Source organism: Stenotrophomonas sp. BIGb0135, assembly GCF_024810105.1.
GTDB classification, from domain to species: Bacteria; Pseudomonadota; Gammaproteobacteria; order Xanthomonadales; family Xanthomonadaceae; genus Stenotrophomonas; species Stenotrophomonas maltophilia_AB.
This window is the reverse complement of the sequence record NZ_JANUDX010000006.1, coordinates 114229-229571: the sequence shown is the minus strand read 5'-3', so window position 1 is coordinate 229571 and position 115343 is coordinate 114229. Positions and strand designations below refer to the sequence as shown.

Annotated in this window: 94 protein-coding genes (2 of these 94 only partly in view); 46 read left to right on the top strand and 48 right to left on the bottom strand. The window is 68.8% G+C overall.

The genetic code is table 11. From position 1 onward, the window contains the following. Positions 1–1356, top strand: the 3' portion of a protein-coding gene (locus M2421_RS14180; RefSeq protein WP_259207775.1) for an ATP-binding protein. It extends 162 nt beyond the left edge of the window; only the last 1356 of its 1518 coding nucleotides appear in the window; the start codon falls outside the window, past its left edge; it ends in the stop codon at positions 1354–1356. A gap of 41 nt (positions 1357–1397) precedes the next feature. Here M2421_RS14180 and M2421_RS14175 read toward each other — a convergent pair whose 3' ends face one another. Beyond that, positions 1398–2132, bottom strand: a complete 735-nt coding sequence (locus M2421_RS14175; protein ID WP_259207772.1) for a 20S proteasome subunit A/B — start codon at positions 2130–2132, stop codon at positions 1398–1400. An 84-nt stretch (positions 2133–2216) separates the two neighbouring features. On the opposite strand from M2421_RS14175, the gene folK reads away from it, so the two are divergent. Further along, positions 2217–2708, top strand: a complete 492-nt coding sequence (gene folK / locus M2421_RS14170; RefSeq protein WP_259207770.1) for a 2-amino-4-hydroxy-6-hydroxymethyldihydropteridine diphosphokinase — start codon at positions 2217–2219, stop codon at positions 2706–2708. A gap of 69 nt (positions 2709–2777) precedes the next feature. Here the strand turns inward: folK and M2421_RS14165 are convergent, their stop codons facing one another. Continuing rightward, positions 2778–3515: a pteridine reductase gene (locus M2421_RS14165; protein ID WP_259207768.1), complete on the bottom strand. Its 738-nt coding sequence runs from the start codon at positions 3513–3515 to the stop codon at positions 2778–2780. 55 nt (positions 3516–3570) lie between these two features. Here M2421_RS14165 and M2421_RS14160 point away from each other — a divergent pair, with 55 nt between their 5' ends. Together M2421_RS14160 and M2421_RS14155 are read left to right on the top strand one after the other, a co-directional pair. Beyond that, positions 3571–4755, top strand: a complete 1185-nt coding sequence (locus M2421_RS14160; RefSeq protein WP_259207766.1) for a class I SAM-dependent methyltransferase — start codon at positions 3571–3573, stop codon at positions 4753–4755. A gap of 16 nt (positions 4756–4771) precedes the next feature. After that, positions 4772–5146, top strand: a complete 375-nt coding sequence (locus tag M2421_RS14155; RefSeq protein ID WP_259207763.1) for a VanZ family protein — start codon at positions 4772–4774, stop codon at positions 5144–5146. Positions 5147–5233: 87 nt separating this feature from the next. Here M2421_RS14155 and M2421_RS14150 read toward each other — a convergent pair whose 3' ends face one another. The 3 genes from M2421_RS14150 to M2421_RS14140 all read right to left on the bottom strand — a co-directional run bounded on the left by M2421_RS14150 (position 5234) and on the right by M2421_RS14140 (position 11461). Beyond that, positions 5234–7570 carry a family 20 glycosylhydrolase gene (locus M2421_RS14150; protein ID WP_259207762.1) on the bottom strand — a complete coding sequence of 779 codons (2337 nt, stop codon included), beginning with the start codon at positions 7568–7570 and terminating at the stop codon, positions 5234–5236. Between the two features lie 96 nt (positions 7571–7666). After that, positions 7667–10297 carry a TonB-dependent receptor gene (locus tag M2421_RS14145; RefSeq protein WP_259207760.1) on the bottom strand — a complete coding sequence of 877 codons (2631 nt, stop codon included), beginning with the start codon at positions 10295–10297 and terminating at the stop codon, positions 7667–7669. A 138-nt stretch (positions 10298–10435) separates the two neighbouring features. Further along, a complete protein-coding gene (locus M2421_RS14140) occupies positions 10436–11461 on the bottom strand; it encodes a glucokinase family protein (RefSeq protein ID WP_259207821.1) in 1026 nt (341 codons plus the stop codon). A 368-nt stretch (positions 11462–11829) separates the two neighbouring features. Here M2421_RS14140 and M2421_RS14135 point away from each other — a divergent pair, with 368 nt between their 5' ends. The 6 genes from M2421_RS14135 (at position 11830) to M2421_RS14110 (ending at position 21706) form a co-directional block, all read left to right on the top strand. Beyond that, a complete protein-coding gene (locus tag M2421_RS14135) occupies positions 11830–13122 on the top strand; it encodes a sugar MFS transporter (RefSeq protein WP_259207759.1) in 1293 nt (430 codons plus the stop codon). Positions 13123–13164: 42 nt separating this feature from the next. Further along, positions 13165–14232 (top strand): LacI family DNA-binding transcriptional regulator, encoded by a 1068-nt coding sequence (locus M2421_RS14130; protein WP_259207758.1) that lies wholly within the window; start codon positions 13165–13167, stop codon positions 14230–14232. Positions 14233–14239: 7 nt separating this feature from the next. Next, positions 14240–15268: an SIS domain-containing protein gene (locus M2421_RS14125; protein WP_259207757.1), complete on the top strand. Its 1029-nt coding sequence runs from the start codon at positions 14240–14242 to the stop codon at positions 15266–15268. Further along, positions 15268–16416, top strand: a complete 1149-nt coding sequence (nagA, locus tag M2421_RS14120; RefSeq protein WP_259207756.1) for an N-acetylglucosamine-6-phosphate deacetylase — start codon at positions 15268–15270, stop codon at positions 16414–16416. Before M2421_RS14125 ends, nagA begins: the two co-directional genes overlap by 1 nt. Continuing rightward, on the top strand, positions 16413–17480 hold the full coding sequence (locus M2421_RS14115) for a heparan-alpha-glucosaminide N-acetyltransferase domain-containing protein (protein WP_259207755.1): 1068 nt from the start codon (positions 16413–16415) through the stop codon (positions 17478–17480). The genes nagA and M2421_RS14115 overlap by 4 nt, the downstream gene beginning before the upstream one ends. A 272-nt stretch (positions 17481–17752) precedes the next feature. After that, positions 17753–21706, top strand: coding sequence for an autotransporter domain-containing protein (locus tag M2421_RS14110; protein ID WP_259207754.1), 3954 nt, complete (start codon positions 17753–17755; stop codon positions 21704–21706). A 48-nt stretch (positions 21707–21754) separates the two neighbouring features. On the opposite strand, the gene M2421_RS14105 is transcribed toward M2421_RS14110, so the two are convergent. The 3 genes from M2421_RS14105 to M2421_RS14095 all read right to left on the bottom strand — a co-directional run bounded on the left by M2421_RS14105 (position 21755) and on the right by M2421_RS14095 (position 25703). Next, the gene (locus M2421_RS14105; protein WP_259207753.1) at positions 21755–22249 is read right to left on the bottom strand and encodes a hypothetical protein; all 495 of its coding nucleotides are present in this window, start codon (positions 22247–22249) and stop codon (positions 21755–21757) included. A gap of 125 nt (positions 22250–22374) precedes the next feature. After that, entirely contained in the window at positions 22375–23595 is a 1221-nt protein-coding gene (locus tag M2421_RS14100) for a multifunctional CCA addition/repair protein (protein ID WP_259207751.1), read from the bottom strand. Positions 23596–23723: 128 nt separating this feature from the next. Continuing rightward, the gene (locus tag M2421_RS14095) at positions 23724–25703 is read right to left on the bottom strand and encodes a transglycosylase SLT domain-containing protein (RefSeq protein WP_259207748.1); all 1980 of its coding nucleotides are present in this window, start codon (positions 25701–25703) and stop codon (positions 23724–23726) included. A gap of 145 nt (positions 25704–25848) precedes the next feature. On the opposite strand from M2421_RS14095, the gene M2421_RS14090 reads away from it, so the two are divergent. The 3 genes from M2421_RS14090 to M2421_RS14080 all read left to right on the top strand — a co-directional run bounded on the left by M2421_RS14090 (position 25849) and on the right by M2421_RS14080 (position 30184). Beyond that, positions 25849–26256, top strand: a complete 408-nt coding sequence (locus tag M2421_RS14090; protein ID WP_259207746.1) for a biopolymer transporter ExbD — start codon at positions 25849–25851, stop codon at positions 26254–26256. 215 nt (positions 26257–26471) lie between these two features. Beyond that, on the top strand, positions 26472–29345 hold the full coding sequence (locus tag M2421_RS14085) for a TonB-dependent receptor (RefSeq protein WP_259207744.1): 2874 nt from the start codon (positions 26472–26474) through the stop codon (positions 29343–29345). Positions 29346–29557: 212 nt separating this feature from the next. Further along, a complete protein-coding gene (locus M2421_RS14080) occupies positions 29558–30184 on the top strand; it encodes a LysE family translocator (RefSeq protein ID WP_259207742.1) in 627 nt (208 codons plus the stop codon). Here M2421_RS14080 and M2421_RS14075 read toward each other — a convergent pair. After that, entirely contained in the window at positions 30144–30818 is a 675-nt protein-coding gene (locus tag M2421_RS14075) for a TetR family transcriptional regulator (protein WP_259207740.1), read from the bottom strand. The two genes, M2421_RS14080 and M2421_RS14075, sit on opposite strands and share 41 nt — an antisense overlap. 129 nt (positions 30819–30947) lie before the next feature. On the opposite strand from M2421_RS14075, the gene M2421_RS14070 reads away from it, so the two are divergent. Together M2421_RS14070 and M2421_RS14065 are read left to right on the top strand one after the other, a co-directional pair. Then, complete coding sequence (locus tag M2421_RS14070) at positions 30948–31604, top strand: O-methyltransferase (protein WP_259207738.1); 657 nt, start codon at positions 30948–30950, stop codon at positions 31602–31604. Positions 31605–31632: 28 nt separating this feature from the next. Further along, complete coding sequence (locus M2421_RS14065) at positions 31633–32499, top strand: SDR family oxidoreductase (RefSeq protein ID WP_259207737.1); 867 nt, start codon at positions 31633–31635, stop codon at positions 32497–32499. A gap of 276 nt (positions 32500–32775) precedes the next feature. Here M2421_RS14065 and fhuE read toward each other — a convergent pair whose 3' ends face one another. After that, entirely contained in the window at positions 32776–34938 is a 2163-nt protein-coding gene (gene fhuE, locus M2421_RS14060) for a ferric-rhodotorulic acid/ferric-coprogen receptor FhuE (protein WP_259207735.1), read from the bottom strand. A gap of 323 nt (positions 34939–35261) precedes the next feature. On the opposite strand from fhuE, the gene M2421_RS14055 reads away from it, so the two are divergent. Then, entirely contained in the window at positions 35262–35741 is a 480-nt protein-coding gene (locus M2421_RS14055; RefSeq protein ID WP_259207733.1) for a VOC family protein, read from the top strand. A 15-nt stretch (positions 35742–35756) separates the two neighbouring features. Here M2421_RS14055 and M2421_RS14050 read toward each other — a convergent pair whose 3' ends face one another. Further along, entirely contained in the window at positions 35757–36230 is a 474-nt protein-coding gene (locus M2421_RS14050; protein WP_259207732.1) for an Lrp/AsnC family transcriptional regulator, read from the bottom strand. A gap of 73 nt (positions 36231–36303) precedes the next feature. Between M2421_RS14050 and M2421_RS14045 the strand changes: the two genes are divergently transcribed. Next, positions 36304–37182, top strand: coding sequence for an EamA family transporter (locus tag M2421_RS14045; protein ID WP_259207730.1), 879 nt, complete (start codon positions 36304–36306; stop codon positions 37180–37182). 95 nt (positions 37183–37277) lie between these two features. Here M2421_RS14045 and betA read toward each other — a convergent pair whose 3' ends face one another. From betA to M2421_RS14010, 7 genes are all read right to left on the bottom strand, one after another. Further along, on the bottom strand, positions 37278–38948 hold the full coding sequence (gene betA, locus M2421_RS14040) for a choline dehydrogenase (protein ID WP_259207729.1): 1671 nt from the start codon (positions 38946–38948) through the stop codon (positions 37278–37280). A gap of 25 nt (positions 38949–38973) precedes the next feature. Beyond that, positions 38974–40446 (bottom strand): betaine-aldehyde dehydrogenase, encoded by a 1473-nt coding sequence (gene betB / locus M2421_RS14035; protein ID WP_259207728.1) that lies wholly within the window; start codon positions 40444–40446, stop codon positions 38974–38976. A gap of 33 nt (positions 40447–40479) precedes the next feature. Next, the gene (gene betT / locus M2421_RS14030; protein WP_259207727.1) at positions 40480–42459 is read right to left on the bottom strand and encodes a choline BCCT transporter BetT; all 1980 of its coding nucleotides are present in this window, start codon (positions 42457–42459) and stop codon (positions 40480–40482) included. A gap of 121 nt (positions 42460–42580) precedes the next feature. Next, positions 42581–43318 (bottom strand): endonuclease/exonuclease/phosphatase family protein, encoded by a 738-nt coding sequence (locus M2421_RS14025; protein WP_259207818.1) that lies wholly within the window; start codon positions 43316–43318, stop codon positions 42581–42583. Positions 43319–43371: 53 nt separating this feature from the next. Further along, positions 43372–44199: a thiol:disulfide interchange protein DsbA/DsbL gene (locus M2421_RS14020; RefSeq protein ID WP_259207726.1), complete on the bottom strand. Its 828-nt coding sequence runs from the start codon at positions 44197–44199 to the stop codon at positions 43372–43374. A gap of 124 nt (positions 44200–44323) precedes the next feature. Continuing rightward, entirely contained in the window at positions 44324–44968 is a 645-nt protein-coding gene (locus M2421_RS14015) for a thiol:disulfide interchange protein DsbA/DsbL (RefSeq protein ID WP_259207723.1), read from the bottom strand. 105 nt (positions 44969–45073) lie between these two features. Further along, positions 45074–45859, bottom strand: a complete 786-nt coding sequence (locus M2421_RS14010) for a c-type cytochrome (RefSeq protein ID WP_259207721.1) — start codon at positions 45857–45859, stop codon at positions 45074–45076. 155 nt (positions 45860–46014) lie between these two features. On the opposite strand from M2421_RS14010, the gene yihA reads away from it, so the two are divergent. Then, positions 46015–46638: a ribosome biogenesis GTP-binding protein YihA/YsxC gene (gene yihA, locus M2421_RS14005; RefSeq protein ID WP_259207719.1), complete on the top strand. Its 624-nt coding sequence runs from the start codon at positions 46015–46017 to the stop codon at positions 46636–46638. Positions 46639–47018: 380 nt separating this feature from the next. On the opposite strand, the gene M2421_RS14000 is transcribed toward yihA, so the two are convergent. The 3 genes from M2421_RS14000 to M2421_RS13990 form a co-directional block, all read right to left on the bottom strand. After that, positions 47019–48014, bottom strand: a complete 996-nt coding sequence (locus M2421_RS14000) for an MBL fold metallo-hydrolase (RefSeq protein ID WP_259207717.1) — start codon at positions 48012–48014, stop codon at positions 47019–47021. A gap of 104 nt (positions 48015–48118) precedes the next feature. After that, positions 48119–48949: a helix-turn-helix transcriptional regulator gene (locus tag M2421_RS13995; RefSeq protein ID WP_259207715.1), complete on the bottom strand. Its 831-nt coding sequence runs from the start codon at positions 48947–48949 to the stop codon at positions 48119–48121. Next, positions 48949–49647: a VIT family protein gene (locus tag M2421_RS13990; RefSeq protein WP_259207712.1), complete on the bottom strand. Its 699-nt coding sequence runs from the start codon at positions 49645–49647 to the stop codon at positions 48949–48951. Before M2421_RS13990 ends, M2421_RS13995 begins: the two co-directional genes overlap by 1 nt. Positions 49648–49855: 208 nt before the next feature. On the opposite strand from M2421_RS13990, the gene M2421_RS13985 reads away from it, so the two are divergent. Next, positions 49856–51220: a glutamate--cysteine ligase gene (locus M2421_RS13985; protein WP_259207710.1), complete on the top strand. Its 1365-nt coding sequence runs from the start codon at positions 49856–49858 to the stop codon at positions 51218–51220. A gap of 469 nt (positions 51221–51689) precedes the next feature. On the opposite strand, the gene M2421_RS13980 is transcribed toward M2421_RS13985, so the two are convergent. Next, positions 51690–52745, bottom strand: a complete 1056-nt coding sequence (locus tag M2421_RS13980; RefSeq protein ID WP_259207707.1) for an NAD(P)-dependent alcohol dehydrogenase — start codon at positions 52743–52745, stop codon at positions 51690–51692. A gap of 107 nt (positions 52746–52852) precedes the next feature. On the opposite strand from M2421_RS13980, the gene M2421_RS13975 reads away from it, so the two are divergent. From M2421_RS13975 to M2421_RS13965, 3 genes are all read left to right on the top strand, one after another. Continuing rightward, positions 52853–53743, top strand: a complete 891-nt coding sequence (locus tag M2421_RS13975) for a LysR family transcriptional regulator (RefSeq protein WP_259207705.1) — start codon at positions 52853–52855, stop codon at positions 53741–53743. Positions 53744–53812: 69 nt separating this feature from the next. Next, the gene (locus M2421_RS13970; protein ID WP_259207704.1) at positions 53813–54481 is read left to right on the top strand and encodes an SMI1/KNR4 family protein; all 669 of its coding nucleotides are present in this window, start codon (positions 53813–53815) and stop codon (positions 54479–54481) included. 9 nt (positions 54482–54490) lie between these two features. Beyond that, a complete protein-coding gene (locus M2421_RS13965; protein ID WP_259207702.1) occupies positions 54491–54703 on the top strand; it encodes a hypothetical protein in 213 nt (70 codons plus the stop codon). Positions 54704–54795: 92 nt separating this feature from the next. Here M2421_RS13965 and M2421_RS13960 read toward each other — a convergent pair whose 3' ends face one another. Further along, positions 54796–55899, bottom strand: coding sequence for an alkene reductase (locus tag M2421_RS13960; protein WP_259207700.1), 1104 nt, complete (start codon positions 55897–55899; stop codon positions 54796–54798). 127 nt (positions 55900–56026) lie between these two features. On the opposite strand from M2421_RS13960, the gene M2421_RS13955 reads away from it, so the two are divergent. Then, positions 56027–56935, top strand: coding sequence for a LysR family transcriptional regulator (locus M2421_RS13955; RefSeq protein ID WP_259207699.1), 909 nt, complete (start codon positions 56027–56029; stop codon positions 56933–56935). Positions 56936–57069: 134 nt separating this feature from the next. Here the strand turns inward: M2421_RS13955 and M2421_RS13950 are convergent, their stop codons facing one another. Then, positions 57070–57282, bottom strand: a complete 213-nt coding sequence (locus M2421_RS13950; RefSeq protein ID WP_259207697.1) for a hypothetical protein — start codon at positions 57280–57282, stop codon at positions 57070–57072. Positions 57283–57407: 125 nt separating this feature from the next. Then, a complete protein-coding gene (locus tag M2421_RS13945; protein WP_259207696.1) occupies positions 57408–60668 on the bottom strand; it encodes an autotransporter outer membrane beta-barrel domain-containing protein in 3261 nt (1086 codons plus the stop codon). A gap of 515 nt (positions 60669–61183) precedes the next feature. Here M2421_RS13945 and frmR point away from each other — a divergent pair. The 4 genes from frmR to fghA are packed head-to-tail and all read left to right on the top strand — an operon-like array spanning position 61184 to position 63832. After that, positions 61184–61459: a formaldehyde-responsive transcriptional repressor FrmR gene (gene frmR / locus M2421_RS13940; protein ID WP_256777333.1), complete on the top strand. Its 276-nt coding sequence runs from the start codon at positions 61184–61186 to the stop codon at positions 61457–61459. 55 nt (positions 61460–61514) lie between these two features. Beyond that, positions 61515–62624: an S-(hydroxymethyl)glutathione dehydrogenase/class III alcohol dehydrogenase gene (locus M2421_RS13935; protein ID WP_259207691.1), complete on the top strand. Its 1110-nt coding sequence runs from the start codon at positions 61515–61517 to the stop codon at positions 62622–62624. Positions 62625–62631: 7 nt separating this feature from the next. After that, positions 62632–62991, top strand: a complete 360-nt coding sequence (locus M2421_RS13930; protein WP_259207689.1) for a YqcC family protein — start codon at positions 62632–62634, stop codon at positions 62989–62991. A 10-nt stretch (positions 62992–63001) separates the two neighbouring features. Beyond that, on the top strand, positions 63002–63832 hold the full coding sequence (gene fghA / locus M2421_RS13925) for an S-formylglutathione hydrolase (protein WP_259207688.1): 831 nt from the start codon (positions 63002–63004) through the stop codon (positions 63830–63832). A gap of 835 nt (positions 63833–64667) precedes the next feature. On the opposite strand, the gene M2421_RS13920 is transcribed toward fghA, so the two are convergent. The 3 genes from M2421_RS13920 to M2421_RS13910 form a co-directional block, all read right to left on the bottom strand. Further along, positions 64668–65528 carry a PA4780 family RIO1-like protein kinase gene (locus M2421_RS13920; RefSeq protein WP_259207686.1) on the bottom strand — a complete coding sequence of 287 codons (861 nt, stop codon included), beginning with the start codon at positions 65526–65528 and terminating at the stop codon, positions 64668–64670. Between the two features lie 123 nt (positions 65529–65651). Then, positions 65652–66350, bottom strand: coding sequence for a M23 family metallopeptidase (locus M2421_RS13915; RefSeq protein WP_259207685.1), 699 nt, complete (start codon positions 66348–66350; stop codon positions 65652–65654). Between the two features lie 4 nt (positions 66351–66354). After that, entirely contained in the window at positions 66355–67320 is a 966-nt protein-coding gene (locus tag M2421_RS13910; protein ID WP_259207682.1) for a L,D-transpeptidase, read from the bottom strand. A gap of 183 nt (positions 67321–67503) precedes the next feature. Here M2421_RS13910 and M2421_RS13905 point away from each other — a divergent pair, with 183 nt between their 5' ends. Beyond that, positions 67504–68958 (top strand): GGDEF domain-containing protein, encoded by a 1455-nt coding sequence (locus tag M2421_RS13905; protein ID WP_259207679.1) that lies wholly within the window; start codon positions 67504–67506, stop codon positions 68956–68958. Between the two features lie 130 nt (positions 68959–69088). On the opposite strand, the gene M2421_RS13900 is transcribed toward M2421_RS13905, so the two are convergent. Further along, positions 69089–69565, bottom strand: a complete 477-nt coding sequence (locus M2421_RS13900; protein WP_259207677.1) for a hypothetical protein — start codon at positions 69563–69565, stop codon at positions 69089–69091. 18 nt (positions 69566–69583) lie between these two features. Beyond that, the gene (locus M2421_RS13895) at positions 69584–70030 is read right to left on the bottom strand and encodes a universal stress protein (RefSeq protein ID WP_259207676.1); all 447 of its coding nucleotides are present in this window, start codon (positions 70028–70030) and stop codon (positions 69584–69586) included. A gap of 150 nt (positions 70031–70180) precedes the next feature. Here M2421_RS13895 and M2421_RS13890 point away from each other — a divergent pair, with 150 nt between their 5' ends. The 4 genes from M2421_RS13890 to M2421_RS13875 all read left to right on the top strand — a co-directional run bounded on the left by M2421_RS13890 (position 70181) and on the right by M2421_RS13875 (position 75384). Beyond that, positions 70181–71095 (top strand): LysR family transcriptional regulator, encoded by a 915-nt coding sequence (locus tag M2421_RS13890; RefSeq protein ID WP_259207674.1) that lies wholly within the window; start codon positions 70181–70183, stop codon positions 71093–71095. A 176-nt stretch (positions 71096–71271) separates the two neighbouring features. Further along, positions 71272–72825 (top strand): MFS transporter, encoded by a 1554-nt coding sequence (locus M2421_RS13885; RefSeq protein ID WP_259207672.1) that lies wholly within the window; start codon positions 71272–71274, stop codon positions 72823–72825. A gap of 16 nt (positions 72826–72841) precedes the next feature. Beyond that, positions 72842–73897, top strand: a complete 1056-nt coding sequence (locus M2421_RS13880) for an HlyD family secretion protein (protein WP_259207671.1) — start codon at positions 72842–72844, stop codon at positions 73895–73897. After that, a complete protein-coding gene (locus M2421_RS13875) occupies positions 73894–75384 on the top strand; it encodes an efflux transporter outer membrane subunit (protein WP_259207669.1) in 1491 nt (496 codons plus the stop codon). The genes M2421_RS13880 and M2421_RS13875 overlap by 4 nt, the downstream gene beginning before the upstream one ends. Here the strand turns inward: M2421_RS13875 and M2421_RS13870 are convergent. From M2421_RS13870 to M2421_RS13845, 6 genes are all read right to left on the bottom strand, one after another. Next, positions 75349–75783, bottom strand: coding sequence for a hypothetical protein (locus tag M2421_RS13870; protein ID WP_259207667.1), 435 nt, complete (start codon positions 75781–75783; stop codon positions 75349–75351). The genes M2421_RS13875 and M2421_RS13870 overlap by 36 nt on opposite strands. 87 nt (positions 75784–75870) lie before the next feature. Further along, on the bottom strand, positions 75871–76209 hold the full coding sequence (locus tag M2421_RS13865; RefSeq protein ID WP_259207665.1) for a hypothetical protein: 339 nt from the start codon (positions 76207–76209) through the stop codon (positions 75871–75873). 64 nt (positions 76210–76273) lie between these two features. Continuing rightward, positions 76274–77218 carry a DegV family protein gene (locus M2421_RS13860; protein WP_259207664.1) on the bottom strand — a complete coding sequence of 315 codons (945 nt, stop codon included), beginning with the start codon at positions 77216–77218 and terminating at the stop codon, positions 76274–76276. Between the two features lie 80 nt (positions 77219–77298). Further along, on the bottom strand, positions 77299–77937 hold the full coding sequence (locus tag M2421_RS13855; RefSeq protein WP_259207662.1) for a DsbA family protein: 639 nt from the start codon (positions 77935–77937) through the stop codon (positions 77299–77301). 56 nt (positions 77938–77993) lie between these two features. Continuing rightward, the gene (locus tag M2421_RS13850; RefSeq protein WP_259207660.1) at positions 77994–79274 is read right to left on the bottom strand and encodes an amidohydrolase family protein; all 1281 of its coding nucleotides are present in this window, start codon (positions 79272–79274) and stop codon (positions 77994–77996) included. Beyond that, entirely contained in the window at positions 79271–80683 is a 1413-nt protein-coding gene (locus M2421_RS13845; protein WP_259207658.1) for an amidohydrolase, read from the bottom strand. Before M2421_RS13845 ends, M2421_RS13850 begins: the two co-directional genes overlap by 4 nt. Positions 80684–81141: 458 nt before the next feature. Here M2421_RS13845 and M2421_RS13840 point away from each other — a divergent pair, with 458 nt between their 5' ends. The 3 genes from M2421_RS13840 to M2421_RS13830 all read left to right on the top strand — a co-directional run bounded on the left by M2421_RS13840 (position 81142) and on the right by M2421_RS13830 (position 86610). Next, on the top strand, positions 81142–84549 hold the full coding sequence (locus M2421_RS13840) for an autotransporter domain-containing protein (protein ID WP_259207655.1): 3408 nt from the start codon (positions 81142–81144) through the stop codon (positions 84547–84549). Positions 84550–85240: 691 nt separating this feature from the next. Further along, on the top strand, positions 85241–86017 hold the full coding sequence (locus M2421_RS13835) for an AMP nucleosidase (protein WP_259207652.1): 777 nt from the start codon (positions 85241–85243) through the stop codon (positions 86015–86017). A gap of 53 nt (positions 86018–86070) precedes the next feature. Continuing rightward, positions 86071–86610 carry a DUF924 family protein gene (locus M2421_RS13830; RefSeq protein ID WP_259207650.1) on the top strand — a complete coding sequence of 180 codons (540 nt, stop codon included), beginning with the start codon at positions 86071–86073 and terminating at the stop codon, positions 86608–86610. Positions 86611–87000: 390 nt separating this feature from the next. Here the strand turns inward: M2421_RS13830 and grxD are convergent, their stop codons facing one another. Next, positions 87001–87927: a Grx4 family monothiol glutaredoxin gene (gene grxD, locus M2421_RS13825; RefSeq protein WP_259207648.1), complete on the bottom strand. Its 927-nt coding sequence runs from the start codon at positions 87925–87927 to the stop codon at positions 87001–87003. A gap of 58 nt (positions 87928–87985) precedes the next feature. Between grxD and M2421_RS13820 the strand changes: the two genes are divergently transcribed. Then, on the top strand, positions 87986–88774 hold the full coding sequence (locus tag M2421_RS13820) for a polysaccharide deacetylase family protein (protein ID WP_259207647.1): 789 nt from the start codon (positions 87986–87988) through the stop codon (positions 88772–88774). Here the strand turns inward: M2421_RS13820 and M2421_RS13815 are convergent. Genes M2421_RS13815 through M2421_RS13795 form a run of 5 tightly spaced genes read right to left on the bottom strand, consistent with a single transcriptional unit; the run spans position 88767 to position 92145 of the window. After that, positions 88767–89090, bottom strand: a complete 324-nt coding sequence (locus tag M2421_RS13815) for a hypothetical protein (protein ID WP_259207644.1) — start codon at positions 89088–89090, stop codon at positions 88767–88769. The genes M2421_RS13820 and M2421_RS13815 overlap by 8 nt on opposite strands. A 29-nt stretch (positions 89091–89119) precedes the next feature. Further along, positions 89120–89488: a hypothetical protein gene (locus M2421_RS13810; protein ID WP_259207642.1), complete on the bottom strand. Its 369-nt coding sequence runs from the start codon at positions 89486–89488 to the stop codon at positions 89120–89122. Between the two features lie 60 nt (positions 89489–89548). Beyond that, positions 89549–90190, bottom strand: a complete 642-nt coding sequence (locus M2421_RS13805) for a class I SAM-dependent methyltransferase (RefSeq protein ID WP_259207640.1) — start codon at positions 90188–90190, stop codon at positions 89549–89551. 56 nt (positions 90191–90246) lie between these two features. After that, positions 90247–90870 carry a GDSL-type esterase/lipase family protein gene (locus M2421_RS13800; RefSeq protein WP_259207639.1) on the bottom strand — a complete coding sequence of 208 codons (624 nt, stop codon included), beginning with the start codon at positions 90868–90870 and terminating at the stop codon, positions 90247–90249. Continuing rightward, positions 90871–92145: a pyridoxal phosphate-dependent aminotransferase gene (locus M2421_RS13795; protein WP_259207637.1), complete on the bottom strand. Its 1275-nt coding sequence runs from the start codon at positions 92143–92145 to the stop codon at positions 90871–90873. It lies immediately after the preceding gene. A 185-nt stretch (positions 92146–92330) separates the two neighbouring features. Here M2421_RS13795 and rsgA point away from each other — a divergent pair, with 185 nt between their 5' ends. Continuing rightward, entirely contained in the window at positions 92331–93428 is a 1098-nt protein-coding gene (gene rsgA / locus M2421_RS13790; protein ID WP_259207634.1) for a ribosome small subunit-dependent GTPase A, read from the top strand. Positions 93429–93615: 187 nt separating this feature from the next. Beyond that, a complete protein-coding gene (locus M2421_RS13785) occupies positions 93616–94857 on the top strand; it encodes a flavohemoglobin expression-modulating QEGLA motif protein (RefSeq protein ID WP_259207632.1) in 1242 nt (413 codons plus the stop codon). Positions 94858–94885: 28 nt separating this feature from the next. On the opposite strand, the gene M2421_RS13780 is transcribed toward M2421_RS13785, so the two are convergent. Beyond that, positions 94886–95437 carry a DUF4274 domain-containing protein gene (locus M2421_RS13780; protein WP_259207630.1) on the bottom strand — a complete coding sequence of 184 codons (552 nt, stop codon included), beginning with the start codon at positions 95435–95437 and terminating at the stop codon, positions 94886–94888. Positions 95438–95637: 200 nt separating this feature from the next. Between M2421_RS13780 and M2421_RS13775 the strand changes: the two genes are divergently transcribed. Next, positions 95638–97929, top strand: a complete 2292-nt coding sequence (locus M2421_RS13775) for a TonB-dependent receptor (protein ID WP_259207627.1) — start codon at positions 95638–95640, stop codon at positions 97927–97929. Positions 97930–98446: 517 nt separating this feature from the next. On the opposite strand, the gene phbB is transcribed toward M2421_RS13775, so the two are convergent. The 3 genes from phbB to M2421_RS13760 are packed head-to-tail and all read right to left on the bottom strand — an operon-like array spanning position 98447 to position 101715. Continuing rightward, positions 98447–99187, bottom strand: coding sequence for an acetoacetyl-CoA reductase (gene phbB / locus M2421_RS13770; protein ID WP_128097684.1), 741 nt, complete (start codon positions 99185–99187; stop codon positions 98447–98449). 25 nt (positions 99188–99212) lie between these two features. Then, positions 99213–100541: a CitMHS family transporter gene (locus tag M2421_RS13765; protein ID WP_259207816.1), complete on the bottom strand. Its 1329-nt coding sequence runs from the start codon at positions 100539–100541 to the stop codon at positions 99213–99215. Positions 100542–100581: 40 nt separating this feature from the next. After that, positions 100582–101715, bottom strand: coding sequence for a porin (locus tag M2421_RS13760; RefSeq protein WP_259207815.1), 1134 nt, complete (start codon positions 101713–101715; stop codon positions 100582–100584). Positions 101716–101951: 236 nt separating this feature from the next. Here M2421_RS13760 and M2421_RS13755 point away from each other — a divergent pair, with 236 nt between their 5' ends. Genes M2421_RS13755 through M2421_RS13740 form a run of 4 tightly spaced genes read left to right on the top strand, consistent with a single transcriptional unit; the run spans position 101952 to position 105773 of the window. Then, a complete protein-coding gene (locus M2421_RS13755; protein ID WP_259207623.1) occupies positions 101952–102650 on the top strand; it encodes a response regulator transcription factor in 699 nt (232 codons plus the stop codon). Next, positions 102640–104022 (top strand): sensor histidine kinase, encoded by a 1383-nt coding sequence (locus tag M2421_RS13750; protein ID WP_259207621.1) that lies wholly within the window; start codon positions 102640–102642, stop codon positions 104020–104022. Before M2421_RS13755 ends, M2421_RS13750 begins: the two co-directional genes overlap by 11 nt. Beyond that, the gene (locus tag M2421_RS13745) at positions 104019–105077 is read left to right on the top strand and encodes an ABC transporter substrate-binding protein (protein ID WP_259207619.1); all 1059 of its coding nucleotides are present in this window, start codon (positions 104019–104021) and stop codon (positions 105075–105077) included. Before M2421_RS13750 ends, M2421_RS13745 begins: the two co-directional genes overlap by 4 nt. A 39-nt stretch (positions 105078–105116) precedes the next feature. After that, positions 105117–105773 (top strand): response regulator transcription factor, encoded by a 657-nt coding sequence (locus M2421_RS13740; protein WP_259207618.1) that lies wholly within the window; start codon positions 105117–105119, stop codon positions 105771–105773. Between the two features lie 531 nt (positions 105774–106304). Here M2421_RS13740 and M2421_RS13735 read toward each other — a convergent pair. Then, positions 106305–108950: a PAS-domain containing protein gene (locus M2421_RS13735; RefSeq protein ID WP_259207617.1), complete on the bottom strand. Its 2646-nt coding sequence runs from the start codon at positions 108948–108950 to the stop codon at positions 106305–106307. A 59-nt stretch (positions 108951–109009) separates the two neighbouring features. Beyond that, positions 109010–110176 (bottom strand): porin, encoded by a 1167-nt coding sequence (locus M2421_RS13730; protein ID WP_259207615.1) that lies wholly within the window; start codon positions 110174–110176, stop codon positions 109010–109012. A gap of 300 nt (positions 110177–110476) precedes the next feature. Here M2421_RS13730 and M2421_RS13725 point away from each other — a divergent pair, with 300 nt between their 5' ends. The 3 genes from M2421_RS13725 to M2421_RS13715 form a co-directional block, all read left to right on the top strand. Further along, on the top strand, positions 110477–111826 hold the full coding sequence (locus tag M2421_RS13725) for a dicarboxylate/amino acid:cation symporter (protein ID WP_259207612.1): 1350 nt from the start codon (positions 110477–110479) through the stop codon (positions 111824–111826). A 246-nt stretch (positions 111827–112072) separates the two neighbouring features. Next, positions 112073–114367: an NADP-dependent malic enzyme gene (locus M2421_RS13720; RefSeq protein ID WP_259207611.1), complete on the top strand. Its 2295-nt coding sequence runs from the start codon at positions 112073–112075 to the stop codon at positions 114365–114367. A 211-nt stretch (positions 114368–114578) separates the two neighbouring features. Continuing rightward, on the top strand, positions 114579–115343 hold the 5' portion of the coding sequence (locus tag M2421_RS13715; RefSeq protein WP_259207608.1) for a hypothetical protein. 453 nt of this gene lie beyond the right edge of the window; the window shows 765 of its 1218 coding nt (coding positions 1–765); its start codon is at positions 114579–114581; its stop codon lies off the right edge, out of view.

Sequence of the window (115343 nt, the reverse complement as noted above, 5' to 3'; positions counted from 1 at the left end):
TTCGCCCCGGACATCGTGCTGTCGGACCTGGCCATGCCCGGTTTTTCCGGCAACGAGGCGCTGCAGATCGTGCGCGGCTGGCACCCGGACGTGCCCTTCATCTTCGTGTCCGGCACGATGGGTGAGGAAAACGCGGTGGCCGCGCTGCACCAGGGCGCCAACGACTACATCATCAAGCACCAGCCGGCGCGCCTGCCGTCCGCGGTGGCCCGCGCGGTGCGTGAGTCGCGCAGCACGATCGACCGCCAGCGGGTGGAAGCCGAACTGATGCGCGCGCAGCGCCTGGAGAGCCTGTCGCTGCTGGCCGCCGGGCTCAGCCACGACCTGCGCAACATCCTGCAGCCGCTGCTGATCATGCCGGACCTGCTCAAGGCGCGCACCGATGACCCGCAGCTGCACCACCTGGCCGACATCATCGCCGAGTGCGGCCGGCGCGGGCACGAGATGGCCGAGTCGATGCTGTCCTTCGTGCGCGGCTCGCGCAAACCCAGCGAGCAGATCTGCATCGCGCACCTGTTCGAGGCGGTGGAGCTGCTGTTGCGCAGCAACCTGCCGGACAAGGTGAGCCTGCACCTGGACGTGGCCGACGACGGCCTGGGCGTGGATGCCAACTACACCGAACTGCAGCAGGTGCTGCTGAACCTGTCGTTGAACGCGATCCAGGCCATGCCCAATGGCGGTCGCCTGACCCTGCGCGCCGCCGCCGATCGCGATGGCCAGGGCGAGGACTGGCTGCGCATCTCGGTGACCGACGAAGGCACCGGGATGAGCGCCGATACCCTGTCGCACCTGTTCAATCCGTTCTTCACCACCAAGGCCAACGGCACCGGGCTGGGGCTGATCTCGTGCAAGCGCATCATCGAAGGCGCGCGTGGCAGCATCCACGTGGACAGCACGGTGGGGGTGGGGACGCGGTTCGACCTGCTGCTGCCGATGCAGGAGGTGGGGGCGGACAGCGAAGCGGTGGACCAGCCGATTGCCGCCGGTACCGGCCAGTCGATCCTGGTGGTGGATGGCGAGGCCACGCGGCTGTCGCTGCTGGGCAACGCGCTGTCCAGCCAGGGCTACCACCTGCAGCTGGCCTCCGATGGTGCCGCCGCGCTGCGCTGGATGCAGCAGGAGGCGATGCCGGCGCTGGTGATCGCCGATGCCGGCTCCAAGCTGCTCTCGGCCAGCCACCTGTTGGGCGAGATGGCCGCACTGGGCTTCCGCGGTCCGGCGCTGGTGCTGGAGGAGGCGGACGTCACCGTGCCGCTGGCGGTATTCCCGCCGATGATCAACGTGCACGTGCTGCGCAAGCCGCTGGAGATGCAGCAGGTGTTCCGCTCGGTCGCCGAGGCGCTGGAAACCGCCTGATCCGCACAAGGTGATGCCGGCCAACGGCCGGCGTTACCGGGTCAGCGTTCCCAGGGAAACGCCGGCAGGCTGGCGACGGCCTGCTCCAGCTTGTGCGACCAGCTGCCGTGGATTTCCGCATACAGCGCGCTGTCGCCGGCCAGGCGCATGCGCTGGCTGATGCGCAGGTCGCCCTTGCGGATCAGCACCAGGTCCACCGGCAGCCCCACCGACAGGTTGGAGCGGATGGTCGAGTCCAGCGACACGATCGCGGTGCGCGCGGCGTCTTCCAGTCGCGTCGGCGGGCGGATGATGCGGTCCAGGATCGGTTTGCCGTACTTGGACTCGCCGATCTGCAGGAACGGCGTCTCCGGCGAGGCGGCGATCGCGTTGCCCAGCGGGTAGATCATGTACATGCCGGGCTGCTCGCCGCCGACCTGGCCGCCGAGGATCAGCGTGGCCTGGGTATTGACCCCGTCGTGGCCGTGCTCGGGCGTGCTGCTCTTGACCTGGCTGTCGACCAGGATGCGCCCCACGTACTCGGCCACCTCGAACAGGTGCCGGTAGGCGCGCAGGTTCTGCTCGCGGCCTTCTTCCACGTCGCGGCGCAGCCGCGAGACCAGCAGCTGGGTGGTGGCCAGGTTGCCGGCGGCCATGATCACGAAGGCGGCCTGCCCGGCAAACTCGAATTCGTGCAGCTTGCGATGCACGCGGACGTCGTCCAGCGACGCGTTGGTACGGGTATCGGCGGCGAAGACCAGGCCCTCGTCCACCTCGATGCCGACGCAATAGGTCATGTCGGTGTCCTATGATGTGCACCCCGATTCTATGCGGAGGCCCTGTTGGCCCCGTGTGGATTCGCCCCACGCACGCTGAATACCATGACCACTGTGCTCCTGAGCCTGGGCAGCAACCTGCAGCCGCAACAGCATCTTCACGCCGCGGTGGAGGCCCTGCGCGCGCGCTTCGGCGCCATCGCCGTCTCGCCCGCCTACCGCACCGCCGCGGTGGGCTTTGACGGCCCGGACTTCCTCAACAACGCGGTGGCGATCACCACCGACCTGCCGCTCGATGCGCTGGATGCCTGGCTGCATGCGCTGGAAGACGCGCACGGCCGTGATCGCAGCGGCCCGCGCTTCTCCGACCGCACCCTGGACCTGGACGTGGTGTTCTACGGCGACCTGATCGTGGAAGGCCCGGGCCACCTGCGCATCCCGCGCCCGGAGCTCAAGCACGCTTTCGTGCTCAAGCCGCTGGCCGACATCGCGCCGGCATTCATCGACCCGGTCAGCGGGCTGGACCTGGCCACGCTGTGGCGCGCGCATCGCCAGTACGGCGAGCCGTTCGAGACGATGGAGCTGCTGCCCGGGTAACCCGGGCGCGCCGGCCGTTGGCCGCAATGGCGACACTGCCGGGCCATGCAGGCCGGTCCACGGCTGGCATCACGACAGCGTGCGTCCGCCGTCCACGCGCAGGGTGTGCCCGGTGATGAAGGGGGCGTCGGTGACCAGCCAGTACACCGCCTCGGCGATCTCTTCGACCGTGCCGGTGCGCGCCAGCGGGGTGCGCAGCAGCAGCGCCTGCTGGGCGAAATCGTCCTTGCCCTGTTCCGGCCACAGGATCGCGCCCGGTGCCACCGCATTGACCCGCACCTTGGGCGCCAGTTCCAGCGCCAGCGAGCGGGTGATCATTTCCAGCGCGGCCTTGGCCGCGCTGTAGACCGGGTGGTCGCGCATCGGCTGGGTGCCGTGCAGGTCGGTCAGGTTGACGATGCAGCCCAGGTGCCGGCGCAGCTGGGGCGCGGCGGCCTGGGCCAGCAGCAGCGGGGCACGCGCATTGACCGCGAACAGGTCGTCCCAGTGCTCGGTGGTGATCTGGCCGAGCAGGGTGGGGTAGAAGTTGGAGGCGTTGTTGACCAGCGCATCCAGCCGCCCGAACTGGGCCACGGTCTGTTCGACCAGGTCGGGAATGGCCGCTGCGTCGCGCAGGTCGGCCTGCAGGGCCAGCACGCTGCCGGGGCGCAGCATGTCCAGGTCGAAGGCCATCTGCTGCAGTTCGGCGGTGGAGGTGTGGGCGTGCAGTACCACCGACCACCCGCAGGCATGGAACTGGCGGGCGATCGCCGCGCCGATCCGGCGCGCGCTGCCGGTGATCAGCACGACGGGTGCGGTATCGGTCATCGGGGGTACTCCCTGCTCGGCTATGCTGTGCATTGTCACCGCAATCGCCTGCACCATGCATTCCCCACTGCCCACCCCCGATTCCGACGCCCTGGCCCACAGCGACCAGTTGGCCGCGGCGCTGCGCGCCGAGATACTCGCCAATGGCGGTGCCATGCCGTTCGCCCGCTTCATGGAGCTGAGCCTGTACACGCCGGGGCTGGGCTACTACAGCGCCGGTGCCAGCAAGTTCGGTGAATCCGGCGATTTCACCACCGCGCCGGAGCTGGGGCCGCTGTTTGCGGCGACGCTGGCCAACGCGATCGCGCCGGTGATGCAGCAGCTGGGCCCGCAGGCCCGCTTCATGGAACTGGGCGGCGGTAGCGGTGCGTTCGCCGAGGTGATGCTCAAGCGCATGCTCGAGCTGGACGCGCTGCCCGAACGCTACGCCATTCTGGAGCCCAGCGCGGACCTGCGCGAGCGCCAGCGCGAACGCCTGGAGAAGGCGCTGATCGGGCCGGTATTCGAGCTGGTGGAGTGGCTGGACGGGCCGTTCGATGACGACTGGGACGGCATCGTGTTCGCCAACGAGGTGATCGATGCACTGCCCACGCCGCGCTTCCTGGCGCGCGATGGGATGGTCTACGAGGAAACCGTGGAGCTGGATGCCGACGGTGCCTTCATCCGCGGCGCGCAGCCGGCCGATGCGATGCTCAGCGCGGCGGTGCGCCACGTCGAGCAGTATCGCGAACGGCCATTCGCCGACGGTTACCGCTCCGAGCTGCTGCCGCAGTTGCCGTACTGGATCCAGGCCGTGGCCGGCGGCATGCAGCGTGGCGCGATGCTGTTCATCGACTACGGCTACCCGCGCACGGAGTACTACCAGGACGAGCGCGACGATGGCACGGTGCGCGCGTTCTACCGCCACCAGGTGCACAACGACCTCTACCGCTGGCCCGGCCTGCAGGACCTGACCGCGTCGGTGGACTTCACCGCGCTGGCCGAGGCCGGTACCGGGGCAGGCTTCGAGATCGCCGGCTACTGCACCCAGGCCAGCTTCCTGCTGGGCAACGGGCTGGACGCGCTGTTGCAGAAGGCCGAGGCGCGGGTGGACGAATTCGGCCAGGTGCGCCTGCGCGACCAGGTCAAGAAGCTCACCCTGCCCACCGGCATGGGCGAGCGCTTCCAGGTGATGGGCTTCCAGCGCGACGTGGATTTCGAGCCCGCGTTCACCCTCGGCGACCTGACCTGGCGCCTCTGAGATGACCCCGACAGGGATGTTGAAGCCACTGCGCTGGCCGCGCTTCTGGCTGGGCCTGTGGTGGCTGGCGATCGCGGTGACGATCACCGTCTGCCTGATTCCGCCGCCGCCGCTGGACCTGCCGCCGAACAGCGACAAGGTCGAGCATTTCCTGGCCTACTTCGTGCTGGCCGGTGCGGCGGTACAGATCTACCGCACCCGCGCGGCCCTGCTGTGGGCCGCCGCGGGCCTGGTCGGGTTGGGGATCGGCATCGAGTTCCTGCAGGCGGCATTGACCGACAACCGCATGGCCGACGCGATGGACGCGTTGGCCAACAGCATCGGCGTGCTCGCCGGCATGGCGCTCGCGTTCACCCCGCTGCGCGACCTGCTGCTGCGCCTGCGCGGATAAACGGCCGGTAGGGCCGGCCCAGGGCCGGCAACCACAGCATGTCGGATTCACGGGGCGCCGGCCCGCGGCCGGCGCCTCCACCGGTCTTCAGCGCGGCACCAGCGTCAGCGTATCCAGTACCCACATCGTCGGCCGCGTATCCCCGGTGAAGCGCACGCACAGATCCTGCGTCCCCTTCACCGATCGCGGCAGGGCTGCGTCCAGCGTGATGAACCCGTCCGCCCCCGGCTTGGCCGGCAGCTTCACCGTGGCCAGCGGCGTGCCATCGCAGTTTCCGTTGAGTACGTCCATCTCGCCATGCGCACTGCGTGCGGGGCTGAACGTGCGTTGCGGTTCGTCGTGGGCCAACTGGAAGTAGTACGGAATCTGGCCGGCACGCACGCGCAGTCTGGCGATGCCGTCCACATCGGCGTCCTTCCACAGCCAGCACGGGTTGAAGATGTTCACGTTGAAGATCGCACGCTCGCCATCGGCCGGGCCGTCGTCTTCCAGGCGCAGCAGCAGCTTGCCTTCGCCCGGGCACATCGCCAACTGCTGGTCGTTGCGGCTCAGCAGCGACGTCGCGCTGAGCTCGAAGCGGCTGGCCGCGCTGGCCAGCGGCTGCCCGTTGAAGAACGTCGCCGCCTGCAGCGTCACCGGCAGCGGCTGGGTCAGCGGCGTGCTGTAGCGCGGCGACTGCGCGGTGACCGGGCTGCCATCGGTGCTGTAGCGGACCTCGTAGTTGAGCGGGGTGCGCAGCGTCAACGTGGCGGTGCCGGCCTTGCGGTCGTCGTGGCTGTCCAGTTCCACCTGGAACGGGGTCTGCGCGTAGGCCACGCCCATCGCCTGCCAGCGCTGCAGCTGGCTGGGCAGCCGGGCCAGGAAATCGGCGTAATCGCGGCGCTCGCGCGGCGACCAGCCGGTCTCGGCCACGGCCGCCAGCCGCGGGAACAGGTTGTGCTGCAGGCGCGCGTAGCTGCGCGTGTGCTCGGTGAACATATTCGCCTGCAGGCCGAGGATGTGCTGTTGCTTGTCGCGGGCCAGCGCATCGGGTACCGGCTCGAAGCCGTACACGCGGCCGAGCGGGGTCGTCAGCGGACGGCCCGGCGGTTCGTTGTCCGAGGGGGTCTGCAGGTAGTCCATGTACATGTCGGTGACCGGCGACATCACCACGTCATGGCCTTCGCTGGCCGCCTTCAGGCCGCCGTCGGTGCCGCGCCAGGACATCACCGTGGCCTCCGGCGGCAGGCCGCCTTCGAGGATCTCGTCCCAGCCGATCAGGCGGCGGTCGTGCTGCTCCAGGAAGGTTTCCAGGCGCTTGATGAGGTGGCTCTGCATCTCCATTTCATTGCCGGCGCCCACCTCGCGCATGCGCCCCTGCACCCGCGCCGATGCTTCCCACTGGTCCTTGACCGCTTCGTCGCCGCCGACGTGCACGTACTTGGCCGGGAACAGGGTGATCACTTCTTCCAGCACGTTCTCCAGGAACTGGAAGGTGCTTTCCTCGGTGTTGAACAGGTTGGGGAACACGCCCCATTCGCTGAGCGGCTTCAGCGGGGTGTCCAGCGTGCCCAGTTCGGGATACGCGGCGATCGCGGCGGTGGCATGGCCCGGCACGTCGATCTCCGGGATCACCTGGATGTGGCGCGCGGCGGCATAGGCGATCACCTCGCGGATCTGGTCCTGGGTGTAGAAGCCGCAGTACGGCCGCTCCGCGCCGGTGACCGGGTCGCGGCCGCCATCGCCGGCGGGGATGCGGCAACTGCCGACCGCGGTCAGCTTCGGGTAGCGCTTGATCTCCATGCGCCAGCCCTGGTCATCGGTGAGATGCCAATGGAAGGTGTTGAGCTTCTGTTCGGCCATCGCGTCGAGCACGCGTTTGATCTCGTCCAGGCTCTGGAAATGGCGGGCCGAATCGAGCATCAGCCCGCGCCAGCTGAAACGGGGTGCGTCGTCGATGCGCAGCGCCGGCAGCACGCCGTTGCTCCCTCCGCTGAGCAGCTGGGACAGCGTGGCGGCGCCATAGAAGAGGCCGGCCTCGGTGGCCGCCCGCACGGTGGCGCCGTTGCCCTGGGAATGCAGCTGGTAGCCCTCGGCGCCGGTCTTCAGCGACGGGTCCAGCACGAAGGCGATGCCGTGCGTGCCGCGCCCGGGTGTGATCTGCAGGGCCGGGCCGCCGCTGTTGCGCAGCAGGGTGGTGAACTGGCCCGCCACGCGCTGCGCGGCCTCGCCGCTGGCCCACACCGGGGTGCTTGCGCGCACGTTGAAGGCGGCGCCGTCGAGGCGTTCCACCTTGGCCGGCGCCGGGATCAGCGGGAGCGAACCGGGCAGCGCGCGTGGGCCGTCGGGGGCCTGCGCATCGGTGGCATGCGCGCGCGGTGCCAGGGACAGGGCCAGTGCGAAGGAGAGCAGTGACAGCGAGGTACGACGGGTGCGGGTATGCATCGGGTCATTCCTGTGGTGCGAATCGGATTCCACCTGTAAAAACGGGCCCGGAGGTCCGGGCCCGTCGTTCAGGCGTTCAGCATAGTGCTATGGCGATCAGAACTTGAAGTGCACCGTGGCCATGTAGCGGCGGCCGCTCTTGTAACGCGAGGCCAGGTGGTCCTTGTCGCCCAGGTACTGGAAATACTCTTCGTTGAGCAGGTTCTGCGCGTCCAGCGTCAGCGACCAGTTCTCGTTGAAGGTGTAGCCGAAGCTGGCGCCCAGCTCGGCGTAGTCGTCCACGCTGGCCGGTGCCGAGCCTGCGACGTAGCCGCCGGCCAGGTAGCTGTCACGCCAGTTGTAGGTCAGGCGGGCGTTGATCGGGCCCTTCTCGTAGTACGGACTGAACGCGACCGAGTTGCGCGACTGGTAGGGCAGCGCATCGCCGGAGTTGTTCTCACCGTTGGCGTAGGTGTAGTTGGCGGTCAGGCCGAAGCCGCTCTCGCCGAAGGGCTGCTGGTAGCTGAGGTTGAAGCCCTTGACGTGGCCGCTGCCGGCGTTGCGCGGACGCTGGATGCTGTAGTCGCAGTAACCGTCGGCGGCGCAGCCGTTGGTGCCCACGATGTTGGCCCAGGTGGCCGGCGAGGTGTCGCGGATCGAGTTGTACTGGCGTTCGGTGACCGCGCTGGTATCGATGTAGTTGTCGATCTTCTTGTAGAACAGCGACCAGGCCACCACCGACTGCGGGGCGAAGTAGTACTCGGCCGACAGGTTGTAGTTCCAGGACTCGTACGGCGACAGGGCCGCGTTGCCGCCGCTGCCGGTAAGCGTGGTGTCGTTGAGGAAGGTGTTGTTCACCATCTGGTTGTACGGCGCCCAGGCGATGACCTTGCTGGCGCCGAAGCGGAACACCCAGTCACTGTCGGTGTCGTACACCAGGTTGACCGACGGCAGCAGGAAGTCTTCCTTCTTGGTCTGCGTCTGCCACTTGCTGTCCAGGTCGGTCAGGGTCGGGGTGCCGCCGTAGACGAAGCCGCTGCCGGCGGTCTTGGAATCCACGTAGCGCACGCCGACGTTGCCGCGCACCGGGCCGTTGGAGAAGTTCAACTGCGCGTAGGCGGCGTTGTTGGTCTGCTCCAGCGCCCAGCTGTTGTTGAGGTAGCTGGCCGGATCCGGGTTGGCGTAGTCCAGCGGGCTGCCCTTGACCCAGTTCAGCACGTTGTCGCGGCCCACCTGCACGTGGCGGCCCTGGCCGTCGCTGAAGCCCTGGATGTCGGTCAGGCCGATGGTGCCGACGTCGGCCAGGGTGCCCGGGCGCACGCCGCCGTACACGTTGAGGTCGAAGCTTTCTTCATGCTTGCCGTGGCGCACGCCGAACTGCAGCTGGTTGAAGATGCTGTCGAACTGCACGTTGAAGTCCAGCTGTGCGTAGGTGTCCTTGCTGTCGGTGGAGAAGATGCCGTTGTTGCCGAACCAGCCACCGGCCGAGCCCCAGTTGGCCGGGTTGCGGGCCGCGTCGGGGTTGTCGAAGGTGATGCCCTTGTCCAGGTTCCAGCTGAAGCCACCGTTGTAGAACGGTTCGATGAAGTACTGGGCCAGGTCCTTGTTCTCGGACTTGCTCTGGCCCACCTGGCCGCTGATGCCCCAGCCGTCGCCCTTCCACGCGCCACGCAGGTCAAGGCCCTTGGTGGTCACTTCGGATTCGCGCACGTTGTTGTCGTAGATCACCGTGCCGCTGTTGGCCGTCGCGCTGGCGTTGGAGTGGCCACTGTTGACCACGCCGTTGCGCACGTCGCCGAGCTGGTTGACCGCACCGACGGTGCCGGGGTTCCAGGTCAGGAAGGAGTACATCGATTGGTTGTAGTTGTCGAAGTTTTCCTTGATGTACAGGCCGCTCAGGTTGAACTCGAGTTCGTCGGTCGGCTTGAACTGCAGGTTGACCACGGCGCTGTCGCGCTTGCGGTCCTGCTGGAACCACGCGGCGTTGACCGAGTTGGGCACGTCCGCGTTGGGGTCCACGCCCGGCGCGTTGGTGAAGGTGGAGGCCTTGGCGTAGCCGAACACTTCCATGCCCTGGCGGTCCACGCGCTCTTCATAGTGCTGCGCGGCGACGTTGATGCCGAAGGTTTCGTCGGTGTTCTTCCAGCTGTAGATGGCCGAGGCGTTCGGCTTGCCCTTGCTGGCCTGGTCGCTGTAGCTGTAACCCACCGAGGCGGCCACTTCATTGGCGCGCATGTCCAGCGGCTGGCGGGTGTGCATCAGGATGGTGCCGCCCAGGCTGCCTTCGGTCAGGCGCGCTTCGGAGGACTTGATGACTTCCATGCGGCCCAGGATCAGCGGCGACAGCAGGGTGTAGTCGAAGCCGCGGTTGGGCTGCTCGCCGTACAGCCAGATCGCCTGCGCGACCGGGTGGCCGTCCAGGAAGGACAGGTTGAGGCTGGGATCGGTGCCGTCGATGCTGACCCGCTCACCCTGGCCGAAGCGACGGTCCAGCGAGATGCCGGGCAGCTGCGACAGCGCCTCGGCCACGTTGGTGCTGGGGAACTTGCCGATGTCCTCGGCGGTGATCGCCTCGGAGATGGTCACGTTGTTGCGCTTGGTGTCCAGCGACTTTTCCAGGCTGGCGCGGATGCCGACGACGCTGACCGTGTCCAGGTCGGTCGGGGTGGTGGAGGTTTCCTGCGCCTGCGCGCCGAACACCAGACAGCTGAAAATGGCTGCCGAAAGCAGACTCTTGCGGTGGTTCATGATGTCTCTCCTCATCAATCCGATGGTTCGCCGGCGACGGCGTGTGTCTTCGTGCGTCTGGTACGACTTTGCCGCGCGTCCCTGACCGGGGGCGCGCCATGGGTGCCACGTACTGCGTGTTGCTTGCCCGGCGCGCCGTCAGGCGTTCGGGTGGTCCCTATGTCCCAGGTACCAGCTGGCGGCGCCGATGACGCCCAGCTGCCCGTGCTCGACCACCTTCACGGGAATGCGTTCCAGCGCTTCGCGCATCGGGCCCTTGTTGAGGTACCGGGACACGAACGTGCTGTTCAACAGGAATTCGCGGATCTGCGGCAGGATGCCGCCGGCCAGGTACACCCCGCCGGTGACGCCGTACTGCAGGGCCATGTCGCCGATGGTGCTGCCGAGCAGGCCGCAGAAGACCTCCAGGCTCAGGCGCGCGGTCGGGTCCTGGTCGGCCATCGCCGCGGCGGTGACCGCATCGGGCGTGGTCAGCGTGGGCGTCTGCCCGTCCAGCGCGCACAGCGCGCGATACAGGTTCATCAGCCCGGGGCCGGACAACGCGTGCTCCACCGAGACGTGCGCATGCTCGCGCTGCATCTGGCGCACGATCGCCATTTCCAGTTCGGTGGTGCTGGCCAGGGTGGGCTGGCCGGCCTCGGTGGCCAGGACCACCGCGCCATGAGGGGTGGGGATCCAGACCGCCGCGCCCAGCCCGGTGCCGGGGCCGACCACCAGGGTGGGGCCGCGCGGGGCCGTGGCCGGGCCGGTCAACTGCAGCACGCCGCTGGCATCGACCTGGGCGGCGGCGTAGGCCACCGCTTCGAAATCATTGACGATGTAGACCTGCTCCAGGCCGACATCCTGCTCGATCCGGCGCGCCGACAGCGGCCAGGGCACGTTGGCGGTGATCACGGTGCCGTCTTCGCGCGCCACGCCAGCGGTGGCCACCACGCAGTGCGCCGGGCGCGGGCCACTGCCGAGGAACTCGGCCAGGATGGCGCTCAGGCCGGGGTAATCGGCATTGCGGAACTTGCGGTACTCCAGCAACTGCACCGGATGGTCCGGGTCCAGGCCGGCCTGCACCCTGGCCACGCGGACATGCGTACCCCCCACGTCGGCGGCCAGGAACGGCGGCACCGCATGGGGCAGGGCATGGGCCGGTACAGAGTGGGCGGCTGCGATCACACGGGCTCCCTTGGGTATGCACGACCGGTCTGACCCGGCGATTGAGGCGGAGTCTGTAATCGTTCTGACAACGATGTCAACGATAACCTCACACTTTCGATGTTGCGCCGCAGCGGCCAGTGCCGCAGGAAAACGTTTTCAGCCACGGCCCGCCATGTTTCTGCACACCGCCCGAAAGGGGTGACGTAGCGGCCGCAAGGCGTGGCGGGGCGTGCAATCTGCGCAGGTGCAACATCCCCTGACCAGCGGCGGCGGCGAAAACCGGTTGTTGACAAACCCGCTGGCGGCGACGAATAAATGTGACAACGTTGTTCCCAGTCACTCTTCCGACGCCGCCTGGCGCCGTCGATGCAGGAGCTCTCTTGATGTCTGCCGTGCCTGCTGCCTCCGCGCGTTCGAGCGTGCTCACCTCGATCCTGATCATCGGCGTGCTGTTCTTCCTGATCGGCTTCTTCACATGGCTCAACGGGCCGCTGATCACCTTCGTCAAGCTCGCCTTCGAGCTGGACGAGGTCGGTGCCTTCCTGGTGCTGATGGTGTTCTACCTCTCCTATTTCTTCCTGGCGCTGCCGGCCTCCTGGATCCTCAAGCGCACCGGCATGAAGAAGGGCCTGAGCCTGAGCCTGCTGGTGATGGCGGTCGGCGCGGTGGTCTTCGCCCACTTCGCGCAGCAGCGCTGGTACCCCGGTGCGCTCAGCGGCCTGTTCATCATCGGCAGCGGCCTGGCCCTGCTGCAGACCGCGGTCAACCCGTACATCAGCATCCTCGGCCCGATCGAAACCGCGGCCCGGCGCATCGCGCTGATGGGGATCTGCAACAAGATCGCCGGCATGCTCGCCCCGGTGTTGATCGGGACGCTGGTGCTGCACGGCATCGGCGACCTGGACGCGCAGGTGAAGGCGGCCGATGCGGCGGCCAGGACGGTGCTGCTCAACGACTTCGCCGCCAAGATCCAGCTGCCGTACATGGCCATGGCCGGGCTGCTGGTGGTGCTGGCCGTCGGCGTGCTGTTCTCGCCGCTGCCCGAGCTGAAAACGTCGGAAGCCAATGCCACCCCGGCCCGCGCGCCGGGGGTGGCCGAGCGCACCAGCATCTTCCAGTTCCCGCACCTGTGGCTGGGCGTGCTGTGCCTGTTCGTATACGTCGGCGTGGAAGTGATGGCCGGCGATGCGATCGGCACCTACGGCCACGGCTTCGGCCTGCCGCTGGACCAGACCAAGATGTTCACCTCGATCACCCTGGGCGCGATGCTGCTGGGCTACCTGGTCGGCCTGGCGCTGATCCCGCACCGGGTCTCGCAGTCGCGATACCTGAGCATTTCCGCCGTGCTCGGCGTGCTGTTCTGCATCGGCGCGCTGCTCACGCATGGCTATGTGTCGGTCGGCTTCGTGGCCGCGCTGGGCTTTGCCAACGCCATGATGTGGCCGGCGATCTTCCCGCTGGCCATCCGCGGGCTGGGCCGCTTCACCGAGACCGGCTCGGCCCTGCTGGTGATGGCCATCGCCGGTGGCGCGATCATTCCCCAGCTGTTTGCCGTGCTCAAGCAGCACGTCGACTTCCAGTGGGTGTTCGCCGGGCTGATGGTGCCCTGCTACCTGTACATCCTGTTCTACTCGGTGCGCGGCCACCGGGTGGGGCTGTCCCGCGACGGGCAGTGATCGGCGATCATGGACGTCCAACGGGATCCGCAGGAAAAGAGCATGCGCAGAGCGACCATCAAGGATGTCGCCGAACGGGCCAAGGTGTCACTGAAGACCGTCTCGCGCGTCATCAACAATGAGCCCTCGGTCATGCAGGCCACCCGTGCGCGGGTGCTGCGGGCGATCGCCGAGCTGGACTACGAGCCCGATCCGGCCGCGCGCAACCTGCGCACCGGCACCACGCTGGTGGTGGGGCTGGTCTACGACAACCCCAACCCGTACCACATCATCGGCGTGCAGAACGGCGTGCTGGCCGCCTGCCGCGAGACCGGGTTCGGCCTGCAGATCCATCCCTGCGATTCGAGCTCGCCGATGCTGGCCGAAGAGCTGGCCGACTGGGTGCAGCGTTCGCGCCTGGCCGGGCTGGTGCTGACCGCGCCGATGTCCGAGCGTGCCGACCTGGTGGCGGCGCTCACCGCACGCGGCATCAAGCTGGTGCGGATCATCGCCGCCACCGCCGACCCCGAAGACGGGGCCTGCGTGTTCGTCGACGACCGCGAGGCCGCCTATGAAATCACCGAGCACCTGATCCAGCTTGGCCACCTGCGCATCGGCTTCCTCTGGGGCGGCAGTTCGCACCGCTCGAGCGGCGAGCGCTACGCCGGTTATGAAGCGGCATTGCGCGACTACGGCATGAGCATCGACAAGCATCTGGTGGTGCAGGGCGATTACACCTTCGACGATGGCTTCCGTGGCGCGCGCCGGCTGCTGGCGCTGCGCGAGCCACCGACGGCGATCTTCGGCTCCAACGATGAGATCGCCGCCGGCGTGCTGGCGGCGGCCAAGTCGGCGGGCATGAACGTGCCCTACGACCTGTCCATCGCCGGCTTCGAGGACAGCCCGTTCTCGCGCCAGTCGTGGCCACCGCTGACCACCGCCAAGCAGGCCACCGAAGACATCGCCCGGCATGCCGCGCGCCTGCTGATCGCGCAGCTGCGCAGCGATGCCTACGACGACGCGCCATTGCAGCTGCAGAACCAGGGCTTCGTCCCGCAGCTGGTGGTGCGCGGATCCACCGCACCGATGCGCCCGCAGGGCACGCGCCCTCCTTCTCCTGAAACCACCTGAGTCCCGCATGTCCCTGCCTGCCCCCCACGACACCCTGATGTACCGCGAAGCCGCGGAAGCCGCCGACGTGATCGCCGCGCAGTTCGCGCGCAACCAGGTCGCGGTGGAGACCCTGGCCGCCAGCCTGCGCACGGCGCCGCCGCCGTTCGTGGTGACCTGCGCGCGGGGCAGCTCGGACCATGCCGCCACCTACGCCAAGTACCTGCTGGAGACCCGGCTCGGCCTGGTCACCGCATCGGCCTCGCCGTCGGTGGGTTCGGTCTACGAAGCCCCGCTGAAGCTGCGCGGCGCGCTGTACATCGTGATTTCGCAGTCGGGCAAGAGCCCGGACCTGCTGCGCAACGCCGAGGCCGCACGCGCGGCCGGCGCGCGCGTGGTGGCCCTGGTCAACGTGGAGGATTCGCCGCTGGCGCAGCTGGCCGAAACGGTGATCCCGCTGGGGGCGGGCGCCGAGCGCAGCGTCGCGGCGACCAAGAGCTACCTGGCTTCGCTGTCGGCGATCCTGCAACTGGTGGCCTACTGGACCCAGGACGCGGCGCTGATCGCCTCGCTGCGCGCGCTGCCCGACGCGCTGCGACAGGCCTGGGACAGCGACTGGTCCGCGCTCACCGACGGTCTGGTGCCGGCGCACAACCTGTTCGTGCTCGGCCGCGGCCTGGGCCTGGGCGCGGCGCAGGAGGCGGCGCTCAAGTTCAAGGAAACCTGCGGCCTGCATGCCGAGGCCTACAGCTCGGCCGAAGTGAAGCACGGCCCGATGGCGTTGGTCGGTCCCGGCTTCCCGGTGCTGGCCTTCGCCCAGCCCGATGAAACCGGGGCGGGCACCCGCGCGGTGCTGCAGGAGTTTGGCGCACGCGATGCGCAGGTGTGGCTGGCCGACGTCGGCGGCGACCTGCCGCTGCCGGTGGCGCCGCACCCGGCGTGCGCGCCGCTGCTCACCGTGCAGGCGTTCTATCGCGCCATCAACGCACTGGCCCTGCGGCGGGGGCACAACCCCGACCTGCCGCCGCATCTGAACAAGGTAACGGAAACCGTCTGATGAAAACCGTGCTGCGCAACGCCCGCATCCTGGCGGGCGACGAGTTCCGCGACGACCTCGCGGTGGTGATCGAAGCGGGCCGCATCACTGCGCTGCTCTCCGATGCGGCCCCGCAGCTGGGCAGCGCCGATGAACAGATGGACCTGGGCGGCGGCTGGCTGCTGCCGGGCTTCATCGATGCCCAGGTCAACGGCGGCGGCGGCGTGCTGTTCAACAACACGCCGGACGTGGACAGCCTGCGCACGCTGGCCGCCGCGCACCGCCGCTTCGGCACCACCGGCCTGCTGCCCACCCTGATCAGCGACGATGCGCAGGTGATGCGCCGCGCGATCGATGCCACCCGCGCTGCGATCGCGCAGGGCGTGCCCGGCGTGCTCGGCATCCACCTGGAAGGCCCGTACATCGCGCCAGCGCGCAAGGGCACCCACGACGCCAACAAATTCCGCGTGCCCGATGCCGACGAGATCGCGATGGCGGCCTCGCTCGACAATGGCGTCACCTTGCTCACGCTGGCCCCGGAGCGGGTGCCGCTGGAGAGCATCCGCGCGCTGGTCGAACGTGGCGTGATCGTCGCCGCCGGCCACACCGCGGCCAGTTACGAAGAAGCACGCGCCGGGCTGGATGCCGGCATCCGCGGCTTCACCCACCTGTACAACGCGATGTCGCCGCTGACCGGGCGCGAGCCGGGGGCGGTGGGCGCGGCGCTGGAAGACCGCGACAGCTGGGTCGGGATCATCGCCGATGGCGTGCACGTGCACCCGGCCAGCCTGCGCGTGGCGCTGGCGGCCAAGCCGCGCGGCAAGGTGATGCTGGTGACCGACGCGATGCCGCCGGTGGGCGCCGACAGTCCGAGCTACGAACTGTATGGAGAAGTGATCACCGCGGTGGACGGGGTGGTGCGCAACGCGGCCGGCTCGCTGGCCGGCTCGGCGCTGGACATGGCCACGGCGGTGCGCAACGCGGTGCAGCTGCTCGGCCTGCCACTCGAGGAAGCCGCGCGCATGGCGTCGCGCTACCCGGCGCAGTTCCTCAACCTGGACGATCGCCTGGGCGAGATCGCCGAGGGTTACCAGGCCGACCTGGTGCTGCTCGACGACGCGCTGCAGGTGCGCAGCACCTGGATCGCCGGCCAGCGCGAGGACGCGTGAGCGCGGCCGCATCGCCGCGCATGGGCTCGATCGACGCCCTGCGCGGGCTGACCGTGGCCGCGATGCTGCTGGTCAACAACCCCGGCGACTGGAACCACGTGTATGCGCCGCTGCTGCACGCGGACTGGCATGGGTTCACCCCGACCGACCTGATCTTCCCGCTGTTCCTGTTCATCGCCGGCGTGTCGATGGCCTTCAGCCTGGCCCCGCGTGCCGGTGATGCCAGCCTGCGCCCGGCGCTGCGCAGCGGGCTGCTGCAGCGCGCCCTGCGCATCCTGCTGGCCGGTGCGCTGCTGCACCTGCTGGCCTGGTGGCTGGTCGAGCTGCCGGCGTACCGGCTATGGGGCGTGCTGCAACGGATCGCGCTGTGCGTGGCGGTGGTCGGGCTGCTGGCGATCTACACGCGCGCGCGCACGCAGTGGTGGGTCATCGGCGCGCTGCTGGTGGCGTACGCGGCGATCCTGCTCGGGGCCGATTCGCTGGCGCCGTGGGAGAACCCGGCCAGCCGGCTGGATACCGCGTTGTTCGCACCGTTTCTGTACAAGTACGACCCCGTCAGCGGGCTCGGCCATGACCCCGAAGGCCTGCTGAGCAGCCTGGGGGCGCTCGCGACCACGTTGCTGGGCCTGCGCGCGGGCGCCGCGCTGCGTGCGGGGCAGGTGGGCGGCCTGGCCGTGCTGGCGGCGGCCTGCCTGATGCTGGGCGGCGTGGCCAGCCTGTGGCTGCCGCTCAACAAACACCTGTGGACGCCCAGCTTCGTGCTCTGGAGCGGCGGGCTGTCGGTGACTGCGCTGCTGCTGGCGCACCTGCTGATCGATCGCTGGGGTGCCCCGGCGCTGGGCCGACGCTTCGGGGTGAACGCGATTGCCGCCTATCTCGGATCCTCGGCGATGGCCTTGGTGCTGGGTGCGAGCGGTGCCTGGGCGTGGGCATTCACTGCGCTGGCGGCGGCCATGCCGGCGGCGCCCGCGCGGGCGTCGCTGCTGTGCGCGCTGGGCTTCGTGGCGGTGTGGTGGGGCGTGGTGTGGGCTCTGGATCGCCGCCGGATCTACCTGAAAATATGATCGGCGCCATCAAAATTTACGTTCGCATCACAACTGAGCAGTAAAAGTACGTAAGCGCACCTGCGTAAATAAAGAAGCCACTGGGGAGCGGTCAGCCGATCGCCCGCGCCGGTTTCCTTGCTGTCTCGACACGTTGTCCCATCCACCGAACATGCAGTCCCCGGCAGTGTCCTGCCGACGTGAACTCCAAGGTGATGCGTGCAGTCAGGAGCAGGGGGCTTCGATGACCTGCCATGCCGCCGCCGCTCTCTTTGTCGTCCAGAGGAAGCCGCATGATCAGGTCCACGCACCACCCCCTCGCGCTGAGCATCGCTGCGCTGCTTGTTTCCTTCGGCGCCCAGGCCGACTGTGTCACCACCGGTGCCACCACGACCTGCACCACGGCCGCGCCCAATCCTCACCCCACCCGTATCGGCAACGGCAATATCGCCGCCGAGGACGGCCGCACGGTGGATGTGCAGGCCGACGCCCAACTGGTGGTGGGCAACGACACCGCGATCTCGCTGCGCGACGCCGCCAACATCCACGTGGGTACCGGCGCCACGGTGAGCGCCACGGCGGTGAGTGCGCCGGGGCTGTATGGGGCCGGCGGCAACACGGTCGAGTTCCGCAACGGCGGCACCTTGACCATCGACGCCGGTGGCCAGGTGCTGGCGCTGGGCAGCCAGGGCAGTGCGGAGGTCGTCAACTTCCAGGGCGCGGGCAACACCATCGTCAACAGCGGCACGATCCGCGCCAACAACGCGGTGGCGATCTGGTCGCAGAACACCACCGGCCTGAACACCGTCATCAACACCGAGACCGGCATCATCCAGGCCCCCGGTACCGTCATCGGCGGCTCCGGCAACGGTGCACTGGACTTCAGCAACCGCGGCCAGGTGATCGGCAACATCTCCCTGGCCGGCGGCAACGACATCCTGCGCCTGTATACCGGCTCCTCGATCACCGGCAATTTCAGCGGTGGCGCCGGCAACGACGCGATTTTCCTCAGTGGCACCGGTGACTCGACCCTGCCAGGCAACTTCGTCGGTTTCGAATCGCTGACCAAGAATGATGCCGGCAAGTGGACGCTGACCGGCACGATCACCGGGGTGACGGTGGCCACGGTGGCGCAGGGCACGCTGGCGCTGACCGGCAACAACGCCAATTACACCGGCCCGGTGATCGTGGACCCGGCCGGCATCCTGGAGGCGCGCGCGCAGAGCCTGCCGCCCGGGGTCACCAACAACGGCCTGGTGCGTTTCACCCAGCCCGACGACGGCGCCTATGCCGGCAGCATCAACGGCACCGGCGCGCTGGACAAGACCGGCGCCGGCACGCTGACGCTGGCCGGCCTCAACAGCGTCACCGGTGCGACCACCCTCAATGGCGGCTCGCTGGTGCTGGGCAATACGCTGGAAACGGCCGGCCTGACCATGGCCAACGGTACAACGCTGCAGATCAATGGCGCGCTGCAGCAGCGTGGGGGCGCGGCGGCCAACGTGATCGGCGCCAGCGGCGCGCAGACGCTGATCGTCAACGGGCGGCTGACCGGCGCGGCACTGCTCGGCGATGGCGATGACCTGCTCGATGTGTCCGGGGTGATCGTCGGTAACGTCGACCAGGGCGACGGCAACGACACCGCGATCGTACGGCCCGGCGGCAGCATCGGCGGCACGCTGGCGCAGGGCAACGGCAACGACCGCTTGCAGATGCTCGGCGGCAGCATCGCCGGTGCGGTCACCCAGGGCGCCGGCAACGATGCGCTGGTGATCAGCGGCGGTACGCTGGCCTCGGTGGACCAGGGCGACGATGTCGACCAGATGGAGGTCAGCGGCGGCACCATCACCGGCACCGTGCAGCAGGGCGGCGGGCAGGATGTGTTCCTGATGACCGGCGGCACCGTTGGCGCGCTGCTGCAGGGCGACGGTACCGACCGCTTCCGCATGACCGGTGGGCAGATCATCGGCGGCTTCGACGATGGTGATTACGCCGAGATGACCGGCGGTCGCATCGGCCGGGTCAACATGAAGCTGGAGAACAACACGTTCGACATGTCCGGCGGCACCATCGACGGCAACCTGGTCACCGGCTTCGGCAACGACACGATCATCCTGTCCGACGGCTACATCGGCGGCAACATCAGCGTCAGCGGCGGCGACGATGCAATCACCATCACCGGCGGCACCGTGCGCGGCGAGATCCGTGCGAGCACCGGCACCGACCGGCTGGACTGGTCCGGCGGCGGGGTGGTGTACGGCACCGTGGACATGGGCGAGGGCAACGACGTCACCACCCTGAGCAACCTCAACAACAGCCACCTGGGCGCGCTGCCGCTGTTCACCGGCGGCCTGGGCACCGACGTGCTGAGCATGAACAACGTCAACACCAGCGGCGTGGCGCGCTTCACCGGCTGGGAACAGATCAGCCTGCAGCAGGACAGCCAGCTGACCTTCGATGGCGACCTGGTGCTGTCGGACTTCACCACCAGCGGCGGCACGCTCAACATCGACCCGACCAGCGCGGTGTTCGCCGGCGGTCTCAATGCCAGCGTGCGCAGTTTCACCGCCGGCCAGCAGGTCACGCTGAACAACGCCGGCCGCATCGACCTGAGCAATGGCAGCAGCGGCGCCGGCGACGCGTTCACCATCGCCGGCAACTACGTAGGCAACGGCGGCGGGGTGTACCTGCAGTCGGTGCTGGGTGCTGATGGATCGCCGTCCGACCGCCTGGTGATCTCCAATGGCGTGGCCAGTGGCAGCACCGGGCTGGGCATCATCAACACCGGCGGCGGCGGGGCCGAAACGCTTGCCGACGGCATCCTGGTGGTGCAGTCGATCAACGGTGGCAGCACCGCGCCGAATGCGTTCGCGTTGTACAACCCGGTCGCGGCCGGCGCCTACGAGTATTTCCTGTTCAAGGGCGGTGTCAGCGCGGGCACCGGCGAGAACTGGTACCTGCGCTCGACCCTCGTGGCCGGCGTGACCCCGGCACCGGCCAATCCGCCGCTCGGCACGCCGCCGATCACCCCACCGCCGCCGCCGGAGGATGCCGGTACGCCGCCGCCGCCGTTGGCCCCGCCACCGTCGCCGGACGTGCCGGAGAATCCGGATCCGCTGGCACCCGAGCCCGCCCCGCCACCGCCGCCGCCCGAGCCGGCCCCGGTCGCGCCTGCGCAGGGGGATGCGCCGCCGCCCGTACCGACCACGCCTGCCGCCGTGCCTGGCCCGCTGGCGGTGCCGCCTACACCCGGCGCGGTACCGGCCCAGGGCGACATCATTCCGCTCTATCGCATCGAGGCGGCCACCTACGCGGTGGTACCGCCGCTGCTGCGCGAGACCAGCCTGCTCAGCCTCGGTACCTTCCACGAACGCCAGGGCGAACAGCGCCTGCTGGCCGGGCAGGGCGGGTTACGTTCGGCCTGGGCGCGGCTGATCGGCCAAAGCCACGAGCAGCATTGGGAAGGCGATGCCAGGCCCAGCTTCGATGGCGACATCCAGGGCGTGCAGGCCGGTATCGATCTGTACGCCAGCGCCGATGATCGGTATCGCGACCAGGTCGGCGTGTTCGTCGGTCGCACTCGCGCGCAGGGCAACGTCAACGGCTTCGCGATCGGTTGGGACAACGTCGCCGTCGGGCGCACGCGGCTGGATGACAAGCACCTTGGTGTGTACTGGACCCGCGTGGGCAGCGCCGGTGGCTACCTGGATGCAGTGCTGATGCAGAGCCGCTACGACGGCGATGCCACCTCCGCGCGCGGGCTCGGCATCGACCTGCATGGCGATGGCACCACCGCCTCGCTGGAAGTGGGCAAGCCGTTGCTGCGGTTCGGCCAGTCGGCCTGGTGGCTGGAGCCGCAGGCGCAGGTGATCTGGCAGCGCAGTTCGCTCGACGACAGCGCCGACCGTGTCTCCACGATCGCCTACGACAACGACACTGCCTGGACGGCGCGGGTCGGCCTGCGCCTGGCGGCGGATTACGACCTGGCCGGCAATGGCTGGCAACCGTACGTCAAGGTCAACTACTGGCAGACCTTCGATGGCGAGGACCGCATCCGCTTCGGCAGCAACGAGCTGACCAACCAGCAGGGCGCGCGTGCGCTGGAAGTGGGCGTCGGTCTGGTCGCGCGCTTCAACGCCAACGTCAGCGCGTTTGCGGTGGCCGATTACACGCGCGATCTGGAGAGCAGTGCTCAGAAAGAGCGCAAAAGCATCGAGGGGAATATCGGGATGCGGTTTGACTGGTAGCGCATTGCGGGCAACCCAAGGACGCCTCACCTGCGTAGAAAACTACAACTACGCGTTGTCTTCCCTTCTGCGCGCCTTCGATTCTTCAATCCATAGATGAATGGCGGTGGAGAGCCTTTCGCGTGATTCCTCCAGTTTGAGCTTCTTATGCAAGGGCGCCATTGGACGAGATTCAATCTCCTCAATCTCCTGGCGCAATTGAATGATCAAGGATTCTGCGAGGCGCTCAAGATCGCCTGGCGGCGACGGCGCCTTTTTGGGAGGCGGCTGCAATGTAAAGCTGGCGGCCAGTAGTGCTACCCCGAGCCCGAAGATGCCTGCCGACGCGACCATGCTTCCTGTTTCGCCAAAGTTGAATCTGGACAGCCAGTAGCCGAAGCAGACGATGGCCAGCCCGACAGCGTGCAGCAGTGCTGGTCGCTTCATGAGCTTCGCGCGTGCTTGCCAAAGCGCCCCAGCGACGCAGGCGAAAAGGCCGAGCATTGCCAGGCTTCCAATTTCCTGCACGACGGTGAGCAGGTGCTCCGATGGATTGCTTGCCATTACCACTCCCTGGTAGCAGTTTCATTGCCCGGAGATCCAGGATGGTCTCTGCGATGAAACACGATGTTGACGTATGGAAAGGGGATGGCCGGAAACCGTGGCCATCGGGGCTGGATGAGCGGTGCTCAGCGCACCGCGCCAATCGCCTGCGTACGCGCCCTCGCCAATGCGTCACCCACCGCCGGGCCCTTCAGGTGGGTCAGGTCGAGATCGCGTGCCTGGATGGCCAGCGCGGCCTGGTGCACGCGCTTGAGCGTTTCACCCTGCGGGTAGTCGCTGTCCTCGAAGCCGCGCCGGCCGCGCTTGTCCGCCTCGCAGCACAGTGCGATCTGCGCGATGCGCTCGGGACGGCGGAAGCCATCGCAGCGGCTGAGCAGCGCCAGCACGGTGGCATCGCGCAGTTCGTCGAGGCGGTGCACGTTGAGGTGATCGCGGCACACCGCCTCGGCCAGTTGACGGTGCTCCAGTGGCACCTTCAAGCGATCGCACAGCGCGGCCAGCGGCGCAAGGCCGCGTTGTTCATGCTGCGGGTGGCGCGGCCATTCGTCCGGCGGGGTGAGGCCCTTGCCGAGGTCGTGGGTGAGCGCGGCGAAGCCGATCAGGTCATCGCCGGGCGCGAGGCGCGCGGCCATGTCGCTGACCATTTCCTGGTGCACGCCGGTGTCCACTTCGGGATGGAACTCGGCCCGTTGCGGCACGCCGTACAGCGCATCCAGCTCGGGCAGGATCGCGCGTAGCGCGCCAGCGTCGTGCAGGGTGCGCAGGAAGGCCGAAGGCTGGGCGCAGGTGAGCGCGCGGCGCAGTTCCTGCCAGACGCGTTCGGGTACCAGCGCGTCCAGCTCACCGCTGTCGGCGACCTGGCGCATCAGGTCCAGGGTTTCCGGGGAGACGGTGAAGCCGAGCGGGGCGAAGCGGGCCATGAAGCGTGCCGCACGCAGCACCCGCAGCGGGTCTTCGACGAAGGCCGGGCCGACATGGCGCAGCACGCGCTGTTCGATATCGCGCACGCCGCCATACGGGTCCACCAGCGCGCCGGTGGCTTCATCGCAGGCGATGGCGTTGATGGTGAAGTCGCGGCGCAGCAGGTCGTCTTCGAGCGTCACCGACGGATCGGCATCGACCACGAAGCCGCGGTAGCCACGGCCGGACTTGCGCTCGGTACGCGCCAGCGCGTACTCCTCGCCGGTATCGGGATGCAGGAATACCGGGAAATCGCGGCCGACCGCCTTATAGCCCAATGCTTCCATCTGCGCCTGTGAGGCGCCGACCACGACCCAGTCGCGGTCACCGGGGTCGCGTTGCAGGATGCGGTCGCGTACCGCGCCGCCAACAAGATAGATCTTCATGCGGCCATGATGCCGCAGTGAGCCGACGGGATGCCAATGGCGGTAGTGCCGGCCGTTGGCCGGCTGCTGGAAATTCCAGGCCATCGGGGGAGCCGGCCAATGGCCGGCACCCCCCTGGCGCGCGTTTCTCAGTCGCCGCCCTTGTCCGCGTTGGCCGCGCAGGCGAAGTTCTTGCGCTTGGCCTGCAGGCGGCCGCTCATGCGGTCGGTCACCGGCAGCGCGGTGCCGTTCAAGCGCCAGTCGTAGATGACGCTGAAGGCCAGGATACGCGCGACGTACTCGCGGGTTTCCTTGTAGCTGATGGTCTCGATCCAGATGTCCGGGTCGAAGCCCGGGCGCTGGGTCTGCCAGCGTGCGGTCGGGGTCGGGCCGGCGTTGTAGGCGGCGATGGTGATGTAGGGCAGGCCTTCGTACTTGTTCATCAGCTGGCGCAGGTAGGCGGTGCCGATGGCGATGTTGGTGTCCGGGTCGTACAGGCTGGCCGCGCCGCCGTAGTTGGCCAGCCCGATCGACTTGGCCACGCTGGCGCCGGTGGCCGGCAGCACCTGCATCAGGCCCATGGCGTTGGCCGGCGAGCGTGCCTTCGGATTGAAGATGCTCTCGGCGCGGATCTCGGCGGCGACCCAGGCCGGATCGATGGCATTGCGTGCCGATTCGCGGCGGATCGCATCATCGTGGTGCAGCGGGAAGCGCAGCGAGTACAGGCGCTGCTCGTCCGGGGTCTTGCCGAGCGAGAACACCGCGCGGTCGAACCAGCCGTTGTCGCGCGCCACTTCCACCGCGATGCGGCGCTGGGTGGTGTCGTAGCGGCTCAACGCGTCGTTCCATTCGGCCACGGCCCAGCCGGTGCGCTCGATCTTGAACAGTTCCATCGCGCGGATGATCGCCGGATCGCGCGCGACCGCCGCCTGCGCCTGCGCGCTGTCGTTGGGTTCCCACGGGCACAGCGTGTAGGTGGACTGGCCGAGCTGGTCGGCGGCGAGGAAGCCGTGGAACGTGGCTGCGCGCGCCGCCTCGCGGTACAGCGGCTGGGCCTCGCTGCGCTTGCCGGTCTTCTCCAGCATGCGCGCCTCGAAATAGCGCCAGCGCGAGTCGCTGCGCTGGGTCGGGCCCATCTTGCGGATCGCCGCCAGCGCCTGCGGCCAGTCGCCGCGCGACATCGCCTCGCGCGCCCGCCATTCGTGCAGGCGCTCGTCGTAGGCCGCGTCGGGCACGGCATTGAGGCGGCGCGCGGACTCGGGACCGTAGGAGGCCACCGTCCACAACGCTACCTGGTACAGCACCTGGGCCTGCTGGGCGGCGCTCAGCTGCAGCGCGTTGGCGTACTGCGGCAACTGCTGCTCGGTGGCGGCCGGATCGGCCTTGGCCAGCTTGGCCAGGCCATCGGTGGCGATGCGCCGGCTGCGCTCGTTGCGCGGCCAGTTCAGTGCGCTGGCATTGGGCTTGTCGACGAAGGCGGCATAGGTGTTGGCCAGCGCCAGGTCGGCCGCGGGCAGGCCGCGTGCGGCGCTGCGCATCACCGCTGGCTGTTGTTCGTCCGCGGCGGCGTCGATCCGCGCCCAGCGCAGGTCGGCACTCAGGCCGCCCTTGGCATCGAGGACCGCGAAGACCGCATCGCAGGCATCGGGCAGCGACTTGCCGGTGCTGCGCCAGATCGCCTGCGCTTCGCTGGTCCACTGCGCGTCGGCCTTGCCTGTGGCCTGGCGCGCATTGAGTTGGGCACAGCGAAGGCCGACGTTGTCGGTGGGTACCCAGTTGGCCAGCAGGGTCGGCCAGTCCTGGCGGCGCGCGACGGCGGGCAGCCACACGCTGCGGAAGCTGCTGGCCACCGCCTGGCCGTTGTAGCGCTTCAGGAAATCCTGGGCCTGGGCGGTGCCGACGGTATCGATGTTACGGCGCAGGTTGGCGTACTCCAGCCAGCCATACAGCGGATGCTTGCCGAGGGCGGCGGCCTGGGCGGCGTCGAACTGGCCGCGCTCGGCGCTGTCGATGGCGGCCTTGAGCTGCGCGCGCTGCGCGTCGAGGTTCTGCGCATCGGCTACCGGGCTGACGCCGGAACAGGCCAGCAGGGCAGATACGCTGAGGAAACAGAGGGGAAGTCGAGTCATGGCCGAAAGCATAACGGCGCCGGGTGAACGGCGGTGAGGGCAAGCCGACTCGATCATGAACAGCCGCCTGCCGGCCGCGCGGCAGCGGCCTGGGCCGGGCGTAGTCTCGGGCTGGGGCAACCGGCCCCCACGCAAGGAGCAGACCATGGCATTCCGTGCAGCAGGGAACTCTGGACCACTGGCCGAGATCAACGTGACACCGTTGGTCGATGTGATGCTGGTGCTGTTGATCATCTTCATCGTGACCGCGCCGATGATTTCCCTGCCGATCCCGGTCGGCCTTCCGCAGCGGACCACGGCGGTGACGCCGCCGCTGGACCCGCCGCCGCCGATCGAACTGCGCGTCGACGCCGCCAACCAGGTCACCTGGAACGGGCAGTCCATTCCGGTAGCGGCCTTGCAGGCGCGCATGCAGGAGCAGGCGCAGACCCATGCCGGCAACCTGCCCGAACTGCGTATCGCAACCGACCCGGGCACCGAGTACGAGGTGATGGCCAAGATCCTGGCGGCGGCCAACAACGCGCAACTGCAGCGCATCGCGTTCGTGCAATAGCCCGTTTTCTGCATTGCAGCGCACCACTGACGCCCCTGTCCGCAGGGGCGTCATGCGTTGCGGCGCCTGCATCTTGCCTGTTCGGATTTGTCTGAGTGGCGTGAAAAAGTGTTGGTCGTCACTTCTTCACTTTTACCGTTTGTTTACAAAGGAGACGTTGCCGCGCATTGGGGGGCGCGGCGGCCCAGCCCAACATTCCTTTGGAGAGAGAGCGAATGAACGACCTGCACCACCGCCCCTTGGCGGTCGCTGTATCGCTGTGCCTGTTGTTGGCTGCCCCGGTGCTCGCCGGTGCCCAGGATGCGCCGCGCACCACCACCGAGCTGGACCGCGTCGAGGTGACCGGCACCCGCATCAAGCGGGCTGAAGTGGAAGGCCAGGTGCCGATCCAGACCCTGACCCGCAGCGAGATCGAACGTACCGGGCTCACTTCGATCGGCGAGGTGCTGCAGCAGCTGACCGGCTCCGGTTCGGCGCTCAATGCCAAGTTCAATTCCTCCGGCAACTTCGGTTTTCCGCCGGACGGCAGCGGCGTGGGGGCCGGCTCGGCCCAGGTCGACCTGCGCCACCTCGGCGCCAAACGCGTGCTGGTGCTGGTGGATGGCATCCGCTGGGTCAATGAATCCTCGGCCTCCGGCGTGGGCGCGGCCACCGACCTGAACACCATTCCGCTGGCCATCGTGGAGCGCATCGAAGTGCTCGAGGATGGCGCCTCCTCGCTGTACGGCTCCGATGCGATCGCCGGCGTGGTCAACATCATCACCCGCCGTGAATTCGATGGCGGCCAGGTCACCCTCAACTACGGCGAGTACAGCAAGGGCGACGGCACCCAGAAGGGCGTGGACCTGGCCTGGGGCACCAGCGGCGACCGCTACAGCCTGTTCCTCGGCGCCAGCTGGACCAAGCAGGACCCGGTGTACGCCAGCGACCGCGAGCAGTCGCGCTTCCCGATCCCGGGCACCGGCCTGTCCTTCGGCAGTTCGGCCACCCCGACCGGGCGCTTCATTTTCACCGATCCCACCACCGGCATCACCCACGACCTCACCCCGAACACCGGCGCCACGTCGCCCACGTTCAACGGCGCCGACGGTTGCGCGCGCACCGACAGCTACCACTGCTTCGGCACCGCCGACCGCTTCAACTTCGCCGAATACAACATGGTGCTGACGCCGTCGGAGCGGAAGGGCATCTTCGGCCAGTTCCGCTTCGACATCACCGACAACCTGCAGTGGTACGTCAAGGCGCTGGCCAACCGCCGCGAGTCCACCAACCAGGCCGGCCCCGAGCCGCTGTTCTTCGGCCCCGACGGCGCCACCGGCAACCCGCTGGCCGACAACATCGTCATTTCCGCGCTCAACCCGTACAACCCGTTCGGCTTCGACCTGGATTCCTCGGACAACCTGATCATGATCGGCCGCCGCCCGGTGGAAGGCGGCGCACGCGTGTTCGAGCAGGAGGTCAACACCCGGTACGTCGCCACCGGCCTGGTCGGCCAGTTCGAGGCCGCGGACCGCAGCTGGTTCTGGGACGTCAATGGGATGTACAGCAAGAACAAGGCCGAGCAGACCAACTACGGCAGCTACAACATCTTCAACGTCAACATGGCCCTGGGCGATCCGGCCGTGTGCGCGGCCACGCCCGGCTGCGTGCCGCTGAACATCTTCGGCGGCCCGGGCACGATCACCCCGGCGATGCTGGCCTGGATCCAGCCGGTGGTCCGCGACCGCAGCCAGAACGAGCTGAGCCTGGTCACCGCCAACCTGAGCAGCGACCTGTTCACCCTGCCGGCCGGCCCGGTGTCGTTCGCCACCGGCCTGGAATACCGCAAGTACGAGGGCTCATACCAGCCCGATCCGCTCACCGTGATCGGCCATTACAACGGCGTACCGTCGCTGCCCACGTCCGGTTCCTACGACGTCAGCGAGGCCTACCTGGAGTTGAGCATCCCGATCTTCGCCAAGAGCGCGATCGGCGAGAAACTCGACCTCAGCCTGGCCGGGCGCTACTCGGACTACTCCACCTTCGGCGGCGAGTTCGTGCCCAAGTACGGCCTGCGCTGGCAGGTGACCAACGACTTCGTGCTGCGCACCACCTATGCCGAAGGTTTCCGCGCCCCGTCGATCGGCGAACTGTACGGCTCGGCCGCGCGCGCCGACCTGCAGCTGTTCGATCCGTGCTCGGTCGGCCTGGGCGGCACCCCGCCGCGCGGCAGCGCGGCCAACTGCGCCGCGCTCGGCGTGCCCACCGGCTTCCAGCAGGCCAACTCGCAGATCTCGGTCACCACCGGCGGCAACAGCGCGCTGGACCCGGAGCGTTCGCGCAGCTTCAGCGCCGGCTTCGTGTGGAGCCCGTGGTTCGGCAGCAACGCCTCCTGGTCCGAGCGCTTCGACGTGGACGTGACCTTCTACCGGCACACCATCGAGGGCGCCATCCAGGCGATCAACGCCCAGACCCAGCTCGACCTGTGCGTGGACACGCTGGACCCGCTGTACTGCGGCGGCATCACCCGTGCCTCCACCGGTGCGGTCAGCGGCTTCAACAACCGCCTGACCAACCTGGGCTCGATCAAGACCGATGGCTGGGACGTGGACCTGTTCTGGACGCTGCCGGAAACCTCGGCCGGCCAGTTCAAGCTGGGCTGGCAGAACACCTTCGTGGGCCGGTACGAGGCGATCGGTGCAGCGGGGCAGCGCCAGCCGCAGGAGCCGGGCGTGGAAGTGTCCGACAGTTCCATCCCGGAGTGGACCAGCAACGCCACGCTGAGCTGGAACCTGGCCCACTGGAACGCATCCTGGACGGTGCGGCACATCTCCAAGCTCACCGAAGACTGCGGCGATGCGGTGGCCTTCCCGGTGTGCAGCAACCAGATCGAGGGCACCAACGAGCTGAAGGCCACCACCTTCCACGACATGCAGGTGGGCTACAAGATCGACTGGATGAAGGGGCTGCAGCTCAGCGCCGGCTTGAACAACGTGTTCGACAAGGATCCGCCGATCTGCCTGTCGTGCTCGCTCAACGGCTACGACGCCTCCACCTACGACATCCCGCGCGGGCGCTACTGGTACCTGCGCGCGGACCTGCGGTTCTGAGCCTCGGTTGAGCGTGCAGGGCCACCGGGGCACCCGAGCGGTGCCCCGGTGTGCATGGCCGGCAGCGGCGGGCCATGCCCGGTGGCTGCAACGACGGTCAAATGTATTGCGCGTGGCGGCCAAGGCGCGTTTCTGGCCGCCGGGTGCCTTGTCCGTCAGGCATCATGGGGCGCCCGGCCAGCGGCCGGCTTCCCTTTCCAAGTGTTGTTGCCATGAACCTGCATACCTGGTGGATCTTCGCCGTCACCGTGTTCGTCCTGTGCGGCACGCCGGGGCCGAACATGCTGCACGTGATGACCCGCAGCGTGCGCGTGGGCTTCCGCCGCAGCATCGCCGCCATGGCCGGTTGCCTGAGCGCGCTGGTGCTGGCGCTGTCGATTTCCGCCGCCGGCCTGGGCGCGGTGCTCAAGGCCTCGCCGCTGGTGTTCGACGTGCTGCGCTACGCCGGCGTGGCCTACCTGGTGTACCTGGGGATCAAGGCCTGGCGCGGCGGCGATGCGCCGATCGATGTCGGCAACACCGCGGCGATCGCGCCCAGCAAGCGCCGCATCCTGTTCCGCGATGGCTTCATCATCGGCATCAGCAACCCCAAGCTGCTGCTGTTCGCCTCGGCATTCCTGCCGCAGTTCGTCGATCTGGCCCAGCCGCAGCTGCCGCAGTTCGTGATCCTGGTCGGTACCTTCGCGCTGATGGAAATGTTCTGGTACGCGGTGTACGCCGCCGGTGGGCGCGGGCTGGCCGGCTACCTGGCGCGTCCGGGGCTGCGCAAGGTGTTCGACCGCGTGGTCGGCACCATCTTCATCGGCTTCGGGCTGGCGCTGCTGCGCGCGCGGCCGTAGTGCCGGCAGGCGTCAGGGCCTGCAGGTAGGCGCAGAACATGTCGGCCATGGCATCGGCATAGGCGTCGATGGCGGCAGGCGAAGGCGCGCTGCTGGAGAACTGCTTGCCCACCGTACTCAAGGTGGTGCCGATCAGGTCGACGGCCAGGGCGCGCGTTTCGGCCGTTGCTTCGGGCAGCGCTTCGCACATGAAGGCGTCGAACGCGGCGTCGCCCTGCGCGCGGGCCTGGCGTGTTTCCGGCGCATCGCGGTACAGCGGGGCGGCGTCGCTGAGCGCCACGCGCATCTGCGCCTCGTCGCACTCCGAGTGGATGAACGCATGCACCAGCAGGCGCAGCCGCTGCAGTGGCGGCGTGGCGGCATCCTCCAGCACGCGCCTGAGCACATCGCCGGTCTGCGCCCACTCCTCGGTCTGCAGGCGGAACAGGATCGCGGCCTTGTTCGGGAAGTACTGGTACAGCGAGCCGATGCTGACCCCGGCACGCTCGGCCACCCGTGCGGTGGTGAAACGGGCGGCGCCCTGCTGGGCCAGAACCTGAGCAGCCGCCTCCAGGATCACCGCCACCAGCGCGTTGGAGCGGCTCTGGCGCGGGCGTTTTCTTGAGGAAATCTGCGGGGTTGCGCGGTCGTTCATGCGGCGGGGACCCGTGCCAGGGAATGCGAATAGTGCGGATCGGGGATCGGCCGTATTCTGGAAATGCGACGAATCACTCGCATTCTAGGTGGGCGCGCTCCCGCGCTCAACCGCCCTGACAGGACCCCCATGAACACCCTCACCAACGCCCCCCTCGCACCGCTGCTGGAGCGCCTGTTCGATGCGTCCGACGCCGCCACCCGCCCCGTGTTCGCCGATATGTCCGCCGCCGAGCGCGACCGTCTGCTGCACAGCCGTACGGACTACCTGACCCTGTACACGCGGCTCAAGGACCTCTGGCTGCCGGTGTCGCGCGAGACCGGCACGCTGCTGTACATGCTGGCGCGCAGTCGCGGTGCACGCGCCATCGTCGAGTTCGGTACGTCCTTCGGCATCTCCACCCTGCACCTGGCCGCGGCGCTGCGCGACAACGGCGGCGGGCGCCTGATCAGCAGCGAGTTCGAGCCGGGCAAGGTGCAGCGCGCACGCGAGCACCTGCGGACGGGCGGCCTGGAGGACCTGGTGGAGATCCGCGAGGGCGATGCGCTGCAGACGCTGCGCGAGGATCTGCCCGCGTCCATCGACCTGGTGCTGCTGGACGGCGCCAAGGCGCTGTACGGCGACATCCTGGATCTGCTGGAATCCCGCCTCGCACCGGGTGCGCTGATCGTGGCCGACAATGCCGATGACGCGCCGGACTACCTGGCCCGGGTGCGCGCGCCCGGCAGCGGCTATCTTTCCGTGGCGGTCGGCGACGATGTCGAACTGTCGATGCGCCTCGGCTGACCTTTCATTGGCAACAGGGAATTCCATCATGCATGTCTTCGTTACCGGCGCGACCGGCTGGGTCGGCTCGGCCGTGGTCCATGAACTGCTGGCGGCCGGGCACCGGGTCACCGGGCAGGCGCGCAGTCCAGAAAAAGCCGGGGCACTGAGCGCCATCGGCGCGGGTATCGTCCACGCCACCCTGGACGACCTGGACACGCTGCGTGCCGCCGCAGCGGATGCCGATGCGGTGGTGCACACCGCGTTCAACCATGATTTCTCGCGCTTCATCGAGAACTGCGCGCAGGACCGGCGGGTGATCGAGGCGCTCGGCGATGCGTTGGCCGGGTCGTCGCGACCGCTGCTGGTGACCTCCGGGCTGCTCGGCTTGCCGCGCGGGGCGGTGGAAACGGATCTGCCCGATCCCGCCTCGCCGCGCCTGTCCGAGCCCACCGCACGCGCGCTGGCCGAACGCGGCATCCGGGCGGCGACGGTGCGCCTGCCACCGTCGGTACATGGGCTGGGCGAGCACGGGTTCGTACCGATCCTGATCGCGCTGGCGCGGCGCACCGGCGTGTCGGCGTACCTGGACGATGGCGCGAACTGCTGGTCCGGCGTGCATCGGCAGGATGCGGCGCGGGTGTATCGATTCGCGTTGGAGCAGGCAGCGGCGGCGCCGGTGTATCACGCCATCGCCGATGAAGCGGTGCCGTTCAAACGCATCGCCGAAGTGATCGGCGCGCGGTTGAAGCTGCCGGTGGAGTCACGTGGGGCCGAACACTTCGGCTGGTTCGCGCGGATGGCCGGGGCGAACATGGCGGCCTCCAGCGCCGCCACCCGCGCGCTGCTGGGCTGGGCACCGGTGGGGCCGGCGCTGCTGGCCGATCTTGATCAGCCCGGGTATTACGCGGGGTGAGCGCGGTTGGGGGTGCCTGGAGCCGGCCAGCGGCCGGCACGAGCGGAACCCCACGCGCGCGTGCCTGCGACCCACCATCGCGGCCATGCCACGCATGGCTGCGCGGCCCACCACTACCGCCAGGCCACGCTACGGGGCGCGCGATGCACCACCACCACCGCCCGGAAACGGGTAGAGCCACGCCATGCGTGGCTGCGACCCACCCCCACCGCCCCATAACGCAGAGAGCCGGGCTATGCCCGGCTCTCTTGTCCACGCGATACGACCGCTGACCCGTCAGAACGACCAGTTGAACGTGATCGACCCGTTGCGGCCATCGCCGTACGCGCCATACCCGTTGATCTGCGAGAAGTACTTCTTGTCCAGCAGGTTGTTGAGGTTGGCCTGCACGCTGAACTCCGGCGAGATGCGGTAGCGCACGAAGGCACTGACCAGCGCGTAGCCGTTCTGTTCGATGCGGCCATACGCCGGCACCGGGTAGTAGATACGGTTCTGCCAGTTGGCCCCGCCGCCCACGGTCAGCGCGGTCAGCGACTGCGGGGTGTAGCTGGTGAACAGCTTGATGGTGGTCTGCGGCAGGTTGGTATTGATGTCCGCGTCGTTGACGTCCTTGGCCACGTAGCGCGACGCACCGAAGGTCGCATTCCAGCCCGGGGCCAGTTCGCCATTGAGTTCCAGCTCGAAGCCACGGCTGACCGTGCCGCGTGCGGCGATGTAGGCGAACTCGCCCGGACGGCTCGGGATCGGCTCGCTGGTGATCTGCGCCACGTTGTCCTGCTCGATGCGGAAGGCCGCGACCGATGCGTTCAGGCGGTTGTCGAACCACGCTCCCTTGACGCCGATCTCGTAGCTCTTGCCGTCCACCGGATCCAGGTAGCTGCCGCTGCGGTCGCGTGCGGTCTGCGGCTGGAAGATCTCGGTATAGCTGGCGTAGGTGGAGTAGGTGTCGTTGAGGTCGAACACCAGGCCGGCGTACGGGGTGGTGACCTTGTGCGAGCGGTCGTCGCCTTCGCCTTCGCTCTTCCAGTCGGTGTAACGCGCGCCGAGGATCAGCTTGAGCGGATCGGCCAGCGACAGGCGGGTGGCGGCATAGCCGGCCTTCTGGGTGATGGTGCCTTCGCTCTGCAACGGCAGGGTGGTGGCCCAGTTCGGCTCCGGGAAGTTGCCGACACCGGCCAGGTAGTTGTCCAGCGGCGCCCAGCCCACCTGGTAGTCGCCGTAGTTGGCGAACTCGCGCTTGTTGTAGCTCAGGCCGGCCATGAACTGGTGCTCGCGGCCGAACAGCTGGAACGGGCCGTCCACGAAGCCGTCCACCGCGTTGACCTTGCGCTCGGTGTTGTAGAACCCTGCCGAGGGCGCGACGCCGGCGCCGGTGGTCTTGTCCAGCAGCGAGGCGCCCGTGGTCCAGTCGTTGTAGGCCGGGTAGAACAGCTTGTCATCGGCCTTGGTGGTGTCATGCGTCGCACCGAGCTTGACCTTCCAGTCGTTGGCGAAGGCATGCTCCAACGTGGCGAACAGGCGCTTGCTGGTGGTATCCCAGTAGGTCCAGCCCGGGTTGGCGCTGAAGGATTCGTCGAACGGGGTGGGGCTGCCATCGGAGAACAGCATCGGGAAGCCACCCCAGGTCGCGCCGTTGGCGCGCTTCTGCTGGTAGTCGTAGCCCACGCTCAGCTGCGTGTCCGGGGTCAGGTCGGCGTCGATCACCGCATAGCCCAGCGTCTTGTGCTGGTCGTAACGGTCCATCTGCGATTCGGTGTCCAGGTAGCTGCCGATCACGCGTGCGCGCACCGAACCGCTGGCATTCAGTGGCGTGGTGACATCCACGGTGCTGCGGGTGCGGCCCCAGCTGCCGACGTTGACCGACACGTTGCCGGTCAGCTCGGCGCTGTCGGCGTGCTTGCGGATCAGGTTGACCGAGGCCGACGGATTGCCCGCGCCGGTCAGCAGGCCGGTGGCGCCGCGGACCACTTCCACGCGGTCATACAGGGCCAGGTCCAGGCCGGAATCGCCGTAGCTCCAGTTCTGCACCATCTGCGTGGGCAGGCCGTCGAACTGGTAGCTGTCGATGTAGAAGCCGCGCGCGTAGAACTCGGTGCGCTCGGTGTCGGACTGGGTGCTGCTCACGCCGGTGGTGTTGGCCAGTACGTCGAGGATGTCGTCGAGGTTCTGGTCCTCGATGCGCTGGTGGCTGATGATGCTGACCGACTGCGGGATCTCGCGCGGGGCCAGGTCGAAGCGGGTACCGGCGGAGGTCCGGCGCACCGAGTAACCCTCGGCGCGCTCGCCCTTGACCACGACCTTGTCCAGGGTGGTGGCATCCGGGCTGGCGTCCTGCGCGAATGCAGGCGCGACGGCCAGCGTGCACAGCGCGGCGAACAGCGCCTGCGGCAGGGCGCGCCGGCTCGGGGAGTGGGGCAGCACAACGGTCGAACGGGTCATCGGCGATTCCAGGGCGGCGGCGCGGGCATGGCCGATGTCCATCGGTGGCCAGGCGCCGCGCAGTAAGTGGGGGTCAGTGCGCGGCTGGCGGGGCCCTGGTGGCAGGGCGCGGGCTCCGGGTACTGATCGCCGCAGCGCCTCCTGGCGCGGACGGGATGAAGATATGTTAATGCGAATCATTGACACCATCAATTCACTTTCCTGAAACGCCCGGGTTTCGCGCTCGGCCGCCCGCGTATCACACCGGTCTGCGACACCGCGGCGCGCGCTTAACGCCTGCGGCCGTAGGCTTGCCGCGTCCATGCCCGCCGCAGGAGACCACCATGCCCAACAAGAACACGCTTTGCCTCTGGTACGACGGCACCGCGCTGGACGCCGCTACTTTCTACGCCCAGACCTTTCCCGACAGCGCGGTCAACGCGGTCCACCATGCCCCCGGCGACTTCCCGTCGGGCAGGCAGGGCGACGTGCTGACCGTCGACTTCACCGTGGTCGGCATCCCCTGCATCGGCCTCAACGGCGGCCCGGCGTTCAAGCACAGCGAGGCGTTCTCCTTCCAGATCGCCACCGAGGACCAGGCCGAGACCGACCGGCTGTGGAACGCCATCGTCGGCAACGGCGGCGAGGAAAGCGCGTGCGGCTGGTGCCGCGACAAGTGGGGCCTGTCCTGGCAGATCACCCCGCGCGTGCTCACCGAGGCGGTGACCAGCAAGGACCCGGCGGTGGCCAAGCGCGCCTTCGAGGCGATGATGACGATGCGCAAGATCGACGTGGCGGCGATCGAGGCGGCCGTGCGCGGTTGAGCCTGGTTCGTCGCGTTACAGCGGCACGTCCAAGCCACGCTTCAACGTGCTCAAGGCCACGGCCGTGCGGAAGCGCTCGATGTTGTCGTCACTGCCGAACAGGCGCTCGCTGATCGCCTCGTATTCTTCCATCGAGGCGGCGGTGAGCAGCAGCAGGAAGTCGGCCTCGCCGGTGATCGCGTAGCACTGCTGCACGGCGGGGTCGTCCTGCACGCGGCGGCGGAACGCGGCGACGCGATGCGGTTGTTCGCTGGCCACGCGTACCTCGACCATGATCGTCAGCGGCCGCCCCAGTCGTGCCTGGTCCAGCACCGCGACGTTGGCGCGGATGATCCCCGCGTCCTGCAGTCGCCTGATCCGCCGCTGCACGGCCGGCGCGGACAGGTGCACGGCCTCGGCGATCGCGCGCTGCGCGGTGGTGTTGTCGCGCTGCAGGATGGCCAGGATGGCGCGGTCGAAGTCGTCGGGGGCGTAGGGCACGGCAGCCATGGGCGAGTGAAACGTGCAGGAAGATGCCTGCAATTGAGCCTTTGCTTCGGCCCGAGCGCAATATGCTGGCGCCATGTCGACCTCCCGCTTTGCCTCGCTGATCCCCGTGCTGGCCGTGCTCGGCTCGGTCACCGCCCTGTCCGTGGGCACCTCGTTTGCCAAGCAGCTGTTCCCGGTGATCGGCGCGCAGGGCACCAGCGCGCTGCGCGTGGGGTTCTCGGCGCTGGTGCTGCTGGCGGTGTTCCGGCCGTGGCGCTGGACCACCACGCGTGCCGATGCCGCGGCGATCTTCCGCTACGGCATCACCCTGGGGGTGATGAACCTGTTGTTCTACATGGCGCTGCGCACGATTCCCTTCGGCATCGCGGTGGCGATTGAATTCTGCGGGCCGCTGGCGGTGGCGATGTGGTCCTCGCGGCGGCCGATCGATTTCGTCTGGGTGGGCTGCGCGCTGGCCGGACTGTTGCTGCTGTTGCCGCTGGGGCACGGCGCGCCGCTGGACCCGGTCGGGGTGATGTTCGCGCTGGGTGCGGCGGTGTGCTGGGCGCTGTACATCATCTTCGGCAAGCGCGCCGGCCACCTGCATGCCGGGCATACGGTGTCGCTGGGCCTGTGCGCGGCGGCGCTGGTGGTGGTGCCGGTGGGCGTGGCGCATGCGGGCATGGCGTTGCTGGACCCGACGATCCTGCTGTTCGGGCTGGGCGTGGCGATCGTCTCCAGTGCGATCCCGATGTCGCTGGAGATGATGGCGCTCAAGCGCCTGCCGAAGGAGACCTTCGGCATCCTGATCAGCATGGAGCCGGCGGTGGCCGCGCTGCTGGCGATGGGGCTGCTGGCCGAACACCTCACCGCGCTGCAGTGGGCGGCCATTGGCTGCACGGTGGTGGCGTCGGTGGGGAGTACGGTGACGGCACGGCGGGTGGCGCCGAAGATGCCGGGCGCGCCCGCATGAGCACGCTGGCGTGATCGGGAGTGCCGGCCGTTGGCCGGCTCCCGTTGCAGCAGATCACCGGGCAGTCGGGCAACGCTGGGCGCTACCCGTTCTGCTCAGCGCCTGACCGGCGCATCCCCGGCCACGTAGTACGCAGCCGTGCTGCGCGCCAACGGCGCACGCCCGCGGATGCGGTCGGCGATCTTCTCGGCGATCATGATCGTGGTGGCGTTGAGGTTGCCGGTGATGATGCGCGGCATGATCGAGGCATCCACCACGCGCAGGCCTTCCATGCCGTGCACGCGGCCCTGGCCATCCACCACGCTCATCGCGTCGGTGCCCATCGCGCAGGAACACGACGGGTGGTAGGCGGTCTCGGCGCGGGCGCGCACGAAGGCGTCCAGCTCGGCATCGCTCTTGCAGTCCGCACTGGGGCTGATCTCGCGGCCGCGATACTCGTCCAGCGCGGGCTGGGCGATGATCTCGCGGGTGATGCGGATGGCATCGCGGAACTCCTGCCAGTCCTGGTCGGTGGACTGGTAGTTGAACAGGATCGAGGGATGCTCGCGCGGGTCCAGCGATTTTGCATGCACGCGCCCACGGCTGGGCGTGCGCATCGAGCCCACGTGGGCCTGGAAACCGTGTTCCTTGACCGCGTTGGTGCCGTTGTAATTGATCGCCACCGGCAGGAAGTGGTACTGGATGTTGGGCCACTCGAACTCGTCGCGGGTGCGGATGAAGCCACCGGCCTCGAACTGGTTGCTGGCGCCCACGCCGGTGCCCGCAAACAGCCACTCCGCGCCGATCGCCGGCTGGTTCCACCACTGCAGTGCCGGGTACAGCGACACCGGCTTCTTGCAGGCGTACTGCATGTACACCTCCAGGTGGTCCTGCAGGTTTTCGCCGACGCCGGGCAGGTCGTGCACCAGCGGCACGCCGAGTGCGGCCAGCAATGCCGGGGCGCCCACGCCGGAGCGCTGCAGGATCTGCGGCGAGGCGATCGCACCGGCGCACAGCAGCACCTCGCGGCGCGCGCTGGCGTCGATCGGCTCGGCGCTGCCGCCGGTGAGGTAGCGCACGCCCACCGCGCGCTTGCCGGCGAACAGGATGCGGTCGGTGGTGGCGTGGACCACGATCTCCAGTCCCTCGCGGTCCCTGGCCATGTCCAGGTATCCGCGCGCGGTGCTGGAGCGGCGCCCGCGCGGGGTGACGGTGCGGTCCATCGGGCCGAAGCCTTCCTGCTGGTAGCCGTTGAGGTCGTCGGTGCGCGGGTAGCCGGCCTGCACGCCGGCCTCGACCATGGCGTGGAAAAGCACGTTGTTGCCGTTCTTCGGCGTGGCCACGCTGACCGGACCGTCGCCGCCGTGGTAGTCGTTGGCGCCGATGTCGCGGGTTTCGGCCTTGCGGAAGTAGGGCAGCACGTCGTGGTAGCTCCAGTCCTCCAGCCCGTCGAACGTTGCCCAGTTATCGAAGTCCAGCGCATTGCCGCGGATGTAGCACATGCCGTTGATCAGCGAGGAGCCGCCCAGGCCCTTGCCGCGCCCGCACTCCATGCGCCGGTTGTCCATGTGCGGCTCCGGCTCGGTTTCGTAGGCCCAGTTGTAGCGGCGGCCCTGCAGCGGGTAGGCCAGCGCGGCCGGCATCTGCGTGCGGAAATCCAGCCGGTAGTCCGGGCCGCCGGCTTCCAGCAGCAGCACGCTGACGCCGGCGTCTTCGGTGAGGCGCGCGGCCAGCGTGTTGCCGGCGGAGCCGGCGCCGATGATGATGTAGTCGTACTCGCGCTTCATCGCGGTGTTCTCCTGTCAGGCCGGTTCAGAACACCGACGCGTAGCGGTCCAGTTCGATCTGGATGGACTTGGTGCGGGTATAGGCGCGCAGCGTGGCCAGGCCGTTCTCGCGGCCCACGCCGGACTGTTTGTAGCCACCCACCGGCATCTGCGCCGGCGATTCGCCCCAGCAGTTGACCCAGCAGATGCCGGCGTCCAACTGGTGGATCAGGCGGTGCGCGCGGCTCAGGTCGCGGCTGACCACGCCGGCCGCCAGCCCGTATTCGGTGGCGTTGGCGCGGGCGACGGCTTCTTCTTCACTGTCATAGGACAGCAGGCTCAACACCGGCCCGAAGATCTCCTCGCGCACGATGCGCATGTCATCGCGGCAATCGCTGAACACCGTCGGCGCCACGTAGCAGCCCTTGCCCAGCGCGCCATCGGTCAACCGCTCGCCGCCACAGACCAGCCGCGCGCCCTCGGTCTTGCCGCTGGCGATGTGGTCCAGCACGCGGCGCATGTGCGCGGCACTGACCAGCGGGCCGAAGTTGGTGTCCTCCTGCAACGGATCGCCGATGCGGATGCGCGCGATGCGCTCACGCAGGGCCAACTCGACATCGGCCAGCAGGTCCTTGGGCACGAATACGCGCGTGCCGTTGGTGCAGACCTGGCCGGAGCTGTAGAAGTTGGCCATCATCGCCACGTCGGCGGCCAGGTCGAGGTCGGCGTCGGCACAGATGATCAGCGGCGACTTGCCGCCCAGCTCCATGGTCACCTCCTTGAGGGTGGAGCTGGACGCACTGGCCATCACCTTGCGACCGGTGCTGGTGCCGCCGGTGAAGGAGATCTTCTCGATGCCGGGGTGTTCGGTCAGCGCCGACCCCACGCCGTCGCCGTCGCCGGGCAGCACGTTGAACACGCCATCGGGCAGGCCCGCTTCGGTGAAGATCTCGGCCAGCTTCAGCGCGGTCAGCGGGGTCACTTCGCTGGGCTTGAAGATCATCGCGTTGCCGGCGGCCAGCGCCGGGGCGGCCTTCCAGAGGGCGATCTGGATCGGGTAGTTCCAGGCACCGATCGCCCCGACCACGCCCAGCGGTTCCTGCCGGGTATAGAAGAAGCTGCCTTCGCGCAGCGGCACCTGGCTGCCTTCCAGCCCGTGCATCACCCCGGCGTAGTACTCCAGCACGTCCGCACCGGTGACGATGTCCACGCTGCGAGTTTCGCTCAGCGGTTTGCCGGTATTGAGCGTTTCCAGCTCGGCCAGCGCATCGTTGCGCTCGCGCAGCAGCGCCACCGCGCGCAGCAGGATGCGCGAGCGCTCCACCGTGGTGAGCGCGGCCCAGGCCGTCTGCCCGGCCTGGGCGCTTTCCACCGCGGCATCCAGGTCGTCGCTGTTGGCGCTGTGCACGTTGGCCAGGACCTCGCCGGTGGCCGGGTTGACCACCTCGAAGGTGCGGCCCCCCTGCGAAGGGACGTAACGGCCGCCGATGTAAAGCAGTTGGTCGGGGAAGCGGGGCATGGTGATGACTCCTTTGCAGCGGGAGACCAGCGTTCAACGGGTCAGATGCAGGAACTGCAGGTGGCGCTCGTACTGGTCGATGATGTCGTTGATGATCTGCTGGCGGCTGTAGCCGAACAGCTCGTAGTCCTGTCCACCTTCATAGAGGTGCACTTCGGCGCGGTAGTAGCGCAGGTTGCGGAAGCGCTGCGCGGCGAACGACGGGGTGAGGTAGCCGCGCATGATCACCTGGTAGGTGAACACCTGCTGCTCGCCGTGGTCCACGGTCAGTTCCATCTGGCCCGGCTCGAACTTCGTGCGTACATCCAGGCCCTGTTCGCCCAGTTGCGCGGCCACCGCCTCGATGGCGGGCTTCACGTCGGTGTCCATGAAGCGGTAGACCTCGTCGCGTACCGGGAAATGCACGGCCTGGGTGATGCGTTGGCGCCAGCCGCGCTGGTGCCGCGACTGCCCGATCAGCGGGATCGGCGAATACTGCGAGGCCTTCTTGCGTTGCGACTCCTCGCCCAGCGCACGGGTCAGGCCCCACAGCATCAGCAGCAGCACCACCGAGAACGGCAGCGAGGCCAGCACCACCGCCGACTTGAGCGCATCCATGCTGCCGGCCAGCAGCAGCCCGGCGGTGACCAGGCCGGTCATCACACCCCAGAACACGCGCAGCCAGCGCGGGCCGTCGTCCTCCGGCGCGCCGCCATGCGAGGACAGGGTGGACAGCACCACCGTCCCCGAGTCGGCCGAGGTGACGAAGAAGACGAAGCTGACGATCACCGTCACCGCGATCACCGCCCGGCTCCACGGGTAATGCTCCAGCAGCGCGTACAGCACCGTGGGCGGGTTATCCACGGCCACCTGCGCCAGCTGCACCTGGTCGTGGTGCAGGATCTGGTCCAGCGCGCTGTTGCCGAAGATCGACAGCCACGCCAGGGTGAAGCCCAGCGGGATCAGCAGCACGCCCAGCACGAACTCGCGGATGGTGCGGCCACGCGAGATGCGCGCGATGAACAGGCCCACGAACGGCGCCCAGCCGATCCACCAGGCCCAGTAGAACACCGTCCAGTTGCCCAGCCAGTCCGGGCGGCCGCCGTAGGCATACACGTCGAAACTCTTGCCGACCACGTTGCCCAGGTAGTCGCCCATGTTCTGCATGAAGGCATTGAGCAGGTACTGGGTGGGGCCGGCGAACAGCATGAACAGCAGCAGCCCGATCGCCAGCAGCATGTTGATGTTGGACATCCAGCGCACGCCCTTCTCCACGCCGGAGACGGCCACGGTGATCGCCGCGCCCATCATCAGCACGATCAGGCCCACCTGCACCCAGGCCGCGTGCGGCACCGGCAACAGGGTGTTGAGGCCGGCATTGAGGTGCAGCACGCCAAAGCCCATGTCCGCGCCCAGCCCGAACACGGTGGCCACGATGCCCAGGGCATCGACGGTGTAGCCGATCGGCCCGTTGATGCGTTTGCCGATCAGCGGGTACAGCGCCGAGCGCAGCGCCAGTGGCAGGTTGTGGCGGTAGGCGAAGTAGGCCAGTGCCATCGCCGCCAGCGCGAACACGCCCCAGCCGTGCAGGCCCCAGTGCAGGAACAGCAGCTGCATGGCCTGGCGCGCGCTGGCCTCACCGCCGCCCACGCCGCCCTGGGGCGGCAGCAGGTAATGGGTGAGCGGTTCGGACACGCAGAAGAAGAACAGGGTGATGCTGATGCCGGCGGCGAACAGCATGCCGGCCCACGAGAGGTAGCTGAACTCCGGCTCGTCGTGGTCCGCACCGAGTTTGACGTTGCCGTAGCCGGACAACGCCACGCCGACCACGAACACCAGGTACACCGTCATCGCCAGCAGGTAATACCAGCCCACATTGCGCGAGGCCCAGGTCTGGGCATCCAGCAGCAGGGCGCCGGACTGGATCGGGAAGAGGGTGACCAGCGCTGCGAATGCGGTGACCAGGGTCGCCGCAAGCAGGAACACGGGACGAAGCGTGCGCACCTCGGGCGGATGCGGCTCCACGGTACTCATGGGGTGGGGGATGCTCCCGGTGCCACGGTGGGCTCAGGCGGAGCGTTATCGCATACGGGTCGTGGATGCTGCGTGTGCGCAGCCGCGGATGCCCGCCGCACGGGGCGGCGGGGTATCGGGGTTACCGCAGCGCGGTGCTGGGCACGTCGATCGACATCGCCAGGGCGAGGTGATCGGAGAACGCGGCCGGGACCGCCTCGGCGCTGCGCTGCTGCAGGCCGGTGCTGAGCAGGATGTGGTCGATCGCGCGGTCCGGGCGCCAGCTCGGGAAGGTCGGCACCGCACAGCCGGGGGGCTGCAGGGTGGTCTTCTGGTACAGCGCCTGCATTTCCGGGCGGTCGGCCAGGCAGTTGAAATCGCCCATCAGCACCGCGTTGGGATGGTCGCTGAGCAGGTCGGCGATGAAGGCCAGCTGCGACATCCGCGAGTTGGTGCCCAGCGACAGGTGCGCCACCGCCACTGCCAGGCCTTCGCTGCCTTCGCCGAACTTGGCCAGCAGCACGCCGCGCCCGCCGATGCGGCCGGGCAGGGCATGGTCCTGTACTTCCACCGGCTCCAGCCGGCTCAGCAGGCCATTGGCACTGGAGGCGACACCGCCCATGCGGCGGTTGGGCTGGTGGCTCCAGTAGTTGAAGCCGGCGCGCTCGGCCAGGTAGTGGGTCTGGTTGGTGAAGCCCGAGCGCAGGCTGCCCGGATCGGCTTCCTGCAGCCCGACGATGTCGTGGCCGCGGGCAAGCTGGGCGATCGCGTCCAGGCTGGTGCGCTTGCGCCCCGCCGGCAGCGCATGCGACCAGCTGCGGGTCACATAGTCGCTGTAGCGGCGGGTACTGCTGCCGGCCTGGATGTTGGCCGTCAGCAGGCGCAGGGTCCGCGTGGTGGGGGAATTCACGACGGTTGCCGATTCACGCTTGATCAGTTGCCCTTGGCGGCGCGTTCGCGGGCGATCAGGTGATCGGCGATGCGCAGCATGTCCGGGAAGCTCTTGCCCTTGACCAGGTACTTGCCGTTGACGATCACCGAGGGGGTGCCGGTGATCTGGCTGCGCTGGGCGAAGTTCTTGGCGGCGTTGGTCTTGGCACCCACCGCGAAGCTGCTCATGGTGCTGGCGAACTGCTTGGCGTCGGCGCCGTGCTTGGCGTAGAAGGCGGCGATGTCTTCAACCGAATCCTTGCCGCGCTCGCCCTTCAGGGTCTTCTCGGCGTGGATGGCCGAATACAGGGCCTCATGGGTCTTTTCCTGCAGGCCCATGCTCTGCGCGGCGTAGAAGGCGCGCGCGTAGTTGTCCCAGGTGCCGCCGAACATGGCCGGCACGTAGACGAAGCTGACGTCGCTGGGCAGGCCGGCCTTCCACGGCCCGATCAGGGGCTGGAACGCGGCGCAGGCCGGGCAGACGTAGCCGAAGATCTCGGCCACTTCGATCTTGCCGGTGGCCGGCTGGAACGGCTGGCCGTTTTCGATCAGCACATAGTCGGTGCCTGCCACCGGCTCCGGGCCGGTCGGGCGCGACGACGCCGGTGCCGGCGCGGGCGTGGTGGCCTCGGCGGCGGCGGTTTCAGCGGCGGCCGTTTCGCCGGTGGCGGCCGGGGTCTCGCTGCTGGCCGGCGCGGTGTCGGTGGCCGGGGCACTGCTCGGGGCCGCCGGCTCGGTCGGCGCGGCGGTGTTGGCGGTGCCATCCTGGGCCTTGCAGGCCACCAGGATCGGCAGCAGGGCCAACAGCGAAATCGCGAAACGGGTCTTCATCTAGGCATCTCCAGCGGAGGAACGTATAGGGGCCGGCGCGTCGCGCGCCAGCCAGAGGGGAATGATGGCACGCGGCACTGGGCGTACCGCGTGCACGGTGTGTGACGGTTCAGCGAGCCTGCACTCAGCGCTTGGGCTGGGTGCGCGCCTGTGCGATCAGGGCATCGGCGTTGCGCAGCATCGCCTCGAACGAGTCGCCCTTGACCAGGTAGCGGCCGTTGATCACCAGCGCCGGGGTGCCCGGCACCTTGGTGCGCTGGGCGAAGGCGCGGGCGGCCTTGAGCTTCTGCTCCACCGCATCGCCCTTGATGGTGGCCAGGAAGCGCTCCGGGGCCACGCCGTAGCCCGTGTAGAACGCGGCCAGTTCTTCCGGCGCCACGTTCTGCATCGGCAGCGAATGGGTCTCGTGCAGGGCCTCGAACATGGCGCGGTGGCTGCGCTTGGCGACGCCCAGCTGGTCGGCGGCCAGGTAGGCGCGCGCGAACGAATCCCAGATCCCGCCGAACGCGGCCGGCACCGGGGTGAAGCGGACATCCTTGGGCAGCTTGGCGGCCCAGGCTTCCAGCTGCGGCTCGAAGCGGGCGCAATGCGGGCAGGTGTAGCCGAACATCTCCACCACTTCGATCTTGCCCGCCAGCGGCGCGTACGGGCCGGGCGCGTCGATCAGCTCGTAATCGGTACCTTCGACCAGCGTGGCCGGCGCGGCGGCGAGGGTGGCCAAGGGGCTCAGTGCCAGCAACAACACCATCAGGCGGGGGATCAACTTCATCTACATCCATCTCCATCGGAAAAAACAACGCCGGCCCAGTGCCGGCGTGGCGTTGAACATAACCCGCCGCGAGGGCGGTGCGGCCAACCCGCCGCCGAACGGTGGCTAGGGGGCCTTGGGCGGCGCGGCCGCGGCGATGTCGTCGGCGCGGTTGTGCAGGCCCTGCAGGTAGCTGCCCAGTGCCTGGATCTCCTGTTCGGACAACTGCTTGGCAATGGTCGCCATGATCTGGAAGTGGGCCTTGTCGGTTTCGTGGGTCACGCCGGCCTGGTACTCCTGCAGCCGGCGGGCGACGTACGCCGCATGCTGGCCGCCGATGTGCGGATAGGCTGGCCCCGGATTGCCGGCGCCGGTGGGACCGTGGCAGGCCATGCACGCCGGAATGCCCCGGGCGGCATCGCCACCGCGATACAGCTGCTGCCCGATCTCGTAGAACTTCTTGCCGGCATACGGACCTTCGCCGACCAGGCCATCGTCGGCAAGCCCGGCGTTGGCCTTCTGCGTTGCGAAATAGGCACCGATGTCGCGCATGTCCTGCGGGGTGAGGTCCTGCACGAAGGGCACCATCGCCGCCGAGGCCCCGGAGGTGCGCTGGCCGTTGGCGATCAGGGCCATCTGCTGGGCCACGTAGCGCTCGCTCTGTCCGGCGATGCTCGGGTACATCTCGACAGTGGAATTGCCGTCGGCCGAGTGGCAGGCCGCGCAGGCGGCGGCCTTGGTCTGGCCGGCCTTGGCATCGCCCCAGGTGGTCTTGCTGAAATCGACCTCCAGCGAAGCGGTCTTGATCGGGCCGTTGTCGGGCAACGGGGTGATCGAGGTCTGGGCGACCGCAACGGCGGCCAGCAGCGATACAGCGACAGCGGAAACGGCAAGAACGCGAGCATGGCGCATGCGGAAGCTCCGTGTGGACCGGCCTGGCGAGTGCAGGCTGCACTGGCTTAGGATCGCCCGATTATCCATGCGCTTTCACGCCACGGTCAACGCGGCAGTGCGTCAAAACCGCCCCCGGCAGCCCGCGGCCGGCCCGGACATGCGATCCTATGGGCATGTCATTGCTCCTCGAACGTGCCACCTACCTGCTTTCGGCCCACAACACCCGGCAATTGCCGGAGGATGTCGGGGCCGAAGTCGCCTTTGCCGGGCGCTCCAACGCCGGCAAATCCAGCGCCCTCAACGCCCTGACCCGCCAGAACAGCCTGGCCCGGGTCTCCAAGACTCCCGGCCGCACCCAGCAGCTGGTGTTCTTCGAGGTCACCCCGGAGGCCAAGCTGGTCGATCTGCCCGGCTACGGCTACGCCAAGGTCCCGCTGGACTTGCAGGCGCACTGGCAGGCCTTCATCGACCAGTACTTCCGCACCCGCGAGGCGCTGCGTGGCCTGGTGGTGGTGATGGACATCCGTCATCCGCTCAAGGACTACGACCGCCAGATGCTGGCCTATGCGGTGCAGCGCGGCCTGCCCGCGCACGCGCTGCTGACCAAGGCCGACAAGCTCGGGCGTGGCCAGCAGGGCATCGCCCTGCAGAAGGTGCGCAAGGAACTGCAGTCCTCCTTCGGCGACACGGTCAGCGTGCAGACCTTCTCCGGCCCGGCCCGCCAGGGCGTGGACGAGGCGCGCGGGATCATCGGCGGCTGGCTGGGATTGAACAAGCCGGCCCCGGAAGCGGCCTGACCCAAGGCCCGTGCACCCACGCCATGCGTGGGTGACGTTGCCCCCGGCACGGGCGAACAACGCGTGTACGCGGCCGACCGGCGTTGTCCCGGTCGGGGCGGCCGCGCGTGGCGCGGCATCCACGCATGGCGTGGATCTACGCGTTGGGGCACCTGGGGCGTTTACCTGGGGCAAGCCCGCAAGGGATGTGCGCCGCTGACCGGGCTTTGCCCCGGTCGGGGCGCCGCGCGTGCGCGGCATCCACGCATGGCGTGGGTCTACGCGTTGTGGGGCACCTGGGGCGTTTATCTGGGGCAAGCCCGCAATGGATGTGCGCCGCTGACCGGGCTCTGTCCCGGTCGGGGCGCCGCGCGTGCGCGGCATCCACGCATGGCGTGGATCTACCTGCCCGTGGGCTGGGCGGGGGCCGGCAATGGCGCGAACTCACCCGGCACCCAGGCGAATGCTTCGCCTTCGCGGCGCACATGGCCCAGCCCCGGGAACGGCAGGTGCGCGCCGGCCACCCACCAGCCTCCGTCGGCGGCCTGCGCCATCATCCGGCGGCGGCTGGCAATCGCGGCGGTGCGGTCGCTGTCGGCTTCGTAGGAGGCCTGCGGCTGGGCGAACTGCACGGCATGGAAATGCACGATGTCGCCCCACACCAGCAACTGCTGGCCGGCGCCGCCATCGATCCGGTAGGACACGTGGCCTACCGTATGGCCATGGCTGTCCAGCGCAGTGATGCCGGCCGGCAACGCATCGCGGGGCCCAAAGCGCTTCAGCTTTCCAGTCGCCTCGTAGGGCGCCACCGCTTTGCGCGCCAACGCGAAGGCAAAGCGCACACCCTGTGGCGCGCCGGCGGTGCTGGCCGGGTCCAGCCAGTAGGCCGCGTCGGCCGCGGACAACCAGACCGTGGCGTTGGGGTAGGCGACCTTGTCCTGCGCGTCCAGCAGCCCGCACAGGTGGTCCGGATGGGCATGGGTAAGCAGCACCTCATCCACCTCGACCGGGTCGTAGCCGGCCTTGCGCAGGTTGCCAAGCACCTGGCCCAGGCCCGGGCCGAAGCACTGCGCGGTGCCGGTATCGACCAGGGTCAGGTGCTCGCCACGCTGCACCAGGTAGGCGTTGACCGCGGTCTGCAGGCCCTTGCCGTCCTCGGGCACGTAGCGATGGTCCAGCAGGCGGGTGACCGCGCCGGCGTCGATGCCGACCAGTTCCTGGCGTCCCAGCGCGACGGTGCCATCGAACAACGCGGTGACCTGCAGCGTGCCGATCTGCTGGTGGTAGACGCCCGGCACCTGTGCATCCGGGGTGCGGGCGGTGGTGGCCAGGGCCGGGCCGGTGGCGACAGCGAACAGCAGCGCGGTGGCGAGCGTGCAGGCGCGGGGGAAGGACATGGCAGGTTCCGTACAGGGCGGCAGCGCCGCGGTGCCCCATGCTGCGCGCGGCCTGCCGCGCGATGCGCTCAGAATGCCGCGCGATCCGCTCGCATCGGCCGGGCTCAGCTGTTGCCGATCGCTCCCGGGTCCAGCCCATAGCGGGCGGCGAAGCGCTTGCTGAAGCTGCCCAGCGAGCGGTAGCCCACGCGCGCGGCGACGGTCTTCAACGGCAGGCGGGTGGTGTAGAGCAGGTTCATCGCATGCGCCAGCCGTGCGTCGGCGATCAGTTCACGCATGCTGGCCTGCTCGCTGGCCAGGCGCCGGCGCAACGTGGCACCGCTCACACCGAGCTGCTGTTCGAAGTCGCGGGACTGCCAGTCGCGCTCGGGCTGCGCCGCGATCAGGTCGCGGATGCGCTCGCCCAGGCTGGGTTCGGGGGCGAGCAGCAGGCTGCCATGGCCGCGCCGGCAGAACGCCACTACCAGCGATGCCAGGGCCAGGCGCGCCTCGGTGTAGCGGGCCTGCTCCAGCGCGTGGCGCCATTGGCGCAGGGTCTGGCCATGGTCTTCCAGGGACAGCTTGCCCAGCGCGTCGCCGGGGCCGGGCAGGGGCTCGTTCCACAGCACGCGCGCGGCGGCCAGCGCCTCGGCGCACAGCGGCACGATCGCGCTGAGGTACACGCCACTGTGCGGGTCGGGAATGTTGACCACGTCGATGCGGCAGCGCCGGGTGATCAGGAACAGGTCGCCGGGCACGAACGCGAGCGACTGCTGCGCGCAGCGCACCTGCTTGCGCCCCTGCAGCAGGATCGCGACCTGTGGCTGGGCGATGTCCACCGAGGAGGCGCCATGCTCGCGGCGGGCAGTGATGCAGGCGTAGCCGTCGGCACGCTGGCAGTCGGCCAGGCTCGCCATTTCGGCCAGCAGGGAGTCGGGGGGCAGGCGCATGTCCATTACAGCGCAGTATCGAACAACTGGCCGATCAGCGCCGCCGCGCCCATGGCCAGTGCGCCCCAGAACATCACCCGCACCGCGCCGCGCAGTGGCGGGGCACCGCCGGCGCGCGCGGCCATCGCACCGGTCAGGCCCAGCCCGGCCACGGTGACCGCGGTGGTGACCTGGGCGACGTGCGCGTGCGGGGCGAGCAGGGCGGTCAGCACCGGCAGCGCCGCGCCGCTGACGAAGGCGCCGGCCGAGGCCATCGCCGCCTGCATCGGCCGCGCGCGCAGCTCTTCGGTGATGCCCAGCTCGTCGCGCGCATGCGCGGCCAGCGCGTCGTGGGCGGTCAACTGCACCGCAACCTGCTGCGCCAGCTCGGGGCTGAGGCCGCGATGGCGGTAGATGGCGGCGAGCTCTTCCAGTTCGCTGTGCGGGTCGTCGTGCAGTTCGCGCTTCTCCACCGCCAGGTCGGCCCGCTCGGTGTCGGCCTGCGACTGCACCGACACATACTCGCCGGCGGCCATCGACATCGCACCGGCCACGGTGCCGGCGATGCCGGTGGCCAGCACCGTGGAGGCGCTGGCGCCACCCGCCGCGATGCCGACCACCAGCCCGGCCACGGAGACGATGCCGTCATTGGCGCCCAGCACGGCCGCACGCAGCCAGCCCACGCGGTCGGAGCGATGTACTTCCGGATGTCTGGATCGGCTCATGCCGACAGTCTAGGGTGTCGGCCGCCGTGGCCGGCGGAATGACTCGCAGCCGCGCCTGCGCATGGGCAGCGTCAAGTGGTAGCCAGTAGGATGCTGAAAACCGTCACGGTGACACGACGGTGGGGGACGCCACGATATAGTGCGCCCTTGCGATGCCGGGGCGTGGACCCCACATCCCCGCCCTGACCAGAATCCTGCGAGCCTCCCCTTGTCGAGCCCCAGCCACGTCGCCGAGACGCCGATCACCGACCGAAATGAACTGGTCGCCACGCTGGCCTCCGGCGAAAAGCCCAAGGCGCAGTGGCGCATCGGCACCGAGCACGAGAAGTTCGGCTTCCGCCTGGACGACCTGCGTCCGCCCACCTTCGACGGCGACCGTGGCATCGAAGCCCTGCTCAAGGGCCTGACCCGTTTCGGCTGGGATCCGGTGCAGGAAGGCGGCCGCACCATCGCGCTACTGCGCGACAACGCCTCGGTGACGCTGGAACCGGCCGGCCAGCTGGAACTGTCCGGCGCGGCGGTGGAGACCATCCACGACACCTGCGTGGAAACCGGCACCCATCTCAACGAAGTGGCGCAGGTGGCCGGCGAACTGCAGTTGGGCTTCCTCGGCATGGGCTTCCAGCCCAAGTGGACCCGCGACGAGATGCCGTGGATGCCCAAGGGGCGCTACAAGATCATGCGCGAGTACATGCCCAAGGTCGGCACGCTGGGCCTGGACATGATGACCCGCACCTGCACGGTGCAGGTCAACCTGGATTACGCCACCGAAGCGGACATGGTGAAGAAATTCCGCGTGTCGCTGGCGCTGCAGCCGATCGCCACGGCGCTGTTCGCCGATTCGCCGTTCACCGAAGGCAAGCCGAACGGCTACCAGAGCTACCGCTCGCACATCTGGACCGACACCGACAACGACCGTACCGGCATGCTCGACTTCGTGTTCGAGGACGGCTTCGGCTACGAGCGTTACGTGGATTACCTGCTCGACGTGCCGATGTATTTCTCCTACCGCGACGGCAAGTACAACGATGCCAGCGGCCAGAGCTTCCGCGATTTCATGGTGGGCAAGTTGCCGGTGCTGCCGGGCCAGTTGCCGACGCTGCGCGACTGGTCGGACCACATGACCACCGCGTTCCCGGAAGTGCGGCTGAAGAAGTACCTGGAAATGCGCGGTGCCGATGCCGGCCCGTGGAGCCGCCTGTGTGCCTTGCCGGCGTTCTGGGTGGGTCTGCTGTACGACGATGCCGCGCTGGATGCCGCCTGGGACCTGGTGCGTGATTTCAGCCTGGTCGAGCGCAATGTGTTGCGCGATGGCGTGCCGAAGCACGGGCTGAAGCTGCCGTTCCGCAATGGCACGGTGCTGGATCTGGCACGCGAGGCGCTGAAGATCGCCGTGGCCGGCCTGAAGCGGCGCGCTGCACGCAATGCCGATGGCCAGGACGAAAGCAAGTTCCTGGAGGTGCTGCAGGAGATCGTCGATTCCGGCTTGACCCCGGCCGACCGCAAGTTGGCGCTGTTCCATGGCGAGTGGGGCGGCAACATCGATCCGGTGTTCAAGGCGTTCGCTTACTGACGCTTACTGAAGTGGGTGAAAGCGGCTGTCGGTGGATCGGTCGCTGGTCCCCATGCCCTTTCCGGCGACGCCCCCGGCCGCTGCGCGGCCTCCTCCTTTATTTCGCCTCCAAGGGCATGGGGGCCCAGCGACCGACCCACCGACGGAAGTGAGAGAAGCCTCGCTCCTCGCCTGTACCGCGAGCCGAGCCCCGTAGCGGGCGGCGGGCTCCTGGGCAAAATATAGGAGGAGGCCGCTCGGCGGCCGGGGGACGCTACGCCAGGGGCCTACCGGCTGCTACGGGGCCCTGACGCGCAAGACGGACACGATCGAAGACGCTGTTAAATCCACACAACGTCGGACTATCCAACCACGGCACACCGTCGGACCGATCTGCTGCGGCCCTTGGAACAAGACGCTTCCCGGCATTGGCCGAAGAATAAAAAAACCCCGGCAGTGCCGGGGTTTTCTTCATGCCAGTGCGGAAGGATCAGGCCGCCTTTTCCAGCGTGGCCATGTCGATCACGAAGCGGTAGCGGACGTCATTCTTCGCCATGCGCTCCCAGGCTTCGTTGACGGTCTTGATGTCGATCACTTCCACGTCGCTGACGATGTTGTGCTCGGCACAGAAGTCCATCATCTCCTGCGTTTCCGCCATGCCACCAATCGCCGAACCGGTGATGTGCTTGCGGCCGAACATCATCGCAGCGCCCATCAGCGGCGGGTCCAGCTCGGTCAGCACGCCGACCAGGCACATGGTGGCGTCGCGCTTGAGCAGGCCCATGTACGGGTTGGTGTCGTGGCTGACCGGGATGGTGTTGAGCAGGAAATCGAAGCTGCCCGCATGCGCCTGCATCTGCGCCGGATCGCGCGAGACCAGCACTTCATCGGCGCCCAGGCGCTTGGCATCGGCACCCTTTTCCGGGGTGGTGGTGATCATCACCACGGTGGCGCCCATCGCCTTGGCGAACTTCACGCCCATGTGGCCCAGGCCACCCAGGCCGATGATGCCGACCTTCTGGCCGGGGCCCACCTTCCAGTGGCGAAGCGGCGAGTAGGTTGTGATGCCGGCGCACAGCAGCGGCGCGGCGGCCTTCAGGTCCAGCTTCTCGGACACCTTCACCACGAAACGCTGCTCGACCACGATGTGGTCCGAGTAACCGCCGAAGGTCGGCTGGCCGTCGCGCTCGGTGCTGTTGTAGGTGTAACTGGCACCCTTCTCGCAGTACTGCTCCAGGTCTTCATCGCAGGCCGCGCAATGGCGGCAGGAATCGACCATGCAGCCGACGCCGGCGAAATCGCCGACCTTGAAGCCGGTGACACCGGCACCGACTTCGGTCACCCGGCCGATGATCTCGTGGCCGGGCACCATCGGGAACTTGGAATTGCCCCAGTCGTCGCGGGCCTGGTGCAGGTCGGAATGGCAGATGCCGCTGTACAGGATCTGGATGCGGACGTCGCCGGCGGCGACCGGGCGGCGCTCGAAGGAGAACGGCACCAACGGCGCGGTCTGGTCGTGGACGGCGTAACCATGGGCGAGGGACATGAGGAATCCTTGGCGGGTTTTGTAGAAAGGCGCTTTACAATACGCCCGCATCCTGTGCGTATACAGTCAATATATCGGCATGATTCATCAAGGCAGACTGCACAATCGTGGCCACTGACAACCTGACCCACCTGGCCGCGTTCGCCGCCGTGGCCCGGCACCGCAACTTCCGCCGCGCCGGTGCCGAGCTGGCCCTGTCGACGTCCGCGGTGAGCTATGCCATCCGCGCGCTGGAAGAACGGCTGGGCGTGGGCCTGTTCCACCGCACCACGCGCAGCGTGGCGCTCACCGAGGCCGGCCAGCGCCTGCTCGAGCGCCTGCAACCGGCGCTGGAACAGGTGCACGACGCATTGGAGGAGATGAACCACTTCCGCGCCGCGCCGGCCGGACTGCTGCGCATCAATGCCACCCGCGCCGCCGTGCAGACCCAGATGGGCCCACGCCTGGCGCGCTTCCTGCAGGCCCACCCGGACGTGCGCATCGAACTGGCGCAGGACGATGGCCTGGTGGATATCGTCGCCAGCGGCTTCGATGCTGGCGTGCGCCTGCACGAGTCGGTGCCCGAGGACATGGTGGCGGTGCCGCTGGGCCCGCCCCTGCGCGGGCTGATCGTCGGCGCGCCGGCCTACCTCGCGCGCCGGCCGGCACCGCGCCACCCGCGCGAACTGGCCCAGCACGAATGCGTGCGCTTCCGCTTCGCCAGCGGCCACCTCTACAAGTGGCAGTTCGAGCGCGACGGCCAGGAGCTGGAAGTGGACGTACCCGGCCGGCTCACCCTGGGCGACCAGCACACCATCCTGCAGGCCGTGATCGACGGCCTCGGCCTGGCCTACGTGCTGGAGGATTCGGCGCGCCCGTACCTGGACGATGGCCGCCTGGTGGCGGTGCTGGAGGACTGGGCCGAGCCGTTCCCCGGCTTCGTGCTGTATTACCCGCGCCAGCGCCAGATGTCCTCGGCGTTGCGCGCCTTCGTGGACATGGTGCGGGCGACGGTGTGAGGCGCGCGGCGGTTGCCGTGGTCGCACCAGTGATGGCACGCTTGCCCGCCGCATCGGATGCATCGGCCCATGACCGCAGCCACACCCGGCGACATTGAACAGCAGCTTGGTCAGCGGTTTCCCGCGCTTTACCACCAGTTGCATCGCGACCACATGCTGGACTGGGGCGCGCTCTGCCATGGCTGGGTCACTAGCGTGTATCCCACGCTGCGCGCCCGCCCGCCCCTGCTGTTGTATGCGCGCGAGTTCGAGCTGATCGCGCCGGCCGATATCGTGGGCCACGCCGAACAGTTCACCGATGAAGACAGCCACGTGCGCCTGCGCGAGGGCCTGCAGCTGTTGCCCTTCGGCAGTACCGGTGCGGGCGACTACTACTGCTTCTGGCCCGATCCGAATGCACCGGACGAGCCGCGCGTGGTGCTGCTCTGGCACGACGACGACCGCGTGGACGTGCTGGCGGCCAACCTGCAGGATTTCATCTTCCGGATGATGGTCGACGCGGTGGCCGACCTCGGCGACAGCCTGCTGGAAGAGGGTGAGGTGGCCGACAACCTGCAGCGTTGGCTGGAGTCGCATCGCCCCTATCTGCGCGCGGCGCAGGTGCAGGCGCTGGACGCGTTGTACGCCGATCCTGCGATCCACGCCGGCGGCGTGGGTGAGGACGCCGCGGCCGCGCTGATCCAGCGCAGCATCGGCTTTGACGGGATCGATACCCGCTTCAACTACGTGCCGGCATGACGGTGATGCATGCCGGCGCCTGACGCACTGAGCGACGCGGATTTCCGCCAGCTGGCCGACCACCTGCTGGCGCTGGACGCCGGGCGGTTGCCGCCGCCATTGCCGCCGCACCTGCACGCGCACCCGGTGGCCGGCCTGGCCGCCACCGGGCAGTTGGATCGCGCGGTGGTGGCCTTGATGGGCGACGTGCCCAACCCGTGGCGGGGCCTGATGTTGCGGTAGACCGGCGGGGTAACGCCGCCCCATGGGGGCTGCATGCAGCCACCGAACCGGCAGCGGCGACCGGCACGATCCCCGGCCGCCGCCGCCCGGGATCAGCTGGCCGCCGGGTAGTCGGTATAGCCCTCCGCCCCGCCACCGTAATACGTCGCCCGGTCCGGCACGGCCAGTGCCACGTCGCGCTCCAGTCGCGCCACCAGGTCCGGGTTGGCGATGAACGGCTGGCCGAACGCGGCCAGGTCGATGATGCCGTCGTCCACCAACTGCAGCGCCCGCGCGCGGGTGAGGCTGCCGGCCAGGATCAGGGTGCCACCGTAGCTCTGCTTGAAGGTGCGCAGGAACGCTTCGCTCAGCACCGACACACCGCGCGCATGGTTGTCGTTGAGGTGCACATAGGCCAGCCCGCGCTTGCCCAGTTCCTGTGCCAGATACAGGTACGCCGCTTCGTTGCCGACGTACTCGGGCATGTCGAACTGCAGGTTGTTCGGTGCCAGCCGCACGCCCACGCGGTGCGACCCGATCCGCGCAGCCATCGCATCGACGGTCTCCAGGATGAGGCGCGCGCGGTTCTGCAGCGTGCCGCCGTAGCCATCGGTGCGGTCATTGGTCACCGGGTTGAGGAACTGTTCGAACAGGTAGCCGTTGGCCGCATGCAGTTCGATGCCGTCGAAACCGGCGGCGATCGCGTTGTCGGCCGCGCGCGCGAAGTCGTCGACGATGCCGGGCATTTCGTCGCTGCGCAGGGCGCGCGGCGGGGTCGGATCGGCCTGCCCACGGCTGCCGTCTTCGAGGTACACGAACGCACGGCTCTTCGGGTTGCTCGCCACCGGACGCGTTCCGGCGCTGACCGGCTGGCCGCCGTCGGGCTGCAGCGAGGCATGCGACATGCGGCCCACGTGCCAGAGCTGGGCGAAGATGACGCCGCGTTCGGCATGCACGGCCGTGGTGACCTGCTTCCAGCCGGCCACCTGTTCGGCCGACCAGATGCCCGGCACGTCGATGTAGCCCTGGCCCTGCGCCGACACCGGGGTGCCTTCGCTGATGATCAGCCCGGCACTGGCGCGTTGCCGGTAGTACGCCGCGGTGAGGTCGTTGGCCACGCTGCCGGGGTTGCGGGCGCGGGTCATCGGGGCCATGGCGATGCGGTTGCGCAGCGGCGTGCCGGCGAGGTCATAGGGCTGGAAGAGCAGGGCGGTCATAAGGCGGAACTCGTGGGGAAGGGAGCGCCAGCGGCGCGACCCGTTCAAGATAAGGTTGACCTGGAGGCGCATAAAGGCCTTCAATTTCCCGGCAAGCGGGACATTCTGTCCCCAATGGAGCGCGACAATGCTGCCAGTGGAATCGTTGAACGGGCTGGCCACCTTCGTCACCACCGCGCGCTCGGGGACGTTCACCGAAGCGGCCCAGACCCTGGGGATATCGCGCTCTGCGGTCGGCAAGGCGATCGCGCGGCTGGAAGAGCGGCTGGGCGTGCGGCTGTTCCATCGCACCACCCGGCGCATTTCCCTGACTGCCGATGGCCAGGCCTACTTCGCCTCCTGCGCCACCGCGCTGGAAGAGATCGCCTCGGCCGAGGCGTGTCTGGGCTCGGCGTCGCATCTGCCTGCAGGCCGCCTGCGCATCGACATGCCGTCCTCCTTCGGGCGGTTGATGATCCTGCCGGTGTTGTTGCGCATCTGCGCCGACCACCCCGAACTGCAGCTCACCATGACCTTCACCGACCACTTCGTGGACCCGCTCGAGGAAGGCATCGACCTGTTGATCCGCTTCGGTGGGCTGGACCAGGCCCAGCACCTCGTCGCGCGACGGCTGGGCTGCCAGCGACTGATCACCTGCGCATCGCCGGCCTACCTGGACACGCACGGCACCCCCGTCACTGTCGACGAGCTGCATGCCCACCGCAGCATCGTCGGCTACCGCTACGGCCAGCCGGTGGCGTGGCGGATCGGCGAGGACGATGCGCAGGCGCGCTTCATCCCCAGTGGCACCCACCAGCTCAACGATGGCGATGCCGTGATCGAGGCCGCCCTGGCCGGGCTGGGCATCTGCCAGATGCCGCACTTCCTGGTCAAACAGCACCTGCAGACGGGCGCGCTGCAGCAGGTGCTGGGGCAGTGCATGCAGCATCACGTGGAGATCCACGCGTTGTGGCCGCAGACGCGCCATCTGCGGCCGAAGGTGCGTTACGTGGTGGATGAACTGACGCGGTTGGCCGATGCGGGCGCATTCGACTGAGCCGGGCGGACCGCCCGAACGATGACGCGGTCAGTCCGCCAGCGTAGTGGGTGGGGCGGGCGCAGGGTCTTGTCATGCAGCAGCACGCCGGGCGTGATCCCGATGCACGGGGAGGTGGCGCAAGCCGAGGCGGGTTATTCGTAGCGCAGGGTGACCGACGCCGTGGCGGCGGCATGGGCCAGTCGCCTGGATGCGGTGGACGCCCACGTCCTCCGCGACCTGGAGGCGCCCCTGCGGGTGGTCCATGGCGAGTGCGACCGCTCGGTGCCGGTGTCCTCGGCCAGGCGGCTGGCCGAGGACGTGAAGCGATCCAGGGGCGCGTTCCAGTATCGGGAGGTGGCGGACATGCACCACGGTCTCTGAAGCGTGGCGACCGGGGACGCAGGCCGCACAGCTCCATTCGGAGGTGCTCGGCTGGTTGATCGGCCAGGCGGACCTGTAGTGGCCGCGTGCCGTGCAAACCTCGGCGAGACTACCAGCGGGCGTTGAGCCCCATCTGCGCCGAGACGCTGCGGTAGGCATTGTCGCCGCGCTGCAGGCCGAGGTCGCCCCACGCCGACCAGCGCGTGCCCAGCTGCAGCACGGCGCCGCCGCGCAGTTCGTAGCGGGTGGCCGGCACGGCGCCCTCGATCCGGCTGTCGTCCAGCCAGACACGGTTGCGGCCGGATGCGCGCAGCCAGTGGGCGGACACGAACGGCTGCACGTGACGCTCCTCCGTGCGTACCGCGCCCGTTACCCGCATGCCCAGCCGCGACGACAGCCCGCCCGCCGCATCCGCGGCGACCTGCGTGCCGTTGTGCTCGACCACGCGATCGGCGCGGTAGTCAGCGTAGCTCAGCTGCAGCTGGGGCTGGACCTGCAGGGTGGCGGCGTCACCCAGGCGAAGCGACCAGGCGTAGCCGGTTTCCAGCGACGCGGCAGTGCTGCGCGCGTCCTGGCGCTCCCTGGCCAGGCCGATGCCCTGCACGCTGGTGCGGTAGCGGCCGTGGTGCAGCCCGCCGTCCACGTAGGCGCCGTCTTCGCCACCGGGGTGCTGCATCCAGCTGGCGTATGCGCCCAGCGCCGTGCCCGTCACCGTGCCGGTGGCGGTGTAACCGCTGCGCCGCGAGCGAACCTCGGTGACGGTCCTGCCGGTAGCCAGCAGAAGGCCGAGGCGGCCTGCGCTGGCGCCGCCCCATTGCAGCACGTCCACGCCGCTCATCGCACTGGATGCCCGGCCCGTCAGGGCCAGCTGGCCGCCAATATCCTGGCGGGTCTGGGTGCGGTTCACGCGTAGCCAACCGGCGTCGCGTGCTTCGCCGTTGGCGCGGCCGCCATCGCGGTCGTGCAGGCGGTGCTGGAACATCGCCACGGCGGCTGCCTGGTTGGCCAGGTAGGCACCGGCCTCGGGGCGTAGCACCTGTGGCGGTCGCGGGCGGTGGCAGGTGTCGGTCGTGTCGGCCTCGCACGGGATGGGCGGCGGCACGCAGCCGGGACCGCCGGGATCGGTCGCGCAGGGCGTGGGCGGGGGGACGGCGCAGCCGGGCCCGTTCGGATCGGCCTCGCAGGGGTCTGGCGGGATGACGATGCAGCCGGGGCCGGTCGGGTCGCTGGCGCAGGGATCGGGTGGGGTGACGCAGCCCGGACCCTCGGGATCGACCTCGCATGGGTCCGGCGTGGTCGCCAGCGCCGAGCGCAGGTACCAGCCGCCGTCGCCGGGCGTGGTCACCCCGCCCTTATGCAGGAAGTAGTCGTACTGGCCCGCGACGGCGCGACCGCGCAACTGGTACACCGCGGTGGACGCGCCATCGACCTGGATCAACGCGATGCCGTCCACGGTCTGCGCGCCCAAGCCGTGCACGTTGTTGACCTGGATGGCGGCCGTGCCGCGGGTGTCGCCGCGCACGTGCAGGGTATCGACGGGCGACGCATCGCCGGCCAGCGCGCCGTTGAAGATCAGCAGCGCATTGTCGGTGTCGACATCGCCGTCCACGGTGAAGCGATTGAAGCCGCTGGCGCCGACCGCGGACAAGGCCAGCGTGCTGTCGCGCAGCGTGAGCTGGCCGACGCGGGAATCCCCGGTCAGCGTCCAGCGGCTGGCATCGCCGAGCGTGACCTGGTTGACCACGCTGCTGGCGCCGCGCCAGTGCGAACGGCCGTTGAGGTGGACCCGAATGTCGGCCTGGACGGGAATACCGGCGGCGACATCGGCCGGGGTGATCGCGATGTTGCCGAGGGCGATCACGTCCTGGTCCAGGGTGACATCGAGCGGGGTGGCGAACGTGGCATCGACGTGCATCAGGGCCCCGTTGCCACCGATCAAGCGGGCGCCATTGCGGGCGGCCACGTGGCGCGCCGCGCGCACCCACAGCGCTTCGGCGCGCTCGCTCATCAGCGTGCCGCCGTCGATGTCCAGGCTGCCATCGGCATTGACCACGGCAGCGGCGGCCCCCTGGCCGCGGGTGGTGACATCGGTCGCGCGCAGGGTCATCACGCCGGTGCCGCCGCTCAGCACGCCGTAGCTGTTGGCACCGGTGGTCGCGATGGTGCTGTCGCGCAGGTGGGTGCTGCCGCCGGCGCGGGCGAGGGCACCGATGGCGCCATCGCCGTCGGTGAGCACCTGGGTACGGTCGGCCTCCAGCAGCGCGGCGTTGGCGCTGAACGTCGAACTCATCGCGTGTGCGGCCGCGCCGGCAGTAGTCACGTGCACGCCGTCCAGACTGACCCTGCCGGCGCGGTTGTCGACGGCCACGCCGTCGGTGGCGTCGGTGATGATGCTGCCGCCACGCATGGCCAGGCTGGAGTCCTTGAGCAGCCAGACACCCATGCCCCCCGCCCCGACCGTATGAATATCCACGTCGGTCAAGCGGACATCATTTCCGAGGCCGTCGATGTTGAGCCCGATCCGGCCGGCGTTGATCCGCGTGCCGATCATGTCCACCTGGTTGCCGTTCAACAGATGGACGGTGCTGCTTTGTGGGTGGTCGGCCTGTATCACGCCGTCCTCGACCCGGAGCGTGCCTCCCGTCATCGACACGGCAGTCGAAGAAACACCGGAGACCCGCACATCCGTATTGCGCAGGGTGATGGCCCCGGCGCCGAAAACGCCTGTGCTCTCCTCGTCGAGTGCTTCGATGGAACTGTTGGACAACGTCAGTCCTCCCCCGGACGCGATCAGCGCGCCGGTCACGCCGAACGCCTGTGCGTTGATCGTCAAACCATCGCCGTCGATATGGCCGCCGGACAGGGCGAACAGGGCGTAGGACTGAGGGCCGCTGACGTCGATGGTGGCACCGCGCAGGAGCAACGTACCGCCCGCTACCCGGGTGGCATGACTGCGGACGCCGCTGGTGGACAGGGTCAGCCCTTGCCCGGCGCCATCGGCCAGCAGCTCGACGTGCCCGCCGGATGCGACCGATACGCCGATGGCGTTGTCGCCCCGCGTGGTGATGCTGCCGCCCTGGAAGGCCACTGTCCCGTTGGTTTCAGCGAGCACGGCGGATGTGTCATGGCCGTTCGCGCTCACCGCGACCGCGCCGGTGGCCCGGAGGGTGCCGCCGTTCAGGGCATGAAAGACGTAGCCTGCAGGGCCATCGTGGGACGTGCTGTAGTCACCGGGGGCAGGTTCCTCGTGGGTGCCGTCGGCGACAACGGGCCCCGCGCGTTGGGCAAGCGCACTGGGCGTGCTGCAGGCCAGTGCGGCGGCGATGGCGAGGGAAAGCAGGTGCAGCGGGAGCGGCGTGGGCGAGGTCATTGGGCGGCACAGGTGCGTGAGGCCGCGAACTCTAGGGGTGTAGCGCTCCGGGTGATATGCAAATGCTGGGAAAGCGCCATGCAAACCGTTGCAAATACATGTTCTCGCCGCCGCCTTGTGCAGAGGCCGGGACGCGCGGGTGCGCGCAACGTGAATCCGGATCGCGCAGTGCGTCGCGCAGGCATGCTGCTTCGCACCCGGTCCACCCGCCGCGAAAGCAGTCGGAACCATCCTCGCTGCACCCGTCATGGATCACAGACGCGGCGGCCCACAGCTGCTCCGGCAGGAGAGGGGGGGGATGGCGCTGGAAATGCCCGCACCAGCGCAGGATGGCGCGGACCAGCGCCTCCAGCAGCGTCGGGCGCTCCAGAGGCATGGCGGCACGGTGGCGCGCCGGCGCGACAAGCGCCCAGAAGTGGGATCGGGCCATGGCGCCCGTTCGCGGAGGGGGCATGACGCTGGGTCCGGCGCCATGTGTATACTATCCCCCAGTATAGTTCACCGGTCCTCGGCCCATGCCGCACTCCCCTGAAGAAAAGAAGAAGGTCCTGGCCCGCGTCCGCCGTATCCGCGGCCAGTGCGACGCCCTGGACCGGGCGCTGGAGGGCGGTGCCGAATGCGCGCCGGTGCTGCAGCAGATCGCCGCCATCCGCGGGGCGGTCAACGGGCTGATGTCCGAGGTGATGGAAGCCCACCTGCGAGAAGAATTCGGCCAGCCGGCGCAGTCCGATGCGCAGCGCGCCGAGCGTGTGCGCGACATGAGCGCGCTGATCCGTTCCTACCTGAAATAAGCGCGCGGGTGACCGCGCGCGACCCCGTCTCGTCCCTTGCCTTGGAGAATCCCCGATGAAATCCCGTGCCGCTGTAGCGTTTGGTCCCGGCCAGCCGTTGAAGATCGTCGAGATCGACGTCGCCCCGCCGAAGAAGGGCGAAGTGCTGGTCAAGATCACCCATACCGGTGTCTGCCATACCGATGCGTTCACCCTGTCCGGCGATGATCCGGAAGGCCTGTTCCCGGCGGTGCTGGGCCATGAAGGCGCCGGCATCGTGGTGGAAGTGGGCGAGGGCGTCACCAGCGTCGCCCCGGGCGACCACGTCATTCCGCTGTACACCGCCGAGTGCGGCGAATGCCTGTTCTGTACGTCGGGCAAGACCAACCTGTGCGTGGCCGTGCGCGCCACCCAGGGCAAGGGTGTGATGCCCGATGGCACCACCCGCTTCAGCTACAACGGCGAGCCGATCTACCACTACATGGGCTGCTCGACCTTCAGCGAATACACCGTGGTGGCCGAGGTCTCGCTGGCGAAGATCAACCCCGAGGCGAACCCGGAGCACGTGTGCCTGCTGGGCTGCGGCGTCACCACCGGCATCGGCGCGGTGCACAACACCGCCAAGGTGCAGGAAGGCGATTCGGTGGCCGTGTTCGGTCTGGGCGGCATCGGCCTGGCGGTGATCCAGGGTGCGCGCCAGGCCAAGGCCGGGCGCATCTTCGCCATCGACACCAACCCGTCCAAGTTCGACCTGGCCCGGCAGTTCGGTGCCACCGACTGCATCAACCCCAGGGATTACGACAAGCCCATCCAGCAGGTGATCGTGGAGATGACCACCTGGGGCGTGGACCATACTTTCGAGTGCATCGGCAACGTCAACGTGATGCGTGCCGCGCTGGAATGCGCGCACCGTGGCTGGGGCCAGTCGGTGATCATCGGCGTGGCCGGCTCGGGCCAGGAAATCTCGACCCGTCCGTTCCAGCTGGTCACCGGCCGCTCGTGGAAGGGCACCGCGTTCGGCGGCGTGAAGGGCCGCAGCCAGTTGCCGGGCATGGTCGAAGACGCCATGAAGGGCGACATCGAACTGGCCCCCTTCGTCACCCACACCATGGACCTGGAGCAGATCAACGAGGCCTTCGAGCTGATGCATGAAGGCAAGTCGATCCGCTCGGTGGTGCATTACTGAGCCGCACATGCGACTGACCGACCTCTGGACGCGTCCGGCCGTGCCGGCGCGTGATGCCCTGGTCGACCAGATCGAGCAGGCATTGCGTGCGCTCGGCTGGTTGCAGGGCCCGGTCGGCCCACCCCGTCACGTCGATTCACCGTTCGGTATCGATGAGATGCCGTTCGAGCATTGGCTGGTGCAGGTCTTCCTGCCGCGGCTGCACGAAGCGCGCCGCGACGGGCAATGGCCGCCGCAGAGCCAGGTGGCGGTGGTGGCGCGACGCAACCTGGACGGCCGGGACGACTGCGAGCCCTTGTTGCACCTGCTGGCGGAACTGGACCATGACATCACTACCGGCGGCGCGCCTGCGCGCGGCCGCCCCTGAAGGAACTCCCATGGAACGCATCGAACATCGCGCCGCCTTCGGCGGTTGGCAGGACGTCTACCAGCACCGCTCGCAGGTGCTGGGCTGTGACATGAAGGTGGCGGTGTACCTGCCACCGCAGGCCGCCTCGCAGAAGCTGCCGGTGCTGTACTGGCTGAGCGGGCTGACCTGCACCGAGCAGAACTTCATCACCAAGTCCGGCGCGCAGCGCTACGCCGCCGAGCATGGGGTGATCCTGGTAGCGCCGGATACCAGCCCGCGTGGTGACGACGTCGCCGACGCCGAAGGCTACGACCTGGGCAAGGGCGCAGGTTTTTACCTCAACGCTACCGAGCAGCCGTGGGCCGCGCACTACCGCATGTACGACTACATCGTGGACGAACTGCCGGCGCTGGTGGAAGCCCACCTGCCGGCAAGCGGTGCGCGCAGCATCAGCGGGCATTCGATGGGCGGCCACGGCGCCTTGGTGATCGCGCTGAAGAACCCGGGCCGCTACCGCAGCGTCTCGGCGTTCTCGCCGATCGTCGCACCGACCCGCGTGCCGTGGGGCCAGAAGGCGTTCACCGCGTACCTGGGCGAAGACCGCAGCCGCTGGGCGGCGTGGGATGCCAGCGAACTGGTGGCCACGGCCGAAGAGAAGCTGCCGCTGCTGGTGGACCAGGGCGGTGGCGACGAATTCCTGGACACCCAGCTGCAGCCGCAGTGGCTGCAGGCCGCCTGCACCGCCGCCGGCCACCCGCTGCAGTTGCGCCTGCAGCCCGGGTACGATCACAGCTACTACTTCATCAGCAGCTTCATCGGCGACCACATCGCGCACCACGCCAAGGCGCTGCACGCGTAAACGCCACCCAACGGATGGCTGCCCGGGCGCGGGACCGATCCCGGGCGTTTCATCCACGCATGGCGTGGATCTACGCAACCAGCCGCCACGCATCCCGTGGATCAACCCAACGGATCACGCGTAGAGCCACCCCATGGGTGGCTGCCGCCATGCCGAATCCGCGACACAGCCACGCATCGCGTGCGGATCAACCCAACGGAGCACGCGTAGAGCCACCCCATGGGTGGCTAGCGCCATGCCGAACCGCGACACAGCCACGCATCGCGTGCGGATCACCCAACGGATCACGCGTAGAGCCACCCCATGGGTGGCTAGCGCCATGCCGGATGGCTGCTCGGGCGCGGGACCGATCCCGGGCGTTTCATCCACGCATGGCGTGGATCTACGCAACCAACCACCACGCATCCCGTGGATCAACCCAACGGACCACGCGTAGAGCCACCCCATGGGTGGCTGGCGCCATGCCGAACCGCGACGCAGCCACGCATCGCGTGCGGATCAACCCAACGGATCACGCGTAGAGCCACCCGATGGGTGGCTGGCGCCATGCCGGATGGCTGCCCGGGCGCGGGACCGATCCCGGGCGTTTCATCCACGCATGGCGTGGATCTACGCAACCAACCACCACGCATCCCGTGGATCAACCCAGCGGATCACGCGTAGAGCCACCCCATGGGTGGCTGCCGCCATGCCGAATCCGCGACAAAGCCACGCATCGCGTGGATCAACACAACGGATAGCGCGTAGAGCCACCCCATGGGTGGCTGCCGCCATGCCGGGTGGCTGCGCGGGCGTGGGGCCGATCCTGGGCGTTTCATCCACGCATGGCGTGGATCTACGCGTCTTCTTCTTCGGCCGCCTCGCGGCCCTGCTGGCGGATCAGCGCTTCTTCGCGCGCATCGTTGATCGCGTGGCGCACGCTGTCCAGGTCGATGGTCGATTCGTCGTGCACGAAGGTGCCGGTCAGCGCGCTGTCGGGCAACAGCTCACCCGCTTCGAACAGCGCCCACATCTCCTCGCCGTACCAACTGTCCAGCAACTCCGGGGCGAAACGGCCGAGGTAGGCGGTGAGGTTGTTGACGTCGCGCAGCAGCATGCTGCGTGCGGCATTGTTGCCGCCGGCACTGACCACCTGCGGGAAGTCGATCACCACCGGGCCATCCGGGCCCACCAGCACGTTGTACGGCGAGAGGTCGCCGTGGATCAGGCCGCAGCAGAGCATGCGCACCACCTGGCGGACCAGGGTCTGGTGGAACTCCCGGGCCTGGTCAGGCTCTAGTTCCACTTCGCCCAGCCGCGCAGCGGAGAAGCCGTCGGCGTCGGTGACCAGTTCCATCACCAGCACGCCATGGTAGTAACCGTACGGCTCGGGCACGCGCACGCCGGCGTCGCGCAGCTGGTACAGCGCGTCCACCTCGGTGTTCTTCCAGGCGGTTTCCTGCTGCTTGCGCCCGTACTTGCTGGCCTTGCCCACGGCACGCGCCTCGCGGCTGCCGCGCACCTTGCGGCCCTCCTGGTACTGCACGCGCTGCTGGAAGCTGCGCTGGGCCATGTCCTTGTAGACCTTGGCGCAGCGCACGTCGTCGCCGCTGCGCACCACGTACACGGCCGCTTCCTTGCCGCTCTTGAGCGGGCGCATTACTTCATCGATCACGCCGTCGTCGATCAGCGCCTGCAGTCCTTGGGGGGTCTTCACGGAATCTCGGGAATGCGGCCGGCGCCGATGCGCCCGCCTGGAAGGGGAAGGGATTTTCGCATCTTCGGGGCGGGCCGGCCATCGGCGGCCCGTTCAAGCGGTTCAGGCGTGGCCCGGGGCGGCTTACGGCAGCCCCTGATCCCCGCGCAGAACCGGGTAGGGGTTGAGCGATTCGCCCTTCCACCACTGCTTTTCCGGCCCCAGCCGGTGGATCTCGAAGTGCAGGTGCGGGGCCTGGGGGCTGGCATTGCCGGTGCTGCCTACGTAGCCGATGACCTGGCCGCGGGTGACCGCCTGCTTCTCGGCCAGCCCGTCCGCGTAGCGCTCGAGGTGGGCGTAGTAGTAGCAGTAGCGGCCGCCGGGTTCGAACTGGTAGACGGTCAGGCCGCCGCGGTCGCTGTCGAACAGCTTCTCGATGGTGCCGTCGGCCACCGCCAGCACCGGGGTGCCGGCAGGCGCGAGGATGTCGATCGCATCGTGCACCCGACCCTCGCTGCGGGCGTCGGTGAAGGTGTCCTGCAGCTGCGCGGCGCCGATGCCCTGCACCGGTAGCAGCAGCGTGCCTGCGCCACCAGGGCTGCCGGCCGGGGCCGCCAACGGTGCAGCGGGCGCGGGTGCCGTCGGTGCCGGCGTCGTGCCGGCCATCGCTGCCGGCAACGCACGCGCCGGTGCGGTGAGCGCGGCAGGCTCGGCGCGTGCGGCGGCGGGCAGGGCGCTGGCAGCGGGCGCCGCCAGTCCCGGCGAGGGCGCGCGCGGGCCCAGCCACCACCAGCCGACCACGCCGATCACCAGTCCCAATGCAAGCAGCTTTGGCAGGCTCATCGGCTCACTCCTGCATGACCACCGGTACCGAGGCGTCCACCGCGTCGGCCACCAGCAGTGCATCCCAATTGGTCATGCGCACGCAGCCGTGCGATTCGGTCTTGCCCACGTGGCCCGGCTCGGGTGTGCCGTGCAGCCCATAGTGCGGCTTGAAAATATCGATCCAGACCCGCCCGACCGGGTTGTTCGGGCCGGGCGGCAGTAGCGCTTTGCTTTCCTTCTTGCTCGCGTCCCAGAACAGCTTGGGGTTGTAGTGGAAGGTGGGGTCGCGCGAGATGCCGAGGATCTTCCACTGGCCGATCGGCAACGGGTCGTGCTTGCTGCCCGAGGACACCGGGAACTGCGCATACACCTTGCCCTGCGCGTCATACAGGCGCAGCGTCGAATCGGACTTGTCGATGACCAGCTTGGCCGCCTTCGGCAACGTGGCCGCGGCGATGTTGGGCACCTGGATTTCGCTGCCGGCCTTGCCCAGGTCCACGCCGGGATTGAGGGCGCGCAGCAGGTCCGGCGAGGCGTGGAAACGCTCGCCCAGTGCTTCCTCCACCGAGGCGAAGCACAGCGCCTTCAGCTTGGCCTGGTCGGCCGGTTTCTTCGGCACCGGCTGGAACGGGCCAGCCACGTCCTCGGCGGTGAGGGTGTAGCGCGCCAGCGCCGGGGTGGCCTCCGGCTGCAGCGCCTGCCAGGTGGCATCGTCCAGTTCACCGGTCACCTTGAGCCCGCGCGCGGCCTGGAAGCCGGCCACCGCGCGCTTCTGGTTGGAGCCGGGCAGCGCGTCGATCTGGCCCGGCGAGAAATGCGCCCGGTCCAGCAACACCTGCGCGTGGAAGTCAGAGCGCGGCCCGGTGGAGGGCGCGCTGGATTCGGCGATCGGGGCCGGCAAGGTGGCCGGCTGCTGGGCAAGCGCGGGCACCGCGCTGGCCAGGGCAAGGACGAGAAGCGAAAGGGTGGCACGCGGGCGCAAGGGCATCGAAGGCTCCACTACAGGGTCGCCTGCACCTTGCCGCAGCGGCCTGCACGCGGGCCGTGAAATCGCTGACGCGCAGCTGAGTGTCCTGTCGTGCACAGGTTGTGAAGCGCATCACATCGCGGATCGGCGCCGCTCCACAAATGCGGTAGGGTGGGCCGACACCGCATCCGGACAGGGGATCGCATGGCGGCAGGTTTGGCGGCGTTGTACATGCTGTGCCACGGAGTGGCCCTGGTGCTGTTGCCTGGCCACGCGCAGGCGGTCTCGTTCTCGTTCCTGGTCGGCGCACCGCTGCTGGCAGCGCTGGCCTGCGCGCGGCGGGCGTGGCGCAGCGACATGCGGGTGGGCTGGCTGTCGCTGGCGCTGGGCATGCTGCTATGGGCCGGCGGCATGGCGCTGAACATGTACCAGGAGATCGGCCTGGGCAACGCCGATGCCACGCCCGGGGCGAGCATGCTGCTGTACGTGTTGTACGGGGTGCCGCTCACCCTCGCGATGGCCCATCCGCGCCACGAGCCGTGGTACCTGATCGTCATCGATGGTGCGCTGGCCCTGCTGCTGGGCTACCTGTTCTTCGTGCACACCTTTTCCTTCGCCACCCTGAGCGACGCGCCGGCGCCGGGCGTGGACAACCTGCGCCTGATGTTCGACATCGAGAACCTGTTCATCGCGGTGTTCGCGCTGGTGCGTTACCTGGCCAGCGGGGATGCCGCGCGGCGCGTATTTTTCCGCACGCTGGCGATCTACGCGTGGCTGTACATGCTGATGGCCTTGTACATCAACCACGTGGCCACCGAGGCCAGCTACGGTGGGCCCACCGACGTGCTGATCGATGCACCGTTCCTGCTGCTGGCGGGGATGGCGCTGCGTGGCGATCCGGAACGCGCCGACACCTCGCCGCGCCGGCTGGCCCTGGCGGTGCGCGCGGGCAGTCCGTTGATCCTGCCGGCCGCGTTGCTGGTGGTCTCGGCGCTGATGGTGGACACGCACGCAGGGTTGGCGGTGGTCGGGTTCGCGATGGCCACGCTGGGCTCCGGCCTGCGCGGGGTGGTCATGCAGGTGCGCGCGATGGAGCGCCAGGACCAGCTGGACGTGCTGGCGCGGGTGGATGGCCTGACCGGGGTGGCCAACCGCCGCCAGTTCGACCAGGTGCTGCAGGCCGAGTGGAGCCGGGCGCGGCGCAGCGGGCAGGGCATGGGGTTGTTGATGGTGGACATCGACCACTTCAAGCAGTTCAACGACCGCTTCGGCCACCCGCTGGGGGATGCCTGCCTGCGTGCGGTCGCCACCGCGCTGGCCGGTTGCGCCACCCGCGGCACCGACGTGGTGGCCCGCTATGGCGGCGAGGAATTTGCCGTCGTCGTGCCGTCCACCTCGCGCGAGGGCGTGCTGGCGCTGGCCGAGACGATGCGCCGCGCGGTGGAGCGCCTGCGCCTGGCCGCGCCCGATGCGGTCAGCCAGATCGGCGTGACCGTCAGCATCGGCGTGGCATGGGTCGGCCAGGTCGGCCTCGCCGATCCGGGGTCGCTGCTGGCCGCAACGGACGTGGCGCTGTACGAGGCCAAGCACGCCGGCCGCAATCGCGTGGTTGAAGGCCACCCGCCCGATGCCATGGCCCATGCTGCCCGCCCCACCTGAGCGGTTGCGCGGTGTCGTCGTTCTGGTCGGGCAGCCCGGGGTCCACGGCGGCTGCCCCGCGACGCCTGGCCAGCACCTGGGTGGGGGCCAATGCGGCGCGATGCTGCCTGCGCAGCAGCTGGCGATCCAGTCAGGTGCGTACCCACGCCGATGGATCAAGCAGGCGCAGTCCCACCGGCGACAGCGCGGTCAGGCGCAGGCCGAGGCGTGCATCGCGGGCACTGCGCGCGCAGCGTGCCAGTTGGCTGCGCAGGGCGGTGACCTCGGCCGTGTCGCGGTCCACGCGCGGCTGCGGACGCCGCCATTGCGACAACCGGTGCACGCAGGCAAGCAGGTCCAGTTCGGTGGCACCGATGAATGGCGAACCCGGTTGTAACAGGTCGATCGGTGCCTGGCCGGTCGGCAGCAGGGGCACCAGCTCGGTGAAGGCACGGGTGCCATCGGCGTCCAGTCCCAGGCCATCGAGCAGCGCGACGGCCTCGACGCGGGTGGCCGGATCGCCGACACGGCGCAGCGCGCACAGCAGGCGTTGCTCGACCAGGTTGCAGCGGCGGCCGATGGCGTGATAACTCACCCGCGTGGGCGAGGTGGGGGAGCGATAGGGCATGGCGGGCCTGCAGAAGGGTCAGGGGGCGGCGTCACGAACTTCCACCAGCACCGGGCAGGGCGCGTGGTCGATGGTCCAGCGGCCGACGGAACGCTCGAACAGCCGTTCCATGCCGGAAAGATGCCGGTGGCCGATGACAATGAGATCGCAATGGTGTGCGCGTGCGTAGTCGCACAGCACCTGCGCCGGCTCGCCCGCCGGGTGGCTGGCCACGCCGTCCACGCCCTGTTCGCGCAGCTGCGCCAGGGCACTGTCCAACAGGCGCCGGGCCTGGTGGCGCTGGTCCTCGGCGGCGGGGTATTCACGGCGATCGTTGCGTGGGGCGTCATCGTCCAGCGCATAGGCCGGGTCGAGCACGCAGACCAGGTGCAGGCGGGTGCGCGGGGTCGCCAGCGAGGCGGCCAGGGCCAGCACCTGGGCGTGCTGGGGGCCGCCATCGAGGGCGACCAGGAGGGTCTGGAACATGGGCGTCTCGCCAGGGGGGAGGCCGATGGTGGCGCAAAGCCAGCACCGCACCCATGCCGTGCGCCGCAGGCATGGGTTGCGTGAAACGCACGGGTGGCGGATTTGGCATGCCGTAAAGTGGATGCCTTCCCGCCCTGACCTGCCGCCGCCATGCCTGACCTGAACCTGCTGCTCGCCCTGGACGTGTTGATCGAGGAGTGCAGCGTGGTTGGCGCGGCGCGGCGGATGAACCTGAGCGCGCCGGCGATGAGCCGCACCCTGGGCCGCATCCGCGAGGCGGTCGGTGACCCGGTGCTGGTGCGCTCCGGGCGCGGGCTGGCGCCCACTCCGCGCGCGTTGCAACTGCGCGAACAGGTGCGCGAGGTGATCGAGCAGGCCCACCTCGTGTTCAACGCCGGCCGCGCGGTCGACATGCTCACCCTCGAGCGCACCTTCAGCATCCGCGCCAACGATGTGTTCATCGGCACCTACGGCGGGCGCATGCGTGAGCTGTTCCAGACCCAGGCGCCGTGTGCGGTGTTGCGCTTCGTGCCCGAGGGCGACGGTGACGACGACGCGATGCAGCAGGGGCGCATCGATCTGCACATCAGCACCGCCGGCCGGCATAGCGCCGACACCAAGGTGCAGAACCTGTTCAGTACCTCGTTCCTGGGCGCCGCGCGCGACGGCCACCCGATCTTCGCCGAGGAGATCAGCGCCGAGCGCTTCGCTGCGTTCCACCACATCGCGGTGTCCCGCCGCGGGGTGTCGCACGGCCCCATCGACGAGGAGCTGGCCGCGCTCGGCCTGGGCCGGCGGGTGGCGCAGATCATGCCGACCTTCCACTCGGCGATCTTCGCCGCCGCCGATTCGGATTTGATCCTGCCGCAGATGCCCAGCGTGATGCTGGGCCGGCTGGAGCGGCTGGGCGTGCCGCTGCGCCTGTTCGCGTTGCCCATCCCGGTGCGCAGCGTGGTTGTCGTACAGGCATGGCATCCACGGTTGGACAGCGATCTGGCGCATCGTTGGCTGCGGCGCAGCATCAAGGCGATGTGCGACGGGGAGTCCAGCCTCGCGGGCATCTGAGCACGATCGACCGCGCTCCCGGGGGCGACTTCAGGCGTGCGCCTGACGCATTCCAGGATTGGTCGACACAGCATTTTTCGCAGCATCGGCGCTGCCTAGACTGCCGCTCCCTGTCCCGGAGTGGATGCGATGTCCCTGTTGTTTTCCGTGCACCGCCCCACGGCCGGTGATGCCCGATGAGTACGCCGGCCGCCGCGTCGATCGCCGCGACCCTGCCGCCGCCCGCGCCCGCGCCCGCCGCGCCTGTGCAGGCGCTGTTCGGCGTGCGCCTGGGCGTTGGCCTGTGCGGCGTGCTGCTGGCGGTATTGATCTCCGGCATCAACGAAAACGTCACCAAGGTGGCGCTGGCCGATATCCGCGGCGCGATGGGCTTCAGCGTCGATGACGGCAGCTGGATCGTAGCGCTGTACACGGCGATGTCGGTCAGTGCGATGGCCTTCGCGCCCTGGTGCGCGGTGACCTTCTCGCTGCGCCGTTTCGCGGTGTGCATGATCGCCGCCTTCATGCTGCTGGGCATGCTGTGCCCGCTGGCGCCGGACCTGCCGTCGTTCCTGATCCTGCGTGCGCTGCAGGGCCTGGCCGGGGGCGCGCTGCCGCCACTGCTGATGAGCGTGGCGCTGCGCTTCCTGCCGCCGGGCATCAAGCTGTACGGGCTGGCCGGCTATGCGCTGACCGCTACGTTCGGCCCGAGCCTGGGCACGCCGATGGCCGCCCTGTGGGTGGAGTACGTGGGCTGGCAGTGGGCCTTCTGGCAGATCGTGCCGTGGTGCGCGGCGGCGATCGCCATGGTGGCGTGGGGACTGCCGCAGGATCCGCTGCGGCTGGAGCGCCTGGCCCAGTTCAACGGGCTGGGCCTGGCGCTTGGCCTGCCGGCACTGGTGATGCTGGTGCTCGGCCTGGTCCAGGGGCCGCGGCTGGACTGGTTCGCCTCGCCGCTGATCTGCATGTTGCTGGGCGGCGGCAGCGGGTTGCTGGTGCTGTTCCTGTACAACGAATGGTCGCACCCGTTGCCGTTCTTCAAGCTGCAACTGTTGGCCAACCGCAACCTGAGCTACGCGCTCATCACCCTGGGCGGCGTGCTGTTCGTGCTGCTCGCGGTGATCCTGATTCCCTCCAGCTTCCTGGCCAAGGTGCACGGCTACCGACCGCTGCAGACCGCACCGCTGTTGTTGTGGGTGGCCATCCCGCAGCTGCTGGCGCTGCCACTGGTGGCCACCCTGCTCAACCAGCGCCGGGTCGATGCGCGCTGGGTGCAGGCCATCGGCCTGGCGATGCTGGGGCTGGCCTGCTGGATGGGGGCGCAGCTCACCACCGAGTGGAACCGCGACAACTTCATCGTGATGCAACTGGTGCAGATCTTCGCCCAGCCCATGGCTGTGCTGCCCTTGCTGATGCTCGCCACCGGCGGTCTGGCGCCGGCCGACGGTCCGTTCGCCTCGGCCTGGTTCAACACGGTCAAGGGCTTTGCCGCCGTGCTGGCCGGTGGCGTGCTGGAGGCAGCCACCACCGTGCGCAGCCACTTCCATTCCACCGTCCTGGTGGACCGCCTGGGCAACGCGCCGGGACTGGACATCGGCGCTGCGCCGTCGCTCGGCGCGCGCCTGCATGCCCAGGTGGTCGCCCTGACCTCGGCCGATCTTTACCTGCTGGTCGCCATGGTCGCGCTCGCGCTGATCGCGCTGATCCCGTGGCTGCCCACCCGCATCTTCCCGCCACGTGCCGTGGCCTGAGTTCCAGGAAACCCCCATGTCCGAGTCCAGAAAACACGTTCCCCTGATCATCGCCCTGGGCGTGGTCGTGCTTGCCACCGGCGGCTGGCTGCTGCTGCGTGACGGCCGCCACCAGCGCACCAACAATGCCTACGTCAGCGCCGACTTCACCGTGGTGGCGCCCAAGGTGGCCGGCTTCGTCAGCGAGGTGCGGGTGGCCGACAACCAGACGGTCAAGGCTGGCGATGTGCTGGCGCGCATCGACGACCGCGATTACCAGGTCGCCTTGACCGCCGCGCGCGCGGACCTGGCCAATGCACGCGCGCAGCTGGCCAATGCGCAGGCCGCGTTGGCCCAGCAGGGCTCGCTGATCGACCAGGCGCGTGCCACGCTGGCGGTCAGCGAATCCGAACTGACCCTGGCCCAGGCCGACCAGCAGCGTTACGGCGCGCTGGCCCGCGATGGCGCCGGCACCGTGCAGAACGCGCAGCAGGCGCAGTCGCACCAGGCGGTGGCCAGCGCGCACCTGCAGCAGGGACGCGCGGCACTGCTTACCGCACGCCAGCGCACCGGCATCCTCGACGCCGGCGTGCAGGCGGCGCAGGCGGCGGTACAGCGCGCCGAAGCCGCCCAGGCGCGGGCCGAGCTGGACCTGTCGCACACGGAACTGCGCGCGCCGATCGACGGCGTGGTCGGCCGCCGCGCGATCCGGGTCGGCGCCTACCTCACCCCGGGTACCGCCGTGCTCGCGGTGGTGCCGTTGCAGCAGGCGTTCGTGGTGGCCAACTTCCAGGAAACCCAGATGAGCCGCATGCACGCCGGCCAGGCGGTGGCCCTGCAGGTGGATGTGTTTCCCGGGCAGCCGTTGCGCGGCCACATCGACAGCATCGCCCCGGCCACCGGGGTGACCTTCGCCGCGGTCGCGCCGGAAAACGCCACCGGCAATTTCACCAAGGTGGTGCAGCGCATTCCGGTCAAGATCGTGCTGGACAAGGACCAGCCGCTGCTCGGCGAGCTGCGTGCAGGCATGTCGGTGGAGGCCAGCGTGGACCTGGACAGTGGCCGCCGCGGCCTGCCGGGAGAAGGGGCGTGACCGGCGCGGTGCAGTGGCGGGCGCTGTCGCTCGGCGTGCTGTGCGTGGCGCTGTCGGCCTGCACGCTCGGGCCGGATTTCGTCCGGCCAGCCGCCGCGTTGCCCACACGGTGGGACGGCGTCGCGGTGGTGCACGATGCGTTCGCCAGCGACGCGCAATGGTGGGCAGGCTTCGAGGATCCAACATTGGCTGCCTTGGCTGTGCAGGCCCGGCTGGCCAACCTGGACATCCAGTTGGCCGCCAACCGCGTGCAGCAGAGCCGCGCCGCGCGTGGCGTCAGCGCCGCCGACCGGCTGCCCGCGCTCGGCGCGACGGCCAGCGGAGTGCGGGCCCGCAACAGCGAAGTGGGGCTGAGTGATCCGTCCGGCCATGGTGGGCGCGAAGACTACGGCCTGTTCCAGGCCGGAATCGGGTTGAGCTGGGAACTGGACCTGTGGGGCCGCGTGCGCCGCCAGCTGGAAGCGGCCGATGCGCGCGTGCGGATTGCCGACGAGGACGCGCATGCGGTGCAGACCGCGGTGCTCGCCGAGACCGCGCGAAGCTACCTGCAGTTACGTGCCACCCGCCAGTTGCTGGCGATCACCGAAGACAACCTGCGCATTGCGCGCGACATCGCGCGGCTGACCGGGGCGCGCCAGCGCCAGGGCGTGGCCAGTACGCTGCAGGTGGCCAGCGCGGCGGCGCAGGTGGCCGCGCTGGAGGCGCGCGTGGCGCCGTTGCAGCACCGCGACGCGCAGCTGCGCAATGCCCTGGCGATGCTGCTGGGCCAGCCGCCGCACGCGCTCGACGCCCAGCTCGCCGACGCCCGCCGCGATTGGCCGGCACTGCCGGCGATGGCCACCGGCCTGCCCAGCGAACTGGCCGAACGGCGCCCGGACATCCGCCGCGCCGAGGCGGCGCTGCATGCCGCCACCGCCGCGATCGGCGTGGCCAAGGCCAGCTTCCTGCCGCGCATCAGCCTCACTGGCGATGCCGGGTTCCAGTCGCAGCAGCTGGATGCCCTGGACGGCTGGAACGCGCACCGTTTCAGCATCGGGCCGGCGATCAGCCTGCCGCTCTTCCAGGGCGGTCGCCTGAAGGCCACCCTCGCCGTGAGCCGGCTGCAGCAGCAACAGGCGGCGATGCAGTTCCAGCGCACGGTGCTGCAGGCCTGGCACGAAGTGGACGATGCGATCGATGGCTACGCAGCCGAGCAGCAGCGCGGAGCGGCGCTGCAGGAGGCCGTGGCGGAGAGCGAGCGCGCACTGGGCGCGGCGCGACGCCAGTACCAGGCTGGCGTGGTGGACATGCTCGACGTGCTCAGCACCCAGCGCATTGCGCTGGACAACCAGGCTGCGCTGGCCAACAGCCAGGCCGCGGCGGCGATCGCGCGGGTCGACCTGTATCGGGCGCTGGGCGGGGGCTGGCAGCCGGTGGCCGACGGGGCGGATGCGAGGCGCGCATCGTCCGCGTCAGGGGCGCCGGGCCTGCACGCTTCTGCCAGGTGAGGGCGTGGCCACCGGCGTGTCCGGGCGTCGGCCGAGCAGGCGATAAGGGACGGCCGCGATCATCAGCAGTGCCACCCCCGTCCCCATCATGGACAACACCGGGTGTTCGACGGGCCCGCTCCAGCACTTCTCCATCAGCAGCAAGCCCATGCCGACGCACGGGCCGCCCAGCATGAGCAGGATGCAGCCACGCGCGATCGGGCTGCGGATCTCGTAGTCGACGGCGGCGGCCCGGGGGGCGGGCGGTTGCGGCCCGCGGGACGGGGTGCGGGGCCGCGGCCGGGTCGAGGGACCGTCCACCGGCCCGTCGCCGGGCGCAGGCGTTTCCGGCGCCAGCAGTTCGTCGAGGTTGGTGCGTTCGAGCAGGGAGGTGAGCGTCGGATCCACGGGAAGGCCCATGTGCAGAGGCCGCCTGTGTGGCGGCCCCGTTGGCTGGCGGTGACAGCGGTGGCAGGTGCGGTCGGCACGTTACCACCGTGACGTCCTTCAGCGCACGTCGCGCAGTTCCCAGTGGTGGCCGGCCAGCATGCGCAGGCGCTGCTTGAACACGTCGCTGTCGATGCGGGTGGTGGCGACCAGGTTGATCCGCAGGTCATCCTGCGAACCGGTCACGGTGGCGTCGGGGTCGGTTGCGCCCCACTGCGCTTCCACCGCGTCCGGGTCGGGCTGCTTGGCGCGCCACTTCTCGAACAGCGCGGTGCTGCGCAGCGCGTCCTGCAGTTCTTCGGCGAAGCCGGCCGCGCTCTGCGAATGGAAGGAAAGGTCGGAATCGTTGCCGCGGGCCTTGGACGGGTCCGGCAGGCTGATGTGGTACTGCGCTGACATGGTTACCTCCGTTGAATGCTGCAAGGCTGGCAGAGGCGCAGTGCAATCGGCGTGCACATCGCGCTCAGCCGCTGAACGTATGCGGGCCATCGGCGAAGCCGACGGTGACCGCGCCCTTGCCGACGTTGACCATGCCGGTCAGGCTCATCACCGCCTCGAACACCTGCACCCCGTGTGTCTCGCAGGTCTGGCGCAGGTTGGCGTAGCCGGGCAGGGCCTGCAGGTCGGCCAGTTCGCCGCCGTAGCTCAGGCACACGGTGGGCGTCATCAGCCCGGCCGTGACCCGCTGCCCGACGAAATCGAACAGCTTCTGCACCGCGTTGTCGAAGCCCTTGATCTTGGCCACCGGTCCGGTTTCGCCGCGGTAGCCATGCAGCACCGGCTTGATGTCCAGCGCGCTGCCCAGCGCGGCGCTGAGCAGGCCCACGCTGCGGTCGCCCTTGTGCCGGGCGCGGGCGCGCATGTAGTACAGGTCGCGGGTGACCATGTAGCCGTGCACGTTCTGCGCCAAGGCTTCCAGCCGCTCACGGATCTGCTGCACGCTGGCCCCGCTCTCGCGCAGGCGCACCGCTTCCACCGCGGTCACGCCCTGGGCGGCGAACAGGTTCTGGGTATCGAGCACGCGCAACGCGAACGGCGAGTTGAACCCGGCCGCCTGGCGCACCGGCTTGTAGTCGTTGAGGATCGCGAAGCTGGCCTGCATGGCGTTGTCATGGATCGGGCTGCGGGTGCGGGTGATCGTCATGCAGAACACATGGTCGTAATCGATCACCAGCTTGCCCAGGAACAGATCCCGGATCTGGGTGACGCTGAACGGGATGGTCTCCGCCTCGGCGCCGTGTTCGGCAACGTGGGCGTGCAGGAAACTCAGCGTGGCCTGCTCGTCGCGGTGGTCGGCAAGCACGGCTTCGCCAATGCGCACCGTGATCGGCAGCAGCACGATGTTGTGCTGTTCAATGAAGTCCTGCGGCAAATCGCAGGCAGAGTCGACGACAATTCCGATGCGCATCCTGGGCCCCCTCCGGGCAGGTTGTAGGTTCGGAAATGTGAAAGCTATCCCAAAAACGACCGGCCTGCCTGAGCCGCCAGTCAGCTTGAGGGGCGGCTGCGCTCGACGGCGACCGGCAGGGCGTCGATCCGGCTCCATTCGCCGCGCTGCAACATGCCGGGGTCGGCCAGCACTGCCTGGATCAGGCCGTGCGCTTCGTTGCCCCAGAACAGTTCGCCGTCGATGGATAGGGTGGGCACCCCGAATACGCCGGCGCTGATCGCCGCTTCGGTGTTCTGCCGCAGCTGCTCCTTCACCGAGGGCGCCGAGACCGCCGCAGCCACGTCGGCCACGTCCAGCATGGCGCCGGGCAGGGCCAGCGCGGCGGCGCTGTCGGCGGCATGGCCATCGCGCCAGATCCAGTTGAACAGGATGTCCACTGCCCGGTGGCTGGCCTCGGCGGCCAGGCACAGCCGCAAGGCCGCGAGCGGGTTGAACGGGTGGCCCGGCGGGAAGCGCAGCGGCACCGCCTGCTGCTGCGCCTGCCACAGCACCTGGCGGTAAGTGAAGCGGCGCTTGGCCGGGATCTCCGCCGGGCCGAGGTTGCCCAGGTGGTGCAGCACGGCCCCGAGCGCGATCGGCACCGGGATGATCTGCTCGAACTGCGGCAGCGCCTTGAGCTGCTGCCAGTGCAGGTAGGCGAACGGGGAGACGAAATCGAAGTACCAGCGCAGCGCCATGGCGCGTCCTTTCAGGCAGGGGCGGCGAGGGGAGCTCCCCCGCCGCGGAAGGGGGCTCAGCGCGCGTATGCGCGCGGCTCGGCGGTGGCCGGGGCCAGGTAGCGGTCGCGCAGCTCGGTCTGGCGCGAACGCATCGGCATTGCCCGGCCACCCAGCCAGACCTGCTCGGCATAGTGGCCGACGTCCAGCGGATCGCCTTCCCACAGCACCAGGTCGGCCAGCTTGCCAACCTCGATGCTGCCGATCCGGTCGCCCACGCCCAGCACCTGCGCCGGCACCCGGGTCAACCCGGCCAGCCCGTCCTGCCAGGGCAGCCCGTTGGCCACCGCGTTGCCGGCCAGTTGCCGCATCTTGCGCGCGTTGTGCGAGGCATCGTCGCGCTGGGCGAAGCTGACCTGCACCCCGGCCGCGCGCAACCGCGCGGCGTTCTCCAGGGTCGCGCCGAGCTGGTCGAAGCTGCTCGGCAGGTTGCCCAGCGCATCCACGAACACCGGCACGTTGGCCTGCGCCAGTTGCGGTGCCAGGCGCCAGGCCTCGGCGCCGCCGGCGATGGCGATCTTCAGTTTCTCGCGCGTGGCCCAGCGCAGCAGCTGGCGGATGTCGGCGGCGCGGTCCACCTGCACCACCAGCCGGCCCTGGCCCGCGAGGTAGCGGGCCAGCGTGGCGCGCCCGGCCGGCGTCAGCAGCGCATGCGGCGAATCGGCCGGCACCCGGCCGCGGGCTTCGCTGACCATCTGCTCCAGCAGCATCCACTGCGCGGCACGCGAGCTGCCGGTCAGTTCCGCCCCGGATGCGCCCAGGCGGATGTACAGCGCCAGCGGCCCGATCGGATCGGCGCTGCCATCCAGCCGCACCACCCCGCCCTGGCCGGCGATGAAGCCACCGCCGCTGTTGGCCCCCAGCGCGGTGAACCCGATCCCGTCCAGCCGCGCCACCGGGATCAGCACCGAGGCCGGGTTGTAGGCCAGGCTGACGTCGAATTCCGGGCGCAGCGGCTGGTCGGCCAGCTTCAGCGCGCTGTCCACCGTGGTCGATTCACCGGACACCTCGTCGATGCCGATGTCGGTGATGCCGCCGAACAGGGCCGGGGTCAGCGGCTTGCCGGCCGCCTCGACCACGCTGGCCCCGGCCGGCGCCGACAGGCCCGTGCCGACCGCGCGGATGATGCCGCCCTGGACCAGGACGTCGGTGTGTTCCAGGCTGCCGCGCGCGCTGGCGGTATGCACGGTGGCGTTGCGCACCAGCAGGTCCTGCGCCTGCGCCGGCAGGACCGCCAGCAGCAGGGTGGCGCCGAGCCATGCCCGGCAACGCGCGGGAATACCCGACGACCGGCTCATGGCTGCGCCTCCTGGCCCAGCATGAAGTCCGACAGCGGCTGCCGCCGCGCATCGCCCCGCTCGTAGACCTGGTGGCCGTCGATGTAGACCTGCTCGGCCTGCGCATAGGAACTGAACGGGCTGCCGTTCCACACCACCACGTCGCCCATCTTGCCCGCCTCCAGGCTGCCGGTCTGTTTCTCCACGCCCAGCGCGCGCGCGGCGTTGTAGCTCAACCACATCATCGCGCGCTCGGGCGCGATCTGGATCCCGGCGCGGCGCGCATTGGCGATCACCTTGGCCGCTTCCTGGTTGAGCCGCTGGATGCCTTCGGGCGAATCGGAATGCACGATCGCGCAGCTGTTGGGCGGGCGGTCGACCAGGGCGATGTTGTCCTGGATGCCGTCGAAGGCCTCCATCTTGAAGCCCCACCAGTCGGCCCAGAGCGCACCGCAGACCCCCTCGGCCGCCAGCCGGTCGGACAGCTTGTAGGCCTCCACGGCATGGTGGAAGGCGGCGATCTTGAAGCCGAACTCCTTGGACAGGTCCAGCATGGTGGCCATTTCATCGGCGCGATAGCAGTGGATATGCACGCGGATGTCGCCCTGGATCGCGCCGGCCAGGGTGTCCAGCTTGAGGTCGCGCTTGCCACCGGCATCGCCGGCGCTGTCGCCCTTGTCGTCGCCGCCGAACCAGCGCTTCTTCTTCGCCGGCTTCTTCGGCGCGTTCTTGGCGAGGTACTCGCTGGCGTCGATGAAGGCGGCGCGGTAACCGGCCACGTTGCCCATGCGCGTGCCCGGGGCCACGCCCTTGCCGCCGCCATAGACACGCTTGGGGTTTTCGCCGCAGGCCATCTTCAGGCCCCAAGGCGCCCCCGGGAATTTCATCGCCTGGTAGGTGGTGGCCGGTACGTTCTTCAAGGTGACGCCACGGCCGCCGACCAGGTTGGCCGAGCCGGGCAGCACCTGCATGGACGTCACCCCGCCGGCCAGCGCCGCGGCAAAGCCGGGGTCCTGCGGCCACACCGAGTGCTCGGCCCACACATTGGCGGTGACCGGCGCGGTCATCTCGTTGCCGTCGCTGTGGGCGCTCACGCCCGGGCTGGGGTACACACCCAGGTGCGAATGCACGTCGATGATGCCGGGGGTGACCCACTTGCCGCGCGCGTCCACTTCACGCGTGCCGGCCGGGGCGGCCAGCGCCGTGCCGACCGCGGCGATGCGGCCATCGCGCAGCAGCACGTCGGTCTGCTCCAGGCGGGCACCGGTGCCGGTGAGCACGGTCGCATTGCGGATCAGCACCGGCGCCGAGGCGATCGCCGCGTAGGTGCTGGGGTAGGGGTCCTGCACGAAGCGCGACGCCGCGGGCGCCGACGGTGCGGCGAGCGAGAACAGCGCCAGGCCCAGGCCGGCGGTCAGTCGTGTGCGCATGTTTCCCCGGTGCGGCATGGACGGATCGGGCGACGCTAGCCGGTACCCGGTGCGTTTGCCAAGTGGCGAAGCTCATGCGCGCGGTGCCGCCCGCGGTGACGGACGCATCACTGTGGGGGATTCCCTGATACTCATTTGCTTCGCCAATGGTTAGCGTGTTGATGTCCGAAATTTTGGATGGCGCGTCGTACGGGTTGTGTATGCCGCGTCACACCGTGGCAGGGCTGCCATCTGCGACGGTGCAGGAGGAGGAATCAGGTCGCCCGCAGGCGATCCACACGGACGTACACCGACGGGCATCCGTCGTGTCGGCTTATGCCCACAAATTGTAAAAGTTTTGTGAACAATCGATTACGCTTGGCGTGCGTGTCATATGGAATGGCATGCATTTTTCTGTGCGGCTGCCGATATCGCTTGCGGTAGTGCAGCCCGAATCACTTCAAGGAAGTAGTCTCAAGATGACCCACGTTTCTTCGTCCCGCGTCACCGCACGTCGTCGTCCGTCGCCGAGCCTGCTGGCATCGGCCATCACCGGAACCCTGCTGGCCGCCCTCGCGGTACCCGCGCTGGCCAGTCCCGCCGCCGACACCCTCTCCACCTACCAGCAGCAGCGCGCCCTGCAGCGCGCGGCCTTCAGCCTGGACCTGCCGACGGCCACGCTCGCCAACATCGGCGGCATCCAGCCGGCGGCCGCCCCGGCCCCGGGCCCGATCAACGGCACCCCGGGCAACGCCGAAAGCTGGCGCAGCGCCGAGTTCAACGCCGACTGGGGCCTGGGCGCGATCAACGCCGATGCCGCCTACGCGCGCGGCCTGACCGGCAAGGGCATCCGCCTGGGCGTGTTCGACAGCGGCTCTGGCCTGGACCACCCGGACTTCGCCGGCAAGGACCACCGCAGCCTGCGCATCGCCGACCTGCTGCCCGACGGCACCCGCTGCACCAACACCACGCTGATCGATGGTCCCGATGCCTGCTTTGCCAGCGACGGCGACGACGTCTCGATCGAGTACGTCACCTACGATCCCAGCGTGCCGCAGGCGATCCGCGACATCATCGAGTCCGATCCCCGCTACCTCCAGGCCGGTATCCATTTCCAGACCCATGGCACGCACGTGGCCGGCACCATCGCGGCCAACCGTGATGGCAACGGCACCCATGGTGTTGCCTTCTGCGCGGACCTGACCGCGGCCAAGCTGTTCTTCAACAGCGCCCAGATGTGGACGGACGTGGGCGGCGGCGATTACCGCGTCGTCAGCGTGGGCGGCATCGGCCCGGACGACAGCGCGTTCGAAGACATGTACGCGCAGATGAACGACCAGGGCGTGCGCGCGATCAACCACAGCTGGGGCCTGACCAACGAGCCGACCGACCTGGCCACGCTGGACCTGCTGTACGCCAACAATGCCGAGTACCTGGACATCTTCGCGGAAGGTTCGCGTAGCAAGGGCATGATCCAGGTGTGGGCCGCCGGCAACAACAATGCCAACGCCGCCACGCCGGAACAGGCACCGATCGCCGGCATCTACGCCTCCCTGCCGCGTCTGTTCAGCGACATCGAGCAGGACTGGCTGAGCGTGGTCAACGTTCGCCAGGACCAGGCCGGTGGCTACGTGCTGGACATCAGCTCCAACCGCTGCGGCTTCAGCGCCAACTGGTGCCTGGCTGCACCGGGTACCGACATTCTGTCGACCGTCTACGGCAGCGATTCGGCGCTGGACGCCCAGCTGCTCGCGGACGCGCAGGGCAATGTCCTGCTGGACGTGCTCGAGCGCGTGCCGACCTACAGCTACGACGTGATGACCGGCACCTCGATGGCGGCACCGCACGTCACCGGCGCGCTGGGCCTGCTGTTCGAGCGCTTCCCGTACCTGACCAGCGCGCAGGTGCGTGACGTGCTGCTGACCACCGCCACCGATCTCGGTGCGACCGGCGTGGACGACGTCTACGGCTGGGGCCTGATGAATCTGGCCAAGGCCGTCGAAGGCTACGGCGAGCTGCGCGTGGACACCGACGTGGTGATGAACACCAAGGCCGGCGGCCTGAAGGTGTGGGAAGGCGATGCGTGGGACGACTGGACCAACGACATCGGCGGCCCGGGCAGGCTGACCAAGTCGGGCATCGGCTGGCTGCGCCTGAGCGGCGACAACAGCTTCAATGGCGCGATCGTGCGTGAGGGCGTCCTGGAGCTGGACGGCGTCAACACGCTGACCTCCTCGCTGGACGTCACCGGTGGCCAGTTCCTGCTCAACGGCACGCTGCGCGACATGACCTTGATCAACATCGGCGGCAGCAGCCGCGTCAATGCTAGCGGCGTGCTCGACAACACCGACCTGTACATCACCGGTGGCGTGGTCTCGTTCAATGGCGTGCAGACCGGCGGCACCACGCTCGTGGGCGCCAAGGGCACCCTGAAGGGCGTCGGCACCCTCGGCGATACCCGCGTCGAGGGAATCATCGCGCCGGGCAACTCGATCGGCACGCTGACCATCAACGGCAACTACGTGCAGACCGCCAGCGGCGTCTACCAGGCCGAACTGGCCCCGGGCAGCCGCAGCGACCAGCTGCACGTCACCGGCACCGCCACCCTGGACGGCACCCTGAAGGCACTGCCGGAAGCGGGCTATTACTACCTGGGCGAGCAGTTCAACTTCCTGGTGGCCGATGGCGGCGTCAACGGTCGTTTCGCGACCACCGACTTCAGCGCCTTCTCGCCGTTCCTGCAGTTCAACATGACCTATGACGCACAGGGCATGCGCATCGACGTGACCCGTGGCAACGCGTTGTCGGCCGCTGCCGAAACCGCCAACCAGCTGGCGGTGGCCAATGCCGCCGATGGCCTGGCATTCAACCAGGGCCTGCCCAAGCCGCTGACCCAGCTGTTCCCGGCGCAGGTCGGCGCGGCACTGGATGCGTTGAGCGGTGAAGTGCATGCCGCCGCGCCGATGGCGCTGGTGGAAAGCAGCCGCTACCTGCGCGATGCCGCGCTCAGCCGCAGCATCGGTGCACGTGCACCGGGCGCTGACGATGGCGCGGTCAGCGGTGCCTGGGTGCAGGCGATCGGTGGCAGCGGCAAGCTGGACGGCGACGCCAACGCGGCGCGTACCGAAAGCAACAGCAACGGCCTGCTGGTCGGTGCCGACCACCAGTTCGGCAACGGCTGGCAGGTGGGCGGGCTGATCGGTACCGGTCGTACCGACAGCAAGCAGGGCCAGGGCCGTCGTGCCCGCGCGGAAATCGACAACACCCACTTCGGTGCCTACGTGGGCAACCAGTGGGGCGGTTTCGGCCTGCGCGCCGGCCTGGGCTACACCCGTCATGACGTGGACAGCAAGCGCGAACTGGCCTTCGCCGGTTACCAGGACACGCTGACGGCCCGTTACGACGCCAAGACCCGCCAGGTCTTCGTCGAGGGTGCCTACCGCATCGGCGGCGCCGAAGCCGGCCTGGAGCCCTACCTGCAGCTGGCCCGCGTCGAAGTGGACGTGGACGGCATCAACGAGCAGGGCGGCGCTGCGGCGCTGCACGGCAACGTGGGCGACACCCGCAGCAACGTCGGCACCGCCGGCGTGCGCTTCGACCGTGGCCTGAAGGCATCCTGGCAGCAGGAGAGCTGGCTGCACGTGCGCGGTGGCGTCGGCTACCGTCGCGCCTGGGGCGACCGCAACCAGGTCGCCGACCTGGCGCTGGGCAGCGGCAACGGCTTCACCGTCAGCGGTGCCGCCATCGCCGACCACGCGGTGGTAGCCGAGCTGGGCCTGTCGGCCTGGCTGAGCCCGCGCAACCAGCTGGAACTGGGCTACAACGGCCAGTTCGGCAGCGAGTCGCGCGACCACGGCGTGACCGCCCGCTGGTCCGTGCAGTTCTGATCGGGCACTACCGGTAACGGGAAAAAGGCGGCCAATGGCCGCCTTTTTCTTTTCTGTCTCCCTGCCACGTTGCAGGGACGAAGCGCGTTCTTGAGCTTTCCAGGCGCTGGTCGGTGGGTCGGGCGCTGGGCACCCAGACCCTTTCCGGCGATGCCTCCGGCGTCGGCCTGCAGCCGCCACCTCCCCCGTTATTTCGCCTCCAGGGGCAGGGGGCCCCAGCGCCCGACCCACCGACGGCCTTCCGAAGCCAGCTTTCCTACTTGTTTCCGCAAGCCGAGCCCCGTAGCGGCCGGTAGGCCCCTGGGCAAAATAAAGGAGGAGGCCGCTCCGCGGCCGGGGGACATTTGCACCAGGGGCCTACCGGCCGCTACGGGGCCCTCACGCGCGCTACGGGGCCCTCACGCGCGCGACAGGGCCCTCACGCGCGCGACAGGGCCCTCACGCGCGCGACAGGGCCCTCACGCACGCGACAGGGCCCTCACGCACGCGACAGACCCGATCGGAAACGCCCCCGCAATCCACGCGCCGCACGAACTGCATGGCGCGCACGCGCACCGTCGTCCACCGTCCGCCACGGCCCTTGGAACCGATCGCTCCCTGCCACAGGAAGAAGAACCTTTTTTGCTTGCTTGTTGCTTCCCCATCCCCAGAATAGGCGCACATGAATCATGTGCCGGACGGAAATCGCGGGATGAAGAACAAGCAGGAAATCGTTGAAAACTGGCTGCCGCGTTACACCGGCGTGCCCCTGGATAAATTCGGCCAGCACATCCTGCTGACCAATTTCGGCGGCTACCTGCACACGTTCTCGCACCTGACCGGTGCGCCCGTGCAGGGCATGGACCGGCCGATGGCCAGCGTGACCAGCGACGACATCACCCTGATCAACTTCGGCATGGGCAGTCCCAACGCGGCCATCGTGATGGACCTGCTGTCGGCGGTGATGCCCAAGGCGGTGCTGTTCCTGGGCAAGTGCGGTGGCCTCAAGCGCAAGAACCAGTTGGGCGACATGATCCTGCCGATCGCCGCCATCCGCGGCGAGGGCACCTCCAGCGACTACCTCCCGCCGGAAGTACCGGCCCTGCCGGCCTTCGCACTGCAGCGCGCGGTGTCCACCACCATCCGCGACCTGGGCCACGATTACTGGACCGGCACGGTCTACACCACCAACCGCCGGGTCTGGGAACATGACGAGGCGTTCAAGGAAAAACTGCGGCTGATGCGCTGCATGGCCATCGACATGGAAACCGCCACCCTGTTCGCAGCCGGCTTTGCCAACCACATCCCGATCGGCGCCCTGCTGCTGGTGTCCGACCAGCCGATGATCCCCGACGGGGTCAAGACCGAGGCCTCCGACGCCAAGGTCAGCTCGCAGTTCGTCGAAAACCATATCCAGATCGGTATCGAGGCGCTTAAGCTTATACGGCGCAACGGCAAGTCGGTCCGCCACCTGCGCTTTGACGAGTGATGGCAATCGCACCGGCGGGCGTCTTGGGGACGCACCGCCCTCAGGGGTAGTGAATGGACGTGGCGGCACAAGTGGTGGAGTTCTGGCGCAACGCCGGCCCACAACAATGGTTCACGCGCGATGACGCGTTCGATGCGCGGTTCCGCCAGGCGTTCCTGGACGAACACGTCGCCGCGGCCCGGCGTGCGCGCGAGCATTGGCTCGGCAGCGCCGACGGCGCGCTGGCGCTGATGATCCTGCTCGACCAGTTCCCGCGCAACTGCTTCCGCGACACCGCCCACTCCTACGCCACCGACGGCCTGGCCCGGCACTACGCCATGCGCGCGGTGGAGGAGGGCCTCGACCTGCAGCTTGTGCCAAAGCTGCGCGCCTTCATCTACCTGCCGTTCGAGCACTCCGAGGATCCGCAGGACCAGGAGCGTTCGGTGGCCATGTTCGACGCGCTGGGCGACAAGGAATACCTGCAGTACGCCGAACTGCACCGCGACATCATCCGTCGCTTCGGCCGCTTCCCACACCGCAACGCGGTCCTGGGCCGCATGCCGACCGCCGCCGAGCTGGACTACCTGGCCGAGGGCGGTTTCGCCGGCTGACGCCTGCGGAATTCAACTACGCAGGGACGTCAGCGAGTCGTGGGTGCCCCAATGGCGCGAAGGCTGAACGTCTGCGCGCCCGCGCGGTTGCCCGGTGGCCTTGGAATAGCGAAGGATCGAAGCATGCATCGCGCGTGTGCTGCCGCTGCGTTCGAGCCGCTTTTTCAACGCGCACCAGCCAACTGTCCAAGGGCGGGGGTGTGCGGGTGCGCGGGACCGTTTTGCGCCATGGATGGCGCAAAAAGAGCCCCCATGGATGGGTTCACGGCGTGTCCCGCGCACCCGCACACCCCCGCCCCGCCCGGACACTGGCAGCCCGTGTCATCAGCAGAGATACAAAAAACGCCGGCATTGCCGGCGTTTTTTTGCTCAAAACATCGCAACCGACGATCAGTACTTCGGCACGCTGTTGTCCACATCGTTCGACCAGGCGTCGATACCGCCGGTGATGTTGTGCACGTTGCTGAAACCCAGCGCACGGAACTGCTCGGCTGCCTGCGCGCTGCGGCCGCCGTGGTGGCACAGGAAGCCCAGCGCGGTGTCCTTCGGCAGCGCTTCCAGGCGCGCGCGGTTGTCGCCGTCGAACGTCTCGAACGGCGCGTCGATCGCAGCGATCGCACGCTCGTCGGCCGGACGCACGTCCACCACCATCAGGCGGCCCGCGCGACGCTGGTCGTCCGCATCGCGCACCGACAGCTCCTTCACCGCGCGCGGCGCGTTCGGGTTGTCGATCGCCAGGCCCTTGCCGCGGATATCGTCCACCCAATCGATGGTGATGCCCTCGGCGCGGCGCGCGCTGGCCAGATCGAACTGCACCCGCAGCCCGTTCGATTCGGCCGCGATCGCGTTGTCGTCATGCGGTGCCAGCTGGAAGTTCGGCTGGAAGTTGGCATCGATGCCCAGCTGCAGCGACGCGCCCGGCGCGTCGGCCAATGCGCCACGCAGCATCTCCACCGCCGCCGGCGTCACCGTGATCGACGGCGCCGTGCGGTCCGGCGCGGCCAGCCCGAGCATGCTGCTCAGCTCACCGCTGCCGGCCATCTGCAGCAGGATGTCGCTGCCACCCACCAGCTCGCCATCGATGTACAGCTGCGGGATCGTCGGCCAGTCGCCGTAGGCCTTGATGCCTTCGCGGATTTCCTGGTCGGCCAGCACGTTGACGTGGGCAAAGTCCACGCCCAGGTCCTGCAGCGCGCCCACGGCCTTGGCCGAGAACCCGCACTGCGGCATGCCCGGCTGCCCTTTCATGAACAGCACGACGCGGTTGGCGTTGAGGATGGTTTCGATGCGCGAGCGCAGGGCGGGATCAAGAGACATGACGGTCAGGGTCCGGCGTTTGGAACCGGACATTCTACGCGGCATGGCATCATGGGGCATGACCGTACCGGAAACGTTGCATCGCATTCCCCGGCGCCCCTGGCGCTGGCTGCCGTGGCTGCTGCTCTCCCAGCTGCTCGTCGCGGCCGCCTGGCTGCGCCTGGGCTGGCCCGTCGGCCTGCCCCTCATGGTGGCCTCCCATGCCCTGTTCATGGTGCCCGTCTTCCTGCCCAACAGCCGCTTCTATGCGCCCGTGCTGAGCCGCCTGCCGGGCAGCGCCCCGCGGGTCTGGCTCACCATCGATGACGGCCCGTCCGACCAGACCCCGGCCGTACTGGACCTGCTCGACCGCTACCAGGCCAAGGCCACCTTTTTCCTGGTCGGCGAGCGCGCCCTGGCCCAGCCCGACCTGGTGCGGCAGATGCTGGCGCGCGGGCACACCCTGGGCAACCACAGCCACCGCCATCCGCAGACCCGCTTCTGGCGGTTGGGGCTGGCCGCGATGGCCGCCGAGATTGGCGAGTGCCAGAAGGCCTTGACCGCCATCACCGGGCAGCCGCCGCGCTGGTACCGCTCGGTGGTGGGCATGACCAACCCCTTCGTGGCGCCGGCCCTGCAGCAGTGGCAGCTCACCCGGGTTGGCTGGAGCGCGCGCGGCTACGACGGCGTCGATTGCCAGCCGGCGGCGGTAGTGGAACGCATCGCCGCCCAGCTCGGGCCCGGCGCGATCGTGCTGCTGCACGAGGGCGCCGCCCACGGGCACAACCTGGCCATCATCGAAGCGGTGTTGCAGGCGCTGCAGGACCGTGGCCTGCGCGCCGAACTGCCGGACGCCACGCTCAGCTGAGCAGCCCCAGCAGCAACAGCCCGGCCGTGCCCAGCAGCGCGCCGCAGGAGAACACCAGGCCGAGAATCGCCAGCACCTTGCGCCGGTCGCGCTGCAGCACCCCGGCCACACCCAGCGCCAGCGCCACCAGCTCGACCAGGCCAGCGCCGATGATGCCCAGCCCGATCATCACGGTCGCCGGCGCGCCTTCGTCCATGCCGCCCGGGGTACTGAGCTCGGCGACGCCGGCCAGCACGATCAGCAGGAACATCAGCACCCCGCCGCCCAGCGACAGGATGAACGAGGCAATGCCCAGTCCGGAATGACGGATCTGCATGGGAACTCCTTGCAAGCAGACGTGCGGGCTCAGGCCCGCGACAGCGGTTGGCTGGCGCAGGCGGCCAGCGGGTGCGAGTGGATCCACTGCTGGCGCATCCAGCTGCCCAGCGACAACTGCGCCAGCAGCAGGGTGATCGACAGCCCCAGCGCCAGCACGCCGGTGACCCGGCGGCGGCGATGCTGCAACAGGCTGCCGATACCGATCAACGTGGCCAGCACCGCCAACCCGACGCTGACGCACAGCACCACCAGCAGCACCACCGGCACCTCACGCATCTCGGCATGGGCCGGGGTATGCGCGTAGTGCGCGCTGATGGCGAACATCACCAACCCGCACACGCTGATCACCAGCGCGGCGATGCCCAGTGCGGAATGGCGGGGCGAAGGTGGGGTCATGCGGGCTCCATGCCGGTATCGGGGCGCGAGTATGCGCGCGTGCGGCGCGCGACGCGACCCTCAGCCGGCCGCGGCACGTTCGGCGCAGACCAGCCAGTTGTTGAACGGCGTGTTGCCGTACAGCGGGGTCATCTGCAGTTGCAGGCCGGCCGCTTCCAGCGGTGCGCGCACGCTGGAAGCATCGGGATAGTGGCGCGGGCGAGTGCCCATCCAGCCCACCAGGTGCGCCAGCATGTCGGTGATGCGGGTGGTGCGGTCGCGCCCGCTGTTGTCGGCCAGGGTGGTGCGGATCACCAGCCGACCGCCCGGCGCCACCCGCGCGGCCGCGGCCTGCAACAGGCCGGCCTGGGCCTCGGCCGGCAGGTACTGCAGCACGTCCAGCAGGGCCACGCTGCCGTGGTGGGCGGGCAGGGTGGCGCTGGCGTCCAGTGTGTCGAAGCGGGTCTCCGCCAGCGCCGCGCGGGCGGCGGCGCGGCGGGCACGTGCGATCTTGTCCGCATCGATGTCCACGCCCAGGTAGGGCCGCTGCTGGTCGGCCTGGCGCAGCACGTGCGCCAACAGCCCCAGGCCGCAGCCGATATCCAGCAGCGCGCCGCGTGCAGGCAGCAGCGCGGCCAGCACGCCCGGATACAGCGGATCGCTGCCGAGCTTGCCGCGGCTGTAGTAGTAATCGCGGCGGTTGCCGAAGCGCTGCGCCGGCATGAAGGCGGCAGCGATGCGGCGGGCCTGTTCCTTGGCCAGTGGCAGGGCGTCCGTGCTCAGCGCGGCACCTCGTCGGCCAGTTGCACCCGCGCTACCTGGAAGGCGCGCTCGGTCCACAGCGCGTACATCGTCGCCGAGGGGTGCAGGCCATCGTCGACCAGCATCACCGCTTCGGCGCCCGGAACGCGGCTGAGGTCGGTGATGTCGATGAAGGCCACCTGGTGCCCGGCGCAGATCGCGGCGGCCGCGGCGTTGTAGGCGTCCAGTTCGCGCCCCACCTGCACGCGGTCGCGACCGGCCTCGCGCGCATATGGGGTCACCCCCCAATCGGGGATGGACAGCACCAGCACGCGGTCGGCGCGCCCGCCGGCAAAGCCCAGCGCGCGCTGCAGCAAGGCGGTGAAGCGCGGGCGGTAGTCATCCACGCTGCGGCCGCGATACTGGTCGTTGACCCCGATCAACAGGCTGACCAGGCCGAACGGACCCTGCGGCGCGGCGGCATCGATGCCGGCCTCGAGTTCGTCGGTGGTCCAGCCGGTGGTGGCGATGATCTGCGGGTCGTCCACCGCCACGCCGATGTCGCGCAGGCCGGCGACCAGTTGCAGCGGCCAGCGTGCGGACGGCGCCACGCCCTCACCGATGGTGTAGGAGTCGCCCAGCGCCAGGTAGGACAGCGCCACTCAGGCCACCGCGCTGCGTGGCTTCAGCGGCACCACCTTGGTGTTGGCCTCGGCACGCCGCGCCAACGCGCGGTCGATGCGGGCGAACACATCGCGCATCACGTCCGCTTCGGGCAGCAGGGTGACCCGGAAGTGGTGGCGGTAGGGCACGTTGAAGCTCGAGCCCGGCACCACCAGCACGCCTTCCTCGTTCATCAGTTCCAGCGCGAAATCGTGGTCGTCGAAGCTGCGCGCCGCCGGCCCGACCACGGCCGGGAAGGCGTACAGCGCACCGGCCGGCGCCACCAGCGACAGATGCTCGCTGGCGTTGCAGGCCTCGATCACCGCGCGGCGGGTTTCGTACAGGCGGCCGCCCGGGGCGCACAGGGCGGAAATGGTGTCCGGGCCGTTGACCGCCGCATCGATGGCGTACTGGCCGGGCACGTTGGCGCACAGGCGCAGTGCGCTGAGCAGGTCCATCGCCGCGCGGAACTCGCCCAGCCGCTCGGCCGCGCCGGACAGCATCGCCCAGCCCACCCGCCAGCCGCAGGCACGGTGCACCTTGCTCAGGCCGCTGAAGGTGATGCACGGATGCTCGCCGGCCAGGGGCGCGACCGGATGGAACTGCGCGTCGTCGTAAAGGATCTGGTCGTAGATCTCATCGACCATCAGCAGCAGGTTGTGCTTGGCGGCGATGGCCACGATGCGCTCCAGCAGGTCGCGCGAGTAGCTGGCGCCGCTGGGGTTGTTCGGGTTGATCAACACGATCGCGCGGGTACGCGAGGACACCAGCGATTCGATCTCGACCGGGTCCGGCTGGAAGCCGTTCTCCGGCGCGCAGCGGTAGTACACCGGGCGGCCGTCGTTGAGGATGGTCGCCGCCGACCACAGCGGGTAGTCGGGCGAGGGCACCAGCACTTCATCGCCGGGGTTGAGCAGGGCGCGCAGCGACAGGTCGATCAGCTCGCTGACGCCATTGCCCACGAACACCCGGTCCGGGTGCGCATCCGGTGCACCCCGGCGGGCGTAGGCGGCGGCGATCGCCTCGCGTGCCTCCGGCAGGCCCTGCTGGTGGGTGTAGGGGTCGGTGCGGCCCATGTCGTCGGCGATCGCGCGCTGCAGGTGTTCCGGCGCGCGGAAGCCGAAGTTGCCGGGATTGCCGATGTTCAGCTTGATCAGCTTGCGGCCCTGGGCCTCCAGCTCCCGCGCTCGCCGCGCCAGCTCGCCCCGGATCTCGTAGCGGACTTCGGACAGGCGCTCGCGGGTGGCGAGCGGCTTCAGCGGGGGCGTGGACATGAACGGGCCGTCATTTCGGGCATGGAAACCGCATGGTAGCGGAAATGTTGCGTTGCAGGGCAAGCCTTTCGGGCCAAATTCCGAGCCCTGGCAAGCAGTTGCGGATGCGGGGGCGGCCAGCCTGCCCCGCGCCTGGCCGGGCCCTGCGACGACGCCCGGTCGCTACACCCTCTAGAATGGGCAGGATGAGCGAATCCACTGATTACCTCGCCCTGCAGACCATTGGCTGGCCCTGGCCGGGCGGCCCCGAACTCCCGGACTGGCAGGCCCTGTTCGAGCAGTTCCCGCAGGCACGCCCGGGGCGGGTGATCGAGCAGCATCGCACCGGCTACATCGTCTCGGACATGCCGGACGCGGCGATCAAGACCGAATCCCCGCCGGAGTGGCAGCGCCCGCGCTTCCCCAGCCATGAGCGCGCCGCGGTGGGCGACTGGGTCCTGCTGGAGGGCATCAAGATCGTGGCGCTGCTGCCGCGGCGGACCGCGATCAAGCGCGGCGCGGCGGGCGAGCATTACCACCAGCAGGTGATCGCGGCCAACATCGATACCGTGTTCATCGTCTGTGGCCTGGACGCGGACTTCAACCCACGCCGGATCGAGCGTTACCTGCTGCTGGTGGGCGGTGGCGGCGCGCAACCGGTGGTGGTGCTGACCAAGGCCGATCAGACCGAGTACAGCCAGGACGCCCTGGACGTGCTGGAAGAACTGGCCGCGCAGGACATCCCGCTGCTTGCCATCAACGGCAGGGACCCGGCCAGCGCGTCGGCGCTGCTGCCGTGGCTGGGCGCGGGCCGCACCGTGGTGCTGGTGGGCTCGTCCGGTGCCGGCAAGTCGACGTTGACCAATACGCTGCTGGGCGAGGAGCGGATGAAGACCGCCGATGTGCGGGTCAACGACTCGCGCGGCCGCCACACCACGACCCACCGTGCGTTGATCCCGCTGCCGGCCGGCGCGTGCCTGATCGATACCCCGGGCATGCGCGAGCTCAAGCCGACCGGTGAAGAGGCCTTGAGCGAAGGGGGCTTCGCCGACGTGGAAGCCCTGTCGGCGCAATGCCGTTTCCGCGACTGCGCCCACCAGCGCGAGCCGGGCTGCGCGATCCGTGCGGCCATCGACGACGGCACGCTGGATGAAGAGCGCCTGCTCAACTACTTCAAGCTCAAGGAAGAAGTGGCTGCCGCGGCGGCCAAGCTGGCCGTCCGCCAGGCGCAGCAGGCGATCGAGCGCAAGCACGTGGGCAAGGGTGCGCAGTGGCGCCCGGGCGGAAAGGGCGGACGCCGATAACCCAACGCCGTAGAGCCACCCCATGGGTGGCTGCGCGCGGTGCCGGAGCGAAATGCAGCCACCCATGGGTGGCTCTACGTGGCGTCGGAGCGGAATGCAGCCACCCATGGGGTGGGCCTGCGCCACCTCAGGCGCTGCGTGCAGCGCGCCCTGCGTGGCTGCTATTGTCCGCCCCATGAGCACACCAATGACCGTGGATCGTGAGGTGGCCCACCACACCGCGCTCGATGCGCAGCTGGTGGAGGCGGTGGGCGGCATCAAGCTGCTCGGCCTGACCAGTTGGCCGGCGGCGCTGCAGGCGCCTTTCCTGGCCAGCGTGGCGCGCGGCCAGCCGGTGTTGCCGCAGGTCGCCTACCCGCGGCTGGACTTCGGCGACACCCGCCGCGCGCTGGCCGCGCTCAGCGCCCAGTGCGACCCCTCCCATCCGATCGGCCTGTACGTGCAGCGCTCGGCGCACAGCTGGGACCTGGCCGCGGGCCTGCTCGAATCGCTGGGCACCGCTGAGGTCGACCGCTACTCGGTCGCCTTGTTCGGCGCGCCCGAACAGCCGCTGCCCGGCAATGGCCCCAGCACCCGCGATGCAGCCCGCCACTTCATCCAGATCGCGCAGGAACTGGACCACGAACTGCTCGCGCCCGAGGAACAGGTACCGGTCTCGGCCACCGCGCTGCAATTGCAACTGCAAAGCGACCTGGACGCGTTCTTCGAGTCGCGCATCATCAGCGTGCAGCTCGATCCGGAGCTGATCTCCAAGGCGGCCGCCGGCCCCACCCGCATCCGCCTGCGCACCAGCGCGCGCTTCAGCGCCTACGACCGTGCACAGTTGTTCCACCACGAGGCACTGGTCCATTCGCTGACCGCGCTCAACGGCCGCGAACAGCCGCACCTGCCCAGCCTGGCGCTGGCCTCGCCGCGGGTCACCGCCACCCAGGAGGGGCTGGCCACCTTCGCCGAGCAGATCACCGGCAGCATCGACATCGAACGCCTCAAGCGCATCAGCCTGCGCACCGAAGCAATCGCAATGGCGCGCGAGGGGGCGGACTTCATCGAGGTGTTCCGCTACTTCTGCGATGCCGGGCAGAACAACGAAGAGAGCTTCGCCTCGGCCCAGCGCGTGTTCCGCGGCGTGCCGCCCACCGGCGGCGCGGCGTTCACCAAGGACACGGTCTACCTGCGGGGGCTGGTCTCGGTGCATACCTTCTTCCGCCACATGCTCGCCGAAGACCGCCTGCAGGTATGCCGCTGGCTGTTCGCCGGCAAGATGGCGCTCACCGACGCGATCGCCTTCGCGCCGCTGTTCGAAGAAGGCATCCTGCGCCCGCCGCGCTGGCTGCCGCATTGGGTCAGCCGGGCCAATGGGCTGGCCGGCATGCTGGCGTTCTCATTGTTCGCCAACCGTATCCGCATGGACCAGCTGGCGCCGGAATAGCGCCGGCCGCGGGCTGGCGCATGCGGGATCACTCCGCCTGCGGGTGGGCTTTCTCCCAGGCGATATGCACGTCGGCCAGTTCGTAGAGCTGCTCGACCAGCGCCATCGGCAGGCCGTCGTCGTAGTCCTCGTCGTAGGCTTCATCGAACGGATCGATCTGATGCTCGCCGTCCACGGCCTGCAGCATCTGTGTCGGGACGCGCCGCAGTTCGTCCGCCGAATGCTCGCGCGGGCCGGCACCGTCCCACGCGTTCGGATCGAAACCGATGCCGTGGTCGGCATAGAAGCCATCGAGGTAGCGCTGTTGCACCAGGCCGATGAACGCATGCGCATCGCGCTCGTAGTCGGGCACTGCGTCCAGTGTGTCGTACTGGGCATGCCAGCCCGCGCCCACGCTCCAGAACAGCATCAGCGCCGTGGCCCGGTCCAGGTCGGGCTGGTCGGCCAGCCATGCCAGCGCGCGCTGATTGTCGCTGTAGTTGGAGCGGGCCACGTAAAGGTGGCGCTGTTCCGGCGTGGCCTGGAGAAGGTGCGCGTGCAGCAGCGCCCACTTGGCGGCGTCGTAATCCTTTTCGTTCATTGCCTGCTGTCCATGCTGTTGCGGTACGCCACGCATTGTACGTGCGGTGCCTGCGGCGATCATGCTCGTGCAGGTTTTGCGGGCTGGTTCGCATTTCATACGCCGCACGCCGTCGCGTAAGAATGCTTTCATCTTCCGCTCGCATGATGGTCACGCACCTGCATCGCGCAGGTCACCACCTCATCATGCAACGGATCACCATGCTTACCCGACCCCTGACGATCGCCGTGGCGATTGCGCTGTGCGCCGCCAATGCCCACGCTGCCGATGTGGACGCCACCACCGAGGCCAACGTCGCGCTCAGCGCGCAGACCCTGGACACCGTGTCGGTGATCGGCCAGGGCGAGACCCGTCAGGTCCAGCGCATCACGGCCGTGGACAAGGAAGTGCTGCCGCCGGGCACCAGCGGCCAGAAGATCCTCGACCGCCTGCCCGGCGTGTCGGTGCAGTCCAATGACGCGTTCGGGGCCAACGAGGAATCGCAGAGCATCACCCTGCGCGGCTTCGACAAGAGCCGCCTGGGCTACACACTCGATGGCATTCCGCTGGGCGACAACAGCTACGGCAACTACAACGGCCTGAGCATCGCCCGCGCGCTGATCGCCGAGAACCTGGCCGGTGCCGAACTGTCGCAGGGTATCGGTTCGCTGGGCGTGGCCTCCACCAGCAACCTGGGCGGCACCATCCAGTACTTCTCGCAGGATCCGTCCACCGAGTTCGGCGGTCGTGCCAGCGTCACCGTGGGCGATGACAACCAGCGTCGCGGTTACCTGCGCGTGGACACCGGCGACCTCAACGGCTTCTCGGCCTATGTCTCCGGCGTGCACCAGGAGGCGGACATGTGGGCCGAGCCGAACCAGAACCAGACCACCCGCCAGTTCAACGCCAAGGCTGTGTGGGCCGTGGGCGACAACCGTTTCGGCGCGTTCGCGGCCACCTCGCGCGTGAGCCAGGCCAACTACGCCTACCTGTCCAAGAGCATGCTCGCGCGCGGGCTGGGCTACGACTGGAACATCTACGCCCCGGACTGGGATCGGGCGGTGGCCGCGGCCTACTGCGCGCCAGGCACCTACAACGCGCAGAAGTGCGCCTTCAGCGGCGGCGTCAACAGCATCGACGATGCGTACTACCAGAGCCGCGCGCTGCGCGACGACAACCTGTATTCGCTGGATGCCGACCTGGCATTGGGCGAGACCTCGCGCCTGAAGCTGCTGGCCTACCACCACGAGAACCGCGGCCAGGGCCACTGGTGGGCACCGGGCCAGCCGTCCAACCCGGGCACCGCGCAGGCGCTGCCGATTTCCATCCGCAGCACCAACTACACCATCAACCGCCAGGGCATCACCGCGGCGCTGAGCTGGCAGTGGGGCATCCACGCGCTGGAAGCGGGGCTGTGGTATGAGCGCAACGACCACAATGTCGAGCGCAATTTCTACTACATCACCGGGCCGTTCCTGGATGACGGCTACCTCAACTACCCCGACCGTCGGCTGTTCGACCAGGACTTCGACATCCGCACGCGCCAGTTCTACGTGCAGGACCGCATGCGTTTCCTCGATGACCGCCTCACCGTCGATGTGGGCATCAAGAGCCCGAACACGCGCATGACCGCCAACGCCAAGCCGGGCACGGAGGCCAGCTATGCCTCGGGCACGCTGACGGCCAAGGAATCGGTGCTGCCGCAGGCGGGTATCGGCTTCAAGCTGAGCCAGAACCAGGAGCTGTTTGCCTCGTACTCGGAGAACATCGCGGCCTTCGTGGGCGGCGGCAGCGGTGGCCCGCTGCAGGTCTCGCCGGAATCGTTCGCGGCCAGCGCCGGGCTGGAGCCGGAGAAGTCGAAGACGCTGGAAGCCGGTTTCCGCACCTTCGGTGAGCGGTACCAGGCCTCGATCGCGGCCTACCACGTGATGTTCGACAACCGCCTGCTCTCGCTCAACCCGTGCACCAGCATCGAGGTGGGGACGCGGCCGGAGTGCATCACCCGCTTCATCAACGTGGGCTCGGTGAAGAGCCAGGGGGCGGAGCTGACCTTCATCCTCAAGCCGGTCGACGGCCTGCAGTGGTACAACGCGCTGTCCTGGAACAAGTCCACCTACGAGGACAACTACACCTCCGGCGGTGCGATCGTGCCGGTGGCGGGCAAGATCACGGTGGACACGCCGCAGCGGATGGCCTCCAGCGAGATCAGCTGGAACCGCGACGGCTGGTCGGCGAGCCTGCGCGCCAAGTACACAGGCAAGCGCTACTACACCTACACCAACGACCAGTCGGTAGCGGGGGTGACGACGTTCGATGCGGGCGTGGGCTATTCGTTCGGCCCCGGCCTCGGCCTGCGCGACGTCAAGGTGTCGCTCAATGCGACCAACCTGACCAACAAGCGCTATGCCGGCCAGCTCAGCTCGTTCGCGCCGACCGATCCCACTGGCACCCGTTACGCGATCCACGCCAGCGCGCCGCGCCAGCTGTTCATGACGGTGGCCGCTGAATTCTGATCGGGTGGGTCGAAGAGAGAAGCGTAAAGCGTAAGAGCAACATCAACAGCATCTCGCGTGCCGGGGCTGCTGGTTTGGTCGGGTACGGGTGGGGTGTCGGGACACGCCGCAAGTACGTCCATGTAGGCTCGCATGCGCCATCCATGGCGCATGACGGTCCCGCCACCCCACCCGTACCCGACCTTGACAGTGTGCGGGTGCTCAACAGGAACGCGGGATGCAGTGCGGCGCGTTGGGCGCCGCTGGTTGCTCTGCACGGTTCTGTTCCAGCCAAGGCCGCCGACCAACTGTCCAGGGCGGGGATGCAGCGTCGCGGACTGTCGTGTGCCATGGATGGCACACGCGAGCTTACAGGGATGTACTTGCAGCGTGTCCCGCGACGCTGCACACCGCGGCCAGGCACAGGCACTCGCAGGCATTCGCTCGACACTGACACCCAAAAAAAAGCCACGACGCCTCGCAGCGCCGCAGCTCACCTCGTGGGGGAGGTCGCGCGTCACAGCAGGACGCGCCAAGGTCAGAACATGTGCAACCCACCGTTCACCGCGTAATCGGCACCGGTCACGTAGGCCGCGTCATCCGACGCCAGCCACGCGCACAGACTCGCCACTTCCTCCGGCTTGCCCAGCCGGCGGATCGGCACCGAGCCGGCCAGCCGGTCCAGGACGTCCGGCGGGAAGCTGCTGATCGACTGGCTGGCGATGTAGCCCGGCGAAATCGTATTGACCGTCACCCCGCGCGTGGCCACCTCATTGGCCAGCGCCCGGCTGAAGCCGTGCATCGCCGCCTTGGCGGTGGCGAAATTGACCTGGCCGATCTGGCCCTTGTGCGCGCTGACCGAGCCGATGTTCACGATCCGGCCCCAGCCGCGCGCGGCCATGCCGTCGATGACCTGCTTGGTGATGTTGAACAGCGCGTGCAGGTTCGAGCCCATCACCGCGTTCCAGTCGTCCGGGCTCATCTGCCGGAACAGCACGTCGCGGCTGCCGCCGGCATTGTTGACCAGCACGTCGATCTCGCCGACCTCGGCCTTGACCTTGGCGAAGGCGGCCACCGTGGACGACCAGTCCGCGGCGTTGCCCTCCGAGGCGATGAAGTCGAAGCCCAGCTCGCGCTGTTCGCGCAGCCAGCCGGCCTTGCGCGGGGAGTTCGGGGCGCAACCGGCCACTACGGTGTGGCCGTTGCGGGCCAGCTTCTGGCAGATGGCGGTGCCAACACTGCCCATCCCGCTGGTGACGTAGGCGATGCGAAGAGTCATTGCAGAACGCTCCTTGGTAGGCGGATCAGGACGCAAGCGGGTACAGGCCGAACAGCAGGCCGCCGAGCATCAACAGCATCGAAATGGCGATGGCCCACTTCAGCGTGAACTTCTGGTGGTCGGCGAACTCGACCTTGGCCAGGCCCACCAGCAGGTAGGTGGACGGCACCAGCGGGCTGAGCAGGTGCACCGGCTGCCCGGCCAGCGAGGCGCGGGCCATCTCCACCGGAGTGATGCCGTAGTTGCCGGCCGCCTCGGACAGGATCGGCAGCACGCCGAAGTAGAAGGCGTCGTTGGACATGAAGAAGGTGAACGGCATCGAGGCGATCGCGGTGATCACCGCCAGGTACGGGCCCCAACTGTCGGGGATGATCGCCAGGAAGCTGTGCGACATCGCCTCCACCATCCCGGTGTTGTTGAGGATGCCGGTGAAGATGCCGGCGGCGAAGATCAGCGCCACCACCGACAGCACGTTGCCGGCGTGGTTGACCACGCGGCGGCGCTGCTCGGCCAGGTTGGGGTAGTTGATCACCAGCGCCATCGCGAAGCCCACCATGAACAGCACCGGCATCGGCAGCACGCCCATGATCAGTGCGGTCATCAGCGCCAGCGTCAGCACCAGGTTCACCCACAGCAGCCTGGGGCGCTTGATGTCCTCGGCGTCTTCCACGGTGGGCAGTGCATTGCCGTCGTCGGACACGCTGTTGTCCATCCAGCTGCCGCCCTCGGGCAGGCTCACCACGCCCAACCGGCGGCGCTCCTTCATGCCCAGGTACCACGCCAGCAGCAGCACGCCGGCGCAGGCGATCACCATCGAGGGGATCAGCGGCACGAACACGTCGGCCGGGTCCACGTGCAGTGCGGTGGCCGCGCGCGCGGTCGGCCCGCCCCACGGGGTGAGGTTCATCACGCCGCCGGCGAGGATGGTCACGCAGGTCATGTTCAACGCGTTCATGCCCAGCCGCTGGTACAGCGGCAGCATCGCCGACACCGTGATCATGTAGGTGGTCGAGCCATCGCCGTCGAGGGAGATCAGCATCGCCAGGATCGCGGTGCCCAGCACGATCTTCATCGGGTCGCCCTTGACGAAGCGCAGGATGATCCGCACCAGCGGATCGAACAGACCCGCATCGATCATCACCCCGAAGTACAGGATGGCGAACATCAGCATCACGCCGGTGGGCGCGATCTTCTTGATGCCCTCCAGCATCATCTCGTCGATGTCGGCGCCGAAGCCGCCGAACAGCGCGAAGATGATCGGAATGGTGATGAGGGCGACCAGCGGCGACAGCCGCTTGCTCATGATCAAGTACATGAATGTAATGACCATGCCAAAGCCGAGGATGCTCAGCATCATCTGCAGACTCCAGGAGGGGTAGTGCGGAAGGGAAGGCTCAGAAATCGAACTGCAGGCGGCCGGTCACCGCACGGGTGCGGTCCAGGTTGGCCGCGGCCAGGCGGTCGCGGTTGCGGCTCTCGATCAGGTTGAGCATGAAGCGCAGGTTCTCGCGCATGTACCAGTTGCCACCCAGCGTCCAGGCCTGGGTCTGCGCATCGCGCAGGTCCGGCTGGCCGATCAGGTGCTGGTCGCCGCGCATCTGGTCGTAGCGCAGTGCCACTTCGACGGCGCCGGCCTTGTGCTGGAAATCCTTGACCCGGCCGAAGCGGCCGGTCTTGCGGTCGTACACGCGCGACTCGCCGGTGACGAACCAGCTCACCAGCCCGTAGCCGGCCAGCACCTTGCCGCGCTGGCTGCCGTCGTCGAAGGTGGCGCCGCTGAACTCGCCCTGCCAGGACAGCGGCCCGCGCACCTGCGCGTACTCCAGCGACCACTTGTTGACGTCGGTGTCGCGCCCGGCCGAGAAATCGACCAGGGTCAGGCGGCTGTTGTCGGACAGGTGGCCGGCGGGGCGCGGCCGGATCTTCAGCCCCGGCACGCCATTGGCGCCTGGAGTGTCGTAGCGCTCATGCGCCAGCGACAGGCCCAGGTGCAGCACGTCGCCGGCGGTGGCGCCCGGTGCCCAGGTGGCACGGCCGCCGGCGGCGCGGCCCTTGACCTGCCAGGCATCGATGCTTTCCAGGCTGTAGGCGCTGGCGGCCCAGGTCATGTCGCCGCGGGCGGCCTGCCAGGAGGCGCCGAGGCGGTACAGCGGCGCCAGCGTGGTGCCGGCATTGCCGCGCTCCAGGAAGGTGCCGTAGTTGGAACTGGTGCGGTCGTCCAGCGAGAAGAACTGCTTGAACTGGCCCACGGTGAGCTTGCCGGCATCGCCGAAGCTGCGGCTGACGAACACGTCCTTGGCCTCGACCCGATCGCCGGAGAAGTCCGCTTCCAGCTTGTAGTCGACCACAAAGAACCTGCCCGACACGTCCACCCAGGCACGGCGGATCTCGGTGTCATCCTTGTTCGGCGTGCCGCGGCCGTCGTTGTCGAAATCGGCGAAGTCCAGGTGCAGGCGGCCGCCGAGCGTGGCGGTGACCGGACGGTCGTCCTCGCCGGCGTCAGCGGCCCAGAGCGGCGCGGCCAGCATCAGCAGGGTGCAGGCGGCCGGCGTGCGCCAGCGGGTTGCGTTCAGTTCCACGGACCCTCCCAGGTACTCGTTCGTGCAGTGGTGTCGTCAATGGCAGCGCAGGGGACTGCGGTGCGATGGCGCAGCCTAGTGCCGGGAAGCTGTCATCCACCTGTCGGGGGTTTGTGCACTGCAGCGAAGCCCACGAGGGCGGCCGCTCGCGCTAGCATTCGTGCACCTTCGACGATCCCTGCCCGATGCGCCTGCTGTTGGTGGAAGACAATCCGGACCTGGCCGATGCCATCGTCCGCCGCATGCGCCGCAGTGGCCACGCGGTGGACTGGCAGCGCGACGGGCTGGCCGCGGCCAGCGTGCTGCGCTACCAGAGCTTCGACCTGGTGGTGCTGGACATCGGCCTGCCCAAGCTCGATGGCCTGCGCGTGCTGGCCGGCATGCGCGAGCGCGGCGACAGCACCCCGGTGCTGATGCTGACCGCGCGTGACGGCATCGAAGACCGCGTGCAGGCGCTGGACGTGGGCGCCGATGACTACCTGGGCAAGCCGTTCGACTTCCGCGAGCTCGAAGCACGCTGCCGGGTGCTGCTGCGGCGCACCCGTGGCCAGGCCAGCGAAGTGGTGCAGATCGGCACGTTCCAGTTCGACAACGCCTCGCACCGGGTGAGCCTGGGGGGCCAGCCGATCGAGCTGCCCAACCGCGAGTACCGGCTGCTGGAAATCCTGATGGGCCGGCTCGGCCAGGTGGTCGGCAAGGACGAGATCGGCAATGGCTTGTTTGGCTTCGATGACGAGGCCGGCCCCAATGCGATCGAGCTGTACGTGGGGCGGCTGCGCCGCAAGCTGGCCGGGGCGCCGCTGCGGATCGTCACCGTGCGCGGCAGCGGCTACCTGCTGGAGGCCATCGAAGACCCCGCCGGCGCTGCGGCCGATGGCGACTGACCCGCGCACCTCCGGCTCGATCCGGCACACCCTGTGGCTGTACCTGGGCGCGTTCCTCGCCCTGTTCGCCGTCGCCCTGCTGTTCGGCGCACGCGATTACGGCCAGCGCGCGGCCAACCGTTCCTACGATCACCTGCTGGTGTCTTCGGCGCTGTCGATCATCGACTCGGTGGCCCTGGTGGAGGCGCAATGGCAGGTGGACCTGCCGTATGCCGCGCTGGACCTGCTGGCGATGGCCCCGGAGGATCGCGTGTTTTACCGCGTCTCCGACGCACGCGACGCCACCGTCACCGGCTACGCCGACCTCCCGGCGCCGCCGCATCCGCCCAGCGACCGCCCGCAGCTGTTCGACGCCCCCTACAGCGGCGAGCAGGTGCGCTTCGTGGTGGTGTCGCGGCGCGTGTCCTCGCCCTCGGCACAAGGCGAGGTGCGCGTGCAGGTCGGGCAGACCCGGCGTGCGCGCGAAGCACTGGCGCAGGACATGGTGACCCGCGCACTGCTGGCCATCGCCGTGCTGTCGCTGCTCTCGCTGGCCCTGGTGGGGCTCGGCGTGCATCGAGCCCTGCGCCCGCTGGTGCGCATGGAGCGCGACCTGGCGCGGCGCGAGCCGTCCGACCTGAAGCCGCTCGATGCCAGCGTGCCACGCGAGATGGACAAGATGGTCGGCGCGTTGAACCACTTCATGGGCCGGTTGCAGAGCAGCAACGAGACCCTGCGCGCGTTCATGGCCGAGGCCGCGCACCAGATGCGCACGCCGCTGGCGGCGCTGCGCGCGCAGGCGCAGCTGGCGCTGGACGAGGAAGATCCCGAGGACATGCGCCGCAGCCTGCATGCCATCGAGCGCAATGCCACTCACATGAGCCGCCTGCTCAACCAGCTGCTCAGCGATGCCAGCGTGATCCACCGCGCCAACCTGCAGCATTTCGGCCCGGTCGACCTGGCCGAGACGGTGCACCAGGCGCTGCACGAAGCGCTGCCGCAGGCACTGCCGGCCCCGCGCGTGCAGCTGGCGGTGAGCGCGCAGGCGGCCTGGGTGCGCGGTGACGCGCTGCTGCTGCGCGAGGCGATCAAGAACCTGATCGACAACGCCATCAAGTACGGTGGCGACGGTACGCTGCAGGTGGCGCTCACCGAAGAAGCGCAGCACTGCGTGCTCACCATCGCCGACCACGGCCCGGGCATCGCCGCGGCCGACGCCGAGCGGGTGTTCGAGCGCTTCGCGCGCGGCGAGGGGGCGGCGGCCGGCGGCGCCGGGCTGGGCCTGGCGATCGTCAAGCGGGTGGTGGATGGCCATGGCGGCCAGATCGACCTGAGCAACCGGGTGGGCGGTGGCCTGGTGGCCACCATCCGCCTGCCGAGGATGCATCCATGAAAACACGAGGGTGGTGGCTGCTGCTGGTGCTGGCGGCCGGCAACGCGTTGGCAGCGCCGGGCGACGTGCAGCGTTTCCCGGCCAAGGGCGCGCCGGTGGCGCAGCTGCGCATCCACGGCTCGACCGACATCGAGGTGTTCGCCACGGTGATCGCCGATTACCAGCGCCTGCATCCCGGTACCGAGATCCTGTACGAGGACGTCATCACCCAGGACATCTACGCCCGCTACCTGCGTGACCGTGGCGGCGCGCAGGCGCCGGACATGCTCATCAGCAGCGGCATGGACCTGCAGACCAAACTGGTCAACGACGGCCACGCGCTGCCGCACCGCTCGGCGCAGACCGATGCGCTGCCGGCATGGGCGCAGTGGCGGCACGAGGCCTTCGGCATCAGTTACGAGCCGGTGGCGATGGTCTACAACACCCGCACGCTGCCAGCGGCGCGGGTGCCGCGCACGCGCCGCCAGCTGCTCGAGCTGCTGCGCGCGCCGGATGCACCGCTGCAGGGCAGGGTGGGCACCTACGACGTGGAGCGCAGCAGCGTCGGCTACCTGCTGGCCACCCAGGACGGCCAGCGCGGCAGCATGGCCGGCGCGCTGCTCGGCGCACTCGGCGACAACGGCGTGCACCTGGAGGAGCGCACCGGCGTGCTGCTGGACCAGGTCAGCAGCGGCAAGCTGTCGCTGGTCTACAACGTGCTGGGCTCCTACGCGCAGGCGCGCATCGAAGCCGGTGCGCCGCTGGGCATCGTCGAGCCGGAGGACTACACCCTGGTGGTGCTGCGCACCGCGGTGATCCCGCGCAGCAGCCGGCACCCGGAGGAGGCGCGGCGCTTCCTGGACTACCTGCTCTCGCCGCGTGGCCAGCAGGTGCTGTCCCGCGAGGCGCGATTGATGCCGATCCTGCCGGCGCAGGGCCAGCAGCGCGGCCGCTCGCCCGAGCGCAGTTACCGCCCGATCCAGCTGGGGCCGGGCCTGCTGGTGTACCTGGACGCGCTCAAGCGCCGGCAATTCCTGGACGCCTGGAATGGCAGCATGCGCCAGCAAGGCCGGTAGCCGCGGCGGCTGGCCGTCAACCTCATTACAATTGGCCGCATGAGTGAACTGACCGTCCTGATCGCCGACGACCATCCGCTGCTGCGCGCGGCCGTGGTGCATTCGCTGCGCCAGTCGCTGCCGCAGGCGCAGGTGCTGGAGGTGGCCAGCGCGTCCACGCTGGAGGCGGCGCTGGACCAGCATCCGGAGATCGAGCTGGTACTGCTAGATTTGACCATGCCCGGTGCACGCGGCTTCTCCTCACTGCTGCACGTCCGCGGCGGGCATCCGGACATCCCGGTGGTGATCGTGTCGTCCAACGACCATCCGCGCGTCATCCGCCGGGCCCAGCAGTTCGGCGCGGCCGGGTTCATCCCCAAGTCGGCGCCGGCCGAGACCATCGGCCAGGCGGTCGCGGCGGTGCTGGACGGCGGGGTGTGGTTTCCGGCGATGGCCCCGGAACGCTCGGAGTCCGATGCGCTGCTCGCCGCACGCTTGGCCCAGCTCACCCCGCAGCAGTTCCGCGTGCTGCTGTGCCTGGCCGACGGCCTGCTCAACAAGCAGATCGCCTACGAGCTGGGCCTGGCCGAGAACACGGTCAAGGTGCACGTCACCGCGATCCTGAAAAAACTGGAATGCCACAGCCGCACCCAGGCCGCGGTGCTGGTGAAGGCGCTGGAGCCGGAAGGCGATGCCGGCGCGGGGCTGGACGGCTGAGCCCGCGGGCAGCGGAGGCATCGCCACCTGCGGAGAGTCTCAGCCGAGCATGGCTCGGCTCTACCAGAGCGCGGTACCCAAGCAATCGCGTATGCCGTTACCCGCGGCATACGGTACCCGGCACCCGGCATCCGGTAGAGCCGAGCCACGCTCGGCTGCTCCCCAATCCACGCGGTAGAGCCGAGCCACGCTCGGCTGCCCCCCAATCCACCCGGTAGAGCCGAGCCACGCTCGGCTGCTCCCCAATGCACCCGGTAGAGCCAAGCCACGCTCGGCTGCCCCCCAATCCACCCGGTAGAGCCGAGCCATGCTCGGCGGCCCCCCAATCCACCCGGTAGAGCCGAGCCATGCTCGGCTGCCCCCCAATGCACGCGGTAGAGCCGAGCCACGCTCGGCCGCTCCCCAATCCACCCGGTAAGCCGAGCCATGCTCGGCTGCCCCCAATCCACCGGGTAGAGCCGAGCCACGCTCGGCTGCCCCCCAATCCACGCGGTAGAGCCGAGCCATGCTCGGCTGCTCCTGAATCACCGATCACGCCCGATGCCGCACCAACACCTGCGTCATCAACGCCCGCAGCGCCGGCGGCCGCACCGGCTTGGACAGGAAGCCCCATCCGTTCGCAACCGCCTGCGCCTTCAACGCGTCATCGCGCTCGGCCGTCACCAGGATCACCGGTGGCCGTGCCTGCCATAGGCCACAAAGGTGCTCGTACAGCTCCGGCCCATGCCACTGGCCCATGCGTACATCCAGCAACAGCAACTGCGGCACGTTGAGCGCCGAGGCGATTTCCAGCGCCGCCTGCGGCCCGTCGGCCAGTTCCACCGCACAGCCCCAGCGCTCCAGCAGGGCGCGGGTGGCGGCGCATACGCGCGGGTCGTCATCGATGCTCCAGACCCGGCAATGCCGCAGCGGGCTGTCATCGCCTGCGTCAGTCGCCACGGCCGGAACCGGCGCCGGCGCTGGAATGGCCGCGGCATCGCCCAGCGGCACGCTGACCGCGAACACGCTCCCGCGTCCCAGCGTGGAGTGCAGGGTGATGCGATGCCCAAGCAGGCGCCCGATCCGCTCTACGATCGCCAACCCCAGCCCGGCGCCGCGTTCCTGCTCGACGCCATCATCCAGCCGCCGGAATTCCTCGAAAATCTCGCCCTGCAGGCTTTCCGGAATGCCCGGCCCCTGGTCATGCACCTCGATGCGCAGTTGGTCGCCCTGCCGTCGGCACCCGATCAGCACGCGTCCGCGCGGGGTATAGCGCAGCGCATTGGACAGGAAGTTCTGCAGGATGCGGCGCAGCAGCGCCTCGTCGCTGACCACCACCGCACGCGTATCCACCCAGCGCAGCTGCAGCCCGCGACTGTCGGCGGCGATGCCGAACTCGCGGGCCAGCGTCTCCAGCAACGGCGACAGCGCGAATGCGCGCACGTGGGTCTGCAACGCACCCGATTCCAGCCGCGAGATATCCAGCAGGCTGGTCAGGATGGCATCCTGCGCGGCCAGCGCCGCGTCCACGTGTTCGCTCAGCTCGCGCGCGTCGCCGTGCAGCTTGCCGCGCAGCACCGAGACGAACATGCGCGCGGCGTTGAGCGGCTGCAGCAGGTCGTGCACGGCCGAGGCGACGAAGCGTGACTTGTAGCGGTTGGCGCGCTCTGCCTCACGGCGCGCCTCGTCCAGGTCGCGGGTGCGCTCGGCCACGCGGTGCTCCAGCGCATCGGCCAGCGAGCGCAGTTCGCGCGCGGTGTTCTTGTAGGCGGTGATGTCGGCATAGCTGGTGACAAAGCCGCCGTCGGGCAGCGGGTTGCCACGGATCTCCAGCACGGTGCCGTCGTCCTTCTCGCTCTCGCGCATGTGCGGGCGGCCGCTGCGCAGGTGGTTGAGGCGGCGCTCGATGGCCTCGTCGATGGGCCCGGGGCCGAGCAGGCCGCGCCGCGCGTTGTACTGGAAGATCTCCTCGATCGGCCGGCCCACCCGGATCAGTCCGGCCGGGAACTTGAACAACTCCAGGTAGCGCGCATTCCACGCCACCAGTTTCTGTTCGTTGTCGATCACCACCACGCCCTGCGGCAGGTGCGCCAGGCTGCGGCTGAGCCCGCTGTCGGCCTGCTGGGCGGCCTGCAGCACGCCGTCCTGCGCAGTGCGCAGCTCCTCGGCATGCTGGGCCAGTACGCTCTCCAGCTCGCGCCGGCTGCGCTGTCGGTGCGCATCCAGCCGCCGCCGCTGCTGCACGAACAGCACCAGGAAGCCCAGCGCCAGCCACGCCGCGCCGCCGCCGATGGCCGCGCTGCGCCCGGCGCTGGTGGCCGCGCCGGCATCATGCAGCAGGTGCAGGTTCCAGTGTTCCTCGGGCAGGGCCAGGCTCTGCCACAGCATCGGCCCGGGCAGGACCGGCTCGAGCAGGCGCACCATGCGTCCGCCGTTGTCCAGTACATCTTCGGTGCGCACCCGCAACGGTTGCAGCGAGCGGTCGGCGTATTGCCGGGCCTCGAGCATCTCGCGGCGCTCGCCGTTGCCCAGCGGGCGCAGCAGGCGGTAGCGCCAGGCGTCGCGGTTGGCCAGGAACACCACGTCGTGCTCGTCACTGGCCAGCACCACGTCCGGGCTGGGCAGCCACTCCTGCTCCAGCGCGGACAGTTCGATCTTGATCACCACCACGCCCAGCCGCGTGCCGTTGTCCTCGATCGCCTGGGACATGAAGTAGCCGGGCACGCCGGTGGTCATGCCGATGCCGTAGAAGCGCCCACGGCCGGTCGCCAGTGCCTGGCGATAGTAGGGGCGGTAGCTGTAGTCCTCGCCGACGTTGCTGCTGGGCTGGTCCCAGTTGCTGGCCGCCACGGCCACCCCGTCGTGCCCCACCAGGGTCAGCGTGGAAGCGCGGGTGACCTGGTTGGCGCGCTGCAGTTTGAGGTTGAGGCGCTGGCGCGCCGCCGGATCGGGTGCCTGCAGCAGGGCAAGGCGCAGGTCCGGGTCCAGTGCCAATACCTGCGGCAGGGTGCCGAAGCGGTCAATTCGCTGCTGCAGGCCCTGGCCGTACAACTCCAGCTGCCGTTGCACCTGCTCGCTCTCGGCGGCCAGTGCACGCCGCCATGCGTAGTGGCCGGCGGCGGCCGCGCACAGCAGCGTGCCGCCGATCATCAGCAGCAGGGTCAACAGCAGGGTGCGATGGCGGCCGAGCCAATACATGGCGGCAGTCTACGGGCGTGCGGCGGGCGTGGTGTGCACGCCCGCCGCAGGCGACCGGATCAGAAGTGCATCTGTGCGCGCAGTTCGACGATGTCCGGCTTGGTATGCACGCCACGACGGCTGGCATCGGCCTTCACGTAGTTGGCCTGGAACTTGAAGTGGCTGGTGAGGTACCAGTTGGCGCCCACGGTCCAGTCGTGCTGGCGGCCGCCGAGCACATCGGCATCGTCCAGGTCCAGGCGGCTGTAACGGGCCACCAGTTCCACCGCGCCGTAATCGTGGGCCGGCTTGATGTTGGCCACCGCGCCGGCGTTGTACGGGCGCGACTCGCCGGTGAGCACCCAGCTGGCCATCGCGTACTGGCCATTGCCGGTGTAGTCCGGCTTGCCCTCGCGGGTAACGGTGGTCTGCAGCACTTCGCCCTGCAGCGAGAACGGGCCGCGGATCCAGATGCCTTCCAGGCCGGTGCGTCGGATCTGGTCGGCGGTGGCCAGGGCGCCGGAGTCGACCAGGCGGATGTCGGTCAGGCCCGCTTCCGGGCGCGCACGCAGGCGCGCGCTGGCCTCATGGTGTACGTCGCGGCCATCGCGGTAGCCGCGCGGGTTTTCCTGCGAGTAGGCCAGGCCCAGGTGGAGCACGTCGCCAGCGGCCTTGACCGGGGTCCATACCGCGCGCACCGCCTGGGTGGTGCCGGGGTTGTCGCCCTGCAGGTCCTTGCCGCCGTAGGCACCGGCCTGCAGCAGGTATTGCGGGCGCTCCAGCACCCATTCGGCACCGGTGCGGCGGCCTTCGTAGAACGCCTGCACGGGCAGGGCGGTCTCCAGGAAGCTACCGGCGCGCGAGGAGGTGCCCGCGTCCAGGCCGACCGGGGTCTTCATGTAGCCGAAGCGGAAGCGGCCCACGTCGCGGCCGAAGAACGCCTTGCTCTCAAAACGCACGAACACGTCCAGCCAGGTGTCGGCCTGGAAGTCGTAATACACCATGGCGTCGTAGACGCCCTTCTTCTTCAGGGTGGCGCCGAATTCCTTGCGGCGCACGGCGTCGGCATCCTCGATGCCGCTGTCGCCGGAGAAATCATTGAGGTCGTAGGCGATGTTGGCGGTGGCGGCCAGCTCGGTTCCATCGCTGAAGGCGACCTTGGTCGGCCAGTTGTCGAAATCGGCGGCCGAGGCCAGGGCGGGGGTAGCGGCCAGGCACAGGGCCAGCAGGGTCGGGGTCGGGCGCATGGAGGAGCGGCTCTCTGGATTCTTGAAGCGGACAGGACAACAACGGCCGCAGCGCCGGAAACTGTTGCCCTTCCGGGCTGCGCGCGGTCACCAGCCGCCGTGGGGGAGGGCGGGATGGGGGCAGTGTAGGCACTCCTCGCTGTCTGAACCGGGGGGCTAGTACCAATAGGTTATCTGCGCGGCGGTGACTCGCGCGTACAAATGCGTCCATCACCCGCCGCCGTGGCGGGATCCACCTGGAACTGGCCTGCCGCTGCCGAGCGGGCCGGACGCAACAACACCGCTTCTCCGGAGTCCGCCATGCACGTACCCACCGCCGCCCCGCTGCCGGCCAAGCCGCTGCCCTTCTACCGCCAGCTGTATTTCCAGGTGGTGGTGGCGATCGTCCTTGGCGCCGTCCTCGGCCACTTCGAACCGGCCTTCGCCGAATCGCTCAAGCCGCTCGGCGATGCCTTCATCAAGCTGGTGAAGATGATCATCGCCCCGGTGATCTTCCTCACCATCGTCACCGGCATCGCCGGCATGACCCACCTGCGGACCGTGGGCCGGGTGTTCGCCAAGTCGATGGCCTACTTCCTGTTCTTCTCCACCCTGGCCCTGATCGTGGGCATGGTGGTGGCGCACGTGGTCCAGCCCGGCGCGGGCATGAACATCAACCCGGCCGACCTGGACCAGACCGCGGTGCACAGCTACGTGGAAAAATCCCACGAGCTGACCCTGACCGGCTTTGCGATGGACATCATCCCGGCCACCCTGGTCAGTGCCTTCGTCGATGGCAACATCCTGCAGGTGCTGTTCGTGGCGGTGCTGTTCGGCATCGCGCTGGCCCTGACGGGCGAGAAGGGCCGCCCGGTGCAGACCTTCCTGGAGGCGCTGACCGCGCCGGTGTTCCGGCTGGTGCACATCCTGATGAAGGCCGCCCCGATCGGCGCCTTCGGGGCCATCGCCTTCACCATCGGCAAGTACGGGGTGGGGTCGCTGATCAACCTGGCCTGGCTGGTGGGCTCGTTCTACCTCACCGCGTTCCTGTTCGTGGCCGTGATCCTGGGCGTGGTCTGCCGCCTGTGCGGGTTCTCGGTGTTCAAGCTGGCCCGCTACCTCAAGGCCGAGCTGCTGCTGGTGCTGGGGACCTCCTCGTCCGAGTCGGCACTGCCTTCGCTGATGGAGAAGATGGAGCGCGCCGGGTGCGCCAAGTCGGTGGTGGGTCTGGTGGTCCCGACCGGCTATTCGTTCAACCTGGACGGCACCAACATCTACATGACCCTGGCCGCGCTGTTCATCGCCCAGGCCACCAACACCGAACTGACCCTGGGCCATCAGATCGCACTGCTGGCGGTGGCCATGCTCAGCTCCAAGGGCGCCGCCGGCGTCACCGGCGCCGGCTTCATCACCCTGGCCGCCACCCTGGCCGTGGTTCCGGAAGTACCGGTGGCCGGCATGGCGCTGATCCTCGGCGTGGACCGCTTCATGAGCGAATGCCGCTCGCTGACCAACTTCATCGGCAATGCGGTGGCCACGGTGGTGGTGTCGCGCTGGGAAGGCGCGCTGGACCGCGACCGCCTGGCCCTGGCCCTGGACGGCCGCGAGGCCGAGTTGCCGGCGCTGGCCACCGACGACCTGCCGTCGCCGTTGACCGCCTCGGCCCGCTGAGCCGCTGCCCGCGTGTGTGTGTGCAGGGCCCGCCCACTCCGCCTGGAGGGCGGGCCCTGCGTTTTTCACCCTGCTTGACCGGTGATGTGCTTTGTCATCGGGGTCGGTCACGCTGGCCGCATACGCTGCCGAACGGCCTGGGATATGTGCGGTTGCAGCATGGCCGCGACAGCGTAGCGACAGGTCCATCCACGCCAACGGGGGTATGATCCCCTGTTCCTCTCGCCCATTCATCTGCAGAAAGCGATGTCCAACGAAGATTTCAAACAGGCTGCCCTCGATTACCACCGCATGTCGCCGCCGGGCAAGATCCGCGTCGCAGCGACCAAGCCGATGCTGACCCAGCGCGATCTGTCGTTGGCCTATTCGCCGGGCGTGGCACACGCCTGCGAAGCGATCATGGCCGACCCGCAGCAGGCCAGCGAGCTGACCGCGCGCGGCAACCTGGTCGCGGTGATCTCCAATGGCACCGCCGTACTCGGCCTGGGCAACATCGGCCCGCTTGCCGGCAAGCCGGTGATGGAAGGCAAGGGCGTGCTGTTCCAGAAGTTCGCCGGCATCGATGTGTTCGACATCGAGATCGACGAGAACGACCCGGACAAGCTGGTCGACATCATCGCCTCGCTGGAGCCCACCTTCGGCGGCATCAACCTGGAGGACATCAAGGCCCCGGAATGCTTCATCGTCGAGCGCAAGCTGCGCGAGCGGATGAACATCCCGGTGTTCCATGACGACCAGCACGGCACCGCGATCATCGTGGGCGCCGCGGTGCTCAACGCCATGGTCGTCACCGGCAAGCGCATCGAAGACGTCAAGCTGGCCACCACCGGCATGGGCGCGGCGGGCATTTCCTGCGTCAACATGCTGGTCTCGCTGGGCCTGAAGAAAGAGAACATCCTGGCCTTCGACCGCGACGGCGTGATCCACACCGGTCGCACCGATCTGGACCCGGAAAAGGCGCGTTACGCGCGCGACACCGACAAGCGCACGCTGGCCGAGATCGTCGACGGCGCGGACATTTTCCTCGGCCTGTCGGCCCCCGGCATCCTGACGGCGGACATGGTCAAGACCATGGCCAAGGACCCGGTGATCTTTGCCCTGGCCAACCCCACCCCGGAAATCATGCCGGAAGTGGCGCGTTCGGTGCGCCCGGATGCACTGATCGGCACCGGCCGTTCGGATTACCCGAACCAGATCAACAACGTGCTCTGCTTCCCGTACCTGTTCCGCGGTGCGCTGGACGTGGGCGCGACGGCGATCAACGAAGAAATGAAGATCGCCTGCGTGCACGCGATCGCCGCGATGGCGCGCCGCGAGGCCAGCGACCTGGGTTCGGCCTATGGCGATGAAACCCCGAGTTTCGGCCGTGACTACCTGATCCCGCGTCCGTTCGACCGCCGCCTGCTGGTGGAGCTGTCGGCCGCCGTGGCGCAGGCCGCGATGGATTCGGGCGTGGCCACGCGCCCGGTGGCCGACATGGGCGCCTACCGCGAGAAGCTGGCCCAGTTCGTCTACCGCACCAGCCTGATGATGAAGCCGGTCTACGATCGCGCGCGCTCGGACAAGCAGCGCGTGGTGTATGCCGAAGGCGAAGAAGAAGTGGTGCTGCGCGCGGTGCAGAACGTGGTCGATGAAGGCCTGGCGCAGCCGATCCTGATCGGCCGCCCGGACGTGATCGAGTCGCGTATCGAACGCCTGGGCCTGCGCATGAAGGCCGGGGTCGATTTCGATATCACCAACATCAATGACGACCCGCGCTTCAACGAGTACTGGCAGTACTACCACAACCTCACCGGGCGTCGCGGCGTGACCGTGGCGGCGGCCAAGAACCTGATGCGTTCACGGCCGACGTTGATCGCCGCGGTGATGGTGGCGCGCGGCGAAGCCGATGCGATGCTGACCGGCGTGGTGGGCCGCTTCCACAAGAAGCTGGGCTACGTGCGCAGCGTGCTGCCGCTGGAATCCAAGGTGACCTCCACCTCGGCCATGACCGGCGTGATCAACCAGCAGGGCGTGTTCTTCTTCGTGGACACCCACGTGCAGGAAGACCCGACCGCCGAGCAGATCTGCGAAGCGACCCTGCAGGCGGCCTACCGCATGAAGCTGTTCGGGATCGAGCCGAAGGTGGCGCTGCTGTCGCACTCCAACTTCGGCAGCCACGATTCCAGGGATGCGCTGAAGATGCGTACCGTGCGTTCGCTGCTGCTCAAGCGCAATCCGCGCCTGAACGTGGACGGCGAAATGCAGGGCGACACCGCGTGGGACGAGGCGTTGCGCCACAAGTTGCTGCCCGACAGCACGTTGAAGGGCCGTGCCAACCTGTTCGTGCTGCCCAACCTGGAAGCGGCCAACATCGCCTACAACCTAGTGCGCGTGTTCACCGATGGCGTGGCGATCGGCCCGATCCTGATGGGCGTGGCCAAGCCGGTGCACATCCTGACCACCAGCGCGACCTCGCGCCGCGTGCTCAACATGACCGCCATCGCGGCGGTGGATGCGCAGATCCGCAAGCAGCTGGAGGCTGAAAAGAACGGCGCGTAACGCGCCGGTCTTTTGACCGCCAGCTACCAGAACGCGCCCTTCGGGGCGCGTTTTGGTTTCACGTAGATCCACGCCATGCGTGGATGCATTTCGCTCGGGATCACGCACGCCGCGACGCGGCTTCGGTGTGGTCTCAACGCCGGCCAGAACCCGGCACGCATCGATGCCGCCAGCCCGGACACATGCGCCGCGCTGCGCGCGGCATCCACGCATGGCGTGGATCTACGGCGATTGTTACGTCGCCGGTCGTTGTGCCGATGGTTATGTCGCCGCCAAACCGCGCCCCCAGGCTTCGCGTTACGCCGATCGAAACGCGTTCGCGGTGCCACGTAGATCCACGCCATGCGTGGATGCATTTCGCGGTGACAACAGGCACGCCGCGATGCGGCTTCGGTATGGCTTGAACGCCGGCCAGAACCCGGCACGCGTCAATGCCGCCAGCCCGGACACATGCGCCGCGCTGCGCGCGGCATCCACGCATGGCGTGGATCTACGCCGATTGTCACGTCACTGCCTGACGGCGTTCTTGGTGCCACGTAGATCCACGCCATGCGTGGATGCATTTCGCGGTGACAACAGGCACGCCGCGACGCGGCTTCGGTGTGGTCTCAACGCCGGCCAGAACCCGGCACGCATCGATGCCGCCAGCCCGGACACATTCGCCGCGCTGCGCGCGGCATCCACGCATGGCGTGGATCTACGGGATTGTTACGTCGCTGATCGTTGTGCCGATGGTTATGTCGCCGCCAAACCACGCCCCGGGTTTCGCGATATGTGGATGGAAACGCGTTCGCGGTGTCCCGTAGATCCACGCCATGCGTGGATGCATTTCGCGATGACAATAGGCACGCCGCGATGCGGCTCCGGTCTGGTTTCAACGCCGGCCAGAACCCGGCACGCGTCAATGCCGCCAGCCCGAACACATGCGCCGCGCTGCGCGCGGTATCCACGCATGGCGTGGATCTACGGGGATTGT

What these genes read in the sequence shown, in the direction of transcription:
- M2421_RS13815 (WP_259207644.1), bottom strand. Translation starts at nt 89,090, where the DNA reads ATGCAGATCCGTCATTCCGGACTGGGCATTGCCTCGTTCATCCTGTCG.
- betB (WP_259207728.1), bottom strand. Translation starts at nt 40,446, where the DNA reads ATGCCCCGCTTCCCCGACCAACTGCTTTACATCGGCGGCCGTTACGTC.
- M2421_RS13905 (WP_259207679.1), top strand. Translation starts at nt 67,504, where the DNA reads ATGGCGGCAGGTTTGGCGGCGTTGTACATGCTGTGCCACGGAGTGGCC.
- M2421_RS13995 (WP_259207715.1), bottom strand. Translation starts at nt 48,949, where the DNA reads ATGGACATGCGCCTGCCCCCCGACTCCCTGCTGGCCGAAATGGCGAGC.
- rsgA (WP_259207634.1), top strand. Translation starts at nt 92,331, where the DNA reads ATGAGCGAATCCACTGATTACCTCGCCCTGCAGACCATTGGCTGGCCC.
- M2421_RS13725 (WP_259207612.1), top strand. Translation starts at nt 110,477, where the DNA reads ATGCACGTACCCACCGCCGCCCCGCTGCCGGCCAAGCCGCTGCCCTTC.
- M2421_RS13735 (WP_259207617.1), bottom strand. Translation starts at nt 108,950, where the DNA reads ATGTATTGGCTCGGCCGCCATCGCACCCTGCTGTTGACCCTGCTGCTG.
- M2421_RS13760 (WP_259207815.1), bottom strand. Translation starts at nt 101,715, where the DNA reads ATGCTGGCCGCGCCGCTCTGGGCCGCTGACGCCGGCGAGGACGACCGT.
- M2421_RS14015 (WP_259207723.1), bottom strand. Translation starts at nt 44,968, where the DNA reads ATGAAGTTGATCCCCCGCCTGATGGTGTTGTTGCTGGCACTGAGCCCC.
- M2421_RS13765 (WP_259207816.1), bottom strand. Translation starts at nt 100,541, where the DNA reads ATGCTGAGCATCCTCGGCTTTGGCATGGTCATTACATTCATGTACTTG.
- M2421_RS13820 (WP_259207647.1), top strand. Translation starts at nt 87,986, where the DNA reads ATGACCGTACCGGAAACGTTGCATCGCATTCCCCGGCGCCCCTGGCGC.
- M2421_RS14130 (WP_259207758.1), top strand. Translation starts at nt 13,165, where the DNA reads ATGCGCAGAGCGACCATCAAGGATGTCGCCGAACGGGCCAAGGTGTCA.
- M2421_RS13720 (WP_259207611.1), top strand. Translation starts at nt 112,073, where the DNA reads ATGTCCAACGAAGATTTCAAACAGGCTGCCCTCGATTACCACCGCATG.
- M2421_RS13810 (WP_259207642.1), bottom strand. Translation starts at nt 89,488, where the DNA reads ATGACCCCACCTTCGCCCCGCCATTCCGCACTGGGCATCGCCGCGCTG.
- M2421_RS13870 (WP_259207667.1), bottom strand. Translation starts at nt 75,783, where the DNA reads ATGGGCCTTCCCGTGGATCCGACGCTCACCTCCCTGCTCGAACGCACC.
- folK (WP_259207770.1), top strand. Translation starts at nt 2,217, where the DNA reads ATGACCACTGTGCTCCTGAGCCTGGGCAGCAACCTGCAGCCGCAACAG.
- M2421_RS13850 (WP_259207660.1), bottom strand. Translation starts at nt 79,274, where the DNA reads ATGAGCCGGTCGTCGGGTATTCCCGCGCGTTGCCGGGCATGGCTCGGC.
- M2421_RS13855 (WP_259207662.1), bottom strand. Translation starts at nt 77,937, where the DNA reads ATGGCGCTGCGCTGGTACTTCGATTTCGTCTCCCCGTTCGCCTACCTG.
- M2421_RS14055 (WP_259207733.1), top strand. Translation starts at nt 35,262, where the DNA reads ATGCCCAACAAGAACACGCTTTGCCTCTGGTACGACGGCACCGCGCTG.
- M2421_RS14165 (WP_259207768.1), bottom strand. Translation starts at nt 3,515, where the DNA reads ATGACCGATACCGCACCCGTCGTGCTGATCACCGGCAGCGCGCGCCGG.
- grxD (WP_259207648.1), bottom strand. Translation starts at nt 87,927, where the DNA reads ATGTCTCTTGATCCCGCCCTGCGCTCGCGCATCGAAACCATCCTCAAC.
- M2421_RS13775 (WP_259207627.1), top strand. Translation starts at nt 95,638, where the DNA reads ATGCTTACCCGACCCCTGACGATCGCCGTGGCGATTGCGCTGTGCGCC.
- nagA (WP_259207756.1), top strand. Translation starts at nt 15,268, where the DNA reads ATGAAAACCGTGCTGCGCAACGCCCGCATCCTGGCGGGCGACGAGTTC.
- M2421_RS13900 (WP_259207677.1), bottom strand. Translation starts at nt 69,565, where the DNA reads ATGCCCTATCGCTCCCCCACCTCGCCCACGCGGGTGAGTTATCACGCC.
- M2421_RS13890 (WP_259207674.1), top strand. Translation starts at nt 70,181, where the DNA reads ATGCCTGACCTGAACCTGCTGCTCGCCCTGGACGTGTTGATCGAGGAG.
- M2421_RS14100 (WP_259207751.1), bottom strand. Translation starts at nt 23,595, where the DNA reads ATGAAGATCTATCTTGTTGGCGGCGCGGTACGCGACCGCATCCTGCAA.
- M2421_RS14090 (WP_259207746.1), top strand. Translation starts at nt 25,849, where the DNA reads ATGGCATTCCGTGCAGCAGGGAACTCTGGACCACTGGCCGAGATCAAC.
- M2421_RS13960 (WP_259207700.1), bottom strand. Translation starts at nt 55,899, where the DNA reads ATGACCGCCCTGCTCTTCCAGCCCTATGACCTCGCCGGCACGCCGCTG.
- M2421_RS13935 (WP_259207691.1), top strand. Translation starts at nt 61,515, where the DNA reads ATGAAATCCCGTGCCGCTGTAGCGTTTGGTCCCGGCCAGCCGTTGAAG.
- M2421_RS13965 (WP_259207702.1), top strand. Translation starts at nt 54,491, where the DNA reads ATGCCGGCGCCTGACGCACTGAGCGACGCGGATTTCCGCCAGCTGGCC.
- fhuE (WP_259207735.1), bottom strand. Translation starts at nt 34,938, where the DNA reads ATGACCCGTTCGACCGTTGTGCTGCCCCACTCCCCGAGCCGGCGCGCC.
- M2421_RS14110 (WP_259207754.1), top strand. Translation starts at nt 17,753, where the DNA reads ATGATCAGGTCCACGCACCACCCCCTCGCGCTGAGCATCGCTGCGCTG.
- M2421_RS13740 (WP_259207618.1), top strand. Translation starts at nt 105,117, where the DNA reads ATGAGTGAACTGACCGTCCTGATCGCCGACGACCATCCGCTGCTGCGC.
- M2421_RS13990 (WP_259207712.1), bottom strand. Translation starts at nt 49,647, where the DNA reads ATGAGCCGATCCAGACATCCGGAAGTACATCGCTCCGACCGCGTGGGC.
- M2421_RS13885 (WP_259207672.1), top strand. Translation starts at nt 71,272, where the DNA reads ATGAGTACGCCGGCCGCCGCGTCGATCGCCGCGACCCTGCCGCCGCCC.
- M2421_RS13880 (WP_259207671.1), top strand. Translation starts at nt 72,842, where the DNA reads ATGTCCGAGTCCAGAAAACACGTTCCCCTGATCATCGCCCTGGGCGTG.
- M2421_RS13755 (WP_259207623.1), top strand. Translation starts at nt 101,952, where the DNA reads ATGCGCCTGCTGTTGGTGGAAGACAATCCGGACCTGGCCGATGCCATC.
- M2421_RS13970 (WP_259207704.1), top strand. Translation starts at nt 53,813, where the DNA reads ATGACCGCAGCCACACCCGGCGACATTGAACAGCAGCTTGGTCAGCGG.
- M2421_RS14145 (WP_259207760.1), bottom strand. Translation starts at nt 10,297, where the DNA reads ATGAACCACCGCAAGAGTCTGCTTTCGGCAGCCATTTTCAGCTGTCTG.
- M2421_RS13780 (WP_259207630.1), bottom strand. Translation starts at nt 95,437, where the DNA reads ATGAACGAAAAGGATTACGACGCCGCCAAGTGGGCGCTGCTGCACGCG.
- M2421_RS14095 (WP_259207748.1), bottom strand. Translation starts at nt 25,703, where the DNA reads ATGACTCGACTTCCCCTCTGTTTCCTCAGCGTATCTGCCCTGCTGGCC.
- fghA (WP_259207688.1), top strand. Translation starts at nt 63,002, where the DNA reads ATGGAACGCATCGAACATCGCGCCGCCTTCGGCGGTTGGCAGGACGTC.
- M2421_RS14135 (WP_259207759.1), top strand. Translation starts at nt 11,830, where the DNA reads ATGTCTGCCGTGCCTGCTGCCTCCGCGCGTTCGAGCGTGCTCACCTCG.
- M2421_RS14080 (WP_259207742.1), top strand. Translation starts at nt 29,558, where the DNA reads ATGAACCTGCATACCTGGTGGATCTTCGCCGTCACCGTGTTCGTCCTG.
- phbB (WP_128097684.1), bottom strand. Translation starts at nt 99,187, where the DNA reads ATGACTCTTCGCATCGCCTACGTCACCAGCGGGATGGGCAGTGTTGGC.
- M2421_RS14045 (WP_259207730.1), top strand. Translation starts at nt 36,304, where the DNA reads ATGTCGACCTCCCGCTTTGCCTCGCTGATCCCCGTGCTGGCCGTGCTC.
- M2421_RS14075 (WP_259207740.1), bottom strand. Translation starts at nt 30,818, where the DNA reads ATGAACGACCGCGCAACCCCGCAGATTTCCTCAAGAAAACGCCCGCGC.
- M2421_RS14175 (WP_259207772.1), bottom strand. Translation starts at nt 2,132, where the DNA reads ATGACCTATTGCGTCGGCATCGAGGTGGACGAGGGCCTGGTCTTCGCC.
- M2421_RS14085 (WP_259207744.1), top strand. Translation starts at nt 26,472, where the DNA reads ATGAACGACCTGCACCACCGCCCCTTGGCGGTCGCTGTATCGCTGTGC.
- M2421_RS13895 (WP_259207676.1), bottom strand. Translation starts at nt 70,030, where the DNA reads ATGTTCCAGACCCTCCTGGTCGCCCTCGATGGCGGCCCCCAGCACGCC.
- M2421_RS13730 (WP_259207615.1), bottom strand. Translation starts at nt 110,176, where the DNA reads ATGCGCCCGACCCCGACCCTGCTGGCCCTGTGCCTGGCCGCTACCCCC.
- M2421_RS13945 (WP_259207696.1), bottom strand. Translation starts at nt 60,668, where the DNA reads ATGACCTCGCCCACGCCGCTCCCGCTGCACCTGCTTTCCCTCGCCATC.
- betA (WP_259207729.1), bottom strand. Translation starts at nt 38,948, where the DNA reads ATGAAGCGCGAGTACGACTACATCATCATCGGCGCCGGCTCCGCCGGC.
- M2421_RS13910 (WP_259207682.1), bottom strand. Translation starts at nt 67,320, where the DNA reads ATGCCCTTGCGCCCGCGTGCCACCCTTTCGCTTCTCGTCCTTGCCCTG.
- M2421_RS14070 (WP_259207738.1), top strand. Translation starts at nt 30,948, where the DNA reads ATGAACACCCTCACCAACGCCCCCCTCGCACCGCTGCTGGAGCGCCTG.
- M2421_RS13915 (WP_259207685.1), bottom strand. Translation starts at nt 66,350, where the DNA reads ATGAGCCTGCCAAAGCTGCTTGCATTGGGACTGGTGATCGGCGTGGTC.
- M2421_RS14000 (WP_259207717.1), bottom strand. Translation starts at nt 48,014, where the DNA reads ATGTCCTTCCCCCGCGCCTGCACGCTCGCCACCGCGCTGCTGTTCGCT.
- M2421_RS13865 (WP_259207665.1), bottom strand. Translation starts at nt 76,209, where the DNA reads ATGTCAGCGCAGTACCACATCAGCCTGCCGGACCCGTCCAAGGCCCGC.
- frmR (WP_256777333.1), top strand. Translation starts at nt 61,184, where the DNA reads ATGCCGCACTCCCCTGAAGAAAAGAAGAAGGTCCTGGCCCGCGTCCGC.
- M2421_RS13860 (WP_259207664.1), bottom strand. Translation starts at nt 77,218, where the DNA reads ATGCGCATCGGAATTGTCGTCGACTCTGCCTGCGATTTGCCGCAGGAC.
- M2421_RS14020 (WP_259207726.1), bottom strand. Translation starts at nt 44,199, where the DNA reads ATGAAGACCCGTTTCGCGATTTCGCTGTTGGCCCTGCTGCCGATCCTG.
- M2421_RS13955 (WP_259207699.1), top strand. Translation starts at nt 56,027, where the DNA reads ATGCTGCCAGTGGAATCGTTGAACGGGCTGGCCACCTTCGTCACCACC.
- M2421_RS13745 (WP_259207619.1), top strand. Translation starts at nt 104,019, where the DNA reads ATGAAAACACGAGGGTGGTGGCTGCTGCTGGTGCTGGCGGCCGGCAAC.
- M2421_RS13840 (WP_259207655.1), top strand. Translation starts at nt 81,142, where the DNA reads ATGACCCACGTTTCTTCGTCCCGCGTCACCGCACGTCGTCGTCCGTCG.
- M2421_RS13950 (WP_259207697.1), bottom strand. Translation starts at nt 57,282, where the DNA reads ATGTCCGCCACCTCCCGATACTGGAACGCGCCCCTGGATCGCTTCACG.
- M2421_RS13805 (WP_259207640.1), bottom strand. Translation starts at nt 90,190, where the DNA reads ATGCCGGCGCAGCGCTTCGGCAACCGCCGCGATTACTACTACAGCCGC.
- M2421_RS14155 (WP_259207763.1), top strand. Translation starts at nt 4,772, where the DNA reads ATGTTGAAGCCACTGCGCTGGCCGCGCTTCTGGCTGGGCCTGTGGTGG.
- M2421_RS13750 (WP_259207621.1), top strand. Translation starts at nt 102,640, where the DNA reads ATGGCGACTGACCCGCGCACCTCCGGCTCGATCCGGCACACCCTGTGG.
- M2421_RS14105 (WP_259207753.1), bottom strand. Translation starts at nt 22,249, where the DNA reads ATGGCAAGCAATCCATCGGAGCACCTGCTCACCGTCGTGCAGGAAATT.
- M2421_RS13980 (WP_259207707.1), bottom strand. Translation starts at nt 52,745, where the DNA reads ATGTCCCTCGCCCATGGTTACGCCGTCCACGACCAGACCGCGCCGTTG.
- M2421_RS14050 (WP_259207732.1), bottom strand. Translation starts at nt 36,230, where the DNA reads ATGGCTGCCGTGCCCTACGCCCCCGACGACTTCGACCGCGCCATCCTG.
- M2421_RS13795 (WP_259207637.1), bottom strand. Translation starts at nt 92,145, where the DNA reads ATGTCCACGCCCCCGCTGAAGCCGCTCGCCACCCGCGAGCGCCTGTCC.
- betT (WP_259207727.1), bottom strand. Translation starts at nt 42,459, where the DNA reads ATGAGTACCGTGGAGCCGCATCCGCCCGAGGTGCGCACGCTTCGTCCC.
- M2421_RS14010 (WP_259207721.1), bottom strand. Translation starts at nt 45,859, where the DNA reads ATGCGCCATGCTCGCGTTCTTGCCGTTTCCGCTGTCGCTGTATCGCTG.
- M2421_RS14065 (WP_259207737.1), top strand. Translation starts at nt 31,633, where the DNA reads ATGCATGTCTTCGTTACCGGCGCGACCGGCTGGGTCGGCTCGGCCGTG.
- M2421_RS13830 (WP_259207650.1), top strand. Translation starts at nt 86,071, where the DNA reads ATGGACGTGGCGGCACAAGTGGTGGAGTTCTGGCGCAACGCCGGCCCA.
- yihA (WP_259207719.1), top strand. Translation starts at nt 46,015, where the DNA reads ATGTCATTGCTCCTCGAACGTGCCACCTACCTGCTTTCGGCCCACAAC.
- M2421_RS14150 (WP_259207762.1), bottom strand. Translation starts at nt 7,570, where the DNA reads ATGCATACCCGCACCCGTCGTACCTCGCTGTCACTGCTCTCCTTCGCA.
- M2421_RS13845 (WP_259207658.1), bottom strand. Translation starts at nt 80,683, where the DNA reads ATGCGCACACGACTGACCGCCGGCCTGGGCCTGGCGCTGTTCTCGCTC.
- M2421_RS13785 (WP_259207632.1), top strand. Translation starts at nt 93,616, where the DNA reads ATGACCGTGGATCGTGAGGTGGCCCACCACACCGCGCTCGATGCGCAG.
- M2421_RS13835 (WP_259207652.1), top strand. Translation starts at nt 85,241, where the DNA reads ATGAAGAACAAGCAGGAAATCGTTGAAAACTGGCTGCCGCGTTACACC.
- M2421_RS14125 (WP_259207757.1), top strand. Translation starts at nt 14,240, where the DNA reads ATGTCCCTGCCTGCCCCCCACGACACCCTGATGTACCGCGAAGCCGCG.
- M2421_RS14160 (WP_259207766.1), top strand. Translation starts at nt 3,571, where the DNA reads ATGCATTCCCCACTGCCCACCCCCGATTCCGACGCCCTGGCCCACAGC.
- M2421_RS13930 (WP_259207689.1), top strand. Translation starts at nt 62,632, where the DNA reads ATGCGACTGACCGACCTCTGGACGCGTCCGGCCGTGCCGGCGCGTGAT.